Source organism: Pseudovibrio sp. FO-BEG1, assembly GCF_000236645.1.
Classification (GTDB): Bacteria; Pseudomonadota; Alphaproteobacteria; order Rhizobiales; family Stappiaceae; genus Pseudovibrio.
The window spans coordinates 1666998-1782340 of record NC_016642.1 but is presented as its reverse complement, the minus strand read 5'-3'; the positions used below and the strand labels follow the sequence as shown (position 1 = coordinate 1782340).

111 protein-coding genes (2 of these 111 cut by a window edge) are annotated in these 115343 nt (G+C 53.2%); 52 read left to right on the top strand and 59 right to left on the bottom strand.

What is annotated here, in order from left to right; genetic code table 11:
- The 10 genes from PSE_RS08170 to PSE_RS08120 all read right to left on the bottom strand — a co-directional run.
- Positions 1 to 49: the beginning of a hypothetical protein gene (locus tag PSE_RS08170; RefSeq protein ID WP_014284419.1), read on the bottom strand. 668 nt of this gene lie to the left of the window's left edge; 49 of the gene's 717 nt are visible here — the first part of the coding sequence; its start codon is at positions 47 to 49; its stop codon lies beyond the left edge, outside the window.
- Positions 50 to 106: 57 nt separating this feature from the next.
- A complete protein-coding gene (locus tag PSE_RS08165) occupies positions 107 to 595 on the bottom strand; it encodes an SRPBCC family protein (protein ID WP_008549934.1) in 489 nt (162 codons plus the stop codon).
- A gap of 23 nt (positions 596 to 618) precedes the next feature.
- On the bottom strand, positions 619 to 1458 hold the full coding sequence (locus PSE_RS08160; RefSeq protein WP_008549831.1) for an ABC transporter permease: 840 nt from the start codon (positions 1456 to 1458) through the stop codon (positions 619 to 621).
- Complete coding sequence (locus tag PSE_RS08155) at positions 1455 to 2789, bottom strand: ABC transporter permease subunit (RefSeq protein WP_041768152.1); 1335 nt, start codon at positions 2787 to 2789, stop codon at positions 1455 to 1457. The genes PSE_RS08160 and PSE_RS08155 overlap by 4 nt, the downstream gene beginning before the upstream one ends.
- Entirely contained in the window at positions 2782 to 3867 is a 1086-nt protein-coding gene (locus PSE_RS08150) for an ABC transporter ATP-binding protein (RefSeq protein WP_008549533.1), read from the bottom strand. Before PSE_RS08150 ends, PSE_RS08155 begins: the two co-directional genes overlap by 8 nt.
- Before the next feature lie 177 nt (positions 3868 to 4044).
- On the bottom strand, positions 4045 to 5172 hold the full coding sequence (locus PSE_RS08140) for an extracellular solute-binding protein (RefSeq protein ID WP_008549908.1): 1128 nt from the start codon (positions 5170 to 5172) through the stop codon (positions 4045 to 4047).
- A gap of 303 nt (positions 5173 to 5475) precedes the next feature.
- Entirely contained in the window at positions 5476 to 6417 is a 942-nt protein-coding gene (locus PSE_RS08135; protein WP_014284416.1) for a metal ABC transporter permease, read from the bottom strand.
- Complete coding sequence (locus PSE_RS08130) at positions 6417 to 7652, bottom strand: metal ABC transporter permease (protein ID WP_014284415.1); 1236 nt, start codon at positions 7650 to 7652, stop codon at positions 6417 to 6419. The genes PSE_RS08135 and PSE_RS08130 overlap by 1 nt, the downstream gene beginning before the upstream one ends.
- A 9-nt stretch (positions 7653 to 7661) precedes the next feature.
- Positions 7662 to 8486 carry a metal ABC transporter ATP-binding protein gene (locus PSE_RS08125; RefSeq protein WP_014284414.1) on the bottom strand — a complete coding sequence of 275 codons (825 nt, stop codon included), beginning with the start codon at positions 8484 to 8486 and terminating at the stop codon, positions 7662 to 7664.
- Position 8487: 1 nt separating this feature from the next.
- Positions 8488 to 9456 (bottom strand): metal ABC transporter solute-binding protein, Zn/Mn family, encoded by a 969-nt coding sequence (locus PSE_RS08120; RefSeq protein WP_014284413.1) that lies wholly within the window; start codon positions 9454 to 9456, stop codon positions 8488 to 8490.
- Between the two features lie 341 nt (positions 9457 to 9797).
- Between PSE_RS08120 and PSE_RS08115 the strand changes: the two genes are divergently transcribed.
- Both PSE_RS08115 and PSE_RS08110 read left to right on the top strand, forming a co-directional pair.
- Entirely contained in the window at positions 9798 to 10715 is a 918-nt protein-coding gene (locus PSE_RS08115) for an MBL fold metallo-hydrolase (protein ID WP_014284412.1), read from the top strand.
- 62 nt (positions 10716 to 10777) lie between these two features.
- On the top strand, positions 10778 to 11971 hold the full coding sequence (locus PSE_RS08110) for a MalY/PatB family protein (RefSeq protein ID WP_014284411.1): 1194 nt from the start codon (positions 10778 to 10780) through the stop codon (positions 11969 to 11971).
- A gap of 305 nt (positions 11972 to 12276) precedes the next feature.
- Here the strand turns inward: PSE_RS08110 and PSE_RS08105 are convergent, their stop codons facing one another.
- Positions 12277 to 13209, bottom strand: coding sequence for a DUF1499 domain-containing protein (locus PSE_RS08105; protein ID WP_041768147.1), 933 nt, complete (start codon positions 13207 to 13209; stop codon positions 12277 to 12279).
- A 188-nt stretch (positions 13210 to 13397) separates the two neighbouring features.
- A complete protein-coding gene (locus PSE_RS08100) occupies positions 13398 to 14123 on the bottom strand; it encodes an HAD family hydrolase (protein WP_148266112.1) in 726 nt (241 codons plus the stop codon).
- 566 nt (positions 14124 to 14689) lie between these two features.
- Between PSE_RS08100 and PSE_RS27375 the strand changes: the two genes are divergently transcribed.
- A complete protein-coding gene (locus tag PSE_RS27375; RefSeq protein ID WP_008549913.1) occupies positions 14690 to 14860 on the top strand; it encodes a hypothetical protein in 171 nt (56 codons plus the stop codon).
- Between the two features lie 368 nt (positions 14861 to 15228).
- Here the strand turns inward: PSE_RS27375 and pdxH are convergent, their stop codons facing one another.
- On the bottom strand, positions 15229 to 15855 hold the full coding sequence (gene pdxH, locus PSE_RS08095) for a pyridoxamine 5'-phosphate oxidase (protein ID WP_371256321.1): 627 nt from the start codon (positions 15853 to 15855) through the stop codon (positions 15229 to 15231).
- 162 nt (positions 15856 to 16017) lie between these two features.
- Between pdxH and PSE_RS08090 the strand changes: the two genes are divergently transcribed.
- Together PSE_RS08090 and PSE_RS08085 are read left to right on the top strand one after the other, a co-directional pair.
- Positions 16018 to 16443, top strand: a complete 426-nt coding sequence (locus tag PSE_RS08090) for an RT0821/Lpp0805 family surface protein (RefSeq protein ID WP_158309183.1) — start codon at positions 16018 to 16020, stop codon at positions 16441 to 16443.
- A 172-nt stretch (positions 16444 to 16615) separates the two neighbouring features.
- Complete coding sequence (locus PSE_RS08085; RefSeq protein WP_041768919.1) at positions 16616 to 17617, top strand: DnaJ C-terminal domain-containing protein; 1002 nt, start codon at positions 16616 to 16618, stop codon at positions 17615 to 17617.
- A 117-nt stretch (positions 17618 to 17734) separates the two neighbouring features.
- On the opposite strand, the gene PSE_RS08080 is transcribed toward PSE_RS08085, so the two are convergent.
- The 5 genes from PSE_RS08080 to PSE_RS08060 all read right to left on the bottom strand — a co-directional run bounded on the left by PSE_RS08080 (position 17735) and on the right by PSE_RS08060 (position 23578).
- Positions 17735 to 18784, bottom strand: coding sequence for an FUSC family protein (locus PSE_RS08080; RefSeq protein WP_014284406.1), 1050 nt, complete (start codon positions 18782 to 18784; stop codon positions 17735 to 17737).
- Between the two features lie 8 nt (positions 18785 to 18792).
- Complete coding sequence (locus PSE_RS08075) at positions 18793 to 19716, bottom strand: HlyD family secretion protein (RefSeq protein WP_208998119.1); 924 nt, start codon at positions 19714 to 19716, stop codon at positions 18793 to 18795.
- Between the two features lie 353 nt (positions 19717 to 20069).
- Positions 20070 to 20936 (bottom strand): NAD(P)-dependent oxidoreductase, encoded by an 867-nt coding sequence (locus PSE_RS08070; RefSeq protein ID WP_014284404.1) that lies wholly within the window; start codon positions 20934 to 20936, stop codon positions 20070 to 20072.
- Between the two features lie 54 nt (positions 20937 to 20990).
- Positions 20991 to 21728, bottom strand: a complete 738-nt coding sequence (locus PSE_RS08065; RefSeq protein WP_014284403.1) for a crotonase/enoyl-CoA hydratase family protein — start codon at positions 21726 to 21728, stop codon at positions 20991 to 20993.
- Positions 21729 to 21799: 71 nt separating this feature from the next.
- Positions 21800 to 23578 (bottom strand): acyl-CoA dehydrogenase, encoded by a 1779-nt coding sequence (locus tag PSE_RS08060; protein WP_014284402.1) that lies wholly within the window; start codon positions 23576 to 23578, stop codon positions 21800 to 21802.
- 324 nt (positions 23579 to 23902) lie between these two features.
- Between PSE_RS08060 and PSE_RS08055 the strand changes: the two genes are divergently transcribed.
- The 10 genes from PSE_RS08055 to PSE_RS08015 all read left to right on the top strand — a co-directional run bounded on the left by PSE_RS08055 (position 23903) and on the right by PSE_RS08015 (position 33506).
- Positions 23903 to 24892: an L-threonylcarbamoyladenylate synthase gene (locus tag PSE_RS08055; protein WP_014284401.1), complete on the top strand. Its 990-nt coding sequence runs from the start codon at positions 23903 to 23905 to the stop codon at positions 24890 to 24892.
- A 599-nt stretch (positions 24893 to 25491) separates the two neighbouring features.
- Positions 25492 to 26412, top strand: coding sequence for a histone deacetylase family protein (locus tag PSE_RS08050; RefSeq protein ID WP_014284400.1), 921 nt, complete (start codon positions 25492 to 25494; stop codon positions 26410 to 26412).
- Positions 26413 to 26447: 35 nt separating this feature from the next.
- A complete protein-coding gene (locus PSE_RS08045) occupies positions 26448 to 26699 on the top strand; it encodes an exodeoxyribonuclease VII small subunit (protein ID WP_008549902.1) in 252 nt (83 codons plus the stop codon).
- Positions 26700 to 27481: 782 nt separating this feature from the next.
- Positions 27482 to 29383, top strand: coding sequence for a 1-deoxy-D-xylulose-5-phosphate synthase (gene dxs / locus PSE_RS08040; protein ID WP_014284398.1), 1902 nt, complete (start codon positions 27482 to 27484; stop codon positions 29381 to 29383).
- Positions 29384 to 29545: 162 nt separating this feature from the next.
- Complete coding sequence (locus PSE_RS08035; RefSeq protein WP_208998117.1) at positions 29546 to 30898, top strand: MFS transporter; 1353 nt, start codon at positions 29546 to 29548, stop codon at positions 30896 to 30898.
- 38 nt (positions 30899 to 30936) lie between these two features.
- The gene (locus tag PSE_RS08030) at positions 30937 to 31350 is read left to right on the top strand and encodes a hypothetical protein (RefSeq protein ID WP_037036970.1); all 414 of its coding nucleotides are present in this window, start codon (positions 30937 to 30939) and stop codon (positions 31348 to 31350) included.
- An 87-nt stretch (positions 31351 to 31437) separates the two neighbouring features.
- Positions 31438 to 31911: a copper chaperone PCu(A)C gene (locus PSE_RS08025; protein WP_208998116.1), complete on the top strand. Its 474-nt coding sequence runs from the start codon at positions 31438 to 31440 to the stop codon at positions 31909 to 31911.
- A gap of 29 nt (positions 31912 to 31940) precedes the next feature.
- Complete coding sequence (locus PSE_RS08020) at positions 31941 to 32543, top strand: SCO family protein (RefSeq protein WP_008549517.1); 603 nt, start codon at positions 31941 to 31943, stop codon at positions 32541 to 32543.
- A gap of 50 nt (positions 32544 to 32593) precedes the next feature.
- Entirely contained in the window at positions 32594 to 32740 is a 147-nt protein-coding gene (locus tag PSE_RS27345; RefSeq protein ID WP_162097434.1) for a hypothetical protein, read from the top strand.
- A gap of 34 nt (positions 32741 to 32774) precedes the next feature.
- Complete coding sequence (locus PSE_RS08015) at positions 32775 to 33506, top strand: TlyA family RNA methyltransferase (RefSeq protein ID WP_014284394.1); 732 nt, start codon at positions 32775 to 32777, stop codon at positions 33504 to 33506.
- A 64-nt stretch (positions 33507 to 33570) separates the two neighbouring features.
- On the opposite strand, the gene PSE_RS08010 is transcribed toward PSE_RS08015, so the two are convergent.
- Positions 33571 to 35637 (bottom strand): methyl-accepting chemotaxis protein, encoded by a 2067-nt coding sequence (locus PSE_RS08010; protein ID WP_014284393.1) that lies wholly within the window; start codon positions 35635 to 35637, stop codon positions 33571 to 33573.
- Positions 35638 to 35994: 357 nt separating this feature from the next.
- On the opposite strand from PSE_RS08010, the gene PSE_RS08005 reads away from it, so the two are divergent.
- The 3 genes from PSE_RS08005 (at position 35995) to PSE_RS07995 (ending at position 38079) form a co-directional block, all read left to right on the top strand.
- On the top strand, positions 35995 to 37260 hold the full coding sequence (locus PSE_RS08005) for a class I SAM-dependent RNA methyltransferase (protein ID WP_014284392.1): 1266 nt from the start codon (positions 35995 to 35997) through the stop codon (positions 37258 to 37260).
- Between the two features lie 139 nt (positions 37261 to 37399).
- Entirely contained in the window at positions 37400 to 37735 is a 336-nt protein-coding gene (locus PSE_RS08000) for a hypothetical protein (RefSeq protein ID WP_208982313.1), read from the top strand.
- A gap of 53 nt (positions 37736 to 37788) precedes the next feature.
- Positions 37789 to 38079 carry a DUF1330 domain-containing protein gene (locus tag PSE_RS07995; protein ID WP_014284391.1) on the top strand — a complete coding sequence of 97 codons (291 nt, stop codon included), beginning with the start codon at positions 37789 to 37791 and terminating at the stop codon, positions 38077 to 38079.
- A gap of 28 nt (positions 38080 to 38107) precedes the next feature.
- Here PSE_RS07995 and PSE_RS26645 read toward each other — a convergent pair whose 3' ends face one another.
- The 6 genes from PSE_RS26645 to fabI form a co-directional block, all read right to left on the bottom strand.
- Entirely contained in the window at positions 38108 to 38845 is a 738-nt protein-coding gene (locus PSE_RS26645) for a trans-aconitate 2-methyltransferase (protein ID WP_008549847.1), read from the bottom strand.
- 155 nt (positions 38846 to 39000) lie between these two features.
- Positions 39001 to 39549: a hypothetical protein gene (locus PSE_RS07985; protein WP_148266111.1), complete on the bottom strand. Its 549-nt coding sequence runs from the start codon at positions 39547 to 39549 to the stop codon at positions 39001 to 39003.
- A gap of 40 nt (positions 39550 to 39589) precedes the next feature.
- Positions 39590 to 40909 carry a 3,4-dihydroxy-2-butanone-4-phosphate synthase gene (gene ribB, locus PSE_RS07980; RefSeq protein ID WP_014284388.1) on the bottom strand — a complete coding sequence of 440 codons (1320 nt, stop codon included), beginning with the start codon at positions 40907 to 40909 and terminating at the stop codon, positions 39590 to 39592.
- Between the two features lie 813 nt (positions 40910 to 41722).
- The gene (gene aroC / locus PSE_RS07975; protein ID WP_008549804.1) at positions 41723 to 42814 is read right to left on the bottom strand and encodes a chorismate synthase; all 1092 of its coding nucleotides are present in this window, start codon (positions 42812 to 42814) and stop codon (positions 41723 to 41725) included.
- Between the two features lie 180 nt (positions 42815 to 42994).
- A complete protein-coding gene (locus PSE_RS07970; RefSeq protein ID WP_014284387.1) occupies positions 42995 to 43621 on the bottom strand; it encodes a histidine phosphatase family protein in 627 nt (208 codons plus the stop codon).
- Positions 43622 to 43819: 198 nt separating this feature from the next.
- Positions 43820 to 44632 (bottom strand): enoyl-ACP reductase FabI, encoded by an 813-nt coding sequence (gene fabI, locus PSE_RS07965; protein WP_008549566.1) that lies wholly within the window; start codon positions 44630 to 44632, stop codon positions 43820 to 43822.
- 174 nt (positions 44633 to 44806) lie between these two features.
- Between fabI and PSE_RS07960 the strand changes: the two genes are divergently transcribed.
- A complete protein-coding gene (locus tag PSE_RS07960) occupies positions 44807 to 46219 on the top strand; it encodes an FAD-binding oxidoreductase (RefSeq protein WP_014284386.1) in 1413 nt (470 codons plus the stop codon).
- A 5-nt stretch (positions 46220 to 46224) separates the two neighbouring features.
- Here the strand turns inward: PSE_RS07960 and fabG are convergent, their stop codons facing one another.
- Both fabG and PSE_RS07950 read right to left on the bottom strand, forming a co-directional pair.
- Positions 46225 to 46995 carry a 3-oxoacyl-ACP reductase FabG gene (fabG, locus tag PSE_RS07955; protein ID WP_014284385.1) on the bottom strand — a complete coding sequence of 257 codons (771 nt, stop codon included), beginning with the start codon at positions 46993 to 46995 and terminating at the stop codon, positions 46225 to 46227.
- A gap of 50 nt (positions 46996 to 47045) precedes the next feature.
- Positions 47046 to 47813, bottom strand: coding sequence for an SOS response-associated peptidase (locus tag PSE_RS07950; protein ID WP_041768144.1), 768 nt, complete (start codon positions 47811 to 47813; stop codon positions 47046 to 47048).
- An 86-nt stretch (positions 47814 to 47899) separates the two neighbouring features.
- Here PSE_RS07950 and PSE_RS07945 point away from each other — a divergent pair, with 86 nt between their 5' ends.
- The 4 genes from PSE_RS07945 to PSE_RS07930 all read left to right on the top strand — a co-directional run bounded on the left by PSE_RS07945 (position 47900) and on the right by PSE_RS07930 (position 50022).
- Positions 47900 to 48409, top strand: a complete 510-nt coding sequence (locus tag PSE_RS07945) for a hypothetical protein (protein WP_014284383.1) — start codon at positions 47900 to 47902, stop codon at positions 48407 to 48409.
- Positions 48406 to 48819 carry an NUDIX hydrolase gene (locus PSE_RS07940; protein WP_014284382.1) on the top strand — a complete coding sequence of 138 codons (414 nt, stop codon included), beginning with the start codon at positions 48406 to 48408 and terminating at the stop codon, positions 48817 to 48819. The genes PSE_RS07945 and PSE_RS07940 overlap by 4 nt, the downstream gene beginning before the upstream one ends.
- Before the next feature lie 184 nt (positions 48820 to 49003).
- Entirely contained in the window at positions 49004 to 49483 is a 480-nt protein-coding gene (locus PSE_RS07935) for a TIGR02301 family protein (RefSeq protein ID WP_014284381.1), read from the top strand.
- Between the two features lie 263 nt (positions 49484 to 49746).
- The gene (locus PSE_RS07930; RefSeq protein WP_014284380.1) at positions 49747 to 50022 is read left to right on the top strand and encodes a hypothetical protein; all 276 of its coding nucleotides are present in this window, start codon (positions 49747 to 49749) and stop codon (positions 50020 to 50022) included.
- A gap of 65 nt (positions 50023 to 50087) precedes the next feature.
- On the opposite strand, the gene PSE_RS07925 is transcribed toward PSE_RS07930, so the two are convergent.
- A complete protein-coding gene (locus PSE_RS07925) occupies positions 50088 to 50720 on the bottom strand; it encodes a LysE family translocator (RefSeq protein WP_208998115.1) in 633 nt (210 codons plus the stop codon).
- A 171-nt stretch (positions 50721 to 50891) separates the two neighbouring features.
- On the opposite strand from PSE_RS07925, the gene PSE_RS07920 reads away from it, so the two are divergent.
- Positions 50892 to 51557: a hypothetical protein gene (locus PSE_RS07920; protein WP_208998114.1), complete on the top strand. Its 666-nt coding sequence runs from the start codon at positions 50892 to 50894 to the stop codon at positions 51555 to 51557.
- Between the two features lie 69 nt (positions 51558 to 51626).
- On the opposite strand, the gene PSE_RS07915 is transcribed toward PSE_RS07920, so the two are convergent.
- Both PSE_RS07915 and PSE_RS07910 read right to left on the bottom strand, forming a co-directional pair.
- On the bottom strand, positions 51627 to 52367 hold the full coding sequence (locus tag PSE_RS07915; protein ID WP_014284377.1) for a class I SAM-dependent methyltransferase: 741 nt from the start codon (positions 52365 to 52367) through the stop codon (positions 51627 to 51629).
- A gap of 27 nt (positions 52368 to 52394) precedes the next feature.
- Entirely contained in the window at positions 52395 to 53657 is a 1263-nt protein-coding gene (locus tag PSE_RS07910; protein WP_041768918.1) for a DUF3419 family protein, read from the bottom strand.
- 323 nt (positions 53658 to 53980) lie between these two features.
- Here PSE_RS07910 and PSE_RS07905 point away from each other — a divergent pair, with 323 nt between their 5' ends.
- The 5 genes from PSE_RS07905 to PSE_RS07885 all read left to right on the top strand — a co-directional run bounded on the left by PSE_RS07905 (position 53981) and on the right by PSE_RS07885 (position 58757).
- Positions 53981 to 54823, top strand: a complete 843-nt coding sequence (locus tag PSE_RS07905) for a folate-binding protein YgfZ (protein WP_008549780.1) — start codon at positions 53981 to 53983, stop codon at positions 54821 to 54823.
- A 50-nt stretch (positions 54824 to 54873) separates the two neighbouring features.
- Positions 54874 to 55515: a YfbR-like 5'-deoxynucleotidase gene (locus tag PSE_RS07900; RefSeq protein WP_041768143.1), complete on the top strand. Its 642-nt coding sequence runs from the start codon at positions 54874 to 54876 to the stop codon at positions 55513 to 55515.
- The gene (locus tag PSE_RS07895; RefSeq protein ID WP_014284374.1) at positions 55515 to 56039 is read left to right on the top strand and encodes a tyrosine phosphatase family protein; all 525 of its coding nucleotides are present in this window, start codon (positions 55515 to 55517) and stop codon (positions 56037 to 56039) included. Before PSE_RS07900 ends, PSE_RS07895 begins: the two co-directional genes overlap by 1 nt.
- A gap of 20 nt (positions 56040 to 56059) precedes the next feature.
- On the top strand, positions 56060 to 57085 hold the full coding sequence (locus PSE_RS07890; protein ID WP_083841621.1) for an NAD regulator: 1026 nt from the start codon (positions 56060 to 56062) through the stop codon (positions 57083 to 57085).
- Positions 57086 to 57593: 508 nt separating this feature from the next.
- A complete protein-coding gene (locus PSE_RS07885; RefSeq protein WP_008549839.1) occupies positions 57594 to 58757 on the top strand; it encodes a cell wall hydrolase in 1164 nt (387 codons plus the stop codon).
- A gap of 166 nt (positions 58758 to 58923) precedes the next feature.
- Here PSE_RS07885 and PSE_RS07880 read toward each other — a convergent pair whose 3' ends face one another.
- Both PSE_RS07880 and PSE_RS07875 read right to left on the bottom strand, forming a co-directional pair.
- Positions 58924 to 59943, bottom strand: coding sequence for an MDR family oxidoreductase (locus PSE_RS07880; protein WP_014284371.1), 1020 nt, complete (start codon positions 59941 to 59943; stop codon positions 58924 to 58926).
- Between the two features lie 107 nt (positions 59944 to 60050).
- Positions 60051 to 61313, bottom strand: coding sequence for an MFS transporter (locus PSE_RS07875; protein ID WP_014284370.1), 1263 nt, complete (start codon positions 61311 to 61313; stop codon positions 60051 to 60053).
- Between the two features lie 322 nt (positions 61314 to 61635).
- Between PSE_RS07875 and PSE_RS07870 the strand changes: the two genes are divergently transcribed.
- From PSE_RS07870 to nadC, 4 genes are all read left to right on the top strand, one after another.
- A complete protein-coding gene (locus tag PSE_RS07870) occupies positions 61636 to 62328 on the top strand; it encodes a hypothetical protein (protein WP_014284369.1) in 693 nt (230 codons plus the stop codon).
- A gap of 316 nt (positions 62329 to 62644) precedes the next feature.
- A complete protein-coding gene (gene nadA / locus PSE_RS07865) occupies positions 62645 to 63766 on the top strand; it encodes a quinolinate synthase NadA (protein ID WP_014284368.1) in 1122 nt (373 codons plus the stop codon).
- Between the two features lie 110 nt (positions 63767 to 63876).
- Positions 63877 to 65511 (top strand): L-aspartate oxidase, encoded by a 1635-nt coding sequence (locus PSE_RS07860; RefSeq protein WP_014284367.1) that lies wholly within the window; start codon positions 63877 to 63879, stop codon positions 65509 to 65511.
- A complete protein-coding gene (nadC, locus tag PSE_RS07855; RefSeq protein ID WP_014284366.1) occupies positions 65508 to 66371 on the top strand; it encodes a carboxylating nicotinate-nucleotide diphosphorylase in 864 nt (287 codons plus the stop codon). Before PSE_RS07860 ends, nadC begins: the two co-directional genes overlap by 4 nt.
- Positions 66372 to 66456: 85 nt before the next feature.
- On the opposite strand, the gene PSE_RS07850 is transcribed toward nadC, so the two are convergent.
- On the bottom strand, positions 66457 to 68136 hold the full coding sequence (locus PSE_RS07850) for an electron transfer flavoprotein-ubiquinone oxidoreductase (RefSeq protein ID WP_014284365.1): 1680 nt from the start codon (positions 68134 to 68136) through the stop codon (positions 66457 to 66459).
- Positions 68137 to 68527: 391 nt separating this feature from the next.
- Here PSE_RS07850 and PSE_RS07845 point away from each other — a divergent pair, with 391 nt between their 5' ends.
- The 5 genes from PSE_RS07845 to PSE_RS07820 all read left to right on the top strand — a co-directional run bounded on the left by PSE_RS07845 (position 68528) and on the right by PSE_RS07820 (position 74685).
- A complete protein-coding gene (locus PSE_RS07845) occupies positions 68528 to 69523 on the top strand; it encodes a uracil-DNA glycosylase (protein ID WP_041768140.1) in 996 nt (331 codons plus the stop codon).
- Between the two features lie 195 nt (positions 69524 to 69718).
- A complete protein-coding gene (locus PSE_RS07840) occupies positions 69719 to 70579 on the top strand; it encodes a S49 family peptidase (protein ID WP_014284363.1) in 861 nt (286 codons plus the stop codon).
- A gap of 72 nt (positions 70580 to 70651) precedes the next feature.
- Complete coding sequence (locus tag PSE_RS07835) at positions 70652 to 70852, top strand: hypothetical protein (protein WP_008549797.1); 201 nt, start codon at positions 70652 to 70654, stop codon at positions 70850 to 70852.
- Positions 70853 to 71138: 286 nt separating this feature from the next.
- Complete coding sequence (locus PSE_RS07830; RefSeq protein ID WP_148266110.1) at positions 71139 to 72095, top strand: glycine--tRNA ligase subunit alpha; 957 nt, start codon at positions 71139 to 71141, stop codon at positions 72093 to 72095.
- Between the two features lie 313 nt (positions 72096 to 72408).
- The gene (locus PSE_RS07820) at positions 72409 to 74685 is read left to right on the top strand and encodes a beta-glucosidase (RefSeq protein WP_014284360.1); all 2277 of its coding nucleotides are present in this window, start codon (positions 72409 to 72411) and stop codon (positions 74683 to 74685) included.
- 10 nt (positions 74686 to 74695) lie between these two features.
- On the opposite strand, the gene PSE_RS07815 is transcribed toward PSE_RS07820, so the two are convergent.
- Positions 74696 to 75718, bottom strand: coding sequence for a hypothetical protein (locus tag PSE_RS07815; RefSeq protein ID WP_148266109.1), 1023 nt, complete (start codon positions 75716 to 75718; stop codon positions 74696 to 74698).
- A gap of 353 nt (positions 75719 to 76071) precedes the next feature.
- Here PSE_RS07815 and glyS point away from each other — a divergent pair, with 353 nt between their 5' ends.
- Positions 76072 to 78309 carry a glycine--tRNA ligase subunit beta gene (glyS, locus tag PSE_RS07810; protein ID WP_014284358.1) on the top strand — a complete coding sequence of 746 codons (2238 nt, stop codon included), beginning with the start codon at positions 76072 to 76074 and terminating at the stop codon, positions 78307 to 78309.
- 62 nt (positions 78310 to 78371) lie between these two features.
- Here glyS and PSE_RS07805 read toward each other — a convergent pair whose 3' ends face one another.
- Positions 78372 to 79283, bottom strand: coding sequence for a LysR substrate-binding domain-containing protein (locus tag PSE_RS07805; protein ID WP_014284357.1), 912 nt, complete (start codon positions 79281 to 79283; stop codon positions 78372 to 78374).
- Between the two features lie 108 nt (positions 79284 to 79391).
- Here PSE_RS07805 and PSE_RS27295 point away from each other — a divergent pair, with 108 nt between their 5' ends.
- A complete protein-coding gene (locus tag PSE_RS27295; RefSeq protein ID WP_008549495.1) occupies positions 79392 to 79562 on the top strand; it encodes a hypothetical protein in 171 nt (56 codons plus the stop codon).
- A 23-nt stretch (positions 79563 to 79585) separates the two neighbouring features.
- On the opposite strand, the gene PSE_RS07800 is transcribed toward PSE_RS27295, so the two are convergent.
- The 4 genes from PSE_RS07800 to PSE_RS07785 form a co-directional block, all read right to left on the bottom strand.
- Entirely contained in the window at positions 79586 to 80080 is a 495-nt protein-coding gene (locus PSE_RS07800; protein WP_008549640.1) for a DUF962 domain-containing protein, read from the bottom strand.
- Positions 80081 to 80200: 120 nt separating this feature from the next.
- Positions 80201 to 82525 (bottom strand): NADP-dependent malic enzyme, encoded by a 2325-nt coding sequence (locus tag PSE_RS07795; protein ID WP_008549927.1) that lies wholly within the window; start codon positions 82523 to 82525, stop codon positions 80201 to 80203.
- A gap of 100 nt (positions 82526 to 82625) precedes the next feature.
- A complete protein-coding gene (locus PSE_RS07790; RefSeq protein ID WP_014284355.1) occupies positions 82626 to 83324 on the bottom strand; it encodes a ceramidase domain-containing protein in 699 nt (232 codons plus the stop codon).
- A gap of 23 nt (positions 83325 to 83347) precedes the next feature.
- Complete coding sequence (locus tag PSE_RS07785) at positions 83348 to 83941, bottom strand: glycosyltransferase (protein ID WP_014284354.1); 594 nt, start codon at positions 83939 to 83941, stop codon at positions 83348 to 83350.
- A gap of 113 nt (positions 83942 to 84054) precedes the next feature.
- Between PSE_RS07785 and PSE_RS07780 the strand changes: the two genes are divergently transcribed.
- From PSE_RS07780 to PSE_RS07770, 3 genes are read left to right on the top strand one after another with little or no spacing between them, the layout of a single operon-like run.
- Positions 84055 to 85182 (top strand): PA0069 family radical SAM protein, encoded by a 1128-nt coding sequence (locus PSE_RS07780; protein ID WP_014284353.1) that lies wholly within the window; start codon positions 84055 to 84057, stop codon positions 85180 to 85182.
- A 53-nt stretch (positions 85183 to 85235) separates the two neighbouring features.
- Positions 85236 to 85889 (top strand): ribonuclease HII, encoded by a 654-nt coding sequence (locus tag PSE_RS07775; RefSeq protein ID WP_014284352.1) that lies wholly within the window; start codon positions 85236 to 85238, stop codon positions 85887 to 85889.
- 39 nt (positions 85890 to 85928) lie between these two features.
- The gene (locus tag PSE_RS07770) at positions 85929 to 86618 is read left to right on the top strand and encodes a hypothetical protein (protein ID WP_014284351.1); all 690 of its coding nucleotides are present in this window, start codon (positions 85929 to 85931) and stop codon (positions 86616 to 86618) included.
- Between the two features lie 29 nt (positions 86619 to 86647).
- Here PSE_RS07770 and PSE_RS07765 read toward each other — a convergent pair whose 3' ends face one another.
- Both PSE_RS07765 and PSE_RS07760 read right to left on the bottom strand, forming a co-directional pair.
- Entirely contained in the window at positions 86648 to 86905 is a 258-nt protein-coding gene (locus PSE_RS07765) for a hypothetical protein (RefSeq protein ID WP_014284350.1), read from the bottom strand.
- 38 nt (positions 86906 to 86943) lie between these two features.
- Positions 86944 to 87327 carry a hypothetical protein gene (locus PSE_RS07760; RefSeq protein WP_041768136.1) on the bottom strand — a complete coding sequence of 128 codons (384 nt, stop codon included), beginning with the start codon at positions 87325 to 87327 and terminating at the stop codon, positions 86944 to 86946.
- A 286-nt stretch (positions 87328 to 87613) separates the two neighbouring features.
- Between PSE_RS07760 and PSE_RS07755 the strand changes: the two genes are divergently transcribed.
- Positions 87614 to 88291, top strand: a complete 678-nt coding sequence (locus tag PSE_RS07755; RefSeq protein ID WP_014284348.1) for an SDR family NAD(P)-dependent oxidoreductase — start codon at positions 87614 to 87616, stop codon at positions 88289 to 88291.
- A gap of 54 nt (positions 88292 to 88345) precedes the next feature.
- On the opposite strand, the gene PSE_RS07750 is transcribed toward PSE_RS07755, so the two are convergent.
- Entirely contained in the window at positions 88346 to 88978 is a 633-nt protein-coding gene (locus PSE_RS07750) for a hypothetical protein (protein ID WP_014284347.1), read from the bottom strand.
- 76 nt (positions 88979 to 89054) lie between these two features.
- Here PSE_RS07750 and PSE_RS07745 point away from each other — a divergent pair, with 76 nt between their 5' ends.
- A complete protein-coding gene (locus PSE_RS07745; RefSeq protein WP_014284346.1) occupies positions 89055 to 89720 on the top strand; it encodes a YafY family protein in 666 nt (221 codons plus the stop codon).
- Between the two features lie 141 nt (positions 89721 to 89861).
- Positions 89862 to 90848 (top strand): hypothetical protein, encoded by a 987-nt coding sequence (locus tag PSE_RS07740; RefSeq protein ID WP_014284345.1) that lies wholly within the window; start codon positions 89862 to 89864, stop codon positions 90846 to 90848.
- Between the two features lie 103 nt (positions 90849 to 90951).
- On the opposite strand, the gene PSE_RS07735 is transcribed toward PSE_RS07740, so the two are convergent.
- The 7 genes from PSE_RS07735 to PSE_RS07705 all read right to left on the bottom strand — a co-directional run bounded on the left by PSE_RS07735 (position 90952) and on the right by PSE_RS07705 (position 97986).
- Entirely contained in the window at positions 90952 to 91437 is a 486-nt protein-coding gene (locus tag PSE_RS07735; protein WP_008549616.1) for a F0F1 ATP synthase subunit B, read from the bottom strand.
- A gap of 11 nt (positions 91438 to 91448) precedes the next feature.
- Positions 91449 to 92000: a F0F1 ATP synthase subunit B gene (locus PSE_RS07730; protein ID WP_014284344.1), complete on the bottom strand. Its 552-nt coding sequence runs from the start codon at positions 91998 to 92000 to the stop codon at positions 91449 to 91451.
- Positions 92001 to 92100: 100 nt separating this feature from the next.
- The gene (locus PSE_RS07725) at positions 92101 to 92328 is read right to left on the bottom strand and encodes a F0F1 ATP synthase subunit C (RefSeq protein WP_008549639.1); all 228 of its coding nucleotides are present in this window, start codon (positions 92326 to 92328) and stop codon (positions 92101 to 92103) included.
- Between the two features lie 73 nt (positions 92329 to 92401).
- Entirely contained in the window at positions 92402 to 93169 is a 768-nt protein-coding gene (locus tag PSE_RS07720; protein WP_008549614.1) for a F0F1 ATP synthase subunit A, read from the bottom strand.
- 52 nt (positions 93170 to 93221) lie between these two features.
- Positions 93222 to 93596, bottom strand: coding sequence for an AtpZ/AtpI family protein (locus PSE_RS07715; RefSeq protein ID WP_008549670.1), 375 nt, complete (start codon positions 93594 to 93596; stop codon positions 93222 to 93224).
- Between the two features lie 196 nt (positions 93597 to 93792).
- Entirely contained in the window at positions 93793 to 97251 is a 3459-nt protein-coding gene (smc, locus tag PSE_RS07710) for a chromosome segregation protein SMC (RefSeq protein ID WP_014284342.1), read from the bottom strand.
- A 93-nt stretch (positions 97252 to 97344) separates the two neighbouring features.
- Positions 97345 to 97986, bottom strand: coding sequence for a DsbA family protein (locus PSE_RS07705; RefSeq protein ID WP_008550064.1), 642 nt, complete (start codon positions 97984 to 97986; stop codon positions 97345 to 97347).
- A gap of 509 nt (positions 97987 to 98495) precedes the next feature.
- Here PSE_RS07705 and PSE_RS07700 point away from each other — a divergent pair.
- Positions 98496 to 98987, top strand: a complete 492-nt coding sequence (locus PSE_RS07700) for a hypothetical protein (RefSeq protein ID WP_148266108.1) — start codon at positions 98496 to 98498, stop codon at positions 98985 to 98987.
- A gap of 34 nt (positions 98988 to 99021) precedes the next feature.
- Here PSE_RS07700 and PSE_RS07695 read toward each other — a convergent pair whose 3' ends face one another.
- On the bottom strand, positions 99022 to 99558 hold the full coding sequence (locus tag PSE_RS07695) for a DUF721 domain-containing protein (RefSeq protein WP_014284340.1): 537 nt from the start codon (positions 99556 to 99558) through the stop codon (positions 99022 to 99024).
- Positions 99559 to 99695: 137 nt separating this feature from the next.
- On the opposite strand from PSE_RS07695, the gene mutY reads away from it, so the two are divergent.
- Complete coding sequence (gene mutY / locus PSE_RS07690) at positions 99696 to 100748, top strand: A/G-specific adenine glycosylase (protein ID WP_014284339.1); 1053 nt, start codon at positions 99696 to 99698, stop codon at positions 100746 to 100748.
- 64 nt (positions 100749 to 100812) lie between these two features.
- On the opposite strand, the gene PSE_RS07685 is transcribed toward mutY, so the two are convergent.
- The gene (locus PSE_RS07685) at positions 100813 to 102291 is read right to left on the bottom strand and encodes an AMP nucleosidase (RefSeq protein ID WP_014284338.1); all 1479 of its coding nucleotides are present in this window, start codon (positions 102289 to 102291) and stop codon (positions 100813 to 100815) included.
- A gap of 325 nt (positions 102292 to 102616) precedes the next feature.
- On the opposite strand from PSE_RS07685, the gene PSE_RS07680 reads away from it, so the two are divergent.
- Positions 102617 to 103837, top strand: coding sequence for a glycerophosphodiester phosphodiesterase family protein (locus tag PSE_RS07680; RefSeq protein ID WP_014284337.1), 1221 nt, complete (start codon positions 102617 to 102619; stop codon positions 103835 to 103837).
- Between the two features lie 427 nt (positions 103838 to 104264).
- Positions 104265 to 105362, top strand: a complete 1098-nt coding sequence (locus PSE_RS07675; protein ID WP_008549896.1) for a site-specific DNA-methyltransferase — start codon at positions 104265 to 104267, stop codon at positions 105360 to 105362.
- Between the two features lie 118 nt (positions 105363 to 105480).
- Here PSE_RS07675 and PSE_RS07670 read toward each other — a convergent pair whose 3' ends face one another.
- Complete coding sequence (locus tag PSE_RS07670; protein WP_014284335.1) at positions 105481 to 106368, bottom strand: DUF4261 domain-containing protein; 888 nt, start codon at positions 106366 to 106368, stop codon at positions 105481 to 105483.
- A gap of 129 nt (positions 106369 to 106497) precedes the next feature.
- On the opposite strand from PSE_RS07670, the gene PSE_RS07665 reads away from it, so the two are divergent.
- On the top strand, positions 106498 to 106905 hold the full coding sequence (locus PSE_RS07665) for a cytidine deaminase (protein WP_014284334.1): 408 nt from the start codon (positions 106498 to 106500) through the stop codon (positions 106903 to 106905).
- Positions 106906 to 106950: 45 nt separating this feature from the next.
- Here PSE_RS07665 and tyrS read toward each other — a convergent pair whose 3' ends face one another.
- Positions 106951 to 108222 carry a tyrosine--tRNA ligase gene (gene tyrS, locus PSE_RS07660; RefSeq protein WP_014284333.1) on the bottom strand — a complete coding sequence of 424 codons (1272 nt, stop codon included), beginning with the start codon at positions 108220 to 108222 and terminating at the stop codon, positions 106951 to 106953.
- 233 nt (positions 108223 to 108455) lie between these two features.
- Positions 108456 to 109154, bottom strand: coding sequence for an HAD family phosphatase (locus tag PSE_RS07655; protein WP_014284332.1), 699 nt, complete (start codon positions 109152 to 109154; stop codon positions 108456 to 108458).
- A gap of 211 nt (positions 109155 to 109365) precedes the next feature.
- Here PSE_RS07655 and PSE_RS07650 point away from each other — a divergent pair, with 211 nt between their 5' ends.
- Complete coding sequence (locus PSE_RS07650) at positions 109366 to 110295, top strand: alpha-1,2-fucosyltransferase (protein WP_014284331.1); 930 nt, start codon at positions 109366 to 109368, stop codon at positions 110293 to 110295.
- Positions 110296 to 110317: 22 nt separating this feature from the next.
- On the opposite strand, the gene PSE_RS07645 is transcribed toward PSE_RS07650, so the two are convergent.
- From PSE_RS07645 to gcvT, 5 genes are all read right to left on the bottom strand, one after another.
- Entirely contained in the window at positions 110318 to 111502 is a 1185-nt protein-coding gene (locus PSE_RS07645; RefSeq protein ID WP_208998112.1) for a DUF563 domain-containing protein, read from the bottom strand.
- A 188-nt stretch (positions 111503 to 111690) separates the two neighbouring features.
- Positions 111691 to 113280 (bottom strand): aminomethyl-transferring glycine dehydrogenase subunit GcvPB, encoded by a 1590-nt coding sequence (gcvPB, locus tag PSE_RS07640; RefSeq protein WP_041768131.1) that lies wholly within the window; start codon positions 113278 to 113280, stop codon positions 111691 to 111693.
- Positions 113277 to 114626, bottom strand: a complete 1350-nt coding sequence (gene gcvPA / locus PSE_RS07635) for an aminomethyl-transferring glycine dehydrogenase subunit GcvPA (RefSeq protein ID WP_008549942.1) — start codon at positions 114624 to 114626, stop codon at positions 113277 to 113279. Before gcvPA ends, gcvPB begins: the two co-directional genes overlap by 4 nt.
- Before the next feature lie 167 nt (positions 114627 to 114793).
- Complete coding sequence (gene gcvH / locus PSE_RS07630) at positions 114794 to 115165, bottom strand: glycine cleavage system protein GcvH (RefSeq protein WP_008549930.1); 372 nt, start codon at positions 115163 to 115165, stop codon at positions 114794 to 114796.
- A 69-nt stretch (positions 115166 to 115234) separates the two neighbouring features.
- On the bottom strand, positions 115235 to 115343 hold the end of the coding sequence (gene gcvT / locus PSE_RS07625; RefSeq protein ID WP_008550050.1) for a glycine cleavage system aminomethyltransferase GcvT. 1034 nt of this gene lie beyond the right edge of the window; the window shows 109 of its 1143 coding nt (coding positions 1035-1143); its start codon lies beyond the right edge, outside the window; its stop codon occupies positions 115235 to 115237.

Genomic DNA, 115343 nt, shown 5'->3' with positions numbered 1-115343 from the left:
CTGGAATGTGGCCATGAAGTTCTGGCAGACAACGGAACTTGAGCTTCATGAGGGCTCCTAAATGCGTCGTTTCATTGGAGAACCGGCATCGCGTTGAGCGAGGTGCCTAGATCTTCACAATGGCGGTTTTCAGCTTGTTCAGGCAGTAGGCCCACCCGGCGCTGGAGTTCATGGCGCGCAGGTACTCCCGCCAACCGTCTCCGTAGCGTTCAAAATGACTATGCACCAGTTTGAGCTGGGTGCCACCCTCAACATCTGAAAACTGAATTGTCACGATGCCAGCCTTTTGCGGGTCTTCAATGAGCAGGCGTTTGGGAGAGATCTGCCAGGCAAGGACGATCTTACTGCCCTCTTCCAGCTCCTGAATGGTGCCCCAGTGCAGGCGTCTGCCGTCTTCCACATCTTCAAAGCACGAGCCGCCCACCAGCGGCTCTATGCCTAAAACACCATCCGGGGAGAACCTGTATTCCGCAGGCCACCATGCGTCGATTTTCTCGAGAAAACACACATAGGCGCTTTGGGCAGAGGCAGGCAGAAGCACCTCTGCCTTGCACAATGAAAATTGCTCCAAGACACCCATTTCGCCTGATGTCATTGCTTCCCCCCAAAATAGATCTGTCAGCCGCGTCCCTTCCTGCGGCTTGCCATCACGTAGACTGTAGCAGCAATTATCGTAATTGCTACAAAGAGAACACCGATGACATTGATGACAGGGGATATACCAAAGCGCATGCGCGCGCCAATCTCTGTCACAAGGGTCCAGCTTGGGCCAATGGCAAAGAAGGTGGTGTTGTAGTTCTCAATGGACTGCAAAAACGCGATGGCGGATGCGGTCAATATTGTGGGCATCAGGAAGGGCAGCGTGATGCGGCGGAACACGAAGAACGAGGACGCCCCCAGATCCAGCGCAGCTTCTTCCAGCACGATGTCCTGACGCTGCAAGCGGGCCATGAACATGAGCATGCAGTAGGAGGCGATGAAGCTGGATTGAGCGATGGTTGCGGTGAACAGGCCGCCTTCCACGCCAAACGCGTCGCGCCAGAAGATGAGCGTGGTTGCACCCAGCACGATGCCCGGTGTGAGCATGGGTGAGACCAGAACGGTGTAGAGGAAGGTTGTTGCCTGAGACTGCAGGCGGGTGAGCAGCAACGCGCCTGCAAGGCCCAGCGGGATGGAGATGACAATCACGCCCACAGCAATGATAAGGGAGTGCACAAGGCCATCAATGAACCGCTGATCCTGCGGCAAAGCGCGGAACCAATCCAGCGTGAAGCCCTGCCAGTCAATAACCGAAGGGGTTGGCGCTGAGTTGAAGGCTGCGATCACCATGAAGATCATCGGCAGGAACATATAGGCGAAGAAAATCACCAGATAGCCGTTCAAGACGGCGGACGCCCAATCGATTGGAGTTTTAGCTGTTTCTGTCACGCCGGTGCTTTCAAGAGTTGTTGCCGTCATTTCGCGATGTCCCGGATACCGACGCGGAAGACCCACATATTGAACAGAATAAAGACGATACAGGCGACCAGAAGTGCCAGAGAATAGGCGGCGCCCTGGTTCCAGCTGTCAGCCTCAAAGAAGCGGCGGTAGATCACCTGACTAAACCAGTCTGGATGCAGACCACGGCCCACAGCGCTTGGAACCGCGATGGATCCAGCCGAGAGCATGAAGGTCATGATCGCGCCAACAGCAATGCCCGGTTTGGCATGTGGCAGGACCACACGCCAATGAATACGCCATGTGGAGGCACCCAGATCTCGGGCCGCTTCAATCTGATTTTTGTCCAGTGTGTCGATGGTGTTGTAGATCGGGAAGACCATGAACAGCACGTAGGCGTAGACCATCACTGTGAAGACTGCGCCGTTTGAGGCGACAAAGCGGAAGCCCTCTCCTGCCTCCAGGTTGATGATACCCAACAGATCGAGCAGTCCATTCAGGATGCCTTGCTTCTCCAGGATCATGATCCACGAGAAGATGCGCAACAGCTCGTTGATCGCATAGGGGATCAGCAGACCAATCATCAGGATGGCGAGTTTGTTGCGGCTGGTTGTTGTGGCGACAGCGTAAGCCACCGGATAACACATGATGAACGCCAGAATGGTGACGCAAAGCGCGTAGGCGATGGTTGCGAGGAAAATCTGGAAGTGGATCGAACTCATCATGGTGAAGTTTTTGAGAGAGTACGAGGTGTCCAAACCTACGCTTTCGCTGGTGGCTTTCTCCTCGGCCTCCAGTGTGGCGATCTTTGCTTCTAACTCGCCTTTTCTGGCAAGAAGCGGTTCTACTTCAGCTTCGATTTCAGCAATCGTGCGGGTCGCGTTTGTTGCCCCGCCAGACGATGGCGCCCCAAACGGGTTCAGGCCGGTGGTGTCATTGCCGGAAGGCTCTGCAAATGGATTGAGGCCGGTGGCATCGTTTGACGGTGCCGGGCTCTCTTCTGCGAATGGGTTCAGGCCAGATGCACCACCAGGGGTGGAGGGTTCTGGTTTGGCAAACGGGTTGAGAGACGAGGCACCGTCCTGCGGCTTGGCTGTTGCCTCCCCTGCATTGACCGCGTCTTTTTCCGCATCCAGCTCTTCCAGCGAGGTGTTGATCTGAAACACTTCTTCGTAGGCACGGTCGATCTCCAACGCCAGTGTAGCCGCAGCTCCACCTCTGTCCTCATAGGTGAAGGCGCGCTCAATCATGGAGAACTGGGGCAAGACGATGAGGAGCACGATCCAGAGTGCTGCCAGCCCCATGAAAAGAGCCGTGAGCCCTTTGCCGTAACTTTTGATCAGACTATTCACTGGCCAGCTCTCCTGGACGCATCACAACAGCATCCTGTGCTGCGAACCAGAGGTTCTGATCAGAGCCGAGTGGCTGGTGTGTTTTCTCCACGTTGGTGACATGGACTGCGATTGGCTGATCCCCTGCCCGCATGTGCAGGTTCACAAACGGTCCTTCCAGATCGCGGCGTTCCAGTTTTGCAGACAGGCCGTTTTGCTGGCCGTCCTTTTCTTCCAGCGTGACGCGTTCCGGGCGAACGAAGAGGATGGCGTCCTCCCCTTCGTTCAAGCCATGTGCGTTCTGTCCGAACAGCTTGCCTTGGGAGGTTTCCAGAACAGCGAAGTCGCCTTCCCTGCCAACAACCTTGCCTTTGAAGACGTTCTGTTCGCCCACAAAGCTGGCGACGAATGGGGTGACCGGGTGGGCGTAGATTTCATCAGAGGTGGCGACCTGTTCCACTACGCCGTGGTTCATGACCGCGACACGGTCTGACATGGTGAGCGCTTCACCCTGATCATGGGTGATGTAGATGAAGGTGACGCCGGTTTTGCGCTGCAGCTCTTTTAGCTCGGCACGCATGTGCTGGCGCAGCTTCAGATCCAGCGCGGAAAGCGGCTCGTCAAGCAGGAGCACGGATGGCTCAACTGCGAGAGCACGGGCAATGGCAACGCGCTGGCGCTGACCACCAGAGAGTTCTGTTGGCAGTTTATCGCCCTGCCCGTCCAGTGCGACGAGGGACAGGAGCTCCTGCGCTTTTTCGTGGCGGATCTTTTTGGAAATGCCGCGTGCTTCCAGACCGAAGGCGATGTTGTCTCGTACGCTCATGAGCGGGAAGAGCGCGAGGTTCTGGAAGATCAGAGCGGTCGGTCTGGCATTGGCGCGAATGCCGGACATGTCTTTGTCGCCAATGACGACGCGGCCCTGAGAGGGACTGAGGAAGCCAGAGATCATGCGCAGGATGGTTGTTTTTCCGCAGCCGGACGGGCCGAGGATAGAGAAAAACTCACCAGCATTGATTTTGAGGTTCGTGGGCTGAACGGCGACAAAATCGCCAAATCTCATGGAGAGGTTTTCGAGAATTACATCATTGCCATGCATGAAGGGCCTATTGCTTTATCTTATGGTTTTCAGGGATGGAAACCTGAGGTTTTCCGCTCGGCTACTGGCCATGCCAGAGCGCAGTTCCTTCCTTGCAAAAACGGCGCCTGTGCCACCGCTGCGATTGCAAGCTGATACGCAAAGCGCGGCTGATGCCGCGCTTTGCTGCCAACACCATTAGGCGTTGGTGATCTTGTCCACGTACTCCTGACGAAGCGGTGCAAACCACGGCGTGTCAGCCGGGTACCACCACAGGTTCGCGAGGGTGTCGTTGTTGTAGATCTCCAGGAACTGCTTCTTGTAGGTTTCGCCTGCATGGTTGGCGGCGCCTACAACAGCGGAGTTGTAGCCGGTGTTTGCGCTGAACATACCAGCCATTTCCGGATCAAGCATGGCGTTGATGAAGGCATAGGCCTGCTCAGTGTTTTCAGCACCGCTTGGAATGCCCATGGAATCCATCCAGGTCATGCCGCCTTCTTTTGGCATGCGGTATTTCCACTTTGCATCTTCACGGCTGAGCAGCAGACCGGTTGTATCCCATGTCTGGCCGATGGACGCGCCTGCCTGTTTGAAGGCGTTGGTGGCTTCGGTCGCGTTGTTCCAGAACGCAGCGATGTTTTCTTTGCGCTCGATGATGAACTTGGCCACTTCATCCCAGACGCGGCGGGCGTCTTCTTCGGTCTTGTACACGTCGAGCATGCGGTTGGATTTCACCTTGCCGATCGCGTCGAGGTACAGGCCTGTGCCGATCAGAGCGGATTTCTGACGGAATGCAGCCTTGCCTTTGGCTTCCGGAGCCCAGAGAGAGCCGAAGGAGACTTCGTCGTTTGAGAGCGGGAAGACGGTACTGTCGAAGGTGATAGCTTCTGTGCCCCAGTCGAATGGCAGCAGCATGCGCTTGCCGCGGTAGGTGCCGCCGAGCTTCACACTGTCGCGCAGCATGGACGGCACAACGGCATCCACCTTGAGCTTGCTTTCGTCCAGTGGGGCCAGCAGGTCATCCGGGTAGTAGTTCGCACCGTTGGTGATGGACGGGAAGATCACGTCAAAGCCTTTGCCGCCAGCTGCTTTCAGCTTCTGCTCAGCTTCGTCATTGGAGCCGAAGGTGGACAGGTTGATCTTGATCCCTGTATCACCTTCAAACTTCTTGATCATGTTGTCCTGAACGTAGTCGCCCCATGCGAATACATTCACCTGACCAGAAGATGCCAGCGCATCAGAGGCCTTCAAAATTGCAGGAGCAGCAACAGCAGCGGCGGACGCTGCAGCAGTGCCTTTCAGTACTGAACGACGAGAGATAGACATTAACGGGCCCTCAAGAGACTAAGAAATTCTAATAGCAACCAAGGTGCGATGCAGAGATTCGACACCTCTCTGGTTCCATCACCTAGGCAGCTAACTGCAACCTGTGACAGACCCATGACAATTTACGTATATTAACTTATCGAGCGTAGCTCATTATTAGCGAGCTACGCAATATTGTATTTGTATTTCTATAAGTTGAGCGAAAAACTCTAGGTAATTTCAATCTGTTATTTATTTGGCAAACTAAAAAAGGGAGCGCCTTTTGGGGCACTCCCTTTTCATTGTCGAAGTCTACAGGCTCTTTCAGGCGCTGACATGCTCCCTTTGCCGGCGGCGGCGCATGACGACGCCATAGTGCGGCGCGAACAACATGGCGAGCACCTGCTGCAGACCAGCGACAACAGCAATCATACCGGCAGCAGAGACCGAAAATTCGTAGCCCAGCAGGCCCGGACCGAAGGCTGCGAGCAGGTATCCGAACAGGCCAGCGGACAGTGAGGCAATGCCTGAGATGAAGAGCTGGGTCTTCAGGTTATCGGTCAGCATGCGCGCTGTGGCAGCCGGGCAGATAAACATGGCGATCACAAGGATTGAGCCCACTGCACTGAACGCTGCAACTGCTGCAATGGCAACCATCACGATGAGTGACAAGCCGAGCCATTTTGGTGAGAAGCCGAGGCTGGCGGAGAGCAGCGGATCGAAGCTGGAGATCTTCAGCTCTTTGAAGAACAGCACGATGAAAGCGATCACCAACAAGTTGACGATGAACAGCTGTTTGATGCTCTCTGGTAGCGTGGACAGTGCCTGCCAGTTCCAAAGATCTGAGAGAGTGTAAGCATCCAGCCAGATGGCGCTTTCCAGATTGCCGTATAGAGCGTGCTCTACGTCAAGGTGAACGCCTGCGGTTCCGGTCTGCTCCAGAATGACAACGCCAGCTGCAAACATGGTGGTGAAGACCACGCCCATGGCAGCGCCGGGTTCCACATTGCCGATGCGGCGGATGAGTTCGATGAGCAGTACCGCGAAGATGGCTGCCATCCCTGCCCCGATCATCATGGCCCAGGAGCCCGTTTCATGGGAGAACAGGAAGCCGAGCACGATGCCGGGCAGCACTACGTGGGAGATTGCATCGCCCATGAGCGCTTGCTTGCGCAGGACGAGGAAGTTGCCGAGCAGACCACAGGCCAGTGCTGCCAGTGAGCCCAGCAGGATGCTTGGGAGGTCAAATTGCAGGAAGATATCCATCAGTTTGTTCCTCCTTTGCCATTATCTTCAGGGTGCACCACATGGGGGCTAAGTTCCCGCTCCAGCACCTTAACAGTGTCAGCAGGCAGGACTTCGCCGATTGGCTTCAGGGACCAGTCTGCAAGTGCATGGGACTCTTCCGGGTGCATTTCGCGGTAGAGGTTCCAGAGCTTCTGATCACGTTCAATCAGGCGTGCTTCTGACTGACCTTTTACGGTTGGCTGGCCGTCTCCGCTCATAAACCCGCCTCTGCGCAGGATGGAGCGGGTCAGAGGTTCGAGCACCGGCTCATTATGCGCGATGGCGAGTAAGCCCTGACGCAGGTGCACGATGCGCTGGAAGCGGTAGTGCTTGAGCGCTGCAGCGAGTACTCCACGAACGGGCGAGACAAGGAGGGAAACCACAAAGAAGCTGAAGAGCACCAGCACAATCAAACCGCCGGTTGGCATGTTTGGGGCGCTGGCTGAGAGAGCAGCTCCAATGTAGCTTCCCGAGGCGCCAATTCCTGCTGCAATAGCAACCAACACCGGCACACGGTCTGTCCAGAAACGGGCAGCGACGGGCGGGATGATGGCCAGAGCGATGATGAGCACGAGACCAACGGTTTTGAGGCCGATGACCACGATGCCGAGAAGCAAGAGAAGAAGGGTACGGTCGAGCCAACGGACGTTGTAGCCACTGGCCGCTGCAAAGCCTTCGTCAAAGCAGAGCAGCGAGAATTCTTTCATGCGCAGCACAACGGCAAGGCCAACGAGGGCTGCTGCGACGGCGATTGTCAGCGCTTCAGACTTGAGCATGCCGGAGGTTGCGCCGAGGAGGAAGCCTTCCAGACCTGCCTGCCCTGAGATGGACATGGACTGGATGATGGTGAGCAAGACCATGCCGACTGCAAAGAAGGTGGAGAGCACGGTGCCGATGGCTGCATCTTCTGTTAGGCGGGTGTGGGTTTTGATCCAGTCCACCGCCAGCACTCCGATGCCGGCAGACAAGGCCGCGCCGAACAGAAGCACTGGGAGAGAACGGCCAGAGCCGAAGTAGACCTGCGCAATGATAAAAGCGAGCGCTACGCCGGGAAGTGTCGCGTGGCTGACGGCATCAGAGACCAGCGTGCGTTTTCTGAGCAAAACAAAGACACCGATTGCACCGCTGGCCGCGCCCAGAAGAGCAGCGCCGATGCAGACCAGTGCTGTGTTGTAGCCTGCAGACAGAGTGAGGGCGGCAAAGAACTGTTCCATAGCTTTGCCTTATGCGCCTGAGGCTTCTGAGAGGCCATCCAGCTGGGTGCTGGCAAGGCGTCCGCCATACGCTTTCTGCAAGTTTTCCGGGGTGAAGGTTGTTTCGACCGGACCGTCCGCCACATGCTGGCCATTGAGCAGCAGAATGTGGGAGTAGTAGTCGCGTACGGTTTCAAGATCATGGTGCACGACGAGCACGGTTTTACCGTCTGCAACAAGCTGACGAAGCACGGCAACGATTGCTTTTTCTGTTGCCGCATCCACGCCCGCAAACGGCTCATCCATCAGATAGACTTCAGAGTCCTGCGCCAGTGCACGGGCAAGGAACACGCGCTGCTGCTGGCCGCCTGAAAGCTGGCCGATCTGGCGGTTTGCAAAGTCCTGCATGCCAACGGATTCCAGGCAGTCCATTGCCTTTTGGCGATGTTTGCGGGATGGCCAGCGGAACCAGCCGATTTGGCCGTAAAGGCCCATCATCACCACATCGATGGCTGTCGCCGGGAAGTCCCAATCCACGGCTGAGCGCTGCGGAACATAAGCGATGCGCTTCAGGGCCTTTTCGATTGGTTCACCGAACACCTTGGTTTCACCAGAAAGCTTCGGGATCAGGCCCAGCGCTGCTTTGAGGAATGTGGACTTGCCTGCCCCGTTAGGACCGATGATCGCTGTGAGACATCCTTTTGGAGCCGAGTAGGAAACGCCCCAAAGAACTGGCTTGTGATGGTATGCAACTGTCATGCCCTGCACGGTGAACGGCAGATCTTCTGGTCTTATGTTTTTGCCTGCATCGGTATCGTGTAACAGGTGCAGGCCGGAGGAACTTCTGTCGTGCATGTTAGTGACCTGCTCCAAGTTTACCTTGCATGCCTCGCGCAGGAGCGACACCGCCCAGAGCGCGGGTAATCGACGTCATATTGTGGTCGATCATACCGATATACGTTCCCTCATAGGTGTTGGACTGCCCCATCGCATCGGAGAAGAGCTCGCCGCCCACTTCCACTTTGTGGCCTTTGGCTTCAGCGCCTTCCACCAATGCACGCACGTTGCGCTCTGATACTGACGATTCAACAAACACTGCTGTGATTTTTCGATCTACGAGAAGGTCTACTAGCTCCTCAATGCGCTGCAGGCCAGCTTCCGAGTTGGTGGAGATGCCCTGAACGCCAACCACTTCCAGATCGAAGTCGCGGCCAAGATAGGTGAACGCATCATGCGCGGTTACGAGAACACGGCGCTCCTGCGGAACTGTCTTGAGGATTTTGTCGCCATAGTCAGCAAGCTCCTGCACTTGCACAAGGTAAGCTGCTGCGTTATCGCGGTATTCCTGCTCGTTTTCAGGGTCAATAGAAATGAATGCTTCTGTGACGCCATCAACCGCACCTTTCCAGAGAGTTGGGCTCATCCAGACGTGTGGGTCATAACGGCCTGTGTAGGCTGTTGAGCCTTCCAAATTTGCGGAGTCGATGGTTTCTCCAATGAAGAAGACTGGTTTGCGCTTTTGCAGCTTGAGCAGCAGATCTTCCATCTGCGCTTCCAGAAACAAGCCATTTGCGAAGATTGCGTCTGCACGGCCCATCTTTACAACGTCGGAGCGGGTCTGACGGTAAGAGTGCGGGTCGATGCCGGTCCCCATGAGCGCTTCGACAGTGACGTTGTCGCCACCGACAGCGCGGACTGCATCAGCCACCATGCCAACGGTTGCCACGGCGTTAATTGGAGTTTTTGCAAAGGCCGCTGACAGGCTGGAGAGGCCTGCGAAGATCATCAGTGTGACTGCAAGTGCAGCAGCTTTAAAGTAGCGCATAAAGTCCAACTTTCTAAAACGACTTGAGCAAACGTACCGGCTCTTCATCTTTTACAGTTCTCCGATCTGGCCGCTTTGTCCTTGGCCAATATCTTCGCCCTGAGCTCTTTAAAATATAGATACCACCAGATCTCCCGCAGGTATCCTGTTTCTTCACCCAGTCTAGTTGCAACTCATTCTTAATAGCAATAAAAAAATGAAGCTTTCTGAAATTTGTTGTTTCCCTGCCATTCTCATGGAGTGTTTGAAGTGAGCAGAAAGTCGACCATCAATCAGGCCTAGTTGCCATTGCCTCTTATTTGCCAAAGGCTTATTTATAGGAGCAATGGGAGGGACCTGAGATGAGCAAGATGGATTTCAATCGCGAGTTTGATGCACAACACGGCAAGCTTGTTGCAATCACCGACGAGCTGGCGCGGGTGACCTGCAACAACCCCGGTGCCCTAACGTTTGCAGGCACTAACACGTTTATCGTTGGCAAAAACGAGGTTGTCGTCATTGATCCGGGCCCGATGGATCTGGAGCATCTGGACGCTCTGATGACAGCGATTGACGGTCGTCCTGTGAAGGCCATTCTTGTGAGCCACACGCACGTGGACCACTCTCCTCTTGCTGGTCCTTTGAAAGAAAAAACCGGCGCACCCGTGATGGGCTGCGGCCCACACAGACGTGCAGTTTCCTTCGAGGACATGGATGAAACGCCAATGGATGCGAGCTCCCAAAAGGACTTTGCACCGGATAAAGAGCTGGAAGACGGGGCCAAAATCTCTGTTGATGGTGTGGTGATTGAGGTGGTTGCGACCCCGGGGCATACCGAGAATCACCTGTCTTTTGCCCTACCCGACCACGGTGTGATGCTGCCAGGTGACCACGTGATGGCCTGGTCCACGACCATTGTGGCGCCGCCAGATGGCTCCATGAACGCCTACATGAAGTCGCTGGACAAGCTGATGGCACGTGGCGAGACCCGTTACTTCCCGTCTCACGGCGGTGAAGTGAACAACCCGAAAGTGTTTCTTGCTCAGCTGAAGCAGCATCGCCAGATGCGCTCTGACGCCATTATGGAGCGTCTGCGTGCCGGTGATGATGACGTCATGACCATGGTGAAAGCCATCTACACCGATGTGGATCCAAAGCTGCATGGCGCTGCGGCGCTCAATGTACTTGCACAACTGGACGATCTCATCGCGCAAGGGGTTGTCTTGTGCAATGGTAAGGTTACACTCTCCGCAAAATTCACGCTGCGTGAGACGGCATAGCCAGACCTACACGCTGTCACGACACCCCAGAGAAACCGATCTCTCCAACTTTTCGAGACGTAATGACCAGTATTTTTGATAAGAAGATCGATCGCAGAAACACTCATTCTCTGAAATGGGATGAGATGGAAAGTCGCTACGGCATCAGCTGTGATGACGGTTTGCCTATGTGGGTTGCGGACATGGATTTCCGACCGCCTCAGGCCGTAAACGATATGGTTGCACGTGCTGCCGAGCACGGGATCAACGGTTATTATGGCAATGACGTGCCTTATAAAGAGGCGATCATCTCCTGGATGAAGCGTCGCCATCAGTTTGACGTTTCCGCAGACTGGATCACCACCGTGCCGGGCGTTGTGGCTGGTTATTCCATGGCTATTCAGGCGTTTTCGGAAGAAGGCGATGGCGTGCTGGTGTTCTCACCGGTTTATCACGCGTTTGGCCGCGCCGTGCGCGATAACAACCGCCGCCTTGTTGAGAGCCAGCTGATTGAGCGTGATGGCGCTTATTACATGGACTTTGACAATCTGAAGGACCAGATTGACGAGCGCACCAAGATCCTGCTGCTGTGCAGCCCTCACAATCCGGGTGGCCGTGTCTGGACGGCTGACGAGCTGACCCGCATCTGTGAGTTCTGCCTTGAGCACAACATCCTGATCATCTCCGACGAGATCCACCACGATCTTATTCTGGATGGTTCCAAGCACGTTGTGACAGCCACCCTTTCTGAAAAGATTGCAGAGCGGACGATTACGTTCACCTCTGCCTCCAAAACCTTCAACCTTGCCGGTTTTGCAACAGCGGCTTGTCTCATCAGCAACAAAGAGCTGCGTGATGCCTATCGCAAGGTCTGCACCGCTTGTGGTGTGCACTCTACTCCGCTTGGCTCTCAGGCGACCACTGAGGCTTACAACCACGGCGAAGAGTGGCTTACGGAGCTGTGTGACTATGTTGCTGCTAACCAGGAGCTGCTGATTGAAGGACTGGAAGCAGCTATTCCGGGTGCCAAGGTGATGCGCATGGCGAGCACCTATCTGGAGTGGGTCGACTTTAAAGATGTAGACCTGCCGTTTGATGAGATCGTCAACCGAATCCAGAAACAGGCGAAGATTGCGGTCAACATCGGCAGCACGTTTGGAAAAGGCGGCGAAACCTTCCTGCGTTTCAATCTAGCCTGTCCAAAATCGACAGTTGAAGAAGCAATCAAACGTCTGGAAGATGTTTTTGCAGATCTTCGTATGCAGGCAAACGCCTGATTTCAAAGAGATAATTTGAGTTATCAAAGATACGCCCGTTTCTGGGCGTATTTTTTTGTGCGTGCGTGACAATAATCACACACATATGCTAGGAATTGAGTCATATTAGATTCACAGAGTTCGACGGCTTCCCCGGCTTTAAGAACTCTTCGAGTTTCGCGATAGCCTTAAAGCGGTACTCGTTGTTCACGCAAGCTTTCATAACCAGTGCTTCCCCGGCGCTGGTTATGTTGTTTCTGGGGCTACTTTCTCAAGCAAATCACAAATAGCGAGCAGTTCGGACCTACCCGGTGCTGTGCGTCTTCTTACTGTGCTGGTTTTTGAGCTGGGATCGGTGCGGAGCCGCGCTCTTTCAACATGGATGCAATTGAAGGTGGCAGCTCCAGCGGAACTTCCAGAAGCGGCGCACGCTCTGTGATTTGTGGCTCTACCAGCTCAATTTCTTCCTGCAGCACCAGTTCCGGCTCTTCTACCCGCGCTGTAATGCCATAGTTTTGCAGCAGGACTTTATCGAGGCTTGCCAGAAAACCTCTGATCCGGCGGGCGTTGGTGCCGAAATCATGACTGCCAAAGCGGGAAGCGGAGCGGATATCGAGCAAGGTGCCGACACGGTCCGGCTGGATGCGGATTGCGACATCATCTTTCAAAGAGAAGTACGGCATACGTGCTTCCATGAGCAGATAAGTTGGCTCATCCGGGAAACCTGCGGGCAGTTCATAGACGGTTTTCCAGCCCATACTGGAGGCCACGCTGGAGACAGCGTTGTGCAGCTCTGGAGGTGGCAAACGGAAGCGGCGAGGCACGATGTCCGGATAGCTGGCCTTTTGCATCAACTGCTTATCCTGCTCAATCTCATCATCAATACGATCACCTGCCACCAATGCGGGCGGATCTTCCATATCTGTCGAGATGTCGTTGAGCGGTGGGAACATGTAGAGCCCGAGCGTTGCGATGAACAGCGGGGTCAGGACTATCGATCCGTAAAAGGTGCCCAGAAAGCAGTTGCCGAAGCCCTTGCCGCCGTCCTTCCAAAGATCGACCACGGCAATGGCAGCCAGCACAATGGCTGTTGCGCCCATGAAGAAGCCAATAACGAAGAGGACGAGGAGCACTTCTGTGTTGAACAGCTCGAAGTAATGGCCAGCAACGGAGAGAATGAGAAACGGGATTGCAATGGCGCCGATACGACGGCTGCGCATGGCAGTGCGAGAATGTCTTAAAGGCAGTTGCAGTGTCATTCTATCCCACTCTCTTCGATCTGCAGCTCAGCGTTTAACTTACCCGTTCGTCAGGCAGGTTACAGCTCTTTACTTCGCGATACCAGATTATAGCAGTCCAGAATTACCGAGGGTTGAATGCCTTTATTATTTTCGCGCAGCTTCCGAAAGGACCGCGACGGATAATCCGCCGCGATCGAAATCGGGTATTAGGCAGCCGCGCCCTCACCTGCTGGCTTAAGGCCAACAAGATTTACGAGATCTGTCAGGCTATCCAGCAGATGGTCGCAGTGGTCTTTCAGCTCTTCAGCGGTCAGCGCACCTGTGGTGACAGCAACGCGCAGCATGCCTGCATTCTGAGCGGCGTGCATGTCGTGCAGGCTGTCCCCCACCATGGCGATGTGCTGTGGCTCGATGCCGGTATGCTCAGCAAAGCCGAACAGCTGGCCCGGCTCCGGCTTTTCACCATGGCCGCTGTCGTAGCCAACGACGAAGGTGAAGTAGTCGAAGATGCCCAGACGCTTCAGCTGGGCGATCGCGCTGGCTTCGGTGCCGTTGGTGGCCAGACCGATTGGCAAACCGGCTGCGGCCAATGCTTTGATGGATGAAGTGGTGTCATCAAATGCTGCAACGCACTCAGCAGCGTGTTCCAGAATGAGGTCTTCGATCCGATCCAGAAATGCGCGGTTGAACTCAACACCAAGATGTTTGGCCCATGGCTCGCTGTAACCGCTTGGTGGATTGGTCAGGATCGGACTGCCCGGCTCACAGGCACAGCTGGCATAATCAAACTTTACGAGATGGCCAAGCTCGGTGGCCAGTGTTACATCGCCGCCCGCGAGATCCATCAGAACATGCTGGAGCACGGTGCCCCATGTCTTATTGAAATCAATCAGGGTTCCATCGCGATCAAACAAAACGGCGCGCACGTTCATTGTCATTTTCCTTTAGCGCAGTTGACGGCTTTTATGGGAGACCGTCTTCAGGCCAAGCCTGAACAGAGGTGTTATTTGCAAGCGGCTCAATCTACGCACTTATACAGAGTATTACGAGCACCAATCACTATGAACGGTGCTAATCAATCGGCCACAAGCTTAGTCGCACAATAAATACACAGTTTTTTGTCAGTTTCGTATTCGGGGAAATTGCGGCCAAATGTCACCCAAAATGGCCTGATACATTAATGGTTTAGTGGCGATAATTTTAATCAACTCACAACCCAAAACCTTATCCTTTTGTATAATATAGCAAATTTCCAGAATACATCTCAGGCAAATAGTTAACGGCATGTTTCATGCATTCAAATTGCTGAGATTATTGGGAAATTCCCCCCTCTAAATTAGATTGGCTTTTTTAGTTTTTTTGGCGCTAACATATTCATGCCCGATTTGAGTATCACTCCTGCATATGAGCTGACGCTTATATCGGGTTATCCGGCTACTCATTCCGGGTAAGCATCGCAATTTCTGCAACACAACTTGTCCCAAGGGGACGGACTAAAATGGCCTTCGGAACCACTGAGCAACAAAACAAAAACGTAAAACCTGATCTGGACAAGCTTTATCGTCCAGTCGGCATTCAGGCTGTCAACGCTGCAAACTGCTGTTCAGGTAAGCAGAAAGAGTCTTATCAGCCAAAGGTTCAGGAAGAATATCCTCTTCCGACTGACTGATGCGTCAGGGGCTGCAGATCAGGCATTCGGCTTCCGTTTTGCACGAAGCAAATTGATTGATTATGTATTCCAATCACATTGGTAACAGCTGCATCCCATAGTCATGACCTAGATTGGCATGGCTTCAAAGAGGCTTAATGATCTAACGAACATTCAGTCATCTGCTTAAAGAAGGCGACCCGCAGGATTGCGAGCCGCCTTAATTTTTGCCTGTCGTTCAGTTTTAGGTCACGAGCTACTTTTGTGGTGCAGTGCACCTACAGGCCCTCCCCTTCCGAACAGCCAACGTCCATAGGACGCCTGAGAGAGCTCCAAAAACAAGAAACGCACCAACTGTGTGGTGCGTCTCCAGATCAAATCAGTATGTATTAAGGATACAGACGGACCTTATCCCATTCGGCGTCTGCGCTGTCTCTTTTGAAGACAAATCGATCATGTAGACGGAACGCACGATCGTGCCAGAACTCGATTTCCAATGGTTGCAAAATGCAACCGCTCCAGTATTCGGGACGCGGAATATCACCGACAGCATACTTGGCAGCGTACTTTGCGACCTCTTTTTCGAGCGCAAAACGGCTCTCCAGAGGACGGGACTGTTTGGACGCCCACGCACCAATGCGGCTTTTTCGTGGCCGTGAGTTATAGTATTCGTCTGCCTGTTCATTAGTTACGTGGATAACATTGCCGCGTACACGAACTTGTCTGCGCAGACTTTTCCAGTGAAAACATAGAGCTACTTTAGGGTGAGCAAGAATTTCCCGACCTTTTGTGCTTTCAAAGTTTGTATAAAACACAAATCCCTGTGGACTGTAACCTTTAAGGAGTAACATCCGTACATTAGGCATGCCATTCTCATCTACAGTCGCAACTGACATGGCATTAGGATCATTGGGCTCGCTCTTTTCAGCAAGGGCCAACCAGTCGCCAAATAGTTGAAAAGGAACCTCTACGCTTTCGGAGTAACTATTTGTAAACTTTTCTTCCAGATTTTGGATGTCACCATTCATAGTTAATAGTCCCTTTAGGATCCTCACACTGTGGATGAACCGGAACTCGTAAAAGCAGCGGCTTCAACCTGAGGCTCTAGTAGTAATATGGCAGTTTTGTATAGCAAGAAAACCAGTTTACGCCAGTCGTGTTTTGTCTCGGCTGCAATCTTGCTGTTGCTTCCTGCCTGCACTCAGATGTCCATATCGGTGAACAACAGTGAGTATCAAGAACCTCTCAACCTGACTGAGACGGTTGATACCAAGCAAAAGGTCGCGGATAGCGAAATCCACCGCACAGACCGTACGGTTATTACGGATACCATCGAGGAAGCTCTGAATGAGGGGGGAAAAGATGACCGTAGTTTTGCGCCTATGGCCTGGACCAATCCGGTCAGCGGCAACAGTGGCACAATTACTTCCCTGATGTCTGTTGATAAGACCGGAAGCATTGCCGGTTGTACTGATTTTGTGACCAGCGCAAACACTGTTGGCGGTGTGCGTGCGTATCAGGGCCGTAGCTGCCCGGACACCAATCACAAAATGAAGATTGTCCAGCTGGCTCCGTTCCAGGTTGACGCAGCTCCTGCCCAATAACGTGCTCCTCACCTAAGCTTTGCAAAACGTGAAGTAAGCCAACACATTAAAAGCGCTGAAATACTCACTTCTGATTAGCTAAGTTCGGCTGCGGCTGCTTGCTTGTTTTCATTTGCATGGTTATGTAATGGGTGAGTTGTAAACTGCCCCAATTTCTATTTGATGGATGACGATGAGAGATCCCTATTCTGTTCTTGGTGTTAGCAAAAATGCCAGTGAGGCAGAGATCAAAAAAGCGTTTCGCAAGCTGGCCAAGAAGTATCACCCAGACCAGAATGCAGATGATCCAAAGGCCAAGGAGCGCTTTTCAGAAGCGAACCAAGCCTATGAGATTTTGGGCGACAAAGATAAGCGCGGTCAGTTTGATCGCGGTGAGATCGACGCTGAAGGTAAGCCTAAGTTTTATGGCGGCCCGGGTGGCGGTGCTGGCGGCTTTGAAGGTTTCTCCGGTTTCCGCAATGCAGGACGTCGTGGCGGCTTCCGCTTCGAGCAGGGCTTTGGTGATGGTCATGGTGGCGGCGGCCCGCAGGATGCCGGCGGCTTTGACGACATTCTCAATGACATCCTCGGCGGCTTTGGCGGCGGCAAACGTCGCAGTGCAGGTGGTGGCGGTGAATCTCACTTCCATCAAGGCCCAACCAAGGGTGCAGACGCCAACCTGATCGCCCGTGTAACGCTTGAAGATCTGGCCAATCACGGCAAGGTTCAAGTGAAGCTGCCAAGCGGCAAGACTGTGAATGTGAAAATTCCAGCTGGCACGCAGAGCGGCGACAAGATCCGATTAAAGGGTCAGGGCTTTGCTTCTGCCAAGAGCGGACAGGCTGGCGATGCGCTGGTGGAAGTTCGCATCTCTACCCATAAGCTGTTCAAAGTGGATGGCGCGGATATCCGTGTGGATGTTCCCCTCACCCTTTATGAAGCTGTGCTGGGTGGAAAGGTGCGCATTCCAACACTGGGCGGTGCAGTGAACCTGACAATTCCAGCCAACACCAGCAGCGGCAAAACCATGCGCCTGAAAGGCAAGGGTTTGCCGAAGAAGGAAGGTGGCCACGGCGATCTTCTGGTTGGGCTTGAGATTGTTCTGCCAGAACAGACCGACGAAGAGCTGGAAAACCTGATGCGCGCCTGGAAAGAAGTGAAGCCCTACACGGCTCGCGGACCAGAGTTCGACTGATCAGAACATACAACAAAGGCGGGGCACCCCGCCTTTTATTTTGCCGACGGATTTGACAGTTATCTGAGCTGACAATCCACGACGCTGCGCAACGCTTCATACTGCGCGTTTGCCAAGTCACACTCTATCACCGGTCCCGCCTTCACTCTCACTCACCAACCGCTTGATGTCATGCACCTGCCTTCCTTGCCAAACACGCACGGCAAACAACACGGCGATGCTTAGGAAAGCACCAATATATATACCAACGAGCCGATCCAGAACGCCTTCAATGTCGTTGACTGGTCCAGCAGAAGCTAAAGCTGCGACGATAAATGCATATCCGGCCTGCGTTCCTGAATACGCCCAATAAATGGTACTGTGGTGAAGTGAGCAGACAAAGAACAGGGTTCCTGCATATATGGCCAGCCACCAGAAGAATGTCTCGAGACCCAATGCAACAAACAGCAGCCCGAGCCCTCCACCAAGGAGGCAGCCAGCCATTCTGTTTAGGGCAAGTTTTTTGACATCTTCAGCTGGCCCGTAAAGCACAATCAGTGTTGTTATGGTGATCTGTAGCATAGCAACCAGATCATGACCGACGTAAACAACTGGCGCCAGAACAGAGACAACACCTGCAGTTATGCAAAGGGCTATGACCCAACTGCGTTCAACATCATCTAGCTGACGGATTGTGATAGGACCTGCTCCAATGCCGATGGGGCTGTCCTTTGTAAGACTATACATGACGATCGTTGCGCTGCCGATGCCGATGGTTGCAGCAGCACCCCAATCCGTCATGATCGAAAACAGTTGATCGACTTCAACAACGGAGATGTAGAGCGCAAGCATCGCACTGATAGTTCCCAGGAGCCATGCGATGTTGTAGTCGGGGCTTGCCAGTCGCTTGTAAACCGCCAGAGCTGCCAAACCACCAATACTTGCCATTTGCAGAATGGGTACATCTTTGAACAGGATGACAAAAAGGTATCCGACAATCATTCCGATATAGATACCGATTATGCGCTGGCCTCCCTGAAACCAGGCATTACTCCAGTTGGCGTTAGCGACTGTGAGGGCCAACATACCCGACCACCATGGATCATCCACATCCAGAACCAATGCCAGTACTGAGGCCAATGTAATGATCAGGGCAGTTCGAAAGCCGTTGTAGTAATCCAGTTTCATTTCGCCCCTCAATGGAATAGGAAAATGCGCGCATCACCGCCGTGCATCGGTTTGTGCTTTAAGAGAAATTCCCCCATATCAATTTCAACGGGAAATCGTTGGGATAGCCGGACCCAAGCCGTGGTCAGCGGAATGAAGGGAAGAACACGCGGGTTTTCATCCATACGCGAAACTCCACGCCCAATGGATCTAACTGTGCCTTTATGAATGCGATAGGGATCACTGGAGACTTGAAAGTAAACTGTCTGCCCCGGCTTCAATCGTGCAGCATGACGCTCAACCAGATTGGCAATAATCCGCCAATCCGTATTGGTAATCAGCGCTAACTGCGGCACACCTTCCAGAACATAGTTGCCGGGATTGACCGAATACTCGCTCACTACTCCATCAACTGGAGAGGTCAGCGAAGATTTACGCAGGTTATATTGAGCAAGAGCGGTTGCCGCTTGAGCCGCCTCGTAAGTGGCCCGCATCACCTCTACCTGATGTGCTGCTGCGCGTAACATGTCGCGCGCGCTATCAGTTTCCGCGTTCGCTTCTTCAAGAGAAAGACTGATGTTATCAAGCCGTTGCTGGGTTACAAAACCGCTGTTGGTCAGCTCTTCAAAGCGCTGCTGCTGAGCTGCGAGGTTTGCGACTTTAGCGACCGCCGCTGTTACTGCGGCCTCAGCAACCTGAACCTCGGCCTCCGAGCGTCGCAAATTTGCCAGTGCTCTTGCCTCTTCCGCCCGCGTTTGCTGGACTGCAAGGGCGAAGGGTTCCGGATCGATTTGCATGAGCAACTCTCCGGCTTTGACCTGTCTGTTCCGATCCACCGGAACCTCAGTTACGAAGCCAGAAATCTCTGGAGCAACAAGGACGACATCTGCTGAAACGTAGGCGTCTGCTGTGTACGTTAAGAAGTAATCCCAGATGATATAAGCGCTTATCAAAGCGAATATGCTTATGATTACCTTGATTGGCCCACTTAACTGAAAGATGCCAACGGCCACCTCTTATCTCCGTACTCCCAGCATCAGGCTGACCTCGGCAACTTGCTCCCGAAACGCTGGCTTAAGCCCCGATCAAAGCATCGTTAAGAGAGTATGAGAAAGCATATCATTCAGTTTTTTGAAATTCCCCCTCCAGATTCTAACTAGCTAGCAAACACAAAAGTAACCTTTGCTTGATTCACCAAACTCGCATTTTTCATTCCCGGCAGACAACTACAGACCGCAGCAAAAAGGGCATCATGTCACCAAACACGATGCCCTCTCAAACTGATCTTATGTGTCGTTACAGTTGCCTAAGCTTCGATTGCGGCCAGGCTGGCCGGGGCTTCGCTGTCGTCCGGGACGAAGAAGTCCGGCTGCAGGTTGACCTTTGGATTGACGCGGTACTTATCGAAGTCGGTTATGCCGTTTTCAGCTAGCAACGTGTCATCAATGAAGAAGTTGCCGGTGGTTTCGCCGGATGGCTTGGTGAAGATCAGGTGCGCAGCATCTGCCAGAATGTCTGGTGTGCGGCTGGCCTGAACCATCATGTCACCGCCAAGCAAGTTCTGAACTGCAGCGGTTGCGATGGTCGTTCTTGGCCAGAGTGCGTTGACGCCAATCTTTTTGGAGCGCAGTTCTCCTGCCAGTCCCAGCACAACAAGACTCATACCATACTTAGCGATGGAGTATGGCGTGTGGTTTTTGAACCACTTTTCCTGCATATCAAGCGGAGGTGAGAGCATCAGGATGTGTGGGTTCTCAGCTTCCTTCAGATAAGGAATAGCCAGCTTTGAGCAGAGCAATGTGCCGCGCGTGTTGATCTGATGCATGAGATCAAACCGCTTCATGTCGATCTTCTGAACTGGTGTCAGGTTGATCGCACTGGCGTTGTTGACCACGATATCGATGCCACCGAACTTCTCAGCGGCGGCCTTCATGGCGTTGTCGACACTTTCTTCGCTGCGCACATCAACCACGAGCGGTAGTGCCTGACCTCCGGCATCCTCAATCTCTTTGGCGGCTGTATAGATCGTGCCTTCTAGTTTTGGATGCGGTTCTGCAGTTTTTGCGGCGATTACGATGTTCGCACCGTCCTGCGCTGCACGCTTGCCAATCGCGAGCCCAATTCCACGAGATGCACCGGTAATGAACAGCGTTTTACCCTTCAGACTTCCCATGTTCCCCCCAGTTTCTGAGATGGATTGCAGTGCTGAGCACCGCTTCCTAATGGTTTAAGCTTTGCTCATGAACTTCATGAAGGCTTCACGCGCTTCATCGGATTTCAGCAACTCTGCGAAGAGGCCGATTTCCTCGTAGATGCGCTTTTCAAGAGGCTCACGCTTGCCGCGCAGCAACTCTCTGGAGATACACAGTGCATTTTGCGGCTTAGTAGCCACTTTCTGTGCCATGCCGATCACACGCTCTTCCAGCTCATCCGGAGAGACCACGTGATTTACGAAGCCAGCTTCTTTTGCCATTTCAGCAGTGAAGTTTTCACCCAGTGCCAACAGCTCAAACGCCTTGTGGTAACCCATGGTTTCCGGACCAATCAGGGTTGACCCTGCTTCCGGGATGATACCCAGATCGGTGAATGGGGTTTTGAAGAGTGCGTTTTCAGTCGCATAGACCATGTCGAAGTGGAACAGCATGGTGGTGCCGACGCCAATGGCTGGGCCGTCAACGCCTGCGATCACTGGTCTGGATGGCGTGTGGAGCGCACCGAGGAACTTGCCAACACCGCCTGCTTCCAGTCCGTCACCAGACATAGCGGCTTTCAGGAAGTCAGCAATGTCATTGCCTGCCGTAAAAACTCCTGGACGACCAAGCATCACGTGGCAGCGGATGCCTTCATCTTCGGTTTTCAGTGCTTCTGCCATGTCCATGTACATGGCCTGTGTCAGTGCGTTTTTCTTTTCTACGCGGTCCATGCGGATGATCTGGACTGCGCCGTCCCGTTCAATACTGATCATATGTCCCTCCCAAACTAACTGGATGAGGCCTGTACGGCCTCACCTTTAAAATGCGGTGGCCTGTTTTAATTTCAGGCAAGTTCAGCAGCGTCGAATGCAAGGATTGCTTCAGCTGCACGGGTTACATCGTCTTTCAGCGGAGCGCTCTCGCCCAGAACGGTTTCCGCAAAGCTGCGTGCCATGAGGTTACGCGGCTTTTTGAGTGCTTCTGGCGCGCTCTTGGATGCAAGTGCACCTTTGGCCAGCAGGCCAGCCCCCAGCGTGATTCCAGCCAGGCGCAGGTATGGTGTTGCGCCAGCCAGAGCTTCAGAGACCTTGCCATCTGCCTGCGCTGCCAACATCCACTCTGTGGCTGTTTCCAGATCAGCGACTGCTGCATCCAGTTTGGAACCAAGATCACCTAACTCACCGGTGTTGTCTGCGTTCACGCTTGCTGCGATCTCTTTGATTTCGGAGATGAGGCTACGCACCTGATCGCCGCCGGACATTGGCAGCTTGCGCATCACCAGATCGATGGACTGGATGCCGTTGGTGCCTTCATAGATTGGAGCAATACGGGCATCACGCAGGTGCTGTGCTGCACCGGTTTCTTCAATGAAGCCCATACCGCCGTGGATCTGGATGCCGAGCGAAGCAACATCCACGCCGAAGTCGGTGGAGAGTGCTTTTGCAATTGGGGTGAGCAGGCCCGCACGCTCTGCCCAGAACTTCTTCTGTTCTGCATCTGGTGCAAGCTTGGCCATGTCCAGTGCATGCGCACAGGCGTAACAGATCGCGCGGGCAACCTGTGTCTGTGACTTCATGGAAAGGAGTGTGCGCTTAATGTCTGGATGCACTGCAATCGGGTCCATGCCATCGGTCTTTGAACCCACACCACGGCCCTGCTTGCGGTCCAGAGAATATGCCAGCGCTTCCTGGAAAGCGCGCTCTGCGATGCCAAGGCCCTGAACGCCAACCGCGAGGCGGGCATTGTTCATCATGGTGAACATGCATGCCAGACCGCGGTTCTCTTCGCCGATCAACCAACCGATTGCACCGCCGTTGTCACCATAAGACATGGTGCAAGTTGGTGAGCCGTGAATGCCGAGCTTGTGTTCTACACCAGCAACGGTGACATCGTTCTTCTCGCCCAGGCTGCCATCATCATTGACGAAGTACTTTGGAACCGCGAACAAAGAAATGCCACGTGTGCCAGCTGGTGCATCCGGCAAGCGTGCCAGCACCAGATGGATCACGTTATCGGTCATGTCGTGATCACCGTAAGTGATGAAGATCTTCTGGCCGGAGATCTTGTAGGACCCATCCCCAACAGGCTCTGCCTTTGCGCGCAGGGCATTGAGGTCAGATCCTGCATGAGGCTCGGTCAGGTTCATGGTACCTGTCCACTCGCCGCTGGTGAGCTTCTCCAGATACTTGGCTTTCAACTCTGGAGAACCGTGCTTCTCGATGGCCTCCACAGCGCCTGTGGTCAGGGTTGGGCACAGAGTGAATGCCATGCTGCCAGCGTTCCACATTTCGAAGACCGCTACATGGAGCATATTTGGGAGGCCTTGTCCGCCAAACTCCGGATCACCGGTCAGCGCGTTCCATCCGCCCTCACGCCAACGGGTGTACACATCTTTCCAACCCGGTGAGGTTTTTACGCTGCCATCAATCAGCTGAGCCGGGTTCTCATCTCCAACCCGATTGAGTGGTGCAATCTCTTCTTCAGCAAACTTTGCAGCTTCACCCAGAATAGCTTCAATCAGATCATCTGAGAGCTCTTCCTGACCTGGCTGCGCTTGTAGCTGTCCCAGTCCTGCCACTTCTTTCAGCGTGAATGCAATTTCACTTAGTGGTGCACGATACATTTTATACCTTCCTCCCCTTCTGAAGCTGCCTGCCTTGCATGTAGGGCCGGCGAACGGCTTCAGAGATGTGCGTTTGCGGTGTTCCTTGCCGACTATCGGCGGCTGTTCAGCGGACATACGCGTAGTTTCGCGCATATCCTTGTCCGAAAACCGGCACTACGTCTCAGGAACACGCTATAGCGACTTGACGAATTGGCTTTTGCCTATCAAAAGGCCGCTACAGAAATTTTTCCTGTTTGGGACAGTAGTGCGATTAACCTATACGTCAAGCATCCCTTAAAGGCAGGTAGCCCCCTACATTCGTCTTAGTAAGAAAGAAAAGGTATGAAACTCTGGCGCTTAAACCCATCTGATACCCAGTTGGAAGACACGCAAATTTTTCAGGATATTTGCGATGCGCTGAGCGATGGCAAGCTGGTCGCCATACCTACTGAGACGGTTTATGGACTGGCTGCGGATGCCACTAACGGAAAGGCCTGTGCCGGTATATATGAGGCTAAGGGTCGACCTAGTTTTAATCCCCTGATCTCGCATGTAGACAGTCTGGAAGCGGCACAAACCCACGCGTTTTTTGATGACCGCGCTTTGAAGCTGGCAGAAGCATTCTGGCCGGGGCCGTTGACCCTTGTGTTGCCGAAGCTGCCAACCAGTCCGGTTTCTGATTTGGCTGTTGCGGGATTGGAGACCATTGCGCTTCGTGTGCCACGCTCTGCTGTTATGCGCGCCCTGTGCAAGCGGACGGGCCTGCCTTTGGCGGCGCCTTCAGCGAACCTGTCTGGCCGGATCAGCGGCACAACGGCGGAAGATGTTATCAACGATCTTAAAGATCACTTGTCTTACATCATCGATTCAGGTGCGACGCCAGTGGGTGTTGAATCAACCATCGTCTCGCTGGTTGGTGACCGCCCAACTCTGCTGCGCCCAGGTGGCCTTGCGCGTGAGGATGTTGAAGCCGTTCTTGGTGAAAAGCTGGTGCGTGCAGGGACTGATGACAGCGCGCCAATGGCGCCGGGCATGCTGACCTCTCACTATGCGCCCAACTCCCATATTCGCCTGAATGCAGAGGATGTGGCAGCTGGTGAAGCGCTGATTACCTTTGGCAGTGCGCTGCCTGATGGTTCAGACAAGGCGGCCAAGTTGGTTCCCCTAAGCGACTCAGAAGATCTGACTGAAGCTGCCGCCCGTCTGTTTACTGCTTTGCGCCAAGCAGATCTGGGTGAGAACGGAAAAATTGCAGTCATGCCAATCCCTCATCATGGACTGGGCGAAGCTATTAATGACCGGCTGGCACGTGCTGCTGCTCCACGCGATTAAAACGCTTTCAGAGCGCTGAAAACAGACAGCGCTCTGCACTCTTCTTTGCATTTTGCCTACAAACTTCTCCTGCAAGCCGTTGAGAGCACAGGATAACTCCCCCTGAATACTTTGGGTTTATTGTAGAATTCCTTGTATTTATGCAACACATAAAGAATAGGTATTAACCTTTTCTCATTTCACTCAGTGTGAATTCATGGAGCACGCGAATAAACGGCGTGCAAATTTCAAGAATTAGCTCAATATTACAGTCATGTATTTCTTAGAGATGCAGCGGACCTCCCCCACGAGCAACACAGATTGCTCGCACCTTTAATCCGGGGCTGCGTGTCGTACACGCACTCCGGATTTTTCTTGTCTCCATGACCGCTCTCTGGAGCATTCCATAGCGGCATCAACATGGTCATATGCCAGCACCTCATCCCAATTGCCGAGATAAACTGAAGGGTTGCGCAATTGACAGATCACTCCGCATTGTGGAGTGGTATATTTAATTCGCCCAATTTTTCACAGGACTGGATTTAGGTGCCTTCACTTTAGAGTTGGCTGTCGGTTGTGTACCTGATTTCATTTTTTACGGGTTCAATATCTTGAGTACTTTGCTGCTGCACCATCAGGCTTTTTTAAATCACCTTACTCCGCTTGGTCACCCGGAACGGCCAGACCGTTTGCGGGCCATTGATCGCATGCTTGAGAACGAGCGGTTCTTTATGCTGGATCGCGACATCGCACCATTTGGAACATTTCAGGATATTGCCCGGGTTCACAGCTCCGACTACATCAACTCCATCCACAACATGAACCCTGAAGAGGGACTCGTTGATTTTGCTCCGGATACCAATCTTTCCCCTGGTAGTTGGGAGTCTGCGATGCGAGCTGTTGGCGGATCCACGCGCTGTGTAGATGAGGTGATGAGCAAACGGGTTTCCAACGCCTTTGCTGCGTGCAGACCTCCAGGGCACCATGCCGAGACAGCCCTCACCTCCGGTTTCTGCCTGTTCAACAATGCTGCAATTGCGGCGCGCTATGCACAGGATGTTTACGGGCTTGAGCGTGTGGCAATCATGGATTTTGACGTTCACCATGGAAATGGTACTCAAGAGATCTTTTGGGCCGATCCTACGGTGATGTACACCTCCACACACCAGATGCCGCTGTTCCCGGGAACTGGTGCTGTGAATGAAACCGGAGAGCACAACAATATCGTCAATGCTCCACTGACAGCGGGCGATGATGGCACGCAGTTCCGCGAAGCACTGGATTACGCGATTTTGCCTCGCATCCGGGAGTTTTCTCCGGACCTCATCATTATCTCAGCCGGCTTTGATGCGCATGAACGTGATCCACTGGGTGGACTGCGCCTGACTGAGCTGGATTTTGCATGGGCGACTCGCAAGCTCATAGAGATTGCAGATGATTGTTGTGAGGGACGCGTCGTTTCCCTATTAGAAGGTGGGTATGATCTGGAAGGCCTTGCGCGATCCGCTGCTGCTCATGTAATGACATTGATGGATTACTAATTGGGAGCCCCTGTTCCCAACTGAGCGAGGACATATTGGTGACAGAAGAAGCAGCCGGTTCCATTGAAAATCTTAGCTTTGAGCAAGCGTTAGCTGAGCTGGAAACCATTGTTCGCAATTTGGAGCAAGGCAACGTACCGCTGGAAAAGAGCATTGAGCTTTATGCGCGCGGTGAAGCTTTGCGTGAAAAGTGCGACGGTCTGCTCAAAGCTGCCGAAGAGAAGGTGGAAAAAATCCAGATGAACACCTCTGGAAACGCGGTTGGCACAGAAGCGCTGGATAACTAAGAAATTCAGCTAGTCCAGAACAGAAATTCTCGTTTTATCAGTAGTAACTAGAATTTACGCTCTAGTACACGCGTTCATTTTTTCAACAGACCCCGCCTCGAGCGGGGTTTTTGTTTGCCTGTGAAACATCCAGAACACCGATTTACTTCGCTGATAAAAATTTCGTGATAATTAATTATTTAGCCTACTAAATAAAATTGGACAAAAATTACTGAGCACAACACACACTTGTTATTCTATGGGACAGTGAAGTTTTAATTGGAACAATACTTAACTGGAGATATTTCACAGAATATTGTTTCAAGGCAGAGAATACAAAGATCATCATTGATCGTATTACCGACCGGACGGTCTAGTTTAAATTGGTAAGTATTCTTCATTTATCGCGGGTTATTGGCACAGACAAAAAAAAGGGGGCTACGAAAACCGTAGCCCCAAGTCGATCACTGTGCACGTGGCCCCATCGACCACACATTCGACATAGGACGTTTCGTCGCAGATTGCATCACCCCATGGGGTGACAAAAGCGCAATTTGTACTAGCAAATGAAAAAAAATACGTTCTCATCCCCTATTGACAGGGGATTCTTAGGGACATCCCTACAAAAGGACCTAGCATAAACGATCAATTATTCATGACAGGTAATTGCACAGTGGGCAGCCTTGCTATAATCGTGATCAATTACGGAAGACACTTGTCCCGGCCATAATTTGGAACATATACCATGGTCGGTTCCATAGGTGTTAAGCTGCCAGATAGTCAAAAGACTCAAGAAGACCCAGATGTCCCTGCTAGATCAAATTCATAATCCATCTGATCTCAAAAAGGTCCCGGAAGACCGCCTTCAACAAGTTGCTGAAGAGTTGCGTGAGGAGATGGTTGATGCTGTTTCTGTCACCGGGGGCCATTTAGGGGCCGGATTGGGTGTTGTTGAGCTAACTGTTGCGCTCCACCACGTCTTCGACACCCCAAAAGACCGCCTGATCTGGGATGTGGGACACCAATGTTACCCACATAAGATCCTGACCGATCGCAAACAACGTATACGTACCTTGCGTCAGGACGGTGGATTGAGTGGGTTCACCAAGCGTTCTGAGAGTGAGTATGACCCGTTTGGTGCAGGCCACTCCTCTACTTCTATTTCTGCCGGTCTCGGCATGGCTGTTGCCCGCGACCTTGCTGGTGGCGACAACAATGTGATTGCCGTTATTGGTGATGGCGCGATGTCAGCTGGTATGGCTTATGAGGCCATGAACAACGCTGGTGCGTTGAACTCTCGCCTGATCGTTATTCTGAACGACAACGATATGTCGATTGCTCCGCCAGTTGGTGCTCTTTCTGCGAGCCTTGCACGTCTTGTTTCCGGCAAGACCTACACAGGCTTTCGCGAAGCGGCCAAACAGGTGGCAAGCGCGCTTCCAAAACCATTGCAGGAGAAAGCAGCGCAGGCTGAAGAGTTTGCCCGCAGCTTCTTTACGGGCGGTACGCTGTTTGAAGAGCTTGGTTTCTATTACGTTGGCCCGGTTGATGGACACAACCTCGACCACCTATTGCCAGTGCTGAAAAATGTTCGTGATGCCAAAGAAGGCCCGATCCTTGTTCACGTGGTGACGCAAAAGGGTAAGGGTTATCTGCCAGCTGAGAACGCCAGCAACAAATATCATGCGGTTGCCAAGTTTGATGTTGTGACTGGTGAGCAGTCCAAGCCAAAGCCAAACGCGCCGTCTTACACCCGCGTCTTCGCGAATGCGTTGATTGAAGAAGCCAACAAAGATGAGAAGATCGTTGGTATCACCGCAGCAATGCCGGATGGTACTGGTCTGGACGTGTTTGAGAAGGTTCACCCAACCCGTATGTTCGACGTGGGCATTGCAGAACAGCATGCCGTGACATTCGCTGCGGGTATGGCTTCAGAAGGCTACAAGCCGTTCTGCGCGATTTATTCTACTTTCCTTCAGCGTGGCTACGATCAGGTCGTTCATGATGTAGCGATCCAGAAGCTGCCTGTGCGCTTCCCGATTGACCGTGCAGGTCTCGTAGGCGCTGATGGCGCGACGCATGCTGGTTCCTTTGACACTGCTTTCCTCTCCTGTCTGCCGGGCATGGTTGTCATGTCTCCGGGTGATGAAGCTGAGTTGGTGCATATGGTTTCCACCGCTGCAGCTTATGATGAAGGCCCTATTGCCTTCCGCTACCCACGCGGCGAAGGCATTGGCATTGATTTGCCAGAGGTTGGAACTCCACTGGAGATCGGCAAAGGCCGCATCGTGAAAGAAGGCTCTCGCGTTGCTCTGGTTTCCTTGGGTGGTCGCCTGCAGGAAGCGCTTAAGGCAGCGGATACTCTTGATGCAGCTGGTCTTTCCACCACGGTGGCAGATGCACGCTTTGCCAAGCCGCTCGATACCGACATGATTGGCCGTCTTGCAAAAGAGCATGATGTGCTGATTACCATCGAAGAAGGCTCCATTGGTGGCTTCGGCAGTCAGGTGCTGCAGTTCCTTTCTGACAATGGCTTGCTGGATGGCTCACTCAAGGTGCGCAGTATGATCCTGCCGGATGCTTTCCAGGACCACGCAAAGCCGGAAGCCATGTACAAAGATGCAGGACTAGACGCATCAGGGATTGTACATCGCGTCTTTGAAACCCTTGGTAAAGCTGAGGATTTGCCGTTAAGGCTTGTTTAGAACTACTCATTTTTGTTCATAACTCAGCGAAAAAGATAATTGAGGGGTAGCTTCGGCTGCCCTTCTTATTTTCTTTTTGCACATGGCATGTAATGTGACTCCAGTTTTACATTGTTGGCTGGTACGCGCATGATCCTGCTGCTTGCAACTTTTGCGTCCTTAATGTTGTCTACGGCCCTCATTCTTGCAGGGCATGGACTTTCCTCGACGCTTATCCCCCTCAGAGCTGATTTAGCCGGGTTTGGAGACCTCCAGATCGGTCTGATCTCGTCCAGTTTTTACATCGGTTTTGTGATCGGGTGTGTGTTTGGCCCGTTCCTGATCCTACGAGCTGGTCATATTCGTGCGTTTGCTGCGCTGGTATCGTTGATGTCTGGTGCAGCCCTGTTGCACCCTATCCTTCTCGATCCGCTGGCGTGGGCGCTGTTTCGCGTCATTACCGGTTTGTGTTTTGCCGGTATCTTGCTGGTTGTCGAAAGCTGGTTGAATGACCAGGCAACCAATGAGAACCGCGGCACAGTGATGTCGCTCTACATCATCTGCTATCTTGGCGCGACCATGGGTGGCCAGCTGATGGTTGTTGGTTTTGATATCAGCACTTTCGTACCTTTTGCGATTGCGTCCATCTTTGTCAGCATCGCAGTGGTTCCTGTTGCGCTCACCAAAGCCGTGCAGCCAGCGCCGATTACGCTGGTGCGGTTCCGCCCGATCAATCTCTATCAGACGTCAGCTGTGGCACTGATTGGTTGTTTGCTCATCGGTCTTGCCAACAGTTCCATGTGGGCGCTTGCACCTCTGTACGCCAAGCAGATTGGCTACAGCACCAACGAAGCGGCCTATTTTGCGGCGGCCATCGTTTTGGGTGGCGCGATCACGCAGTGGCCGATAGGTCGTCTTTCAGACCGCGTGGATCGTCGTATCATCATCTTGCTACTCGGTTTCACCGCTGCTGCAGCATCTCTGCTGCTCTTTATCCTTGAGAGCGGGAACTTCTGGGGAACTTTCACTATCTTCCTAATGCTGGGCATGGCCAGTCAGCCGACTTACGCGATTGTTGCTGCACACGCCTTCGACTACGTAGAAGCTGAAGATTACGTTGAGACGTCCTCCGGCGTGTTGATGTCGAACGGAATCGGCTCAATGATCGGCCCTACCCTTGCTGCTGGTTTGATGTACAGCATCGGTCCGGAAGGCCTGTTTGTTTGGGTTGCGCTCGTTGAAGTGGCCTTGGCGCTCTTCGTTATCAGCCGCCTGTTCATCCGTCCTGCAGACGAGGCTCTGGAGAAGACAGACTTCGAATACGGTGCAACATCCAACATGGGTGCCGTGCTTACGCCTGATCCGCTAGATATCGAAGATCCTTACGTTATTCCGCCTGAAGAGTTCCCTGCTTATGAACAAGAGGAGGAAGATCCATCAGAAGAAACGGATGATTTGCCAAATCGCAATGATGAGGGTGAGAATCCGCCTACAACTGATGAGACTCAGGATAATTCCAGATTCCCTCCTGGCTAAGTGTAGACACACTCGACGGAAGCAACTAAGAAAGACCCATGGTCAAGCCGCGTAATACATTACATGTACTCAGAAGCGAGCGACACCCGCTTGTCTTGCTTGCCAGCGTTGCGATGCTGGCCCGAGTACTGCTGCTTGTCCTGAGTTTTTCCGGCGCAACGGCTGATCCTTCTGCTGCTGCGCTCATGCAATTGTGTGCCCCTTCGGGGGGCTCGCATATTGCCAAGATCGAAGGCTCGACTCATACCGAAAATCCGCTGGGAATAGGCTGCGATTGCACGTACATGTGCCCGCATACGTCCAAGCAGGCGACTTATTTTTCGATAGAGCCCGAGAACTGGCAGAGCCCTACCCTCGTGGTTGTCGGTTCTCTCTCCCTTGAAAGTGCTCTAGGAAATGTAAAAAGCCTTCGCGGTCATAATTTCCTCATCCGGGCTCCTCCAGTCGTCTAGTTTTTCTTTTCCGATCAACAAAACCTGATTTGACTGTCCTCTACTGCCTATATTTACAGGTAGAGAGCTATTCCTTGGATGGAAATTATGAAAACACGTGCTCTTCTTGTTGCAGCAGCTCTTGTTGCGTTCACCGGTTCTGCTGCTCTTGCGGAAAGCATTCAGCATGGCAACCTGACAATTAAAGATGCCTGGACACGCGCTACCCCACCAAAAGCAAAAGGTGGCGGAGCATTTGTGACTATCACCAACAATGGCAGCGAAGATGCGCGCCTGACCGGTGCAGTGTCCAACTATGCCAAGCGCACTGAAATTCACGAAATGGCCGTGAATGATGGCGTCATGAAAATGCGCAAGCTGGAAGAAGGCGTTGTTATTCCAGCAGGTGAAACCCTTGAGCTGAAGCCTGGTAGCTACCACGTGATGTTCATGGGCCTGAATCAGCCATTCAAAATGGGCGAAGAGCTCAATGTTACTCTGGAATTCGAAAAAGCCGGTCCAGTAGACGTAACTTTCCCAGTTATGAAGATGGGTGCCAAGTCCGGCAAAATGCACCACTAACCAATTGAACTGTGCACGGGTGGAATAAGATGAACGTTGCGAAAACAATTCGATATGGAGCGTGGGCTGCTGTTGCCGTTCTCGTTGCCGCAGTTTCTGCTGTGACGGTAATGAAGTTTGTACAGGACGACGTGCCTCAGGCCGCGACTGTACAGATTGGCGGTCCGTTTGAGCTGGTTGATGGCAAAGGTCAGGTCTTTACCGACAAGAACCTCAATGGCAAACCAACCCTGATGTTCTTCGGTTTCACGTACTGTCCGGATGTGTGCCCAACAACTCTTTCTGACATGCAGGGTTGGATTGAGAATCTGGGCCCTAAGGCAGACGATCTGAACTTCGTTTTCGTCAGCGTTGATCCTGAACGCGATACACCAGACGTGATTGCAGATTATGTTGCAGCGTTTGACACTCGCGTTGTTCCACTGACTGGCTCCGTCGACCAGGTTAAAAAAGTCGTTAAAGACTACCGCGTATATGCGAGAAAAGTACCTCTGGATGACGGTGACTACACCATGGACCATACCGCAGCAGTTTACATGCTGAATGGTGATTTGGATTTCGTGGGAACCATCAGCTATCAGGAACCAGAAGAAACAGCACTTCCTAAAATCAGAAAGTTGCTTGGTAGCTAAGATAAGTTTAGGGTGTCTGAGAATTCAGGCACCCTTTTTTGGATGAAGATATGAAAGATCATGCAGCTCTCTATGCAGGCACAGCCGCCATTGGATTACTGCTGATCGCGGCCACCGCATTTCTTTGGATGCGCTATGGCAATTTGCTTTTCTCTGACAAACTGTTAAATGCACTGGCTGGTTGTTTCGGCTTATAAGCTGAGCTTTCTGAGTTTCCCAGTCAGGTGACATATGCGGCTTGATCAATACCTCGTCGAACATAGCTATTTTGAAACACGTGCCCGGGCACGTGATGCGATCTTGCGCAATACGGTTATGGTGGACGGCAGTCCTGCGAAGAAGCCATCTCAGAAGGTTATTGGTGCTCCGCAAATTTCCATTGATGATCCTGCCTCTGCTTATGTTTCCCGCGCCGCTCTGAAGCTGATCAAAGGACTGGAGCACTTTTCACTCGATCCTGCCGATAAGATCTGTCTGGACATTGGGGCCTCAACTGGTGGCTTTACGCAGGTTCTGTTGGAGCATGGTGCGCAGGTGGTGCATGCGATTGATGTGGGCCATGACCAGTTGGCTGAGAAGATCTCCAATGATCCGCACGTGATCCGCAAAGACGGGCTGAATGCGCGAGAACTCACACTTGAGCACCTTGAAGGAAAGCATCCGGAGTTTCTGGTTTCTGACGTGAGTTTCATCTCGTTGAAGCTTGCCCTTCCTCCTGCTTTGGAACTGGCTGCTGATGGAGCTGTTGGCGTGTTCCTTGTTAAGCCGCAGTTTGAAGCTGGGCGTGAGCGGATTGGCAAAGGCGGTCTCGTTTCAGAAGAGATTGCGCAGGAAATCTCTGTTGAGCTGCAAGAGTGGATGAACGACCAACCTGGTTGGTCAGTTCTGGGAATTACCACCTCCCCCATCAAAGGTGGAGACGGGAATGTTGAGTACCTGATGGCTTGCCGGAAGCAATCGTAGCTCACATTCTGAAAGCCTCTCTCACACCTGAATGATCCGAGAGAGGCTGTTGTTGTCTTTTAGCTTAAGCGCGCAGTTGGGAGACGAACCCTTCGACGCGACCTTTCAGCTCATCAGCAAGTTCAGTCAGGTCTACAGACGCCTTCTTCACGCTGGAGGCCGAGGTGCTGGTGTCTTCGGCAGCCTTTTCGATGTCATTTACGTTGGCAAATACTTCTCTGGTTCCATTGGATGCCAGTTCCGCACTGCGGGCAATCTCGCTTGTGGCGACACCCTGCTCCTCAACAGCGGCAGCAATGTTGGATGCCACTTCATCCAGTTCGCTGATCGTCTTTGAAATACCGGCAATCTCATCAACTGCACCTTGCGTTGCCTCCTGAACGCTGCTGATTTGCTCAGCAATGCTCTGCGTAGCTCGGCCTGTCTGGTTGGCGAGGTCTTTCACCTCGTTGGCCACAACAGCAAAGCCTTTGCCAGATTCACCGGCACGCGCCGCCTCAATGGTGGCGTTGAGTGCAAGAAGGTTGGTCTGATCAGCAATGGCGTTGATGATGTCGATCACTTCACCAATCTTGAGCACCGCTTCGGAGAGACCACGAACTGTCACGTTGGTTTGTTCTGACTTAGAAACTGCCACAGCAACAGTTCTGGAGGCCAGATCAACCTGAACGCCGATCTCACGAATGGAGGCCGTCAGTTCTTCTGCCGCGGAGCTCACGGTTTGCACGTTTACAGACGTTGCCTCGGCTGCGCTTGCTCCAGCTTGAGCCCGGGATTGGGCCTTGTTTGCAGCAGGTTCCAAAACATCTGCATGAGACTTCATGTCGGATGCTGCTGAAGAAACTGTCTCAACAACGCTGCCAACACTCTTTTCAAAGTCGGTGACGATCTTTGTTCGGGTTGCCTTTTCAGCGGCGATGCGTTTGGCTTCCTGTTCCTTCTTGTCCGCCTCCATCTCTTTGACTTTGATAGCGTTGTCTTTGAAGACACGGACGGCGGTGATCATGTCAGAGATCTCATCCTTCTGACGACGCTCCAGAATATCAGCTTCCAGATTACCTGATGCCAGTTCTCCCATGACATGCGTGAGGGAGGAGATCGGCTTGCTCAGAGAGTTGGCAAAGATCCATGCACCAAGGGCTGCCAGCACTGCGAGTATTGCGCCCAGAACAGAAACCAGCGAGAACATTTGGTTTGATGCTTCGAGGATTTTGCTGCGGGGGATAGTGATGACCAGCAGCCAAGGCTTTTCTGTTTTCGCAATGCTGATCGGAACGCCAACCTGCAGCATCTCAACACCCCGGACCAAGGTGTTGGGAAGAATGCTGGTGTGCTTTGAGCTTAGCGGCTCCAGAACAGCCTCTGAGAACCCTGCAGAGCTGGCTGACTTTGTTACGAGCTCACTGTCAGGGTGGGAGACGATGGTGCCGGAGGAGCTGACCAAGGTAAGGTATCCCTCTTCATAGGGGCGCATCTCGTTCAGTCTTTCCTGAATAGCAGAGAGTGCGATGTCTACACCGGCAACACCATCTCTGGCGCCAAATCCATCCACCGGCACAACAAGGGATGTGATGAGGGTTTCAATGCCGCCAACTGAGTAGGTGTACGGCTCCAGAATGACTTCTGTCCCGCTTCGTTGAGCGAGCAGGTAGTAGTCCCCTGCTCCATCCTTGTCGTAGTCAACAAGTGCTTCGCGGTCGATCTGGCCACCGGAACGGAACCAGTACGGGATGAACCGTCCGGTTTTGTCGTGATACGGCTTGCCTGCAAAGTCCTGATCCTTGCCGTCAAATGCATCCGGCTCCCAGGCTGCCCAACTGCCGATCAACTGGCTGTTGCTTTGAAGGACGCTTTTCAGGATGTCAGCAGAAGCAACGCGGTCTGCGCTCTCGCTCTTTCTGAGCACATCAAGGGAATTTGCTGTGTTTCTGACCACTGCGAAGGATTGGTCCAGTTCAGCTTTAACAGCTGCAGCGCTTTCCTTTGCAATTTCGTTTGAGAGCTTAATCGCTTGCTCTTCAATCACACCAGCACCGATGAACAGGACGGAGCCCGACGAGGCAATCATCGATACCAGTGCAATCACAACAACCCAAAATGTCAGTTTCCCTTTTAATTTCAAAGACGGCATCGAAAACTCCTGCTGAACATTGCCGATATTTTTATTGGGAAGTTTGCAGCTCTAGACTGTACGTCTTCACGCATGCAACTCGCATTCAGCTGGGAAATCGATCAAATAAGAAAACAAAAAGTTTATTTTTGAGAGCATTTTAAATGCATCAGTAGATTCATCTGAAAAACAGAAGAGAAAAAGCTTTTCATGGTGCCTCTACGTCGACTTTCCACATTACCCTTGCGTCACACAGCAAGGTTTCCTCTAGATCAGATACAAGAGATAGAATCGACTCTCGCTGGCTCAGACGCGGATCGCTGAACTTCATGAGATCAAGCATTGCATGTGTCCCTGCAGCGCTGTAAACGCAGTGCCATGTCTAAGAAGCCTGAAGCCACTGTAGAAACCCTTCGTATCGCCCGCCTTGCCCACAAAGGGGATGGCGTTGTTGAGAGCGAAGCCGGACAGATCTTTATTCCCTATACCCTCGAAGGCGAGCTTGTGAGCGCCAAGGTGCAGGGACCACGTGCGGAACTGAAAGAAGTTATAGAGCCGAGTGCGCATCGTGTTGCGCCAGTGTGTAAGCATTACGGCACATGTGGTGGCTGTTCGCTACAGCATATGGATGAGGCTTCCTATAAGGAGTTCAAACGACAGCAGGTGGTTGATGCCCTTGCCTCCCGCGGCATCGAGAGCGCGGTTGAGGATGTTGTTGTCTGCGACAAGGGCAGCCGTCGCCGTGCTGTGTTTGCGGCGGTTAAGGCAGGACACAAAGTTCTGTTTGGCTATCACACCGCGAAATCCAATCGTCTCGTGGACATTGAAGAATGTCCGGTAATTGCACCCGAAATCATGAAGGCCGTGCCGGGCCTGCGCAGACTTGCAGGCGACGTGCTGCCGCGCAAAGGTGAGCTGAAGTTCACCGTGACCACGACACAGAGTGGTCTTGATGTGGCGATTACCGGCCTTGGCAAGAACAAGGACAAGCATTACCTGCAGCTTTCTCAAGGGGCCGTTGAGAATGACCTTGCTCGCCTGACCGTTGATGGCGAGACAATCATCGAGATCCGTCCTCCTCTGCTGGACATGAGCGGCGCAGCTGTTCCAATCCCTGCTGGTGGATTTATTCAGGCGGCTCTTAGTGCAGAAAACACCATGGGTGATCTGCTGGCAGAAGGCCTTAAGGGCTGCAAGCGTGTAGCGGATCTTTTCTGCGGCGCTGGAACGCTCACGTTCAAGATTGGTCAGTTTGCCAATGTGCATGCGGTAGAGGGGGAAGCTTCCTCTCTGAAAGCCCTTGATCTGGGTCTGCGTCGTGCCAAGGGCCTTAAGAAGGTTACCACTGAGCGCCGCGATCTGTTCCGCCGCCCTATCGTTGCCAAAGAACTGGACAACTTCGGTAAAGGCTATGACGGCGTAGTGTTTGATCCGCCGCGTGCTGGTGCACTTGCACAGGCGCAGGAGCTGGCCAAGTCTCCGGTGAAGAAGATTGTTGCGGTTTCCTGTAGCCCAGCCAGCTTTGCCCGTGACATGCGCGAATTGCTGGATGGTGGCTATGAGATCAAACGCGTGGTGCCGATTGATCAGTTCCTCTACTCCCCTCATGTGGAAGTGGTTGCTCTGCTGGAGCGCAGCGCTTAAGCCCTTTTGTGAAGGCGGCGGGTTACCTACAGTTTGCCGTCTTCCCTGAATTTTGAATACCTGCCCTCCCTTTGAAAGCACGTGTTACCGAAGCTTCACGACCTGTGCGTATACTTTGCCGTGTTGGTAACGTGAACGGGTGGTCGAGCTATTGATCAAGGGCCTTTCGGTTTTTGCTGCTATCATTTGCATTGTGCTGGGCCTGCTGACGGTCTGGACCCCTATTCCAACGGGTGTGCCTCTGCTTGCCCTGGGCGCCGTGCTGTTGATTGCCAGTAGTCGCCGTTTTGCGAAGTTTGTGCGACGGCACCGGAAGAACTTCGTCTGGCTCAATCAGGCTCTGCATTGGATTGAAGTGCGGTCCAGCGGGCGGTTCAAGAAAATCATCAGACGGACACGCCCGCGCTACTTCAAGAAGCGTCAGGGCAAGGGGCAGTCTTCACCTAAAGATAATGGTACTAAGTCTGCCGCGTAATTTTACAGCACAACCAAATCAGATAGGCTCTTTTCCAGTTACAGGAGAAGTGTATGCCAGCTTACGTCATTGTTGATACAAAAATTGAAGATCCCATCGCCTACGAGGATTACAAGGCTCAGGCTCGTCCGATTGCAGAAAGCTATGGTGGTGTTTACCGGGCCCGTGGCGGTGATATGGATGTGATCGAGAGCGATTTATGGACACCGCACCGGCTGGTGATTGTTGAGTTCCCCAGCATGGAGAAAGCGCAGGCCTTTCTCAGCAGCCCGGAGTATGCCCCTGTTGCCAAGATCCGTCATGCTGCGGCCAAGTGCAGCCTGACCATTATTGATGGCATCTAATTGACTGGTGGCTAATCGGTAATGCTGACTAGTTGCTCAGGCCACCGCTGACGATGATGTAAGGCGCAGCATCGTTGAGGTTCAGAGCAGACCAATCGCCATAGGAGGCTGTTGCGTGCAAGCCGACAGCTTCCAGCAGATGGCGGATATGGTCGCGGTGCACGAAGCGGCGCATGTTGTTCTTTGAGTAATGCTGACCATCACTGTCGTAGTGGGTCTGCATATGGACAAGGCCGTTTTTGTCTGGTCCGGACGTATCCTGCCACAGCGATACGCGTTGCCCTGCTACCGAGCGAACCATGGTTGGTTTGCTCTTCTGGCCCCACTTCTCCCAAGGACGCGACTTCGGGTTTTCCATGCCGAATGCGAATTTGCCAGTTGGTTTCAGGTGGGAAGCGATGGTTTGTAGGACGAGGATCTGATCGGTGTTGGTTGCGAAGGCCTGGAAAGCGTTTCCGGTGATAATGATGCGGTCGAACTTCTGATTGAGGTGAACCGTTCGGGCATCTGCCTCTAACCATGTCACCGCATCTGTACGCTTCACAGCTTGTGCGATTTTCTTCGGATTTCGGTCGACCCCAACAACGTTTACGTCCTGCTGTGACAGGGCGTTGGACAGTGCTCCTGTGCCGCAGGCGATTTGCAAAACGCTACCGCCTGGTGTGCAGGCAAAGTTGAACAGGTAATCATCATCAGCTCCCCAATCTTTGTCCAGACTAGTAAAGCTGCAGGTGTTGCTCTCCATATCCGTGCGATTTAGCTGCATGATCATTGCCTTCCGGGTCCTGTCCTTCCTAATAAAAGTTAGGTTAAGAGTGTTAACGTCTTGTAACAGGATAGGCGGATTTACGGCTAAACGAAGATTTATGAGGTATTTAATCTGCCTAATGATTGTTTATAGATCTGTGTTGCAGATAAACATCATGCTCCTCGCCAGAACTGTCTAGTTCTTTGCAGCAGGATCTCAGAGTCACATGCGAGCAAATGCAAATCCACTTCAAGTACTGGCGTATTCGACTTGGCTTGCTTCAATCGCCAGTTCTTTCGCATGGCCAATCGGGTCAGGGATTGCGGCTCTTTTTGAACGAAACACTCTTCTAACGAGCGATTGAACTGGATACGCAACTGGTTGAATTCCATCGTACGAACAGCAGTCGTGTAGATGGACAGTTCGGAGATGGCTGACCAACGCACGACGCCGAGGCGTTCCAGGTACAGGCCGGTGTCGTTGGCGGCCATTTGAGGACGTTTGTCTATAAACGGGTAATGCCAGTAAACGCTCAGGAAGACGGGAAGTGAGGCCAGTGCCGGGATGAGAGAACCACTGACGATGCCGGTTCCCAGCAGGGCAGCGCCTAAGAGCAGGCTGCCATAGACGACAGGTTCCCCTGTGCCCTTTTTGTATCCCAGTGTGAATGGTTCAGCCGAGCTTTGCTCTTCCTGCCATGGGTCAAGATCAAACTGAGACATGCCCCCGCCACTCTCCATATTGCGCCGGGGGCTAAACTTGTTAGTCCGCCGGGGTTTCCGTTGCTTCCACTTTCAGGCCAAAACCTTCCAGGCCGACATAGTGGCGCTCACGTGAAGCGATAACGCGGATGGAGTTTGCACCCAGATCTTTCAGGATCTGCGCACCAAGGCCAACTTCGCGCCAGTCTTCAGAGCGGCCCTGTGCAGACTCATGCTGCTCATTTTCAGCCGCTTCCAGACCATCGCGATGACGGTTGGACTTGCTGGCAACGCCTACCGCACCTTCACGCAGGTAAACAATAATGCCTCGGTCTCTTTCCGCAAAGTCTTCCATGATTGCTTCCAGAGGTTTGGTTTGCCCAAAAACGTCATCGAGAACGTTTTCCAGATGCAATCTGACAGGAATATCCTGACCATCGCGGATGTCGCCGTAAACCAGCGCCAAGTGGCCAACATTGTCGAACGGAGTAGAATACACGATGGCGCGTGCCTTGCCTGCTGTGGTGTCCACGTCGAACTCATCGATACGGCTGACGAGGTTTTCGTGACGCTGACGCCATGCGATCAGATCCGCAACGGAGACCATCTTCAGGTTATGCTCTTTTGCAAAAGCTTCCACCTGCTCACCGCGTTTTACGGTGCCGTCGTCGTTGACCAGCTCACTGATCACGCCAACTTCCGGCAGGCCGGTCAGCTTACACAGGTCGACAGCCGCTTCGGTGTGGCCGGAGCGCATGAGGACACCGCCCTCTTTGGCAACCAACGGGAAGATGTGGCCTGGACGGACAAAGTCCGCAGCGCCAGCGTTTGGATTGGCAAGGCCGCGAACGGTTGCACAGCGCTGTTCTGCGGAGATGCCAGTGGTCAGGCCCGGTGCGTAATCGACGGAAACGGTGAAGGCAGTTGCCAGTGGGGCGTCGTTGTTGGCGACCATAGGCTCAAGGTGCAGGCGCTTGGCTTCTTTCAGCGTCATTGGAGCACAGACGATGCCAGAGGTGTGGCGAATGATGAACGCCATCTGTTCCGGGGTGATCATGTTGGCCGCTACAATGAGATCGCCTTCGTTTTCACGATCGTCATCGTCGGTCACAACAACCATCTCGCCGTTTTCGAACGCGCGCAGGGCTTCGGCTACTCTTGTTTGAGACACGACGTACTCCTTGTTTTCTTTTAGTCCGAGAAAATCGTTAGGGGTCACCTGATGGCCCGTCGCCTCAGCGATCTTCTGGGCCATCTCCCGAGAAATCCATGCGCTTGGGTCGTTGCACAGTGCGGTTACAGATGCAGGAGACAAGCCAGCACGACGTGCAAATGCACTTCTGCTTTCACCATTGTCTTCCAGCCATTCAGTCAAGCGCATAATCCTAGCCCCTTGGCCTTGCAATTTTCAGTGATACTGAAATCGCGCTTTTAAACTCGGAAATCAAGGGGCAAATGGAAAAAAGCTTACCGCTTTCTACCTAGGTCGTATGTAAGTGCTCTGTTGAGGTGAATAAACGGTTTGCGGCTTTGTATATCTGCGCTCAGCGGGGCTCCCTCACCCTGCCTGCCTCTTGATGCAAACGAACAAGCACCAATAGCACCACATGGCAATCCATGCAGTGGTGAAACAGAATTCCCGAAAGTCGGGAGGAGCAAGGCGGCAGGCAACACCTGCGCATTGAGTTCGTAATAGAGTCTTCGGCATTGGCTACGCGCCTTGCCCGGGCATTTTGGTATGGCCAACATCGCCTCTTATCCTGAAAGACACGATAGCCGGTTTCCCGGAAAGACAACGGCTTTGCTCAGATAAGTTTCCGTATCCGAACAGGTCCGCTGCCTATGATATGGCCAGTCTGGCTGGTCCATATCACTGCGTGATGCCCTTCAGGCTTGGGCCCTTCCTCTCAGACCATGCAGTCACGCCTGAAAATCGGTGCCACCGGACCACCAGAAGATGCGTTACCTCTCCTGACAGCCCCACCCAGCCCACGACACGCTGACGGACGGTCCGCCAGCTGCCCGTCACGTGGGCATGGGATTAGTATGTGCGCATAACTGAGCGAGGGGGATAAGATTTTTTCACCATCACACGTCTCAAAGACATCTTGCATAAGCGCGGGGAGCAACAAAAAAGGCGCCGGTTGTACCAGCGCCTTTTCAATCAGAATGAAATCAGAGGTTGAGATTCTTTTTAGCGCTCGCCGCACTGACCTCTGTCGCGCAGGACGTGATCGGCCAGAACGCACGCCATCATGGCTTCGCCAACTGGTACTGCACGAATACCAACGCACGGATCGTGACGGCCCTTGGTCATCACGTCCACCTCTTCACCGCTACGGGTGATGGATTTGCGTGGTGTGAGGATGGAAGAAGTTGGCTTCACTGCAAAACGAACCACCACAGGCGCACCAGAGGAGATGCCACCGAGGACGCCGCCAGCCTGATTGGAGAGGAACTCCGGCTTGCCATCTTCGCCCATGCGCATTTCGTCTGCGTTTTCTTCACCAGTGAGGCAAGCTGCTTCAAATCCGTTGCCGATCTCGACGCCCTTCACAGCATTGATGGACATCATGGCGGATGCCAGATCCTGATCGAGTTTGCCGTAAAGTGGCGCGCCCAGACCGACTGGAACGTGCTCTGCGACCACTTCGATCACCGCGCCAATGGAAGAGCCGTCTTTGCGGATACCATCGAGGTACTCTTCAAAGAACTTTGCTGCTTCAGCATCCGGGCAGAAGAACGGGTTGTTGTGAACCTCGTTCCAATCCCAGTTGTCGCGATTGATCTTGTGCGGGCCCATCTGCACCAGAGCGCCGCGGATCAGGATGTTTGGAATGACTTTGCGTGCCAGACCACCAGCCGCTACGCGCGCTGCAGTTTCGCGGGCGGAAGAACGGCCACCACCGCGATAATCACGGATGCCGTACTTTGCATCATAAGCGTAATCAGCATGGCCCGGGCGGTAGCGCTCTTTGATCTCGGAGTAGTCTTTGGAGCGCTGGTCAGTATTCTCAATCATCAGGGAGATGGGCGTGCCGGTCGTGCGCTGCACGCCGTCTTCGTCCACCATCACACCAGAGAGAATTTTCACCTGATCCGGCTCACGGCGCTGGGTCGTAAACTTGTTTTGTCCCGGCTTGCGCTGGTCCAGATACACCTGAATCTCTTCTGCTGTAATTGGGAGCAGAGGCGGACAACCATCGACAACGCAGCCAAGCGCTGGTCCGTGGCTCTCGCCCCAAGTCGTTACGCGAAACAGATGACCAAAGGTGTTGTGGGACATGTTCTAGTGGTTCACTTTTAGAGCATGAGCACGCCCACATTCGTCGACTCTCTTCAATCGAACGGAACGTACTCTGGAAATTAAAATGGTTTTAGGAGGGTTCTCGCAAGAGGTCAATTGAGAGCCTTGCAGCACTTGCGTCAATTTCCCAAAAGAACAGTCAGATTTTGGACTTGTTCTTCAGATCCAGGCTTCTGATCCATCGCGCCAGAGCAGGAACTGGTCCTGCGGGGTGTCCAGATCAGGGATTTCGGCTGGAGCGTATCCGCAGAGCAGGCCGCGCAGAACGCGCATGACCACACCGTGAGCGACGATGATCATGGGGTCTTTCTGCTCGGACATCCATTCGGCGATGCGGTCGGAGACCATTTTGTAGCTTTCGCCCTCCGGATGAACGTAACCCCATTTGTCTTCACGACGCATACGGATGACTTCGGGACGTTCAACCATCATTTCAGGAACTGTCATTCCCTCCACGTTGCCAAAGGTGATTTCACGCAAGCGCTCATCGACTTTGTAGTCGTTGGGATCCAAGCCCATTTCCTTGCGCAGGATCTCCATGGTCTCGCGGGCGCGGATCATCGGGGAGCAGACAAAGATGAAATCATCTGGGGTTTTGCCTAGATCGACGAGGAAGTCTTTCATTACCATGCCATTGCGACGGGCCTGCTTGCGGCCAGTGTCGTTGAGCGGGATGTCCTGACCGCCCTGCATGCGCCCTTCCAGGTTCCAGTCGGTTTGTCCGTGACGCACATAAAGCAGCGGAGTTGGTGTGATCTTCGCGAGGGGCATCAACGAACCTGTCATTCCATGGGCCTTTGGCAATAGTTTAGTCGGCAACCGATTTGTAACGGCTTCTTACGAGGTAGATGTGTCATTCCTCATTGAGAGACAACAGTTATGCACACATTCTTGATTTAAGTCATACGTGGCTTTACCGGCTCCCTGAACGCAAAAAAAGCGCCCCGAAGAGCGCCTTTTCTCAAACTGATAAGCCTGAATTGCTTAGACGACAGAGATGTCCGGAGCGTCAACAGCCTTCATGCCGATCACGTGGTAGCCGCTGTCAACGTGGTGGGTTTCACCGGTGACGGAGCGGGACAGATCGGATGTGAGGTAGAGCGCAGAGTTTCCGACATCATCGATGGAGACGGTTTCACGCAGTGGTGCGTTGTACTCGTTCCATTTGAGGATGTAGCGGAAGTCGCCGATACCAGCTGCTGCCAGTGTTTTGATTGGGCCAGCAGAGATCGCGTTGACGCGGATCTTCTTTGGACCAAGATCAACTGCGAGGTACTTCACGCTTGCTTCCAATGCAGCCTTTGCAACGCCCATGACGTTGTAATTTGGCATAACCTTCTCAGCACCGTAGTAGGTGAGAGTTACAATGGAACCGCCTTCGGTCATCAACTTCTCTGCACGGCGGGCAACGGATGCCAGCGAGTAGCAGGAGATCTGCATTGTCTTTGCAAAGTTGTCTGCACTGGTGTCCAGATAACGACCAGTCAGCTCTTCTTTGTCAGAGAAAGCGATCGCATGAATGACGAAGTCAATCTTGCCCCATTTTTGCTCCAGAACTTCAAATGCTGCATCAATGCTTGCTTCGTTCGTAACGTCGCAATCACCTACAACAAGTGCATCGAGCTTCTCTGCTAATGGTTCAACGCGCTTCTTCAGCGCTTCACCCTGATAGGTGAGTGCGATTTCAGCTCCGGCATCGTGTAGTGCTGTCGCAATACCCCAAGCGATGGACCGATTGTTGGCCAGTCCCATGATGAGACCACGTTTGCCGGCCATCAATCCTTGCGCTTCTGCCATGTTTTTCTCCTGAGTGAATATCACTTTATCTGGCGAACAGATTAAAAATGCTATGGCACACTGTTCATTTGGCTTCAAGCCATCGAAAAAAGTCCAATCAGACATGGACGTGTTCTTGCGCTCCCATTATCTGATAGTGAAAGCCAGATCAACTTCCAACACTGCGACAGAAAAATGACTATTCCAAATTTGGTGAACGCGTTTGAGAGCATTATCGGGGCCGCACATGTGCTTGTCAGCGACAGCGACAAAGCCCCTTTTCTCGTTGAGTGGAGAGACAAGTTCAAAGGGGCCACACCCATGGTGTTGCGGCCCGGTTCCACTGCCGAGGTTGCAGAGTGTGTGAAGCTTGCGGCACAGCATAACCTGAAGGTGGTTCCGCAGGGAGGAAACACCGGTTTGGTGGGGGGCCAAATCCCCAATCCAAATGGCAGTGAAATCGTGCTATCCCTTTCTAGATTAAATAAAATTCGCCACATCGACCCTGAAGGGTATACGATGGTTGTAGATGCAGGGATCACATTACAAGCCATCCATGATGCGGCTGAAAAACATGATCGTTTGTTTCCTTTGACCCTCGCTTCACAGGGCTCCTGTGAGATCGGCGGCAACATTGCAACCAACGCCGGCGGCACCGCTGTACTGTCTTACGGGAACACCCGTGACCTTGTTCTTGGGCTGGAAGTTGTGCTCGCAAATGGTGAGGTCTGGGAGGGACTTCGGACCCTTCGCAAAGACAATACTGGTTACGATTTGAAACAAATATTTATCGGCTCAGAGGGCACTTTGGGGATCATTACGGGTGCCAGCCTCAAATTATACCCAGCCCCGGCGTCAGTCGAGGTTGCTCTGGTCGCGCTAGATTCGCCTGCGAAGGCCCTCTCCCTGTTTTCATTGGCAAAAAGCCATGCGGGGAACATGCTCACCGGCTTTGAACTGATGCCGCAATCGGGCATGCAGTTTGTGTGTGAGCATATGGAGCAGTCCCGCTATCCGTTCGAGGAGCAGCATCCGTGGTATGTGCTCATCGAGATCTCCGCGGGCACCAAGGACATCGACATTGCCAGCCTGACGGAGACCATCTTCACCGAAGCGTTTGAAGCTGACTTGTTGCGGGATGGGCTGCTGGCGCAGAGCAAAGCACAGGCTGCTGATTTCTGGCGGCTGCGGCATGGTCTGTCAGAAGCGCAGAAGTTTGAAGGTGGTTCCATCAAGCATGACGTCTCCGTTCCTGTCGCGAAAGTGCCGGAGTTTCTGGAAGAAGCGATTGCAGCTGTTAAAGAGGCCGTGCCGGGATGCCGTCCTGTGCCATTCGGGCATATGGGCGATGGCAACATTCACTTTAACATCACGCAGCCAAAGGGAGCCGATAAGGCTGAGTACCTTGCCAAGTGGGATGATGTGAACCGCGTGGTGCATGGCATTGTCGCCAGCTACAACGGCTCCATCTCTGCGGAGCATGGCATCGGCATTTTGAAGCGGGATCTGCTGGCTGAAGTGAAGAGCGCAACTGAGATGAACATGATGCGCTCTATTAAAGCGGCGCTTGACCCAACCAACATGTTCAATCCAGGGCGCGTGCTCTAACAAGATTAGTCAGGTGCTTCCAGTCCTTCCGGGAGCACCTGCCCTCCATCGACGACGATCTGTTGGCCAGTGATGTAGGAGGCTTCATCGCTGGCGAGGAATAGAACTGCGCTTGCCACTTCGCGCGGGGCGCCCAGTCGTCCGAGTGGAACCATCTGGCCCATCTTCTTTAAATAGCTATCTCCGAGATCATCAAGCGCTTCTGTCTTTACATTGCCAGGCAGCACCGCATTTATGGTGATGTTGTGCGGCGCCAGTTCTAACGCGGCGGTGCGCATAAAGCCGAGTTGGCCTGCTTTTGATGCTGCATAATGGGACCAGCCGGGATCACCGGTTACGGGGCCGGTGATGGATGAGGTCAGGATGATGCGTCCCTGCCCTGTCTCCTTCATATGCGGAAGCGCTGCTTTGGTGCAGTAGAATGCGGAGCGCAGGTTGGTGTTTTGCACCAGCTCCCATTGCTCGGGCTCCATTTCCTCAATGCTTTGCTTTGGGAAGATGCCAGCGTTGGCGCAGATGATATCCAGCCCAGCTTGTTTGGTTGTTTCGTCCACGGTGCTTTTGACGGCTTCCCAGTCCGTCACATCGCATTGCAGAAACTGCCCTGCCCCGCCAATCAAGGCGAGCTCCTTCACCGCATTGGCACCAGCTTCCTCTCCGCGAGCGGCGATGGTGACAAAAGCACCGGCGCGGGCGAAGGCCAGAGAGATACCGAGGCCGATCCCTTTGGAGCCGCCGGTGACGATGACAGACTTTCCTTTTAGCGATGCGAGCATCCTCAGTCCCTCCAGATCATTCATGTGAGACTGAGTATGTTGAGCAGAGCCTAAAACAAATCTAACTGGCCGCTGTTTCCTGATGAGCCACCGACAGCCTTTTTCCGAGGCTTTGGTTTGGCGGCTGGTTTGGGTGGCTGTGGTGGGGCAGCGATGACCTCGCGATCCCATAAAGATGGATCGTCATTTGCCACGCTGTTGACGCGCGTGGACACCGGAGTGGCAATCAGGATACCTTCATCCACAGGTTGCAGCAATTTAACTGCGTCTCTGGACATCACAGTTCCGTTACTCAACCAGTCATTGAAATGCTCTTGAGGGATGATTGCGGGCATACGATGATGGATTGGCTTTACTGTATTATTAGCCTCAACCGTGATTACAGCAGCGGTATCAATGTCTCCGCCGTCCGGGTGTGAATAGGTTTCCCACAGGCCAGCGAAGGCTAAAAGGCGGCCATCTGCCGGCGCGATCCAGTAGGGCTGCTTTGCCGCACCTTTGCGTTGCCACTCGTAAAAACCGTTTGCAGGGATCAGACATCTGCGGTGGCGAACGGCGGCACGAAACGAGGGTTTCTCTTCCAAAGTCTCTGCTCTGGCGTTGAGCAAAAGCGTGAAACTTGCGGGGTCTTTGACCCATGAGGGCACAAGGCCCCAACGCGCTAACCCAAAGTGGCGCCCACCATTTTCGTGTTTTACGAGTGCAATTGGCTGAGTCGGTGCTATGTTGTATCTCGGTGGAAAGTTGGGCTGTTCGATGTATTCAAACAACGCTTTGACTTCTTCCGGAGACGCTGACAGGCTATATCTACCACACATGCAGATTACTCTGTTCACATTTTAGTAAAATTGCAACCAATCGAGAGATAGGTTCCGCGCGACAGATAGGAAGCTGGGAGGCTGCAATGGATATGTACTGCGATAAAATTGGCATAGGAGATCTTTCTCCTGAGCTTTTGACGCATGCAAACATCAATCCATCCACGGGCCTTGCAACTGACTATCTCAACCATTTCAATGAAGTGGTCATGCTTCTTGAAATGCTTCCTGACATTCCCGATTGCGCAGAAGATGTTCTGGCATGGGAACCGGCAGACTATATCACACATTTCAGTGCCTCTAAGTTCTCAGAGAAGGAACTGGCTATTCGCGCTTATGGAGCTGTTGAAGAACGGCTGCGCAACGCGCTTGAGAAGTGTATTGCCGAGATTGATCAGGAGGTGATCTCACTTCAAAAGATGCTTGGCTCAGCTGAAGTCACGGGTGAACTGCTGCAAATCGTTCAGGATAAAGCCGTGACCGTCATCAGACCGCTGCTTTCACAGGCAGGGTCTATCATCCATGGTCACTTGCCGGATGAGACAATCAGCACTGAGGAAAGCACTCAAGCGGATGTCGACGCCCTGTTTTCATGAGCAAGAAAATATCTCCGGAATACATCGAGGCAACCAGCGTTGCCTGTGTCCAGAACAATAAAGTGTTGCTCGTTAAGCGAGCTCAATCCCCGTCCAAAGGCCTCTGGAGCTTTCCAGGTGGCAAGGTTATGGCCAGCGAAAGCCTTGAAGAGGCTGCGCTGCGAGAGTTCACAGAAGAGACCTCTCTGGCTGCAACTGACCTGAAAACATGGACGGTGTCCTACCCCTCTCCTGAAGACAGCAAGGTGCAGTATCGCATTCATGTTTTCACCTGCAGTCAGGTGGAAGGTGAAGAGAAGGCGAGCTCTGATGCGTCCGAGCTGGGCTGGTACACTTGGGAAGATTCCATGAACCTGCCATTGGCACCGGGAATGCAGCAGCACATTCTAAACCTTCTAAGATGTAGTTAGAGCTTGCGCGTATTCTTGTCCGAAAACCGAAACCACTTTTCGGGAATACGCTGTCACATCATCCCACCAGCGCTAGTTGCAACAAGGGAAAACAGGAAATCCCCAAGGTTCCATAGTGGACAGAGCGCGGGGAGACCGCCATCCTTACAGAATCTGAAGCAACCAGCCTGCTGTGAGATGTGGCTTGACTGAACTTGCAAAACGTAAAGCCTGGATGCGGTCGTGTGCGGCCCCTGCTCGGTCTCTTGGCCGTGGGGTTTGTGCTGGCCTGATGCTTTTAAGTATTGCCACGGCGCCCAGCGCGTTTGCACAAAGTTCACCACAATCTCCGGGCAAGCCAGCTCAGCCAGAGTTGAAAGAGCCGCCTTATGAGCAGCAGCTCATCCGCCTTTCAGAAATTCTGGGGGCGCTTCATTATTTGCGCCCGCTTTGCGGCCATGACGAAGCTGATGAATGGCGCCAGCGCATGTACTCGTTATTGGGTGCAGAGGTGCAAAACGAGCTGCGTCGCAGGCGGCTTGTTGAGCGGTTTAACCAGAGCTATCGGGGATTCGCCTCGGTCTATCAAACCTGCACTCCAGCGGCGATTGAGGCCTCTCGCAGATTCGCGGACGAAGGTGTAATTATCACCCAAGAAGTCACTGGTAAGTACAGCCGCGATTGATAAAAAAGCCGGTTGCAACCATTTTCCACAGACAATTATTGCGTGTTTTTTGGATAACTCGGCTTTGCCACAAATATTAACCATAACTTACAGAAGCTCTGGACGAGTTTACCAAAACATCAGTGAGTCGGTTGTTCCTGCCGTTTCGCGTGTTAACGTCCGTTTAACAGATAAGGCATGCGACGCTTCATTTGTTTTCGTTTGCCCGTTACATGTAACGGCAAATAACAAGAAGCAGCACATAGAGGGACATGAGAGCCAGCATGATCAAGGACGACGCTATCGCCGGCGAATTCACAGAAGAGATCGATGCATCTGATGCAGACATCCGCCGACTGGCTCTGAGCTTCATTCAGGAAGCTTGGGAGGATGGTCTATCTCACGGCATCGACAGTACAGCTCTTGCGCATGCAGCGCTGTTCTCTGCCATGATGGATCTGGTTTCTCTTTACGGAGAAGAAGCCGTTTCCAAATTTGCGCAGGAACTGCCACAGCGCGTTGAGCGCGGTGACTACTCTTTAGAGCGCCGACTGCACTAATCCAGCTTAGCTGATTTTCAAAGAGCCCCGATTGATCGGGGCTTTTTTGATTCATGAGGCTACGTTTAGCAGAACAGCTCGTAACCGACCTTTGCCAGAATGATCGCGGCGAAAACGAGAAGAACAACGCCCGCACCGTGGTTGATGGCGGAGAGCCAGTTGTCATTCATGCGGTTGCGCAGCTTTGAGACCAGAGCGGACAGGCACGCCCACCACAAGAGCGCTCCACTCAGCACGCCAAGGACAAGCGCAAGCGCGCCGACGTAGTCACCCTTCTCTGGGGCGTGTTCGCCCAATGAGCCAAAGATCGCAATGAAGCCGAGGATGGCGCCGGGATTGGTGACTGTCATGGCGAACGAGACAATCATACCGCGCCATACGGTTGGGCCGCCATCACTGCCGCCTTTCAGGTGCGGATGAGAGCGGAACACGACCACGCCGAAGATGATCAGCAAGAGGCCACCGATGGTCTGGATGTAGAACTCGTGTCTTTCGACAAACTCTGAGATGGCTGTCACACCGAAGGCCGCAGCGGTGGCGAATACGCCATCAGCAAGCACGGCACCGAAGCCAGCAATAAGGCCAGGCAGGAAGCCGTAGTGCACTGCCCTTCTGATCGCCAGCACGTTTACAGGCCCAATCGGCGCGGACGTGATGAGTCCGATGATCATACCCGTAATGAAGAGTTCAATATTCAACGCTTTAATCCAAACTTCCAAACTGCGCAGAAGACCTGTCAGATCTTCCTATAAATTCTCTAAAGGCCCTCTAGCTTGTGCATAGGCATTCTGTCGTTTCTTCCTTGATTCCCTACAAGCCCTTAAACTAGGGGGCAAAACACAAGCCCCTCGTCCGTTTCGGAGCACTTCATGTATTTTCGCCTACTCATCATAGGGTTACTTTGCGCCTCAGCCCCGGCTATGGCTGCAACACAGGCAATCAAAACCGAAACGATTCGCATTCAGCGCCCCAAGGCTGAGCAATTTCCGCTGTTGGACGAAGATTTCAACAGAGATACCAGTCTTGAAGATGCGTTGGACAACGAGTTTGCTGAAGAACCTCCTCTGCCAAAGCTGGAAGTCTTTTATGATGATACAGGATTGCCGGAGGCTGTGAAGGTGACGCGTGCGGCGCTGATCAAGATCGCCCGCAGTGGCGACGTTTCTGCCCTGGCTCCGCTGTTTGCCAAGCAGGAGCAGCCGCCGGAACTGTCGTTTACACCGGTTCGTGATCCGGTCGGCTTTCTGAAAGACAGCTCTGGCGATGGTGAGGGGCATGAGATCCTTGCAATCCTTCTGGACATCGTCACAGCAGGTTACTTGCGACTGAATGAGGGGACAGAGGAAGAAACCTATGTCTGGCCCTATTTTGCCCGGTATCCTTTGCACGACCTGACCCCTTCTCAAAAGGTTGAAATGTACCAAATCGTTACTGCAGCTGATTACTACGAGATGCTGGATTATGGCGCATGGACCTTCTATCGCCTTGGCATCTCCAAGAATGGCGATGTCCGCAGCTTTATTGCCGGAGACTAATGCTGTTGCGATGACTGTTTGATGAAAGCCCATCAGAGGATCTGGTGGGCTTTTTGTTTGCGCGGTTGATTATCCGGCCTTGCGGATTTCGCGGTGGCTTTCGTTTTCCGCTTCCAGCAGGTCCATCTGCTCCGGCTTTTCCATGAAGCGCGTGTAGAAGCTGCTGTCTAGTTCCGCATAGTAGGCATATCCACGATAGAGCGGCAGGAAGCGCAGTTTGGCACGCTGGTCCTGCGCGATATCATGCAGCACGTCTTGCAGGTTTTCACGCGGCAACACGTGGAACTTGCCGAGCCACTTCTCCAACATCAGCTTGAACACGCCGGGCAGACGCTCCTGCTGGCCGAAGTCCACCACTGAGAGCTGGCCGCCTTTTGCAAGAAGCTTGGTGCCGTTGCGCAGGGCTTCCTCCCATGGTGGGATCATGGAGACGCAGTAGGAGAGGAACACGCGATCGAACGTGTCGATGCCGAACTTCTCGAAGGGATCAAAGCTGGTTGCATCCCCTTGTGCCAAATGGATGCGGTGAGACAGATCGGCTTTGTGAATGTTTGCCTCTGCCGTCTTCAGCATTTGCGAGGAGATATCGACGCCGAAGAACTGGCAGGTTGGATAGGCCCGTGCGGCTTCGATGAGGTTGCGCCCAGTGCCACAGCCCAGTTCCAGCACCGTGCTGCCTCGCGGCGCTGAGAGGTGTTTGATGAGATGATCACGGCCAAGAAGGTAATGTTTTCTGGTCAGATCATAAAAATGCCGTTGGTTCTTATAGATTTTATCCATCAGTGAGGCTGAGGACTTTTCGTTCGCCATTTCACTTCCCTCACATGCTTATTCTTGTCAGTTATAGATGTAGAGGTGGAAACCACCGTAGATGGAGGAGCGATCCAGCTTGTTGAGGCGTGCGCTTTCCGCTGCCTCATAGGTCCACTGCCCCAGTATTCCGTCTTGCACCCGGCCCGGCAGAATGCTTGGCTCGCCAGCTGTCCTGAAGATGACGCGTGCGCCTATTCTTGCCGTTCGGGATATTCCTGCCCATAGATCGTTCAGCTGCCTGTCTGTCATCCAGTCCTGCGCATCCAGCAGGACGTAGGCATCAAGGCTGTTTGCATCCTGATTATCCAGATGCTCTGTGAAAGACCGATTAACAACGCGCACGCGGGAGGCTCTTTTACGGATTTCCGGGAAGTGCTGCGGCTTCAGATAGGGCGGCAAAGGGCCTGATGGACCGGTTCCACCCCTGCCTTCTGATGGGGCATAGCCACGGGTGAAGGCTTGCCAGGCGAAGTAGTTCTCTTCCATGGGAAAGTCGCAGGCCAGCTTTTCCAGACGCTGTTTGAGCACTCCGGCCATATTGCCCCCGCCCTCTGCTGCAAGGCTTTCGTACTGTGCAGGTGGGATGCCGAGGCCGTAGAGCGACATCTTCTTGGAGGTTGCCCAGCGGATCAGGCGTTTGTCGAAGAGCGGCGCCAGCGTTTTGTCAAAGTACGACCGTTGCTCTTTTACATTCTGCGTCTCTGCCATCCTGGTTAGATCGACGCCGTAGACCTTCGCGATGAGATGGCCGAGGCCGATGAAGTAGCCGAGCATGCCGTGGTGATAGAGGTCCCGCGAGAAGAGGGTAATCCGCTTGCGGCCCCACGCAGTCATGTCCCTGCCCTCCCAGTAGGCCATGGTTTCGGGATCGATGGCAGGTTTCAGGTACTTCTCATAGGCCGCAATGTTTGCCTTTTCATCTGCTTCACCAAAGAAGCGGTAGAAGGTGGCATAGTCGGGGAACTCCTGAAGAGCAGTGAGCTTCAGGCGGTTGAGAGCCACGTGGGCGCGGTTGAGGTCGACCGCAGTGATCTGCTGCGGATTGGCCGTGAGATAGGACATGACATTGCAGCCGCCCGAAGCGATGGTGACCATTCTGGTGTCGGGCTTCAACTGCAAGGCCTGCATGTCCACCTCCGGATCCTCCCAGATTTGCGGGTAGACCAGCCCCTTAAAAGCAAAAGTGAACAGGCGTTCCAGCACGCCTTCCATGGAGATCAGCTTTGAGCGATGTACTGCACGATCCAAACGTTTCTTTGACTGCCTGATAGTTGATGTCACGTGCATCTCCAGAATCAAGAACTGATATCAATGTGCAGCAAGAGTTAGTTCACGCAGACGACAGTTTTGCGACGTCAAAACATCATGGATATTTACAGAAACCCGCCAGAAATATGGGATTACTGGATTAATCAGATAAACACCTCAAGGCCTTTGGTTTTCTCTTTACCAGCCTTACCATTTCAGAAAACATCGCCACGAACGCGCGCGGAAGAGTGGTCTCATCAAGTGCCGGTTCACCCACAGAAACAATTCTTTTTCCGTGGTGTGAGGCTGGCGGATGGGTTATGAAACACTCTTGTTGTTTTATTCATTGGAAGGACAGGCCCATGGCATCTGAACGCACCATTCTCACTTCGCGTCGGCTCGTGAAGGTTTTTGGCGATGATGCCAAGGAGTTCCTCCAAAATCTCGTCAGCTGTGACGTGAGCGAACTCAGCGCGACCTCCAGTGCATTTGGCGCTTTGCTGACACCGCAGGGCAAGATCCTCTGGGACTTTTTTGTGTTTGCGGATGAGAGCACGGATGGCTTCCTGATTGACGTAAGTGCTGATGAGCTGGATGCGTTTGCCAAGCGCCTCGCCTTCTACAAGCTGCGCGCCAAGGTGACTGTTGAGCCTGCTGATGAAGCGGTTCATGTGGTTGCTGAGTGGGGCGACGATCTGCCTTCAGACAAACCGCAGGATCCGCGCCTTGCAGAGATGGGCCTGCGTTACATCGTGACTGGTGAGGTAGAAGAGACGGCCTCTGAGGCTGATTATCATGCGCACCGGATTGGTCTTGGCATTCCGCAAAGTGGACAGGATTTCCAGCTGGCTGATGTGTTCCCGCATGATACGGACATGGACAGCCTGAATGGTGTCGCCTTCTCCAAGGGCTGCTTTATCGGGCAGGAAGTTGTTTCCCGCATGAAGCACCGTGGTACTGCCCGTAAGCGCGTCATCAAGGTTTCCGCAGACAGTGATCTTCCGGCCACCGGTAGCGATATTCTGGCAGGTGAGAAGAGCGTGGGATCGCTGGGTTCTTCTGCTGGCGGTGCAGGGCTGGCGATGTTGCGTCTGGACCGTGCGAAAGCAGCTATGGACGCGGGTGTGCCGCTGATGTGTGAGGGCGTTACGCTTTCCCCTTCCATTCAGGCGTGGGCAACCTTCAACTGGCCTTCATCTGACTAAGAGATATTGCTAGAAACCTAGATACCTCCGACGACTGGCTTGATTGACATATGTGTGCAGAGCTTTCCTCATCTTCTCCCCGTGCCTGGCAACGGATGCTTTCTGGCCGGAGATTGAATCTCCTCGATCCTTCTCCGCTGGATGTGGAACTCTCTGACATCGCTCATGGCCTCGCGCGTGTGGCACGGTGGAATGGGCAGACGATCGGCGACCATGCCTTCTCCGTTGCGCAGCACTGTGTGGTGGTGGAAGAGATTGCGCTGATGCTGAAGCCTGATCTGGACACTCAGTGGCGCATGGCGATCCTGCTGCATGATGCACCGGAGTATGTAATCGGCGATATGATCTCGCCCTTCAAGAACGTGATGGGTGGCACCTATAAGGCGGTTGAAGAACGCCTGCATCACGCCATTCACCGAGCCTTTGATTTGCCTGCTGATCTGCCAGCCAGCATAGCCAAGCTCGCTAAGAAAGCTGATATCATCAGTGCTTATCTGGAGGCGATCCATCTGGCGGGGTTCAGCAAGGAAGAGGCTGACAAGATTTTCGGAAAGCCTGCCAAAGTGAGCGCCGCACAGCTGGACGTGCTGGCGGAGAGCATCACGCCTTTGCCTACCAAAGATGCGCAGGAGGCTTTTCTTGCGCGGTTTGCTGAGCTGAATGAAGCTCGCAAAGCTGTCGGAGGTCGCTGATGCTGCATGTGTGTCCCCTTTCCAAGCTGGCCGACACATTGCATGTTGCAGCACCGACCCATGTGCTTTCTCTCGTTTCCCCGGGCACCGAGGTGGTTTTGCCGGTTGAGCCAAAGCCAGCACATCATCTGGTTTTGGAGTTCAATGACATTGCAGAGGAACGCGATGGGCTGATTGCTCCTCAGATGGAGCATGTGGAGCGCTTGCTGGCCTTTGCAGAGCAAGCTCAAGCAAATGGTTCCTTACTGGTGCATTGCTGGGCTGGGGTGAGCCGGTCGACAGCTGCGGCCTACATCATCACCTGTGCAGCATTGCCGGAGGCTGATGAGCGCGCACTGGCGCAGCATTTGCGCAAGGTTTCTCCTGTAGCGACACCAAATCCGCTTCTTATCTCATTGGCAGACACTCTTTTGCAGCGAAATGGGCGCATGATACAATCTATCAAAGAGATTGGCCGCGGTGCGGAAACCTTTGAGGGTAACCAGTTCTCCCTTGAACCTGCTGCCCTTGCTGAACTTGCCTAATGAACACGGAGCAGACCTTGATGAGCAATGCGATGGAAACAGGAGATGCAGCCCGATCTGGCGCTGGCATGGAGCCTGTTCAGCTCGGCATTGGTCTGAATGCTGTCATTGTTTCCGTGAAAGACAAAGTGCCGTTTGTTCTGACGATACCACAGAAAGTACAGGACGAACGCTCTGGTTTGCCTTCCGGTCCGTTTGATCCGCGGGTTCACCGCACCTTTGAACTGGGCCTGCGGGCTTTTGTTGAGGAGCAGACGGCTCTTCATATTGGTCACGTTGAGCAGCTTTATACATTTGGGGACCGAGGGCGTTATTCGCTGGCGAAAGCGGGTGAGCCGCATATGGTCTCCGTTGGCTATCTGGCTTTGACACGCCAGACGCCGGAGTCAGAGAAGCTTCTGGCCGCGCAAGGTGCTCGGTGGCGTCCTTGGTATGACTTCTTTCCATGGGAGGACTGGCGCGGTGGGCAGCCGAAGATGCTGGAGGAGATCATTCACCCCAGCATGGAAGCTTTCAGCAAGAGGCCAGATGATGATGCCCGCACCTATCAGGAGCTCAGCCGGAAGGATCGCTATCAACTGGCATTTGGCGTTGGTTCGCTGAAATGGGATGAAGAGCGCGTTCTGGATCGCTATGAGCTGCTTTATGGCTCTGGGCTGATCTATGAAGCCCTGCGTGACAAGCAGCCGACAGCCCTTGAGCGTGGCACCCTGCCCGACCTTGGCGAAGGCCTTGCTCATGATCATCGGCGTATTCTGGCCACTGCCCTTTCCCGTTTGCGTGCCAAACTGAAGTATCGCCCGGTTGTTTTCGAACTGATGCCGCCGGAGTTCACGCTGACTGATTTGCAGCAGACTGTGGAGGCTATTTCCGGTCGGCATTTGCATAAACAGAACTTCCGCCGCCTTGTCGAAACAGGACAACTGGTTGAGCAAACTGGGGGAACTTCAACCGCTACGGGCGGGCGTCCGGCAGCGCTTTACCGGTTCCGACGGGACATTTTGAAGGAGCGCCCTGCTCCAGGTTTGCGGGTCAGCCTACTCTGATTCACATTTTCGCCTTAAATGACGTTACGTTATCTACAATTTTTTTGAATTTTTTCTCGGCAGAATTTCATAGGAAAAACGGAGTTGTGGATTCAACGAGAGGCCTTATGGTTAATCTTGTTAAGATTTTGATTGTGTTGATATCCTACAGCCGCTCCAAGATATCACAGGTGTCATTTTCTGCATGACGCCTTTTATTTCCTATGATTTTTGGCCCGCGGAAAAATCCACCCAGACATGAAATAGCCCTAGTTTTTTGGTGAGTACTGCCCCTGCATATTAACCATATGCTGACTGTCAGCGGCGTGAACTGTGGCAGAATAACTGGGGTTTTGGCGGGCTTAACTTTATATCAAGGTTAAAAGCGAAAAATGCACTCATCCGGAAAATTGACGGGTGGGAGTGATTTTATCGGGCTTCTTCATCCTGTCGATCTCAGAGTTTGGGGTTCCCTTTTCAGGGACTGAGAAGCGCTGAGTTTTGGGCGTTGATTTGGAGTAGATTGCGTATGTCGGGCCATGGGATGAAGAAGAATGAAGGACGCCGTGCTGTCCTCATGTACTTTAAGTACCCTATTCTAGCTGCAGGGCTTGCAGTTGGAACCTTTGCTGCGTCTCCAGTTGCGTTGCAGGATATTCCGGCACTCACCGGAACCCTCGACGAAGATACACCGCGGTGGCTTCAGTCTGTTTCTGCAGGAGACAGCCAGAAATTCGCGAAGTACTTCGTGCCTGCTGAGGAGAAAGCACCACAACGTTATGCGGTGAACCGCACCGGCAAGGGTGATATGCAAATCACCAACCTGCCGAGCCGCGTTGTTGCCTTCATCCAGAACGCAGGCAAACCTAAGAGCACGGATCGATTTGTTTCCCAGCTTCCTCAGATGGCCTTCAACGGTCATTACGGCGGGGATGCGCTGGCAGGTCTTCCTGAACAGGATCAGACCGACAATTCTCCACTTGGCAAAGCCGCACGCCGGGCTGCACTGGCAGCGCGCAAGCAGATTGCGATGGCCAAGGCCGCTCCGAAGCAGCCTGAGACGCTTTCCATTGCCAAGCAGAACGAAATTGCGCTGGCGACCGCTTATGCGCCAGCAACACCACAGACAGACAAAGCTCCGTTTGATGCGCTGCTGAACAAGCCGCAGGTGTCCATTACGCCTTCCGGCAAGCCGCAGCTTTCAGACAAAGAGCTGGCATCTTACTCCGAGACCAATCCGCACTGGTGGTACATGCGCCAGCTGCCAAGCTCGGTGAAGAACTCCAAGACCGAAATGCGCTGCCTGGCGGAAGCGATTTACTTTGAAGCCCGCAGTGAGCCGCGTGACGGCCAGATTGCGGTGGCACAGGTTGTTCTCAACCGTCTGAAGAACCCTGCTTACCCGAACACGGTTTGTGGTGTGGTTTATCAGAACAAGAGCATGAAGAACGCTTGTCAGTTCTCCTTTGCCTGTGATGGCATTCCTGAGCGCGTGACTGAAGCTGGCCCATGGGCAAAAGCGAAGAAGATCGCACAGCAGATCGTGAATGGTGAAGTCAGCATCCCAGCCGTGGACGCTTCCACGCACTATCACGCGACTTATGTTCGTCCGAACTGGGCCCCAACTATGCAGCGTAAAAAGCGCATCGGTAAGCACATCTTCTACAAGACCTACAAAGGCGGGTGGAGCTAATCCCCTCCTCTTGGCCTTGGTAAGTTTGGTAGCCTGACCGCTCCGATTAAAAACCCCGCATCAGCGACCACTGATGCGGGGTTTCTCTTTACTTGAAGCTATTGTATTTGCGTATCTTTATCCGAAAACCGGCTCCCATTATTCGGCGATACGCAGCGATTGAACGCTATTCGACTTCCACGATGGTACGACCGCGGACTTGTCCCTTCAGCAGCTTGGCGGCACGCTCTTCAACGTCTGCCAGTTTGATTGTCTCAGAGAGGGTGTCCAGCTTGGTCAGGTCGAGATCCTGTACAAGACGGCGATAAGCTTGCTCCCGCAGAGCCATTGGCGCCATCACCGAATCCACGCCCAGCAGCGCGACACCGCGCAGGATGAACGGCATCACGGATGCTGGCAGGTCCATGCCTTGCGCCAGACCGCAGGCTGCAACAGCGCCGCCGTAGTTGGTTTGCGCCAGCAGGTTCGCCAGTGTGTGGCTGCCTGCTACATCAACTGCGCCTGCCCAGCGTTCTTTGCCGAATGGCTTGCCCTTCTCCACCAGTTCTGCACGGTCGAGCACTTGCGTTGCGCCGAGGCCTTTGAGGAAATCGGCTTCTTCTGTACGACCCGTGAAGGCGATGGTTTCAAAACCAAGCTTGGACAGCAGGCTGATGGCAACAGAGCCAACGCCACCGGATGCACCGGAAACAGCGATTGGACCGTGCTCAGGCGTGAGGCCGTATTTCTCCAGCGCCATCACGCAGAGCATGGCTGTGTAGCCAGCGGTGCCGATTGCAGCGGCGCGGGCAGCGGAGAGTTCTTCCGGACGGTGCAGCAGCCATTCAGACTTCAGACGGGCGACTTGTGCGTAGGCACCAGTATGGACTTCGCCGACACCATAGCCGTTGAGGATGACCTGATCGCCAGCCTTGAAGCGGTCGCTTTCGCTGGTGAGCACTTCGCCGACCACATCGATGCCCGGCACCATCGGGAACTTGCGGGTGATGCCCGGTGCGCCTGCCAGTGCCAGCCCATCCTTGTAGTTGATGGTGGTGTGCGTGACTTTGACTGTCACGTCGCCTTCAGAGAGCTGGTCAACTGTGACCTTGTTCCACTTGGCAGGCAGCGGTTTACGACCGCTTTCGTCTGCTTCAATCCAGAGGGCATCAAACTCGCTCATGGCCAATCCTTCTCGCCAAATCATGTTGCATGAAAGCTGGCAGAAGGAGGGCCATAAGGCAAGAAAATAACGCTAGGCAATATTGCGGTGTAACACGCTGAGAAACCTAGCTACTTCGACTAATAGGGGCCTTACGCAGGCTTGGCGACCAGACGCCCTGCGGTGGCGGATTGTTCGCGGATTGGCCAGTGCACGATTGCCGCGAAAATGCCCAGCGCAATTCCCAGCCACCAGATGGCATCGTAGTTGCCGCTTTGCTCATAGAGCACGCCACCCAGATAGACGCCCAGGAAAGACCCGATCTGGTGGGAGAAGAACACGATACCGAACAGGGTTGCCATGTAGCGTGGGCCAAACATCACCGCAACGAGGCCGGATGTTGGCGGCACGGTGGAGAGCCACAGAATGCCCATGGTGGCTGCGAAGATCAGCGTGGACATCTCGGAGATCGGCAGGGTGATGTAGAGCGTGATGGCGATGGCCCGGGCCAGATAGATGAATGAGAGCAGGTATTGCTTCGGGAAGCGTGCACCCAGAATGCCTGAGGACATGGAGCCCACGATGTTGAATAGGCCGATCAGTGCCAATGCCCATGCGCCGACAGACACATCAAAGCCCTGATCCACGATGAAGGTTGGCATGTGCACGGTGATGAAGGCCACGTGGAAGCCGCAGACGAAGAAGCCGAAGACCAGCAGGATGTAGTCTCTGGTTTTGAAGGCCAGACCCAATGTCTGAGACAGGGTCAGATTATCCTGCGGGTTTGCGGAGCTGCCAGAAGCAGGAGCTGCGGAGCGTCCACGCAGGATGTAGGCGAAGAGCGGTACGATGGCAATGAGAGCAGCCATGTAGACCAGCGCACTTGACCATCCGAAGTTTTCAATCAGGCCAAGGCCAAGGGGCGCAAAGAGGAACTGACCGAAGGAGCTGGCTGCGGTGCCCATGCCAAAGGCAATGCCGTGGTACTTGGGCTGAACGGAGCGCGCGAAGGCTGCCAGCACGAGGGAGAACGAGGTGAAGGCAACGCCGAGACCGATAAGGACACCGGCAGACACCTGCAGTAGGAACGGTGTGTCTGACAGGCTCATGAGGTAGAGGCCAATGGCGTAGATGATCGCGCCAAGCACCAGTGTTCTTCCCGTGCCGAACTTGTCTGCCATCATACCAGCGAAAGGCTGCGCTGCTCCCCAAATCAGGTTTTGAAGCGCCAAAGCGAAGGCGAAGACATCCCTGCCCCAGCCGAACTCAGAGGACATGGGTGTCAGAAACAGACCCAATGTCGCGCGTGGTCCAAAGGACAGAATCCCGATGATACATCCACTGATGATGATAAGCGGGACGTTTGGTCCACGCCGGACAGAGGCGTTGGCGCCAGCTTGGGTCGCTTGGGACATTGCAGCTTCCTTTCCTGCCTCCAGACGGGTGTACGACTGGTTGCCGGATCAATGAGGTCGGTATTTTTCGCTGAGCAGCGGGGGAGTAATCAGGTGTAATCCAAAATCACACTCTGCAATAATTGAAATTACTTAGGTCATCCATCAGTAATTGGAATGAGTTTTTGACCCTAAGGCATTTTAGCGAGATACAACCACAGATGTAAACAAGCGCATATGTGAGAATACTAATATATTTCAATTTCCTAGCGAAACTCGCAGAGACGCTTGACTTTGATTTGGCTCCTGACCTAATTCCCCCATCTACATTTAGGGGCCGACCATGACCTACTCATTTTCTTTCGGAAAAACACTCGCAGCGGGCCTGCTTGCTTTTGCTGTAAGCGCACCTCTGGCTGCATCTGCTCAAGACGATGTTCAGAGCCAGGAAGAGCTGACCGCACGCGTTGAAAAGCATGCACCATCCAAAGAGCTTTACATCAAGGACCGTCCGATCCTTGGCTGGAAGATCACTGGTGACAAGCTTGCTGACCTGCCAGAAGCGATCCGCGGCCCTCTGGGTTCTGTCGATTCCACCAGCTACGACGATGCTTACATCGCGAAGAATGTTGGCTCTGTTGTTGCGCTGCAGATGAGCAAGACCGGCCCTGATTTTTACGTGATCGGCAAAGAGACCTTCGATTCCAAGTATGAGATGGTAGGTCTGGAAGAAGTTGCTGCGAAGAACACCCGCCTTGTGAAGCGTCTGGACATGGCTCCGGAAGTGCTGGCGCTGTTTAACGCAAAAGACGCAGGCCTGACCGGTGCGCTGAAGACTGTTCCTGTTGAGATGGTTCGTATGTCCGCAATTGGTTATGAGCCAGCTGCTGAAGTGACCATCCAGTCTCCATGGGGCACTCAGACCAAGCCTGCTGATCAGGATGGTTTCCTCGTGTTCGACACCGGCGAAAACCAGTACTACATGGTCAACCAGGGCGCTGATGGCAATCCATCCAGCTATGTTCCTGCCAAGTAAGAGCAGTTCCCTGCTCTGACGTGAATGTTAAAGCCCGACGGTTCTTGCAAATGAGCAGAACCGCCGGGCTTTTGTTGTTTGTACCCTGCAAATTTAACAAATTAAGTGGCTATTTTGTAAGCCTATTTCCAGCTTAAACGCAGGGGTTATATGCATTCGGCAAAAGAATAGGTTGTCGTTGGCGGGTAAGAGGTCTATAAAAACTCAAAATGAGCATAAGGGTTGGCATCGGCTTTCTAGCCGTGTTTTTTTATAAGCCCCTTATACTCACACTGAGTATAATCCGGCTAAAGACCGGCAGAACAAGGGATAGCGCATGTCCGCCACGACTACATTCGCTGAAACAGACAGCCCGGCTGTCAAAGACATTGCTGCCGGCATTGATGGTGCTGCTGTTCAGGCTGGCGTGCCAGCAAACGAGCGCTATACGCCTCTGGAGCGACCAGATCTTACCTACACACCTGAGGTGGCTGAAGCGACTGCTGAAGCCTATGAGAAGGTGAAGGACTTTATTCCGGCCATCGAATGGGCTGCGCTTGCACCGCTGATCTTTGCGATCAACAAGGTGAAGAAAGAGCGCAACGCTGTCATTCTGGCGCACAACTACATGACACCGGACATCTTCCACGGTGTGGCTGACATTGTTGGCGATAGCCTGCAGCTGGCGAAAGAAGCTGCGAAGACAGAGGCTCAGGTCATCGTGCAGTGCGGCGTGCACTTCATGGCAGAGACTTCCAAGATCCTCTCCCCTGAGAAGACCGTTTTGATCCCGGATATGGATGCCGGTTGTTCTCTTGCTGAATCCATCACTGGTGAAGATGTGCGCAAGCTGCGCGAAGCCAATCCGGGCGTTCCGATCATCACCTATGTGAACACCTCGGCTGATGTTAAGGCTGAGTGCGATATCTGCTGCACCTCTTCCAACGCTGTTCAGGTTGTTGAGGCCATGGGCACTGACAAGGTTCTGCTGATCCCGGATCAGTACCTTGCAGCCAACGTAAACAACCAGACTGATGTGGATGTACTGACCTATGCAGGTTCCTGCGAGGTGCATGAGCGCTTTACGGCTGAAGAGCTGCGCGATTACCGCGCGATTGATCCGGACGTGAAGATCATCGCGCACCCTGAGTGCCCGCCTGAAGTTGTGGCGGAGGCTGACTTTGCAGGCTCCACCTCTCACATGATCGACTGGGTGAAGGACAACAGCCCTGAGAAGGTGATGATGATCACCGAGTGCTCCATGGCAGACAATGTTGCGGCCTCCACTCCGGGCGTCAACTATATTCGTCCGTGTAACCTGTGCCCACACATGAAGCGCATCACCCTGACCAAGATTCTGGACTGTCTGCTCGATATGTCCGGTGAGGTGATTGTTGATGAAAGTGTGGCCGATCGCGCCCGCGCCTCCGTAGAACGCATGATCAACTTGAAGAACTAGAAGCTTTCGTGTAGCTGGCTTATTGAAAAGTCTTCAGTGCACCCTGCTGCCTGCAAAAAAGGCAGCGGGCCTTTTAGATCAGGTCCCCATAGTCTGGAATAATCTCTGAAATGTCTCAGTTCGGTTCTTCTCTCGCCCCTGCTGTTGCTCTGAACGGCGTGGATGATGTTGTTATCTTAGGTGGCGGCCTTGCTGGCCTGTTTTGTGCGCTTAAACTTGCGCCGCGGCCAGTGACCATTGTGACCAACGCTCCAATCGGCGGCGGCACATCTTCTGCGTGGGCGCAAGGTGGCATCGCTGCTGCTGTGGCTGAGGGTGACCACCACTCCGCCCACACTCAGGACACGCTGACTGCTGGTGATGGCATCTGCGAAGAAGCTGTTGTTGAAGGCATGACCCGTGAAGCGTCTGACCGTATTCACGATCTGCTGGATTATGGCGTTCCGTTTGATAAAGACCTTGCAGGCAAGCTGGCGCTTTCCCGTGAAGCAGCTCACTCCAGCCACCGAGTTGTGCGTGTGCGCGGCGACATGGCTGGTGAAGCGATCATGCAGGCGCTTGTTGATGCGGCTTACAAGACACCGTCTATCCGCATCATTGAAGGTTACATCGGTTGTCAGCTGATCACCGAAGGTCGTTATGTTACCGGCATCACCGCGCGTCGTCGTGGCGGTACACAGCGCATCACCATTCCGGCAAAGGCTGTTGTCCTGGCATCCGGCGGTGTTGGTCATCTTTACTCCACCACCACCAACCCGGGTGAAGCAAACGGTCATGGCCTCGCCATGGCGGCCCGTGCCGGTGCGCTGGTTTCTGATGCTGAGTTTGTTCAGTTCCATCCAACCGCTTTGGATGTTGATCTGGATCCTGCCCCGCTTGCCAGTGAAGCAATCCGCGGTGATGGTGCGATCCTCGTCAACAATGATGGCCGCCGCTTCATGGAAGGCCTTCATCCGGATCTGGAACTGGCACCACGTGATATTGTGGCTCGCGCGATCCACACGGAGATTGCTGCTGGTCGCGGTGCGTTCCTTGATTGCCGCGAAGCTATTGGCGCGAGCTTCCCTGAGCATTTCACCCGCGTTTATGCAGCTTGTCAGAAAGCTGGCATTGATCCGATCAACGGTCTGATCCCGGTTGCTCCAGCTGCGCACTACCACATGGGCGGTGTGCTGACGGATGCCTCTGGCCGCACCTCCGTCGACAATCTGTGGGCTGCTGGTGAAGTTGCTGCAACGGGCGCGCATGGTGCAAACCGTCTTGCCTCTAACTCTCTGCTGGAGGCTGTTGTGTTTGCGGCGCGCATTGCAGAAGATATTCAGGCGCTCATGCCTCATCACCGCGTCCATGCCTGGGCGGAGATTGATGACAGCGAAGATCAGGCATCCAAGCGCAATCCTCAGGAGCGTGCAGTGGTTTCTCTTGTTCGCTCAGTTATGTCTCGCAATGTGGGTGTTGTGCGTGATGCGGAAGGCCTGACCACAACGCTTGCCCGCCTGCACAATGCTGAGAAGCTGTGTCGTCGTGACTCCATCCTCAACATGGTGATTGCGGCCAAGTTGATTACTGGCTCTGCTCTGCTTCGTGAAGAAAGCCGTGGCGGACACTTCCGCTCTGACTTCCCACAGAAGGCAGAGGCTGCCAAGCGCTCTTATGTGAAGCTTGCTCAGATCGAGAAGCTTGCCGCTGATGCTGTGGCCAGCGACCTTGGCAAGAAGGCTGTTGCAGAGGAAGACATGCTATGAGCGTTTCTTCCTTACCTGAACTCTCCCTGATCATGGTCGATGACGCTGTTAAGGCCGCTTTGCTGGAAGACTTTGGCCGCGCAGGTGACATCACCTCGCAGGCAACCATTCCAGCTGAGGCAATGGCGACTGGTGTGATTGCGGCTCGTAAGGACGGGGTACTGGCTGGCATCGATCTGGCTCTTTCTGCGTTTCGTCAGGTGGACCCGAACCTCAATGTTACCGTGCTAGCGCAGGACGGGGATAAGTTGGCACCAGGCACCATCATCGCCCGCATTCATGGTCCTGCTCGTGCGCTTTTGACAGCTGAGCGTGTGGCGCTGAACTTTTTGAGCCACCTTTCCGGCATAGCAACGGCCACAAACGCATTTCAACGCAAAATTTCACATACCAACGCAACGATTGTGTGCACCCGGAAAACCACTCCGGGACTGCGTAGTTTTGAGAAGTATGCGGTGCGGTGTGGCGGCGGTATGAACCACCGTTTCGGTCTGGATGATGCGATCCTGATTAAGGATAACCACATTGCCGTTGCTGGCGGTGTTATTCCCGCAATCGAGCGCGCGCGTGCCTTTGCTGGCCACCTTGTGCGCATCGAGGTTGAGGTGGACACGCTGGAGCAGCTGAAGGAAGCCCTGACAGCTAAGCCAGATGTGGTGATGCTGGACAATATGGGCCCTGACCTGCTTAAGCAGGCCGTTGAGATCAACAATGGTCAGGCTGTGCTGGAAGCGTCTGGAACGGTTACGCTTTCCACCGTACAGGAGATCGCTGAGGCTGGCGTTGATATCATCTCTTCCGGCTGGATTACGCACTCCGCGCCAATTCTGGATCTAGGTCTCGATATCGAGATTGGTTAGAGCGCCAGAGCGTTTGATAAGTTGAATTGAAAAAGGCCCGATCTGATGACCGGGCCTTTTTCTTGTTCTGCATTTATCCAACAGCTTACATGTTTGGATAGTTCGGTCCGCCTGTGCCTTCCGGAACGGTCCAGGTGATGTTTCCGTTCGGGTCTTTGATGTCACAGGTCTTACAATGCACGCAGTTCTGCGCGTTGATCTGGAAACGTGGTGGCTCACCATTCTCTTCCACCCACTCATACACACCAGCGGGACAATAACGGTTCGACGGTCCATCATAGACATCGTGCTCTGAAAGCTTCTGCAAGGTTTCGTCGCGCAGCTTCAGATGGATCGGCTGATCTTCCTCGTGGTTGGTGTTGGAGAGGAAGACAGAAGACAGCTTGTCGAAGGAGATCTTCCCGTCTGGTTTCGGGTAGTTGATCTTCTTGCAGTCTTTAGCTGGCTTCAGGCTCGCAGCATCGGTCTTGCCGTGTTTTACGGTGCCGAAGAAGGAGAAGCCGAACAGCTCGTTGGTCCACATATCCAGACCGCCGAAGACCATACCCATCAGGCTGCCGAACTTGGTCTGCAGTGGCTTAACATTGCGTACCTTCCAGAGATCCTTACCGATTTCGGAATTACGCCATGCGATATCGTACTGGTCCAGCTCTTCGTTTGCTTCACCACGGCCCAGAGATTCCACGACGATGTCAGCAGCCAGAATGCCTGAGAGCACTGCGTTGTGGGAGCCTTTGATGCGTGGCACGTTCACGAAGCCAGCGGAACATCCGAGGATGAGACCGCCCGGGAAGGACAGCTTCGGTACGGACTGATATCCCCCTTCGGAGATCGCACGCGCACCGTATGAGATGCGCTTGCCGCCTTCAAAAACGTCCTTCACTGCAGGGTGGGTTTTGAAGCGCTGGAACTCGTCAAACGGAGACATGTACGGGTTCTGGTAGTTGAGGTTCACAACGAACCCAACGGCTACCTGATTGTCTTCCAGATGGTAAAGGAAAGAACCGCCCTGGGTTTTTCCATCCAGCGGCCAACCCATGGAATGCTGTACCAGACCAGCTTTGTGCTTGGCTGGGTCAACTTCCCACAGCTCCTTGATACCAATACCGTATTTCGGATGATCGCTGTCACGGTCCAGATCGAACTTGTCGATCAGGGTTTTGGCCAAAGAACCACGAACACCTTCAGAGATCAGCGTGTACTTGCCGAGCAACGCCATGCCGCGCATATAGCCATCTTTGTGAGAGCCATCACGAGCTACGCCCATATCACCCGTTGCAACACCGATCACCTTGCCCGCATCATCGTAAAGCACTTCAGCTGCTGCGAAGCCTGGATAGATTTCCACGCCGAGCGCTTCTGCTTTTTCTGCCAGCCAGCGACATACATTGCCCAGAGACACAATGTAGTTGCCATGGTTGTTCATGAGCTTTGGCATCAGGAAGTTTGGCAGGCGAAGGGAACCAGCAGGGCCAAGCAGGTTGAAGTGGTCTGCGGTTACCGGTGTCTTGATTGGAGCGCTTTCGTCTTCGCGCCAATCCGGGATCAGGCGATCAATACCGATTGGATCGATCACAGCACCAGACAGGATGTGCGCACCAATCTCAGATCCCTTTTCCAGCACAACAACGGAGACGTCCTCTCCCTTTTCCGCAGCCTGCTGTTTGATCCGGATTGCTGCTGACAGACCTGCAGGACCGCCACCCACAATTACAACGTCGAACTCCATGGATTCGCGTTCTGCCAGAGTTTCCCCTTCAGACATATTATTCTCCCTCTACACTTTATCCACTTCATTTCGCGTCAAATGATGTGGCAGCGCATTAATTCCACGCCCCTCAAGTGTCAAAACTTTATTTAGTCTCTGTGTAATTGACCGGATACTATAGCGCAATGCGTTTTAAGGTGCATTACGTGGCGTACCCCAATAAAAAAAGCTTCCTACACCGCAAGGATTTATTGTGATTTCCCCAAATCTACGTGCATGACTTTACACTGTTCCCAATTGAGTTAGCGCATTTACGTTTTTCTATTGGACACGTGCGCTCTCATATAGAATATAGGGCTAAACGGGCTGCTGCCCAACTATGGTGCATTGCAAAAGAGTTACTCCCTTTCATCTGCACCTTCCTGTGTGCCACAACTAGAAAATGGCTATGTCTGAAGTTCCTGTCGCAAATGCCGCCGAGCTGGAGGCTTATCTGGAGTTCCTGAGTGCTGTCGGTGTCGACTGCGCGATGGAAGATGCTCCGATTGATCGCTTTGCGCAAACGCAGGCTCAGATGGAGAAACAGGCACAGGCACGCCCGGCTCCGCAGCAGAACTTTGCACCGGCCAACTCCTTTGCTTCACCAGAGCCAACCCAGTCCCAGCCGAAGAACCTTAGCGTTTCTCCTGCTGAGATGGCACGTAATCTGCGTGAAAACGGCGTTTCGGCTGATGACAAGATGAAAGCAAGGCAGATTTTGGAGCGGCAGCGGGCGGCCAAAGAGTCTGCCGTGCAGACCGTCATGCCAAATGCTGCTGACAATGCTGTTGTTCCCAATGCAGAAACCGTTGGTTCTGCCAGAAGTGCTGCGAGCTCTGCTCAGTCGCTGGATGAGTTGCGTAAGATCCTTGCCGGTTTTGAGGGCTGCAATCTGCGCCTGACCGCCAAGAACCTCGTGTTTGGTGATGGCAGTTCCAAGGCCCGCGTTATGTTTGTTGGCGAAGCACCGGGGCGTGAAGAGGATATTCAGGGCGTTCCATTTGTTGGGCGTTCCGGCCATCTGCTGGACCGTATGCTCAAGGCTGTCGGACTTGATCGCTCCAACGTTTATATTGCCAACGTTGTTCCATGGCGCCCTCCAGGGAACCGCACCCCTACTCCGCATGAAACCGAGATCTGCCGTCCGTTTATTCAGCGACAGATTGAACTGGTTGATCCTGAAATCGTGGTGTTCCTGGGAGCAGCCTCGGCCAAGACGCTGAGCGGTGCCCGTGACGGCATTCGCAAGCTGCGCGGTAAGTGGCTGACTTATAACGGTGAAGGCACTCAGCGGAAGGCTATTGCAACCTACCACCCTGCCTATCTGCTGCGCAGCCCAGCGGAAAAACGCTATGCATGGCGGGACATGCTCCAGATTCGTGCTGAGCTTGAAACAACCGAGTAATCCCCACTGCAGCACATGAACTCTCTGAGTTCTTGAGGTGTAGTTTTGTTATAGAGATCACACAGTTGCGTTTTATTGCGTAAATTGCCATTTCTTTTGGCTATTGCTCTTCTCTCCTGACGATTGCTGCCTATATTGGATGGAGCTGGGTCACCCAGCGACAGACAAGTTATCGACGCAAAGGAGAATTTTGAGTTGTTGAAGAAGCTGCGCAGCTACCTTCCGGGCAAGTGGGGAAAAGTAAGACCTGTTGTTCCCGTCGTCCGTATGAGTGGTGCTATCGGAGCTGCGTCTCCATTGAAATCAGGTTTGAACCTGAGCAGTGTCGAAGACGCGCTGGAAACAGCCTTTAGCTTTAAAGAAGCTCCGGCTGTTGCTTTGTCCATCAACTCACCTGGTGGTTCTCCTGTACAGTCACATCTCATCTTCAAACGCATTCGCCAGCTGGCGGATGAGAACAACAAACAGGTACTTGTTTTCGTTGAAGATGTTGCCGCCTCTGGTGGTTATATGATTGCTTTGGCTGGTGATGATATCATCGTTGATCCAGCCTCTATCATCGGTTCAATCGGCGTTGTTTCCGCCGGTTTCGGTTTCACCGAGCTTCTGGAAAAAGCTGGCGTTCAGCGCCGCGTTTACACCAGCGGTGAGAAGAAAGTGACGCTGGATCCGTTTGCACCAGAGGTCAAAGAGGACATTGAGCACCTCAAGACCTTGCAGCACGAGATCCATGAGATGTTCATCGATATGGTGAAAAGCCGTCGCGGTGACGTGTTGAGCGATGATGACAACTTGTTTTCCGGTCTGTTCTGGACTGGAGCGAAGGCACGCGACCTTGGCCTTGTAGATGGGCTGGGTGATCTTCACTCCACAATCCATGAGCGGTACGGCAAGGAAATGAAAGTGAAAGTTGTTGGCACCAAGAAGCGTTTTCTTGGCCGCTTTATCCCGGGCGCAAGCCTTAAGGGTGGTTTGAATGAAGCAGCAGGTACGCTTCCAGCTGCCGCACTTGCTACCCTAGAAGAAAAAAGCCTTTGGGCAAAGTTTGGTCTTTGAGCAATCTCCATAGGATTGCCAAAATTGCCATAAATAACAATGCTTCACATAAGTGATGGAAGGAAAATGCAGATGACTGAGGTATTGGGAACTGTTGCTTTGATTGCAGGTGGATATGCTCTTTACAAAGCCGTAAAGAAGGAAATTTCCAACATGGCATTCAAGAAACAGCCTGCCTATGCAACTGCTCGCAAGCGTCCGGTTGACCCTGCTTACACACGCCTGGTTCAGGATCCGGTCACAGGCAAATACCGCCCTACAAGCAACTACTAAGAGCACCAGCTCTGTAGTTGCACCCTATATGCCCGCATGACATCTGGTCTGCGGGCTAGCGGTCGTTCTCGACCACTCCCCCTTTCTCTTTGCGCTGCCACCGCCAGATTTGTCGCTGTTGCGACATCATTGGGCACAACTGGCGTTCAGCCTGTTAAATACGCGGTAAACAGAGAAACATCCCTCTGGAATGCTTGACCTTCCCTGTTTGACGTGGCACCTGTGCCCCAACTTGGATTTTGCGTGGTTTAGCGCAGTACATTTTGGATTTTCAGGAAACACTCCCATGTCTAGTGAAGCCGTTCCGGCACATATGCAGCCAACCAAGTCCTTTCAGGGTCTTTTAATGACCCTCCAGAGATTCTGGGCCGATCAGGGCTGCGTTATCTTGCAGCCTTACGACATGGAAGTTGGCGCGGGTACTTCTCACCCAGCGACGACACTGCGTTCTCTTGGTCCACGTCCATGGAAGGCTGCTTATGTTCAGCCATCCCGCCGTCCTACCGATGGTCGTTATGGTGAAAACCCCAACCGCCTGCAGCACTACTACCAGTTTCAGGTTCTGCTGAAGCCATCTCCTGAAAACCTTCAGGAACTGTATCTGGCTTCCTTGCGTACAATCGGCATCGACACAGACATCCATGACGTTCGCTTTGTTGAGGACGACTGGGAGAACCCGACACTGGGCGCATGGGGCCTTGGTTGGGAATGCTGGTGTGACGGCATGGAAGTTTCTCAGTTCACCTACTTCCAGCAGGTTGCAGGTTTTGAGTGTAAGCCGGTTTCCGGTGAGCTGACCTACGGTCTGGAGCGTATCGCAATGTACGTTCAGGGCGTCGACAACGTTTATGACCTGAACTTCAACGGTCTGGAAGGCGACGAGAAAGTCACTTACGGCGACGTGTTCCTACAGGCCGAGCAGGAATATTCCCGTCACAACTTCGAGCATTCCGACACCGAAATGCTGTTCCGCCACTTTGCTGACCATGAGCGCGAGTGCAAGCGTCTGCTGGCAGCAAGTGCGGAAGCCATGGAAAAAGCTGGCGATGGCCTGCAGAAGGTTGTTCTGCCTGCTTATGACCAAGCTCTCAAATGCTCTCACGTCTTCAACCTTCTGGATGCGCGCGGTGTGATTTCCGTGACCGAGCGCCAGAGCTACATTCTGCGTGTTCGTGAGCTTTCCAAAGCGTGTGGCGCTGCTTTCCTGCAGACCGAAGCTGGTGGTGTTGGCTACACAGGCTGATCCTAGCCAACCTGATGAATTTTCAAATGCCGGGGCAGAAATGCCTCGGCATTTTTTGTTGTCAGCCCCCTCTCACCTATGACTCCTTGAAAGATGACTGCTGAAAATCGGTAGGTTTTCAGAACCGCTACCAATTGGATATTTTCAAAATGATATCCTGTTTGATTTGCAAATCTGTTCCCCTGATGCCAGCCGCCTGAGTTCCAGAGTTGCTTGTTAAAGTTCTGACATATCAAGCTGCTTGATGTTTGTTTCACCGCGTATCTTTAGCCGCTGACCTAAATTGGGGGGCATTCGCGGAGTTCTAACTTCCATGACTGTTGAAAGTACCGAGGTGCTTCAAGACGGCAACACTGCTGTTCCCTCTCAATCTTCTCCCAAGCCAGTAGAACAACCTTCTTCTACGCAAAACCTTTCTGACGAGCAGATTGCCAGAGCGATCGTATCTCGGCTGAGCAGAGACGATAAACTGGCTATGCGTGATGGCGACAAAGCTTTCTGGCCAGGCGTTCGCGAGATGATGAAGAGCGGTTCTCAGTCAGGTCCGTGGGCTGCAGGCGTTTTGCCAGAGCATCATTTGCCCGGAATCCATTATACGGAGGGTTCGCGCGGGATTGTCATGAAAGGAGCAACCACCTTTCCGGCAGCGATAGCCCGCGCGGCAACCTTTGATCCTGAGCTGGAGCAGCGGATTGGCGCGGTCATCGGCTATGAGATGCGTGCATTTGGAGGGACGCTGTTTGGTGGTGTTCCTTTGAACCTGATGCGCCATCCAGCTTGGGGGCGGGCGCAAGAGTCGTATGGCGAAGACAGCTTCCTGATTGGAGCCATGGGGACGGCGCTTGTTCGCGGTGTTCAGCAGCATGGTATGGCTTGCGTGAAAAACTTTGCTTTGGCTTCCATGGAGCAGTCCAAACTTTCACTGAACGTGACAATTGGACAGCGGGCACTCTATGAAATGTACCTCCCTCATTTCCGAAAGGCTGTGGAGGCCGGCGCAGCGGCGATGATGACCTCTTACAGTTCCATCAATGGAGAACTGTGCGGTCATAACAAGGAGCTGCTGACACAGCTCTTGAAATCTGACTGGGGTTTCAAAGGTTTCGTGCTGAGTGATTTCATCTTCGGTATCCGCAGTGCCAAAGAAGCAGCGAACGCTGGTGTTGATCTGGAGATGCCCTTTCAGCTTCATTACCACCAGAGCCTGCCAGAGTTGATCGAGACTGGCGAGGTAAGTGAAGCCACGCTGGATGATGCGTGCTATCGGCTCATCTTGCAGCAGCTGTGCGTTCTGCGAAAAGGGAACTACGAGAAGAAGCGCGTTGGATGTGCCGAGTTCCGTGCTGTTGCGCAAGAAGCAGCAGAAAAGTCGATTGTTCTGCTGAAAAACGAGGGCGGTTTCCTGCCTTTGAAAGACATTGAAAGCATTGGCGTTATTGGTCGTTTGGCAAGTGTGGCGAACACGGGAGACAAAGGAACCAGTGATACACAGCCGACTCATGTCATCACCCCACTTGCCGGCCTGCGGGCCTATTACAAGCACAAGGTAGACATCTGGCAGGACCGGGGCCAGAACATCAATCGTGCTTTGCAAATTGCCAGGCGTGCTGATGCTGTGGTTCTGGTTGTCGGGAACGATCACAGCAGTGAAGGAGAATGGGTTTCTGCCGGTTTAGCCGCTCAGTTCCATGGGGTTTTGCCGCAGCCACGTAATCGCGAAGAAGCACAGATAGCCTCGCAGTTCCTCAGATCGTTCGGTGGTGGAGGATCAACTGGGAAATCTGAGGGTTCCAGTGCGGTTGAGGACGGTTACGGCGCCGGTGATCGCTCCAGCTTACGTTTGCCACCGCATGATGTGGAGCTGATCAAACAAGTGTGTGCGGTCAATCCGAACTGCGTTGTTGTTGTTATGGGTGGTGGCACAATTTTGATGAATGAATGGGAAGATAAACCTGCTGCCGTCCTGCTGCATTGGTATCCCGGTATGGAGGGTGGAACTGCACTTGCTCGTATTCTGTCCGGCGAAATCTCACCGAGCGGCCGCTTGCCCTTTGTGGTTCCCCGCCGCGAAAGCGACCTCCCCGACTTTGACCGCAATGCGCGCAAAGTGATCTATGATCTCTGGCACGGCTACAGGAAACTAGACAAGGATGATGTAACACCGGCGTATCCATTTGGTTTTGGTTTGAGCTACTCCCAGTTCCACTACTCTGAGCTTGAGGTCTCCCGGCCTGAAGAGCTGATGGGCGGAAACATTCAGATGCAGGTCTCTGTTGCGAATATCGGTCGAGTAAATGCTGAGGAGGTTGTGCAGGTCTACATTGCACCCAAGGGCTCAGCGGTGGAACGAGCCAAGCAGGAACTGAAAGGGTTTCAGCGAGTTTCTATTCCAGCGGGAGAGAGCCGACGCGTGACAATCATAGTCCCCATTGAGGAGCTGGCTATCTTTGATGGTGACCGGAACCAGATGGTGGTTGAGCGCATCCTTTATGACGTGATTGTGGGTGGCTCCAGTCAAGATCCCAATAGCCTACGACAAGAACTGAAATTGTTTGGCGAACTTGATGAAGTTGCTGAACTAGTTGAATAGGCCTTGGTTACTAAGCGGGTTGGAACTCTGAAGACGGATAATACCCCCACTGTTTGAGGATCATTCCATTGGAGATCTGCCGTACAGTTCTTTCATAGCGCATTCTTGCGTCGTCTCCATGCTTCCCGTCTGAGAGCACATTTGCATGTATCCTCTCAAAATCCTTGAGGTCTGCTAGAGCCAACTCTTTTGTAGATTTCAACGCAATCAGAAGTGCTCTAGATAAAGCTAAACGCGATAAGGTTATAGGGCTTTGATCATCGGGAAACACATGGCTGTCATGATACGCTATACACTCATCTAGTGTACCATCACGGAAGGGATTATATAACAGTACTTCTTGTTGTATTTTTTTTGTATTCTTATAGACCACAGACGTTCTAACCTGCCCGATCCACTCAAAGTAATCTTTCAGATATCCCATCGTTACTTTTATCCAAGGCAACCGGTCGAAATAAAAATCCTGATTGACTAAAATTGACTTACCTGGAATTAGATTAGCCAAGAAATTCTTATTCACATACTCATCTAGTTGCACCGACTTACCAACGTCAATGAAGCAGATTTCAATGGGAGTTGCAGGGAACTTGAAGTCAACCAGGTCACCAACATGAAGATCAATTAGATCTGAGTAGTTTTCGATGTTTTGCTCGAGCCTTGGTATGAAAGAGTCACCAAACCGATACTTGAAGGCTCCCCATTCTTTAAACTTCTCCTTACCGTTCTTGAGACGGGGAAGAAAACCAATTTCGAAAGCTTGAATGGGTTTGCAACGGAACACGCTCATATCATTTTGAGAATGTGTATTGTCCCGAATACCATGAGCCAGTGAAACTGTTGAAGAGCCCAAAAAACTCCCGCCGTCAATCAGCACTCCATCTCCACGATAGTGATCTCGCGCTAATAAGTAGAGAAGACTACGCTCTTCTCGTGACAACATTCCTTCTGCGTTGACCACATCAGGTGGGAGAACTCGACAAGTCAGATCTTCACTATTTCTGAAACGTATCTCCTTAATCAACATTTCACTCATACCCACACCCACTGTTTTTCTCTCAAAGTTCATCAAGGTTACAACGCAATTTGCTTCAAAGCATCCCTATTTTCTTCGGCATCATTCCACTATTAACTCCACATACATAAGTACTATCTGTTTTCAACTCATTGAAAACTCAACGTATACCCATACGCTCTTTCCAACTTAATTCGCCTTTGGCAGCAGGGAGCTGTACACACCCCTGTTGATGGGTGGTCCTCCTCTGCAGTTTTTTGCTCAATTCCCATGGTGCACTGGCTATTGGGGGTGACAATGCCCTTTAGTATTGCTAGGCACTACGCACTCTAGAAATTTGCGATTGATTGACCAGTTAAAGGCGTCGTTCACCAATGCCAGATCTTCTCCTCGAACTCTTTAGCGAGGAAATTCCTGCCCGCATGCAGCGTCGTGCGGCTGAGGATTTGAAATCCCTCCTGACCAATGCTCTTGTTGAAGCAGGTGTGACCTATGAAGGCGCGAAGGCTTATGCCACTCCTCGCCGCCTGGCCCTGCACATTGCCGGCTTGCCTGCTGGCTCCAAAGCAACTCGTGAAGAGCGTAAAGGCCCGCGCGTTGGCGCGCCTGAAAAAGCACTGGCTGGTTTCCTGCGCGGCGCAGGTCTTTCTTCTATCGAAGAAGCTGAAGTTCACAATGACCCTAAGAAGGGTGATTTTTACGTCGCTGTTATCGAAAAGCCTGGCCGTAAGACCGAGGACATCGTTGCTGATGTGATGCCTGACATCATTCGCAACTTCCCTTGGCCTAAGTCTCAGCGTTGGGGCTCCGGCACCCTGCGCTGGGTGCGTCCGCTGCATTCCATCGTTTGCACCTTTGGTCCTGAGACCGAAGAGCCGGAAGTCATTCCGTTTGAAGTTGATGGCATCACATCCGGTCAGACCACTTACGGTCACCGCTTTATGGCACCTGAGGCAATCGAAGTGCGCCGCCTGGAAGACTATATGTCCAAGCTGGAAGCCGCCAAAGTTGTGCTGGATGCGGACCGCCGTAAAGACATCATTGATGCAGACGCGAAAAACGCTGCGATGGCACTTGGCCTTGAACTGGTTGAAGATGCTGGCCTTCTTGAAGAAGTGGCTGGCCTTAACGAGTGGCCGACTGTTCTCATCGGTTCTTACGACGAGAGCTTCCTTCAGCTGCCTGACGAAGTGATCCAGCTCACCATTAAGGTGAACCAGAAGAACTTCGTTCTGCGTGATCCGGCAACCTCCAACCTCTCCAACAAGTTTGCGCTGACTGCCAACATTGTTGCGAAAGACGGTGGTACCAAGATCATCGCCGGTAACGAGAAGGTTGTTTCCGCTCGTCTGTCCGATGCGAAGTTCTTCTGGGAAACTGATCTGAAGACCAAGTTGGAAAGCAACGTTTCCAAACTTCAGGACATCGTATTCCACGAGAAGCTGGGCAGTGTTGCTGCTCGCGTTGATCGTCTTGAGCGCCTTGCTGCTGAGATCGCTCCACTTGTTGGCGCTGACATTGAGCAGACCAAGCGTGCAGCGCGTCTTGCAAAGGCTGACCTTGTTTCCGCAATGGTCTTCGAGTTCCCTGAACTGCAGGGTCTGATGGGTCGTTACTACGCTGAAGCACAGGGCGAAGATGCTGCTGTTGCACAGGCGATTGAAGACCATTACAAGCCAGCAGGCGCTTCTGATGATGTTCCAACATCGCCAGTTTCCATTGCTGTCGCTCTGGCCGACAAGCTGGACATTCTGGCTGGTTTCTGGGCGATCGATGAAAAGCCAACCGGCTCCAAAGATCCGTTTGCACTGCGCCGTGCTGCTCTGGGTGTTATCCGTCTTGTGCTGGAAAACGATCTTCGTCTCCCACTGCGTGATGTGCTGGTTCAGAGCCTGCGTCGTAATCTGGCGGACATTGCTGCTGCTCGTGGTGAGAGTGCGCTTTCCGATCTTCCATTTATCGGCAAAGGCAAAACCGGCGAAGGCGTTGTCAAAGACATCTTCTCTATGGTTTCCAAAGCTGCTGATGTTGTTTTGGCGAACGTTTCCGACAAGATCCCTGAGACTTCTCTGGAATCCGGCCTGATTGATGATCTGCTCGACTTCTTTGCGGACCGCATGAAGGTGGTTCTGAAGGACAAGGGTGTGCGTCACGATCTGATCGACGCTGTGCTGGCACGTGGTGGTCAGGACGATATTGCGCTGATTGTTAAGCAGGCGGAAGCTCTGGCTGGGCTGCTGGGCAGCGAAGATGGTGCGAACCTTCTGGCTGGTTACAAGCGTGCGGCTAACATTCTGCGTGCGGAAGAGAAGAAAGACGGCAAGACTTTTGAAGGCAAGCCTGACGCTGCTCTGCTGGAAGAGCAGGCAGAAAAAGACCTTGCTGCAGCGCTGGATAGCGTTCTGGTTGAAATCAAGCCTCTGCTGGATACAGCTGACTTCTCCGGCGCGATGGCTGCGCTTGCCAAGCTGCGCGGTCCGGTTGACGGCTTCTTCGACAACATCCATGTGAATGCTGAGAAGCCTGAGGTTCGTGAGAACCGCCTGAAGATCCTTTCAGAAATCCGTGCCGCCGTTCATCAGGTTGCAGATTTCTCTAAGATCGCTGGCTAAGCATACTTCATAAGACATTGAAAAGCCCGGAACTCAGTTGAGTTGCCGGGCTTTTTTATAGGCTATGTTCTGACGGCTTTGTCGTACTCAACGGCCGTTTGCTCGATCTCTTCTTTAAGCCAGTCCCGCAGCTTTCTAACGCTTGGGCTGCGAAGTGCCCCTTCCCTGCAAATGAACCAGTAGGACCGGCCGGTTGAGCAGCGGTGATCAAACGGGATCCTGAGCTGGCCTTGCTTCACGGCATTGGCGACCAGCGTATCCCAGCCCAGAAAGACACCGTGACCGGCGATGGCGGCATCCATGCACAAGGAGGCGTTGGAGAAGCCATGGCCTTTCGGCAGCTGGCTTTCCTTCAAGCCGAAGGGAGCGAGCCAGTCGCTCCAGCGATAATAAGAGTTGTAGTCGCGAATGATCACTTCATTAAGCAAGTCTTTGGGCTCTTTAAGGCGTTCAGCTACTTCAGGAGAGCAAACCGGATAGATGAAGTGTTCGCAGAGGCGTTCGGAGTAGACGTCATCTGGTGCGCGTTTATGAACGCGGACGCAGGCATCAACGTCGGAATGGTTGAGATTGACGAGCTGGTCGTTGGCATCCAGCCGGAGGTTGATGTCCGGGTTGGCCTTCATGAAGCTGCTCAGGCGCCAGACGAGCCACTTTTCGGCGAGAAGCGGTGCAACCGACAGGAACAGACTTTCTTCTCTGTCTCGGTCTGCCAGAGCGACAGCCTCAGAGATCTGCTTCAGACCTAATGTGAGTTCGCGGCAGATTTCTGTGCCGAGGCTGGTGAGTTTCAGTCCGCCGGGCTCTCGTGTAAACAGCGGACGGCCTAGCTGGTGCTCGGTTTTGTGCAGTTGCTGGCTGACAGCACCGGACGTGATACCCAGCTCTTCTGCAGCATTTTTAAGGGATCCCAGGCGTCCAACAGCTTCCACAACGCGGAGGCCGGCGAGGCTGACCTGATTGAGATTTTTCATCGAGAACAGTTCCGAGCAGTAAACCTAAACCGGGGTTTAGTTATTCCAGATAGCACTTGCAACGCAATTGACGCATTGTCGCTCCATAAAGTCACAAAGGAAATGACAATGAAAAATCTTTTAAAAGATCTGTTGCGCGGAAAGTCCCAGCGTAAATCCAAAGCCCCAGCTGGCTCCAAACCATACTGTGCTGACCCGCTTGCACACCCTGCCCTTCAGCGGATGGATACCCGCGAAATTGGTGATGTTTACATCAACCCAGAAAAAACGCTGCCTTAAAAGCAGCGTTTTTATTTTGTCCCTCAGTACGGGATGCCAACTTTTTTATAAATGAAATGCATCAGCCAAGCAGGTCCGACCAACAGGAACTGCAAGTCCTTGAAGAAGGATGGCTTTTTCCCCTCAATATGGTGACCGATAAACTGGCCGATCCAAGCAATCACAAACACTGCCAATGCCGTCTGCCAGAGTGGGATCCCAAGCCCAAACTGCTGATAGGTCATGTTGATCCAGACCATCAACGCTGAGAACACAGCCATGCCAATGGCTAGTGTGATGGACAGCGACAGGTAGTAGATGATCGACAGCCCCAAGCCGATCGTGCACCAGTTCAGCCATGGTGAGATGTTTGAAAATCCGATTGGTGTTGGGACAGACCACAACAATGCTGTGACCGTCCAGAAAATGATCGGCACACAGATCCAGTGAATTGCTTTGTTTTTATGATTTTGGTGGCTTTCGCCATACTCGCCTAACAGGCGATCAATGCGACGCCCGGTCGCTTCTGAAAAGCTCATATTACCCTCCCCGTAATATCAAGCAGCATCAATGCAGATAGCATGCCGTATAGGGAAGGTATTATCAAGCTGACAAAACTTCGGCGGGCATATTAACCACTGCCCGCCGAAGGAGTTGTTTTAGCTATGCGGTGCCAGGCAAACCCCAGCATTTTCCTTACGACATTGCGCATCAACTGCTGAAAGCGCTGTCATATTTACGATGCCGCGTGAGGTCACGGATGGTGTGATGATGTGCGCGGTTTTCTTCGCGCCCAGCAAAATTGGACCAACATGGAGTGCATCTGTCATTGCCTTGATCAGGTTCAGTGCAATGTTTGAAGCGTCCAGTGTTGGGAAAACCAGCAGGTTTGCAGGACCAGAGATATGCGCATCTGGCATATAGCGTTTCAGGATTTCCGGCTTCAGTGCAGCATCACCGTGCATCTCACCTTCTGCTTCCAGATCAGGCATTTGCTTCCAGACCATCTGCAGGGCTTCCCGCATTTTGTTGGAAGTCTCGGACGGACGGGAGCCGAAGTTGGAGTGTGAGAGCAGTGCAACGCGTGGGGTGATACCAAAGCGCTTGATCTGCTCGGACGCCAGATGAGTGATCTCAGCGATCTCTTCAGCGGATGGGCATTCTGTGACGTAAGTGTCAGCCAGGAAGTATGCACCGCTGGTGTTGATCAGCAGAGAGAGCGTGGAGAAATCTCTGATGCCATCAGAACATCCAATGATGTTATTGATGTCGCGCAGGTGCTTATCGAAGCGGCCTTCAAGGCCAGTGATGAGCGCGTCAGCTTCTTCCCTATGCAACGCTAATGCACCAATCACGGTGGTGTTGGTACGCACGATGGTTCTGGCAGCTTCCGGGGTTACGCCTTTACGGCCAACCAGTTGCACCAGTGTATCAACGTAGGAGCGGTAGCGTGGATCGTCTTCCGGGTTCACGAACTCAAAATCTGTTCCCGGACGAATGCGGAGGCCGAAACGCTCACAGCGATTTTCCAGAACCTGCGGACGACCAATCAGGATCGGGGTTGCCAGTCCTTCTTCGATCACCACCTGAGCGGCGCGCAGAACGCGCTCGTCTTCACCATCAGCGTAGATAACGCGCTGTTTGTCAGCTTTTGCCTGCGCGATGATTGGCTTCATCACCATGCCGGAGCGGAACACGAAGCGGTTCAGCTTGTCCATGTAGGCATCGAGATCTTCGATCGGGCGGGTTGCGACGCCAGTGTCCATGGCAGCTTTTGCAACAGCTGGTGCAATGCGCAGGATCAGGCGGTTATCGAACGGGGATGGGATGAGGTAATTCGGGCCGAATGTGTGGGTGACGCCGCCGTAGGCTTTGGCAACCACATCGGTTGGTTCTTCCCGTGCCAGACCTGCAATTGCTTCCACTGCGGCCAGCTTCATTTCTTCGTTGATGGCGGTTGCGCCAACATCCAGTGCGCCACGGAAGATGTAAGGGAAGCAAAGGACGTTATTCACCTGGTTCGGGTAGTCGGAACGGCCTGTGCACATGACAACATCGTCACGAACAGCAAGCGCATCTTCCGGCATGATTTCCGGGTTCGGGTTGGCAAGACCCATCACCAGAGGGCGCTTCGCCATCTTGGCGACCATCTCCGGCTTCAGAACACCAGCTGCGGACAGGCCGATGAAGACGTCGGCATCTTCGATGATATCATCGAGTGTGCGCTTGTCTGTTTTCTGCGCGAAGACGGATTTCCATTCATCCATAAGGGCTTCGCGGCCTTCATAGACAACGCCTTCGATGTCGGAAACCCAGATGTTCTCGCGCTTTACGCCAGAAGATACGAGCAGATTGAGACATGCCAGCGCGGCTGCGCCTGCGCCAGAAGCGACGACCTTGATCTCATCCAGTTTCTTGCCGGCCAGTTCCATGCCGTTGCGAACAGCAGCTGCAACGATGATCGCTGTGCCGTGCTGGTCATCATGGAAGACCGGGATATTCATCTTTTCACGCAGGCGTTTCTCGATCTGGAAACACTCAGGCGCCTTGATGTCTTCCAGGTTGATACCGCCGAAGGTTGGCTCCAGAACGCCAACTGCATCTACGAACTTATCAACGTTGGTTTCATCAACCTCGATGTCGAATACATCGATGCCTGCGAATTTTTTGAAGAGGACGGCTTTACCTTCCATCACCGGCTTGGATGCCAGAGGACCAATCGAGCCCAGACCCAGTACTGCTGTGCCGTTTGAGATCACCCCAACGAGGTTTTGCCGTGCGGTGTAGTCGGCTGCTTTTGACTCGTCCTTATGGATTTCCAAACACGGAGCAGCTACGCCCGGAGAGTAGGCAAGCGCCAAATCTCGCTGGTTTCCCAATGGCTTAGTTGCCTGAATTTCCAATTTACCCGCGCGCGGATACTCGTGGTAAAAGAGCGCTTGTTCATCGAGTTCGCCGGAGGTAGGGCGTTTTTTGTCCGTCATCGTCTATTCTTGCCTGACCTAGTGAATGAGCGGCTCGCCACCGGGAATCATTATGACTTCCGGTTCAGATGTCGCAGTTTGGCAAAACCTAGACCATTGCCTAAGATTCTGCACCGTCTAAGTACGTCTTAAAGCGTATAAATGCGCGAATTAGAATAAACAAAACGGTAGCATTCAAAATATGCCACAAGGAATGTGTCCCAACTGGCAAAATTGAGCAGATTGGCTCGTCCAGAATCCGGAATCCCATGGATATTGCGAAGACGATGCCTGCCAGCAGCAATGCGTTGGATGTCTGCCGGTTTTTGCTGCGGGTGAGGCCTGCAAAAAGCAGGATGGCAACGAGGGCTGGGAAGTAACCAGCAGTGGGGCCAATGATGCCTTCCACCAATCTTGGGCCGAATGCCATTGCCCCAAAGAAGAGCAGTGTTGCACCCAGTGATATCAATAGGTTGGCACCCATGTAGCGCCGTGTGGCCAGATAAAAATACACCAGCATGAAGATCGCGATCGGGATCACATCAGCGAGCATAGACCAGAGGGTTGCGAAGGTGTGGAACAGGAAAGACCCGATGCCGATGATGGCCAGTAAAGCGATGAGAACCAGCGCTGCGTTATCTTGTGCGTTGGTTTGCGTTACTTGCGTATTTTTTGCGTTGCTACGTGCTTTAAGCCAGATTTGAAGGGCGAACAGAGCGGCAATGATAAATGCCGCATTGCTGATGGCATTGAGCGGCTCAGACCAGAAGGCGGCGGAGGTTCTTTCGCAGTATTGGTTCAGATGCTGGTTCCAATCCATAAGACCTCCGAGCTGGTACCGGGTTACCTCGTGCTGTTTTGAAAGACCACTGTACCGTTCAACCAATGGACCCGGCTAGCCCTCAAGATTTTTTGGATTTGCTGTTGCCGAGTTTTGGCGGAGCTCCCCTTCAGCACTTTTTGCAGGTGCTCTTTGTGTACGAGCATGGGCAGAGCATGTGCGGACGACTTGAGCACACGATGCATGGCGTTGATCAGCTTCTGCCTGACTTGCGCCGCGGTGCCGAACTCCTCTGTCCGGCTTGGGAACACCGCGATCAAGTTGTCCCCGGTACGGACCCGTTCGGCCCGCTCGATGAAGGCAGCTGCTTCTGTTTGCCAGCCGGTTTGCAGGATTGCGCCGGGGCGGATCAGCAGCACCCAGTTGGACCGTGCGCATTTCTTTGCCCCTTCTGCTAGAGCAGACGCAGGATCAGCGCTGGCATCGATGAAGTGCGCGCCGGAGGCATCAGCTACGACCTCGGTTCCATCGGTGGAGCCTTCGTCTGCGATGACGACTTCTTTCAGGATGCCTTCTGCCGAGGCCGGGACCAGAGCGGACAAGGTGTGCACCAGTTGGTGCTCGCTGTTCTTGCTGAGAATAAGTGCGCTAATCATTCCAACAGCTTACAGTGATTTGCCAGAGTATGGGAAAGTAAAGGCTTGCAAATCCAGATATTTTGAGCAATGTTCCACTTATGTTCTCATAAGAAGATGAAAGTGCACGCCCCATGTCAACTGCACAAAATCACAGGGTCGAGGCAGACGCGACAGATCCGCTGAGTTCTGCTTTGCCAGTCAACATGACAGGCCGTGGACGGGCTGCGCATTCCAACAAGGCTGGGCGGTTTGAGGCAGAAAGCCGGGAACTGATGGATGATGGCTGGGGAACAATTGATGAACTTCCGCCGATCAAGACCGAGGTTCAGACAGAAGCTGCGCGGCATGTGATCACCAAGAACACCTCGCCGGACCTGCCTTTTGACCGTTCCATCAATCCCTATCGCGGCTGTGAGCATGGCTGCATCTACTGCTTTGCACGGCCAACTCATGCTTATATGGGGCTTTCGCCGGGGCTGGACTTTGAAAGCCGCTTGTTTGCCAAGCCGAATGCGGCGCAGGTGTTGGAGCGAGAGCTGGGTGCACCTTCCTATCAGCCTAAGCCAATCGCCATTGGCACCAACACAGATCCGTATCAACCAATTGAGCGCACCCAGAAAATCATGCGCGGTATTCTGGAAGTGCTGAACAAGACCGGGCATCCGGTGACCATTGTCACCAAGTCTGCTCTGGTGATGCGGGATATCGATATCCTTGCGGAGATGGCTGAGCGTAATCTGGCCAAGGTCGCGATTTCAGTGACGACACTGGACCGGAAGATTGCCCGCAGTCTTGAGCCGCGTGCGTCTACGCCAACGCGACGTTTGCAAGCAATCAAAGCGCTGTCTGATGCGGGTATTCCAACTGCTGTGTTGGCAGCACCGATTATTCCCGGTCTGACAGATCATGAGCTGGAGAGCATTCTGGAGATCTGCAAGGAGCATGGGGCAACGGAGGCCAGCTACATTTTGCTGCGCCTGCCGCGTGAGGTTTCTGAGCTGTTCAAGGAATGGCTTTTGCGGGAAGCTCCGGGCAGCTATCGCCGTGTGCTCAGCCTGCTGCGGTCCATGCGTGATGGCAAGGATTACGATGCGCAGTGGACACAGCGTTTCAAGGGCAAAGGGCCTTATGCAGATCAGTTGGCGAAGCGGTTTCAGCTGGCCTGCAAGAGCAAGGGATTATCCTCCCGATCCCTCAAGCTCTCCTGCGATCACTTCATCAAACCGACCTGCGGTGGTGTGCAGCTCTCATTGCTGTAGATGAGGCTTGTTGTTGCGGTTGAAAGCGACCGGTCTGCGTGGCAAAGAGGAGCATGTCGTATTTTGCAAATTCCCTCTTTGATATCGCCTTTCCTGATGCACCGGACCTGCGCTTTGAGCGCTCTGTTGAGCAAGACTTGCAAGGGCGCTTTGCTGGCATTGACGAGGCCGGACGCGGACCATGGGCTGGCCCTGTGGTGGTGGCTGCCGCCAGCCTTGATTACGACAATCTGCCAGAGGGATTGAACGATTCCAAAAAGCTGACAGAAGCCAAGCGCGAAGAGCTTTTTGAGCAGATCCTTGAGGTGGCTGATGTGAGTGTGTGCGTGCAAAGTGCGCAGACCATTGATCGCCTGAACATTCGTGAGGCAACGCTGCAAGGTATGCGCACCTGCGCACGCTCTCTTTCCGTTCCGGTCAAACGGTTCTTTATTGATGGCAAGGATGTACCACATCATCTGCCTCAGGAAGGGCAAGCGATGATCAAGGGTGATGGTCGCTGTCTCGCCATCTCTGCAGCCTCCATTGTTGCCAAGGTGACGCGAGATCGGCTGATGGTGAAGATGGACAAGTACTTCCCGGAGTACGGCTTTGCCAAGCACAAAGGCTACGGCACCAAACAGCATCAGGAAGCCCTCGCCGCCCATGGTGTCACCCCCCTCCACCGCTGCTCTTTCCGGCCTATCCGAGAGCTGATAGAAGGGTAGTCAGGTCAGCCTGAAAACAGGCGCGGCTTGCAGAGTGATATGATGACATCCGGCGATCTAAATCAGTTGCTCTCAAACAAGCTCACGCGCTTCTTCATAGTCTACTCTATTCTTTCTGTGATGCTCGCCATGCTCATTGCTGGCATTTCCTACTTTCATGGTGGGAGTAAGTTGACCCATGTTGATCTGCCGCTCATTTCGGATAGCCAGCTGTCCGTTGATGGTGATTTCATCGTGACCCGCCTGCCAATGTGGAATCGTGTGCAGATCTATCATCGCAAGCGTGGTTTCATCTCCGGCTTCTTTTTGGAATATCAAAGAGCGACCGGAGCTTTTAAGGTCTTTCCAAATCAGCGGCTTGTCGATTGCGGCTCCAACTGGCCAACAGATGCCGGTTACCTGCAGTACACATTCAACGGAAAACCACTGGGCAGAACTCAATCGGCTGACGTCGCTGATGCGTGCAGCGGTCATCACCGTCCAACATCTGCGAGCAAACTGGAACATCTGGGTGTCTTCTTCCAGTTTGATGGCTTTGGTTATTCTCTTCAGGCAGCGAGCGAAACAGGCCTGAAAACGTTAAACCGCAGAAACATTTTTGCGGACCTACTTGCGCTGTCTCTCTACCCGTTTGCACTCATGAAAGTTTTTGCATTTCTGCTGGGAGCGCAGGTGATCTGGTTCTTCTACAAGGCAATGAGATTAAAGCCACGCAAAGAGCATCCGTGAGGATTAGATTGTTATCTGCTTACAGCTGTCTATCCGAAATGCTTTTGCCAAATCTCCTGAGTTTGCAGGAGCAGTCGCTGAACGTCGATCATCTCAACTGATGCTGAATTCTCGGATAGCTTGATGGGCGCACCTTTCGTGTAAAATCTCTCCATCTCTGTATTCGCCAGCTCAAGAAAACTGCGTGTTTCATTGGCATCGGCTGGTTGTGCCTTAGCAGCAACCTGTTGACTTGCATTAGGTGCAATCAACGCTTTGGGAAACAGGAAACTGGCAGGATCTGTCATTGGACCAGATGCTCCGATGGAGAGAATTCGTCAGTCGGTTAAATCGTCAACTCTACACGCAGTTGCAGGTCGCCGTATTGTTGGTAGGAGCCGCCAGTGCCCGGGCTGTCGGAGACAATTTCGGAGACGGCTCCGGCAGGGTCGTCCTTGAAGGCGCGTTTGGTTTCCGGGTCGACGATTTTTTCGAAATCTTTCAGGTAACGCTCGTATTCCTGAAGTTCCAGAATGGCGCTTTTAACTTCGGCGTGGGCTGCTTCTTCCTTCGGCGTGCGAGGTGCAAAGAAGTGTTTCAGGATACGGGTTTCGCTGAAGTCCATCGTGATTTCCGGCATTGGCTTTTCAGGCTGTTTTGCTTCCTGACTTTGCCGGGTCGTGTTCATCAGTGTTGGAGTAGGTGCAGCAGAATTAATTGGATTCATCATTTGATCTGAAACTCATTGAGTAAGCAATAACTGGTGATCAAAGATGCAAGTTACATGCCATTAGAACCCGCAGAAAACCAAGGCTTCTGATGGTGGATCCGTGCTGAAGTCGGCAGAAACTTCCGGGAAATTTGGCAGCCCGGCAGTTTCTTCAGGCACACGTGCTGACTCTCATGCGCAACTGCTGAATGTCCTGCATGGAACGGAGGTTTAGAACGGAACGTTCAGGCTTTCGCTTTAGAGCTTGGCGCGTATGCTGAGTGAGTTGAGATAAGGGGTCATCGTTATGAAACGAGCAATTGTTACCGGTGGCGCGGGGTTGATTGGGACTGGTATCTGCGCAGCGCTTCTTAAGAAGGGTTGGGAAGTGGCGAGCTTTGATCTTAAAGAGGGCAGCTCCGGCGCTATGGATGTGCTCTGTGATATCAGCGATGAGAGTGCGGTTGATGAGGCGTTCAGCTCACTTGGATGGCCGCAGCTGGACTTGCTGGTCAACAATGGCGGTCATGCTACCAGTCTGCAGTTGGGGCTGAAGGAAGCGACCATGGATGACTGGCGTTCAACGCTGGACAGCTATCTGACAGCGACTTTTCTGATGAGCCGCCGGGCTTTGCCGCTGATGCCAGAAGGGTCGAGCATCGTGAACATGGCGTCTACCCGCGCTTTCATGTCTGAGCCCGGTGATTTCATCTATGCGGCTGCAAAGGGCGGTATCCTTTCACTGACGCAGGCTTTGGCGATGTCGCTTGGTCCCAAGGTGCGGGTGAATGCGATTGCGCCGGGATGGATCTCCGATGGAGCTGATCTGAGTGAACGGGATCATGCGCAGCATCCGGTTGGACGGGTTGGTCGCCCAGCAGACATTGCAGAGGCAGTGCTTTATCTGAGTGAGGCCGGGTTCATGACAGGTCAGACGCTGACCATCGATGGCGGTATGACCCGGAAGATGATTTACGAGGAGTAATCGCCTCAAAGTGAAAGCTCCCTCTGGTGAGGGAGCCTTCCTGCGGTGAAGAGATCACGCAAGCACGAACCAGAAATCGAGATCGAAACTGGTTTGATCGAAGTGCTTGAGGAAGTTCTGGCCGCTTTCATCCTGCAGATATCCGTAGCAAATCTGTCTGCCCGCACCAATGTTCTCGGCAAAAGCAACCTCGGCATAGTTATCGCCGTTGATGTGTCCCATCACGTGGGCTTTCGCCTCCGGGAAGCGGGAGAGGTAGTTGCTCTTGAGCTGAGCCGCAGAGGCCAGCATTTCCTCTTCTCCGTCAACGCCACTTAACGCGAGTTTACCGATCTCGATGGAGGAAAAGCCGGTTGGCACCTGAAAGGCGTTGTCGAGCAATCGGATCTGAGTGAGCTTGATAGTGCTTTCATCCAGCATGCTGTGAAAGGTTCTGGCGCTTTCGTCACCTCTGAAGTTTTGGGACATGCTGGCAAAGGCTGCCGCGTCGCTCGCCAGGATTACATCCGCAAACTCTCCGGCCAGATTGCCGACAAAGGCGTGCATGAGAATGCCATCCTGTTTGGCCAGAAAGGACTTCTGCCAGTTGCGTGCTGCGGCGACCAGTTCGGCAGGCTCGATCTCCGGTTTCCTGGAGTACCGTGCGAAGCCCATGACGGATGCGGTGGAGTTTTGTTTTAAAAGCATTTTGTAGGTGCCCGTGTTTCTTTAGTGCGAGCCGCACACTAAGATAGGCCAGTGACATTTTCTGTCAGGGGCATTCATGCGCAGTGTCAGGCTGTTTCAAATTCTGGATTTCATGCGTGGTCGGACACGGCCTGTTTCTGCTGAGCTGATCGCAGAGCGGTTCGGCACATCTGTGCGCACGATCTATCGGGATATTGCTACACTGCAATCCATGGGCGCCCCGATCCGCGGTGAAGGCGGGCTGGGCTATCAGGTGGAAGATGGCTACTTCCTCCCTCCCCTCGCTTTTGACCGGGATGAGATGGACGCGGTGGTGCTGGGTCTGCGGATGGTCACTGCACGAGGTGATACGCCGCTCCGGCTCGCAGCGGAGCGTGCGCTGGGCAAGATCAGCGGAGCCCATCAGGAAAGCCCTGAGAGCGTCGACAGGCCACTTCTTACTGTGAAGGCGAAGACTGATACCAAGTCCGGCGATCAGATGACTGTGCTGCGCTCTGCTATCCATGACCGGACCTTCGTCGGGTTCACATACACCTCGCTTTCCGGAGACACATCACAGCGCTGCGTTCGTCCTCTGGACCTCACTGCCTTTGAGAGCTCCTGGTTGCTGACAGGCTGGTGTGAGATGCGGGAGGACTTTCGAAACTTCCGGGTGGATCTGATAAGTGATGTTGCTGCTCAGGAAAGCACGTTTGCCTTTGAGCGGGGCAAGGAGTTCACCGACTATCTGGCGACGTTGTAGGAAGCCAGCACTCCCCCGCCAATAACGCAGAGTTGAATGCCCTTAGGTCACTTTCCCGTTCTGATGTTCATTTCAGCACATCGGGTTTTAGTCGCAGCTCGCATTCTGATGGGGTTACAACTCTAAGTTAAGGAGAGCGATATGCCTACTATCACGAGTGCAGCCCCTCAGGTGAATGTTCCTGTTCAGCCTCAAGCCGTTCAGCAAGCGAACAGGCCCGCTGATCTTCAAGAAAGCTATAAGGAGCGTCATCTTGGGGATCTGGGTATCACGGTCAAGTACAACCCAGCGATCCCCGAGCATCAGGTGGATTCAAGTCTGGCTGCTGTCTCTGTTCATCGCACGGTGGGTGACAAGCTCGGCATGACCACACACGCTCTGCACAGCGTCGTTGAAAGCGGCAAAGATGCTGTGCTCTCAGCGCGTGCCCCGTTTCTCACAGGTGCTAGTCCGGCTCAGGAAACGTCTGAGACGCATAAGGCTATTACTTCGAGTACTGATGCTATCAAATCCCTTCCTGACAGTTCTTATCTGAAGACCGAAGGGCGATGGCTGGATGCGTCCACGGTACAGGTCCCAGCACCCGGCAATGTCTTTGGTGCGAGCGGTCTCTTCGCCTCTGCTGAGACGAGCCTGGAGATCCCACTTGTCACGCCAGCAAGCCCAAACCGTGATGATATTGCAGCAGCGTTTGGCGTGAGGATCTTCGATGAAGGACAGACCATCCCGCTGAAGTTTGACGGCAATCTGAATGCTGTCGAATATGAGTTTGGGAAAGCCTATCCGCAGTACAGACTGGATGTGGCCAATGGCTTCTTTATTGAGACACATGACTTTCCGCATGTGTTCATGCCAGCGTCAGAGCAGAGCGAGATTGTCATTACAATCGGGAAGCAGCTTGAAGAAGATCAGTTTGCCATGACCAACTTCCTTGTACCGCATGGCAGCGGCATTCTGGTTCCGGGCAACACCATTCATGCGGATGCTTTCAGCACCGGCAACATCATCGCGATGCTGACGCATTGTACAGAGGCGGATGTTGTCTTGATGCACCAACCTGATGATAGCCCGCTGCCAATCAAGGTTGATAGTTCTGAACGGTTGGGTCTGGCTGAATGGCACGTCTAAGGAAACTGCCGGGAAAGACTGAAACGGCTTGATGCCCGGACAAAAAGAAAAGGCTCCCGAAGATCGGAAGCCTTTTTGGTGTTCTTTTCAGAAGTTCTGAGGATTAATTCAGGCTATCAGAAACCTGTTTGATGCTCTGCTTGAGCACCTTATCCTGAACTTCTGCTTTTGCAGCGCTGGAAGCGACAATGGTTTCAGCTGCCTGAACTGCAACATCTGCAGCGCGGGAGCGAACTTCTGCAATCGCATTTGCTTCAGCCTGAGCGATTTTCGCTTCAGCTGCTTTGGTGCGACGTGCAATCATCTCTTCGAGAGCTGCCTTGGCTTCATCAGCCAGACGATCAGCTTCGACTTTTGCGTCAGCAACGATCTGCTCGGCTTCGGCTTCAGCCTCTTTGCGCTTGCGCTGGTACTCGGCCATCAGAGCCTGAGCTTCTTCACGCAGCTTACGGGCGCCTTCAAGCTCTTGCTTGATGTTGTCCGCTTGCTGGTCAAGCATTGCACCAATCTTGCCAGGTACTTTCAGGTACCACAGCAGGACAAAGAAGAGGATGAGACCAACGAGTGCCCAAAGGCTTGCATCGAACATTCTGTCACCCCTTACTTAAGTGCAGCATCAACGGCTTTGGCAACTTCAGCTTTTGCTGGAGCGCGGCCACCGATAAGTGCCTTCACAAGCTCGCCTGTTGTCTCAGCGGCGATTTCGCCAACATGTGACAGGCTTTCAGCTTTGATCTTGGAGATGCTCTGTTCAGATTCGGAAAGCTTAGCTGCCAGCTGCTCTTCAGCTGCTGCGCGGGCGCCTTCTGTTTCTGCTTTTACCTTTGAGCGTGCATCATGAGCCATGGTGGTGGCTTTTTTGCGCGCGTCGGCAAGAGCACTTTCGTAGGATGCGATGGCTTCATCTGTCTCTTGTTTGAGACGGGATGCTTCAGCCATGTCACCTGCGATGCGATCGCGACGATCTTCGAGGATACCGCCGATGCGTGGCAGGACCACTTTCGACATTACCCAGTAGAAAACGCCGAAGGAAAGAACCAACCACAACAGCTGAGACGGGAAAGTCGTGCTGTCGAACGGAGGAAAGCTACCGCCATCCTCTACAATGCCAACTTCGGCAGTTGTATTCAGGTTGCCTTGAGTATTCGACATCAACTTCTCCGTGAACGCTCTTCGTAACGTTTTATGGTTTGGAGACGGTTCTTAAGGCTTAAGAACCGTCACGCATAAAACGCTCTAATCTTTCTGTCGATTATACTGCGAACAGCAGCAGAAGTGCGACGAGAAGGGAGAAGATGCCGAGAGCTTCGGTCACAGCAAAGCCGAGGATGAGGCGGCCGAACTGTCCATCTGCAGCAGATGGGTTGCGCAGTGCGCCGGCAAGGAAGTTGCCGAAGATGTTACCAAGACCGAGAGCTGCACCACCCATACCAAGGCAGGCGATACCGGCACCAATGTATTTTGCTGCTTCTGCTTCCATGACAAGTGCTCCTAAACTAGCAAATTCGTCTATGACTTTGTTTTGGGTTTGATACCCGGATTCTACACGTTACTTAGTGGCTCGGATGAAGCGCGTCTGCAAGATACATGCAGGTAAGAACGGTAAAGACGTAGGCCTGAAGGAAGGCCACAAGGAACTCAAGAGCCGTGATGGCAACTGTGAGAGCCAGAGGCAAGACCGCGGATGCGATGCCGACAGCACCTGCACCAGTGAGCATTACCACGAAGCCTGCGAAAACCTTCAGAGTGATGTGACCAGCAAGCATGTTTGCGAACAGACGAACGGACAAGCTAACTGGACGGGAAAGGAAAGAGATTACTTCAATCGCGGAGACGAGAGGAACAACCCCTGCCGGAACGCCGCTTGGGACGAACAGCTTAAGGAAGCCAACACCGTGCTTGAAGAAACCGTAGATCGTTACAGTGCCAATCACGAGCATTGCGAGTGCAAATGTCACGATGATCTGACTTGTAACGGTGAAGAAGTATGGGAACATCCCGAGCATGTTTGCAACGAAGACGAACATGAACAGGGAGAAGACGAGCGGGAAGAACCGCATTCCGTCATTGCCTGCTGATCCTCGCAATGTGGCAGCAACAAACTCGTAGGACATTTCCGCCATGAGTTGAGCGCGGCTAGGGACCAGACCACGTCTGTTGGTAGACAGAACGAGGAACAAGGTCGCTACAGCGACGGTGACAACCATGAACAAGGAAGCGTTGGTAAAGGAGAAATCAACACCGCCAATCTCCACAGGAAAGATCTTGGAGATATGAAACTGGTGGATCGGATCGATCGCGTTGCCTGAATTTCCAGCCACAGGTAGTACCCCTGAAGTGCCAATTTACGAGCGCAAGAGCGCGATGAATTAGTTAGTCCTGCTTCTTGCCGGAATTCATCCGTCTTTCAGGTGGAGCGACTTTGCCCGCCTCCCGAAGGACGTTTAATATTCCCGCTGCGAAGCCAAGCATCAGGAGAATAATCATCCCCCACGGCTTGGTCCCGAGCCAGCTATCCGCCATCCAGCCGAGTGCCCCCCCGACAAAGATCGCAGCAATAAACTCGGAAGACATCTTCCAAGCCTGTGATAGGCCCGCCATCGCGCCGGTCTTGTTCGGTTCCTCTTTAGCAGAGGCTTCGTCCAAGTGTGTATCCAGCGTTTTGCCAAGCTTTTCTAGCCGCTCAGACAGGTGACGATCAGTTTCTTTCATGTCTTTTTTCTTCTGCTTATTCTCTTCAGGAGACATCAACATTCTTCCTTCATAGCAGCAGATAGCTCAAAGACACGGACGCCCCTGAAAGTCGGGGGCACCATAATGCTCGTGATCTGCACTGTCAAGGTTAGAGCTACTTAAGCTAAATAACTGATATTTAAGTATTTTTCAGAGTTTCTAACAGAGAATACGTATAAAGGATACTTTCAAGGCCGTATTGTACCCTATTTTAGGCCTCTTCTGTGAATCGTTCAGCCGTCTCAAGATCTACTGATACGAGCTGAGAAACCCCTCTTTCAGCCATGGTTACACCGAACAATCTGGACATGCGCGCCATGGTGATCGGGTTGTGTGTGATGACCGTGAATCGGGTCTCTGTGTTTTGCGCCATGTTCTCCAGCAAAGCGCAATATCGCTCCACGTTGGCATCATCCAACGGAGCGTCAACCTCGTCCAGAACGCAAATTGGAGCCGGATTCGTAAGGAAAACTGCGAATATGAGCGCCATGGCGGTGAGTGCCTGCTCCCCACCTGAGAGAAGGGTCATGGTCTGTGGCTTCTTGCCTGGTGGGCGGGCGAAGATCTCCAGACCAGCGTCCAGCGGGTCTTCCGCATCCACCAGTTTCAGCTCTGCTGTGCCGCCACCAAACAAGTGTGTGAATAAACGCTTGAAGTGGTCGTTGACCTGATCAAAAGAGCTCAGGAGTCGCTCGCGCGCTTCCTTGTTGAGATTCATGATTCCTGTGCGCAACTTCCTGATTGCCTCAATCAGGTCGTCTCTTTCGGTGATCAGGGTGTCTCTTTGCTCCGTGATTTCCTGCATTTCCTCATCGGCACGCAGGTTTACACCGCCCAGTCGTTCACGCTCGGCTTTCAGGCGATCGAGTTTACGCTCCGCGGCTTCAGCATCCGGCAATGGTGCTTCCGGTGACAGGCCTGCCATCTCATGCAGGCGGGAGACGTTCACTTCCAGAGCTTCATCCACGCGGCGCTCAATTTCACTGCGGCGTTCCTTGGCCGCTTCGAGGCGTTCCTCCGCACGGATTTTTCGTTCGCGGGCACCGGAGAGGCCTTCCATGGCTTCGCGGGCTTTTTGATCCGCGATCAGTTGGCGCTTTTCGCCTTCAGCCAGTTTGTCGTCGGCGGCCTTGCGGGCATCGTCTGCTGTTGCCAGATTGCTCAGCAGATCCTGACGCTTGAGCTCGATCTCTTCCGGGCTTTCCAGCAGGATGAGGCGTTCTTCGGCGGCATCATCGCGGCGTTGGCGGAGAACGGAGATTTGCTTGTCCGCGTTCTGAGCTCGCTGGACCCAGTTCTGGCGATCTCGTTCGATGGTTTCCAGACGCTTGGCGCGCAGCTCCCCTTCCCGCTTCAGGGCATCGGTGGCGCCTTTGGCCTCGGCAAGTTTGCTGCGGCAGTTGGAAACATCTTTGGCGGCATTTTCCAGTTCGGCTGAAATGCCTTCGATATCTTGCAGCTCGTCGAGAGCGCTTTCGGCCTCTTCGAGGGACGCAGCAGTCTCTTCGTAATCTTCGTTGGCGCGGCGGAGCTGTTCTTCCAGCGTTGTTTTGCGCACGGAAAGTTCTGTCAGAGCCCGCTCAGCAGTAGCCAGCTCCTCGCGCAGAGCCACGATGCGGGACTGCTCAAGGCGCAGTTTCTGGCGCATGTCCTGCTCAGCCACTTCAGCCCGACGGCGCTGCTCTGTGGCTTCTTCCAGAGCCGCCTTTTTCTCTTCCACCAGATCCCGCGTCTGCTCCACCAGATCTTCCAGTTCGGCAAGGCGGTTTCTTTGGGCGAGGCGTTGTGCGGCTGGGGTTGGGGCGTCTGCTGCAACGATCAAGCCATCCCAGCGCCAGAGGTCGCCCTGCTTGCTCACCAGTCGTTGACCGACTTTGAGCTGCTTCATCAAAGCTGAGCCGTGTTCAGCATCGACGAGACCGACCTGTGCAAGGCGGCGAGCCAGTTCCTGTGGTGCTTCCACATAGGCAGAGAGTGGTTCGGCCGCAGCAGGCAGGCTCGGGTCGCTGTCCTGTAGTGCGTTCAGGCTCCAGTGAACCGGTGCAGCATCTTCCATTGCCGCATCAAGGTCTTCGCCCAACGCAGCCCCCAGCGCAGTCTCCCAGCCTGGGCTGACGCTCATCTTATCTACAGCGGGTGTCCAATCGCCACTTTGACCGGCGGACAGGACCGCCTGAAGGGTTTTGGCCTCTGTCTCATATCTGGAGAGAGCTGAATGCGCTTCATTTAATGGGTTGCGGCAGTTGTTCTCTGTCTCGCGAGCTGTTGCCAGCAGCTCTTCCGCTTCAACAGCACTTTCTTCCGCCTCGGCCAGTTCTTCCAGAGCCATTTCCAGCTCTTCGCGTTTGTTGCTTGGACCACTAGCGGCTTTGATATCTGCCTCGACTGCTTCCAACTGGCCTTTGAAGCGGTCTGCCTCTTCTTTAAAGCGCGCGGTTTTCTGGCGGATGCCGGAGATCTGGTTTTCCAGCTGCGTGTGCTTGGCGAGGAGGCTGGCGTGGTCCTGCGTGATGCGCGAGTGCTTCATCTCGCTGGCATCGAGGTTGTCTTCTGCGATCAGGACCAGCTCTTCCGCCTCTGCAGCACGCTCATCCATAGTCTCAGCAGCTTCAAGCAGCTCCTGCTTTTCCTCTTCCAGCTCTTCCAGATGGCTGGCGTTTTCGCTGGCGAGCTGGGCTTCGCGTTCGATGTCCTGCTCCATCTGAGCAAGGCGGGCCTGAAGGTCGACCAGCTTTTCCTTGATGCGACGGTCTTCAGATTCCAGATCGTTCTTGGCGATGATGAGATGCTGGAGCGCGGCGGCGGCCCCGCCTGCGGCTTCTCGCAGCTTAGGGATTTCGTGGGCGGCCAATGCTTGTTCTTTGGCGGTGGAGGCTTGCAGGCCAGCAATGTCGCGCATGCCGATTTCGGCTTCAGCGTACTGTTTGCGGGCAGCGTCCAGCGCAGCCGTGGCTTCATGCCAGCGCAGGTACAGGATGGTCGCTTCTGCTTTGCGGATCTCGGAGGATAGATTGCGGTAACGGGTTGCCTGCCGGGCCTGACGCTTCAGGCCGTCGAGCTGCCCTTCGATCTGCACGACCACATCTTCCAGACGTTCCAGATTGGTTTCGGCGGCGCGCAGACGGATCTCTGCTTCTTTGCGGCGGCTGTGCAGGCCGGAAATGCCAGCGGCTTCTTCGAGGATCTTGCGGCGAGAGGTTGGCTTGGATGAGATCAGCTCGCCGATCTGCCCCTGTCGGACCATGGCCGGGGAGCGTGCGCCGGTGGAAGCGTCAGCAAAGAGCAGCTGGACATCGCGGGCTCGGGCGTCCTTGCCATTGATTTTGTAAACTGAACCCGCTTCGCGCTCAATACGGCGGGTAACTTCCAACGTGTCACTGTCATTATAGCCGGAAGGGGCTGTTCGATCAGAATTGTCGAGGAACAGGGTGACTTCTGCGGTGTTTCGTGCTGGGCGATTGAGAGAGCCGGAGAAGATCACGTCATCCATGCCGGAGGCGCGCATGTTTTTATAGGAGCTTTCTCCCATAACCCAGCGCAGCGCTTCAACGAGATTGGATTTACCGCAGCCATTGGGCCCGACAATGCCTGTCAGGCCGTCTTCAATGACAAACTCCATGGGCTCGACGAAGGATTTGAACCCAAGGACGCGGAGGCGCTGGAACTTCACAGAGCGCCCCCTACTCTTACAACAGGGTGTAAGCGATCATACGCGCATAGATCTGCGAGCAGGTTGTTCAGCCCTGAGGGCTGCCCGCTTTGCTTACAGATTCTTATCCACGTACTTGCTGAACTCCTCAATAGAGAGTGCTCCGCTTACTTTCTCACCGTTGATAAAGAAGGTCGGTGTTGAATCTACGCCCAGCTTTTCTGAACCGTAGTCACGAACCTTAGTTACTCCGTCTAGTATTTCCTGATTCGTCAAGCAAGCCTTTACAGCATCTTCAGTGAAACCGATCTGCTTACCCATATTCAACAGGGCGGAGTACGGATCATTGGTAAATGCCCAATTGCGCTGCTGTTCGAACATCAGGGTCATAATGTCGAAGTATTTGTCTTCCGGTGCACAGCGCGCAAGCATAAAGCCAGCTGCAGCGACTGTATCCAGCGGGAATTCACGGAAGATGAAACGCACCTTGCCGGTGTCGATGTATTTCTTCTTCAGCTCTTTATATGTGGTGTTGTGGAAGTTCGCACAGTGGCCACAGGTCAGAGAAGCGTACTCGATGATGGTGACTGGCGCGTCCGGGCTGCCAATAACTTTCTCGCCCAGTGGGCCAACCTGGTTCAAGTCTGATTCAGAGTAGCTCTGTGCAGAGGCAACAGTTGGCATAGCGGCAAATGCGAGAGAAGCTGCTGTCAGAGCGCTGGTGCGCTCAAGAAACTTACGGCGAGAGAGTGTCACGTTTTCCTATCCCAAGTTATCTATGTGTTGCCCTGTCTACTGACCCACTGCATTTTACTGCGGTGGCAGCCAGAGGCCGGGTGCGAGTATAACCTCTCCTACCCTTAGACCTCTGATCACAAGCTGGTGAACACCTGCCGTTTGCGGCACATGCCCACAACTCGCTTTTCAGCAACAATTGGTTTTCAGGAAACTATGGCAAATACTTGTCAGAAGCTACTGAATATCCTGAGTAGTCATATTAATTTTTGGTAAGGCGGCCTGATTGACGTTTGCATTAGGGGAGAAATCGATTTTCTTCGTTTAAAACAAAGGACTTCCGCTGTTTCGCGGCAAACTGGCGAAATCCGCCTCCAGATATCTGCCATGATTAAATTTGCACTGCTAATACATACCCACAGAATTTATGCATGGAAAACAACAATAATTTTTCGCGTTGTTTTGTTTTTGCCTCATTAATGAGTTATTAAAGATTTAGCAAACTCACTAACAAGATATACGGATACACCATGAAGCGCTTGACTACCTTAATGCTTCTCAGCACTCCACTGATAGCCTGCCAAGCCTCCGTATCTGAAGATTTCGTCGAAGCTATACCTACAACTACTCAAGAAACGACGATTGAAACAACCGCTATACCTGCAGCTCAAAACGTAATCTATACGGGCACAGCAGATCTGGGCGCGCTTACCTCTACGAACTGGGTGGTGAGTGAAGGCAACGGAAACAGCGTTGCACCGTGCCGTGTGCAGTTTAGCAAATCCGCTGCGGGAGCTGTGGCGTCCCCTTCTGCGGCAGCCCATGGCCTGCCCTCAGGACTGGCGGCGACGAGCGGTTGTTCCAATGAAGAGTTGAGCAGTGTGACAGCCTGGGCGGTGAATGGGGATACCATTGAGCTGCGTAATGCGCAGGAAACCACCACGGCCTATCTTTTGATGGAGCGCCCAGACCTGCTGCTGGGTTACACAGCCAAAGGTCATGATCTGGTTGTGAGCCAGTAATCACTTTCCAACGTATACAAGAAATGCTGAGGGATCAGGAGTTGCCTGCAGGTGTGCGGGCAATGAGGTTCTTGCCAAGCTTCTCTAGTGCGTTCTTCAAACGCTCATCAGAAACATGCGCCACCTTTTGCTCAATGCGGCGGTTTTCGATCTCAGAGAGCTTACGCAGTGGCTTGGGTGTGATCTTCTTGGTTCTGAGAGCTGGGCGCTGCACAACCTTGATGCGGCCAACCGCATTCCAGCCCAAAAAGGCATTTATACGATCACGCAGTTGCGGCGCTTCATGGGTGAAGAACAAAGCAGTGGGACCATCAGCATGAACAAGAAGGGTTGCAGGTTCGGCGACTGGCTCTCCATCGGAGCTTTTGGTTCTTGGCCAGACAAGCCTACCGGGCTGTACCTTTCCGTGATACTGCTTGCCGACAAGTTCGGGCCAAGCGGCGAGAAGATCAGCACTGGCAAATCCGCGTTTGCGCGCGACAGGGTGCATCGTCTTACCGATCAGCTCGTTTAGCTGATGGCTCGATCTTTTGGGAACCCGATTTTGCGCAGTTGCTTTCATCGTCTTCATCACGCCATTAGATTAAGGCACATATATGACCATTGCTTTATATTAGTTTTAATTTAGTCCCGTTTTTCGCGGTACCATGAATTACCAAGGGAACCCCAATTATTTAGGGATCAAAACCAAGGTTAACCCACAAAACCATGCAAGATAATCTAGTTCTTCTTTACTGGTATGACAGAAATTCTCGCCAACTGCCATGGCGAACAGCTCCTGCTGATATACTTTCCGGTGTAAAACCAGACCCTTACCACGTCTGGCTCTCCGAGATCATGCTTCAGCAGACTACTGTCGCGGCGGTAAAAAATTACTTCGAACTCTTCATAAAGACATGGCCAACACTTGCAGATATGGCCAATGCGGAGGAGGAAGATATCCTCAAAGCATGGGCTGGGCTTGGTTATTATTCCCGTGCAAGAAATCTGTATAAGTGTGCAAAATATGTCCAATTGCATCACAATGGACGTTTTCCCGAGGAGGAAGAGCGGCTTTTGAAGCTGCCCGGAGTGGGTCCTTACACCGCTGCGGCGATCTCCACCATTGCGTTTGGACGACATGCAGCCGTGGTGGATGGCAACGTGGAACGGGTGCTTTCGCGCCGCCACGCCCTGCTGACCGAGCTCCCTGCCCTCAAGGCTGAGGTGAAGCCGCTGATGGCTGAGGTGACGCCCCATGATCGCCCCGGCGACTTTGCGCAGGCCATGATGGATCTGGGCGCCACCATCTGTACTCCCAAATCACCGGCCTGTGGCATCTGCCCATGGATGGAGGTCTGCGAAGGCCGCAAGCAAGGCATTGCAGACACGCTGCCGCGCAAAGCACCGAAGAAGGTGAAGCCGACACGACGGGGCATGGCTTTCCTGCTGAGTGATGACAAGGGACGCATTCTACTCCGCAAGCGAGAGGACAAAGGCTTGCTTGCCGGGATGAGTGAGCCAATCACCACACACTGGTCCGATGACGCTGCGCTGGAAGATCTGACAGCCGCCCCCATTCAGGCGAAGTGGGTGCGGACAGCCAAAGACGTGAAGCACACCTTCACCCACTTCCATCTAGAAATGAGTGTCTGGCAGGCGGAGGCTCCAGCGAACTACGCAGAGCCAGAGGGCTACTGGTGGTCCACTCCCGATGAGCTTGAAGGGGAAGCTCTGCCAACAGTGATGAAGAAGGCGCTTAAGGCGGGTGGGTTGATTTAAGCACACAACAAAAAAGCCGGGTCTGAAGCCCGGCTTTCTTGTTCTTGTTGCTGCCAAATGGTGCTTATTGGAAAGCGGTTTCCATGAAGCTGCGGAGTTTTCGAGAATGGAGGCGCTCCAGTGGCATCTCTCTCAGGATCTCCATGGTCTTCACGCCGATTTCCAGATGCTGGTCCACCTGTTTGCGGTAGAAGTCTGTCGCCATGCCCGGCAGTTTCAACTCACCATGCAGTGGCTTGTCTGAGACGCAGAGCAAGGTTCCGTATGGAACGCGGAAGCGGAAGCCGTTGGCGGCGATGGTTGCGGACTCCATGTCCAACGCAATGGCGCGGGACTGGGAGAAGCGCTGTACCGGCTCGCGGTGGTCGCGCAGTTCCCAGTTGCGGTTGTCGATGGACGCTACGGTGCCTGTGCGCATGACGCGCTTCAGATCATAACCGCTGTAACCGGTGGTTTTCTCAACTGCATCTTCCAGCGCGACCTGCACTTCTGCCAGAGGTGGGATCGGAACCCATGTTGGCAAATCAGCGTCGAGCACCTTGTCTTCGCGGACGTAACCATGAGCCAGCACGTAGTCACCGAGCTGCTGACTGCTTCTGAGCCCAGCGCAGTGACCCAGCATCAACCAGGCATGTGGGCGAAGCACCGCAATGTGGTCGGTGATGGTTTTCGCGTTGGATGGACCGACACCGATGTTCACCATGGTGATACCAGAGTTGTCCTCTCGCAGCAGGTGATAAGCTGGCATCTGCGGCAGACGTGGTGGGGCTACACCTTCACGTGGTTCTTTATCGCCAGCGTAAGTGATGAGATTGCCCGGCTCTACGAAGGCGACATAGCCGCTGTTTGGATCGTTGATCAGTTCCTTCGCCATCTGCGCAAAGCCATCAATGTAGAACTGATAGTTTGTGAAGAGCACGAAGTTCTGGAAATAGCGCGGTGCCGTTGCGGTGTAGTGCTGCAAACGATGCAGGGAGTAATCTACGCGCGGCGCGGTGAATGGGGCCAGAGGCTCAAAGCCATCTTTGGCACGGTAGGTGCCGTTGGAAATGGCATCATCCATAACCGCCAGATCTGGTACATCAAACACATCACGCAGTGTGCGTTCTGCGCTGTCTGGCAGTGCGCCTTCAACGTGGGCGCCATCATAGAATGCGAAGTGCAGCGGGATTGGCTGTTCACTCTCAGCGATCTCAACTTCGAGGCCGTGGTTCTTGATCAGCAGATCGATCTGGTGTTCCAGATAGTGTCTGAACAAATCAGGCCGGGTGATTGTGGTTTTGTATTTGCCAGGTCTTGCTACAAATCCATAGGACAGGCGGGTGTCCACACGGATGTGGCTGGACATTTCAAAACGAAGTTCCGGATAAAAAGCTCTGACCCGGTTTGTCGGCATGCTGCCCTGAGCGGCAGACTTAAAATTCTCGCGCAAAAAGTCCGTTGCCCGATCAAACAGGAAGATCAGGTGCTCAACAGCTTCAGCGGCATCTTTAAAGGATCGTGGGGGAATTGTTTCAGGCGTGCGGATGGAACGGGTTTCCATCACAACGTCGCTATCGGATATAGTCGACACGTTCGGTTTCTCCTCTTTCGTGTCACTATATATCTGAGGGATGTTTACGACAGGGTCAAGACAATCCGCAGACAAATATGATTTATTTTTTAGTGAGTGAGGATATTTTCACGCAACGTCAGATCCAGTTCTGCGCACAGAATTGCGATATCTGACTACATATTTACCCTTATCTCCTTCAGTTTATTCTGTAAAACTACATCCCAATTAAAGGGTGTGATTTCAGAGGAAAGGTACGACGCTCTTTTCAGCATCACACCACCAAAGCATTCAATGATCGGGAGGGATCTTTTTTATGCACTTTGTTCGAACCGCCGCGCTTGGGCTGATGGCAGGCGCTTGTTTTACTGCAAGCGCGCAAGCTGCACAGCTGGGCCCTCGCCCTGCTTTTCTCGTTGAGCAGATGCAGGAGAGCCCGCTGAAGGAAAAACTGCGGGCCTGCATTGGCAACCCAGCCACCACCTCCAGCTTTTCTATTGGGCACCGCGGTGCGCCGCTGCAGTTTCCTGAACATACTTTAGAGTCTTATCAGGCTGCTGCAGTGATGGGCGCTGGTGTGCAGGAATGTGATGTCACCTTCACCAAAGACAAGCAGCTGGTTTGCCGTCACTCCCAGAACGATCTGGCAACCACCACCAATATTCTGGCAACAGATCTGGCTGGCACCTGTGTAAAGCCATTTACCGCGGCTGCGGGTGGTGAGAAAGCGACTGCTGAGTGCAGAACCTCAGAGATCACTCTGGCTGAGTTTGAAGGCCTGAAGGGCAAGATGGATGCTTCTGACCCAACTGCGACAATAGTTGAGGACTTCCTGAAAGGCACAGCCGACTGGCGTACTGACCTTTATGCGGCGGCTGGTAATGGCGGAACATTGATGACCCATGCTCAGTCCATTGAGTTGTTCAAGGCACAAGGCGCTAAGTTTACGCCGGAGTTAAAGCGCCCAAGCGTCAAGATGCCGTTTGATGGGTTCTCTCAGGAAGATTACGCCCAGAAGCTGATTGATGAGTACAAGGCAGCTGGTGTTCCAGCCTCTGACGTATACCCTCAGTCGTTCTTCCTTGATGATGTGCTTTACTGGATCAAGAATGAGCCAGAGTTTGGTAAGCAGGCTGTGTTCCTTGATGGTCGCTTCCGCATGCAGGGTTTTGATACATCCGATCCAACCAGTTTCAAGCCATCCATGGCTGAACTGAAGGAGGTGGGCGTCAACTACATCTCCCCCCCTTTGTGGATGCTTGTTACTCTGGAAGACGGCAAGATCGTTCCTTCCGCTTATGCGAAGGCTGCCAATGAGGCGGGTATCAAGATCTTCGCCTGGACGCTGGAGCGCTCCGGCCTGCTGTCGCATAACAAAGGTGGTTGGTACTACCGCAGCATCAATGATGCGATCACCAGCGAAGGCAGCGTTTACGAGTTGCTGGATGTTCTGGCGCAGGATGTGAAGGTGAGCGGCGTGTTCTCTGACTGGCCAGCGACAGTGACCTTCTACGCCAACTGCATAGGGATTGAGTAAGCCCCTCTCCTCACACTGATTTGCAATTTGGGAAGCGCGTCCTTTGTGGCGCGCTTTCTTTTTGCGCTGTCCGTTACGGGAGCTCTGCCACACTGATTAACCGATTTGCCCGCTGTCCCCGCAGTGCGTTTACCTTGTTCGTTTTAGCCAGCAAAAAAGCTTGACTCTCAAAAAAATATTTTAGCTCTCCATTTTCGCCATTTTAACTCCTCATAAACCTCTACCCCAAGGGAATCCGCGACCGAATATTAATAGGAGTTAACTTCGAGACAAATATTCGGATCTGTAAATAAAGCGTTGATTCTAAAAGAATAAAAGATATCCACCGTTAACCAGTGGTTTACCATATCCGGTAACCATAGCACTCAGAAATTGCGTGAGGTGCTGCGTCGCAATGAGAGTAAAGCGTAAAGAAGGGGTGTCCCTGATGACACCCCATACTTCCACCAAGCCAGAGTGGCTTGATACGATTATTAAGGGTGACTGTGTCGAGGCTTTGAACAAGCTTCCAGACAACAGCGTGGATGTGGTTTTTGCCGATCCCCCTTACAACCTACAGCTGGGCGGAGACCTGCACAGACCAGATCATTCAAAGGTAGATGCCTGCGATGATCATTGGGATCAGTTCTCCAGCTTTAAAGCTTACGATGAGTTCACTCGTGCATGGCTCACTGCGGTTCGCCGCGTGCTGAAGCCAAACGGGTCCATCTGGGTTATCGGTTCCTATCACAACATTTTCCGCGTTGGTGCGGTGATGCAGGACCTTGGGTTCTGGATCAACAATGATGTGGTTTGGCTGAAAACAAATCCGATGCCGAACTTCCGTGGCAAGCGTTTTACGAATGCTCATGAGACGCTCATCTGGGCCTGCCCTTCACAGGAGAGCAAGCCGACCTTTAACTACGATGCAATGAAGACGTTTAACGACGACCTTCAGATGCGGTCTGACTGGGTGCTGCCTATCTGCACCGGTCATGAGCGTTTGAAGGACGACAACGGCGACAAAGTGCATCCAACACAGAAGCCGGAAAGCCTGCTCTACCGTGTGCTGCTTTCCACTTCCAATCAGGGTGATGTGATCCTTGATCCGTTCTTTGGAACCGGCACCACCGGTGCTGTTGCCAAAAAGCTTGGCCGCCACTTTGTGGGCTGTGAGCGTGAAGATGCCTACATCAAGGCAGCTTCTGAGCGGATTGACCGGGTGACACCAGCCAACGACGATTTTCTGGCGATGACACAAGGCAAACGCGCTCTTCCACGAGTTCCGTTTGGCAACCTGTTGGAAACCGGATTGTTGACACCGGGCGCGGAACTGACCGATGCCCGGGGACGTTTCAAAGCCACAGTTCGCGCTGATGGTTCTTTGATTTGCGGCGAGCATTCAGGATCGATCCACAAAGTGGGTGCGCTCGTCCAAGGCCAGCAAGCCTGTAATGGCTGGACATTCTGGCACGTCAAGCGTGGTAAGGCTCTTGAACCAGTCGACGCTCTGCGTCAGGTGGTTCGTTCTCAGATGCCTCGCTAACGCTGCAGCTCTTTCAGCCAGGCAAGCGGTCTAGCTGATTTACAGGGTTCATCATTGATCCTGCTTCATATCCATATGACTTGGCCCCTGCCCTCACCGGCGGGGGCTTTTTTTTGAGCTATCTGTTTCGTTTACCGAATGGTCTTCGAGGTCTACGTACAAGTGGCGCAGGTTGCGCTTGTTCTTGTGCTGCTACAGCCTTAAAGGCCTCTTCTTCCGTTGAAGAAAACTCCACAAGAAGAATTGGAGTATCTTCTCGTAGTCCCGAAGGCTTATGAAATACCTTAATCATCTGCCCTTCTGTTTGGCCAACTGTATCACCGTGCTTAACAATCAGACCGTTTTTGATTAAGTAAATGGCAAGGTCAAATAGAAACGCAGATGTTTTCTCCGTAACACCTTCCATTGCTGGAGTTTCGAGTTCTCTTCCAATAAAGGGCTTCAGGCCATTCGAAACAGTTACAATCTTTTGATCCCCCCTATGTGACAAACCTCCATTGAAGTATTGAAAGGATGTCCAAGAAATCGGCAGATTATCCTGACCAAGGTACTCGGCTTCTAATCTTACCTGCTTAGGTGAAGCAACGGTTTTGGCATCTGCGGTTAGTTTGGCTTGAATAGGAAGAAGATCGCACAAGTATGCTGCGAAGAGAGCCATTGCTTTAGCTGCATTTAACAAGTCACAAGGTGATGTAGGTTTCTCAAAAACACTCAGGATTATATGTGATTTGTTGGTGTCAATTATCGTCTTTGCTTCTGGCCAAAGGTTATCAATTTGAACAGCTTCCTCGTAAGATTCAAAAGGGAGCGGAAAACCCATATTCATGATGACGAACATGAAGCCATTTACTTTCACAAGTCGAGCCTCTTTGTCCGGATCATCAGAAGAAACACTTTCAAGAAGAAATGGCTGACCTAAGTAGGTCCCAGTCGCACCACTAAAAAGTTTGGTTTCAGATAAATGAACTGGTTCAGCAAGGGGAAGAAAAGTTAAAAATTTACTCACAGGAGCCCCAATAAAAAATCATTTGAGAATCAAGATTATATCAGTCTACGAATTATGGTCTCAAGCATTCCCTATGTCGCATATACTTAGTAGTCTCTCTGAACTTCTAACCTGCCCAAAATCTTACAAATGACCATTGAGCAATCATTATTTGATGAAGCAAAGCTGCTGATTGAGCGTCGATATCCTACAGGATGGGGCGGGGCGGCATCTGTCAGGACTGACAGTGGAAAGATCCTCACCAGTATAGCGCCGGACACCAAAAATGACGGATTGTCTCTTTGCATGGAAGTTGGCGCCATTTTGGAGGCTCATAAGCTGAATGAGGCCGTTACTCAATCTCTTTGTATCTACCGTGAAGATGAGAACAGCCCCTTTGTTGTTTTGACACCCTGCGGGATTTGTCAGGAACGGCTTGTCCATTGGGGTGGAGACGTTCTCGCAGCCATCTCCAACACGGACAATCAGTTGATCTTCAAAAGTCTGCGAGAACTGCAGCCGCATCATTGGTCGATGGTGAATGGGGAAGAACTGTAGTTCTTGGCTCAGCGGTCAGCTCAGATCTGACCGCATCAAGTTTGCTTACACAAACTCAACCAATGCCTTACGGCGCTTGCCGACGGCCAGTGTTAGCCGCTCACCCGGCTTTAGGTCGCCCTCAGAAATCACCCGGGTTTCTTCCAGAACGATGGATGTGTTCAGGCGGACGCCGCCGCCGCGGATGAGGCGGCGGGCTTCGCTGTTGGTGGTGGCGAAGCCGGTTTTTACCAGCAGGTCCAGGAGGCCTAGTGGTTTGGCGAGGAGTGCTAATGGCAACTCGTGGGTTGGTTGGGTGAGGTCTTCCTGACCGCTAAAGAGCGCCTCGCCTTGCTGGAGAGCAGCTTCTGCTGCGGCTAGGCCGTGGACGATGCCGGTGACTTGTGTTGCCAGTATCTTCTTGGCTTCGTTCAGCTCTTGCCCCTGTAAGGAAGCCAGGCGGTCGATTTCTCCCAGTGGCAGGTCGGTGAAGAGCTTCAGGAAGCGCGGTACGTCTGCGTCGTCTGCATTGCGCCAGAACTGCCAGAAGCCGAAGCTGGACAGGCGAGATGGGTTGAGCCAGACCGCGCCTTCTGCTGTTTTGCCCATTTTGCTGCCGGAGGCTGTTGTCAGCAGTGGCAGCGTGAAGCCAAAGAGCTGGCTACCAGAACGGCGACCAAGGTCCACACCATTGACGATGTTACCCCATTGATCGGAACCACCGATCTGCAGTGTGCAGTCAAAGCGTTGGTTGAGCTCAACGAAGTCAACGGCTTGCAGCATCATGTAGCAGAACTCGAGGACCGATAGTGGCTGTTGCGCTTCCAAGCGGGAGCGGACGCTGTCGAAGGTCATCATGCGGTTGACGGTGAAATGGGTTCCGAAGTCGCGCAGGAATTCGAGGAAGCGGAACTCGTCCAGCCATTCCGCGTTGTTGACGATCTGCCCCTGCCCTTCTGAGAGATCAAAGAGACGCTCTACGGTCGCGCGGATGCCCGCGAGGTTGTGGGAGATCTGCGCATCATCGAGCAGTGGACGGCTTTCACTGCGGAAGCTTGGATCACCAACTCGGGTTGTACCACCGCCCACCAACAAGATTGGTTTGTGTCCGGTTTTTTGCAGCCAGCGCATGGCCATTAATGGCAGCAGGTGACCTACGTGCAGGCTGTCTGCTGTTGCATCAAATCCAGCGTATGCGGTGATAGGGCCTGCTTGCAGTTTTTCGTCCAGTGCTTCCAGATCCGTGCATTGATGCAGAAAGCCGCGATCGATCAGCAGTTGAAGGGCTTCGGATTTTGGGCGGAAGCAGCGGGTGGTATCGACAACGGTATGTTTCATAATGCTCTCCTTCGCCGCGCAGGAGAGCTAAAACACGAAAGCCGCCTACGCGGCGGCTTTTGGTTCTGACCTCAATTTTACATGAGTTTATAGGAACGCGGCCGCCGATATGTCGGGCGCATAATAATAAACTGCAGAAATGATGGTCAGGTTCTTGTTCATGCCCAAGTGTATGACCGCAACCCACCTTCCCTGTCAAGAAAGTTTTGGCAGATTATGCTGGCCAAGCGATTTCAGGCTGTACTTTTGAGCAGATTCAGCTTTTGCATCAGCCCAGCTAACTCTCTCATATCATTGAAGATTGCCAGAGGGTTTTGCTCATCCAACCGGCTGTGTAAATTATGACTGCCGTGGGTGGCACCGGTGAAGCCAAAGGCGTCCATTCCAGCGGCATGGGCAGCGCGCAGGCCGAGGTGGCTGTCTTCAATAACGAGGCATTTTTCAGGTGCAACGCCCATTTCACTGGCTGCTTTGAGGAACACATCGGGGGCTGGTTTGCCCATTTCAACCAGATCAGCTGAGAAGTACTTTTTCTCAAAACGCCCATGAAGATCAGTCAATTTGAGCGTGTACTCCAGCCTTTCCATGGAGCTGCCAGAGGCAATGCACATTTTCAGGTTTGGAAACAGATTGTCCAATTCATGCAATGCTTCGTGGATGCCCTTGATTGGTTGAAGGTCCTTCTCAAACGCTGCTTTGAGAGCAGCATCCTGATTTGCGAGTGCCTCATGGTTGCGGATGTTGACACCAGTTTCCGCTTCAATCTGACTGAACATCTCAGCTGACGACACACCGCAGAAGCGCGCGATCATGTCTTCTGTGCTGATAGGGTAACCAGCTTTGGTGAAGCCTTCGGCCTCAACCTGGCACCCAATCCACTCGCTATCAATCAGACAGCCATCGCAATCCCAAATAAGTAAATCGTAGTTCATAAGCAAATCCAGTTGGTTATATCCGGTGCAGTGTTGCCAGCAAGCATGGCGTTTTGATGGTGACATGATTTGGTATTGCAACTTATCCCTGCAGGCCAAGCTGGTAAACGGGTACCCCGTAGAGATTTACTCCCAAAAACCTAGTAGTGAGCCTTTGCCAAAGCTCCGTTAGGCTGAGAGACAAATATGCTGATTTGTGTACGGGGGACGTATGTCAGTTGCTTCTCAGGTGCGAATATCGGGAGCTGCACGGCGACGCAAGCTCAAGCCAACATTGATTGTCCGTATCCGCGGGGGCATTGGAAATCAGCTTTTTCAATATGCTCTTGGGCGAAAAATCGCGCTTGAAACAGGGATGAAACTGCGCTTCGACCGCAGTGAGTACGATCAGTACTTCAATCGCTCCTATTGCCTTAACCTGTTCAAGACACAGGGCTTATCAGCAACAGAATCTGAGATGTCAGCCGTGCTCTGGCCTGCCCAGTCCTTTGGGCAGACGGTTAAGCTGTGCCGCAAATTCTATCCGTTTTATCAACGGCGTTACATCCGTGAGGATGAGTTGTTGCAAGACAGCGAAACACCGGTGCTGAAGCAAAGTGCCTATCTGGATGGGTATTGGCAGACCTGGGAGATTCCGTTCTCAATCATGGAACAACTGCGTGACGAGATCACCCTGAAGAAGCCTATGGTTTTGGAGCGGTTGAAGCTGTTGCAACGGATCAAGTCCGGACCCTCAGCTGCGCTGCATGTAAGGTATGGTGATTACAGTCAGGCGCATAACTTGCAGAACTTTGGTTTGTGCTCTGCTGGCTACTACAAAGGCGCAATGGATTTTTTGACTGAGCGCGTGCCAGGGCTGACGTTTTATGTTTTTTCAGACAGTCCTGAGCGGGCGCGCGAGGTGGTTCCTCAGCAAGAGAACGTCTACTTTTCGGATCCGATGCAGGATGGAAAAGATCATGAAGATCTGATGGTTATGTCTTCATGCGATCATATCGTGACGGCGAACAGCACGTTCAGCTGGTGGGCAGCCTTCCTCAATGGGAATGAAGACAAGCATGTGATCGCGCCGCTCAAGTGGTTCAAAAATCCAAATCTAGATGACAGCTTGATCGTCCCGCCGCATTGGCAGCGGTTGTGAGGTCTAAGTCTTTGCAAGATCGCTAGGCGAACTCCGAGGCATCAACTTCATGCAGGATCTGCCCAATCGCAGTTTGCGGCAGGGTGAAGTGCTGATGGGCTCCACTCATCTCGCCTATCACGGGGGCGTATTCCAAACCTCTGACATGCGAGAGCCATGCATAAGCGCTTTGGATGTAGTCGGCTGGAAAGATCTCTACGAGCTTGCCGCCTGCCTGCGTAAAGAGCAGGTTTGTGAGGCCTGCACCGTGTGTGCCCACGATGATCTTGGCGCTGCTGAAGAGCTTTACTTGTTCTCTGTGTGTCAGCTTGCCGGGCACCACGCTTTGGAAGCCGCGTGCTTCCAGTTGCTCGATCAGCGTTGTCTCATTGAGGATTCGCCGTGTTTTTGCATCATTGCGTGCGATGTAGAGCTTTTGCGTGGGCGTCTTGTGCATATCGAGCCCATAGGCTGCAAGATAGTGTGTCGCGACCATGGAGGCCGCCTGCTCGCTGGCAGGTGCCCGGAACTCGCAGTTCATGGCAGGAGAGCAATGGTAGAGGGTCTTGCAGTGTATTCGCTCATTTGCCCTGCATTCTTCTAGTGTGAGGAGCGGTGTGTCCTGAGCCAGGAACTCATAGAACTCTCGCTGGAACTCCGGCAGGTCTTCTCTCAGAAGGATTTTGAGAGGGAAAGTGCGCGGTTCCAGATGCTCCAACAGGAACAACAGCGGAAACGCTACATCACAGAGGAAGTGGTAGTAGTGACGATACCCCGTGGCCATGCCGAGCATGTTGATCGCCGCAGATTGGATTGTTCGATCTTTAAGGCGGGCAAACCGCATGGTGTTGGGTGCTGCCGCTTCTATCTGGCGGTGCTGGCTTTTGAGGACCGTGGCGCCAGTGCTGCCAAGGACCAGAGTATCAGTCAGTTTATGAAGTTTAAGTTGGGTGTGGCCTGATGGTGTGATTGGTAAGGGGTAGCGGCTTTGTTCAAGCGCGCCGTGTTCAGTGAAGAATGCCTGCACTTGCTGAGGTAGATCGCGGGAGCTGCGCTCATCTATGGTGATCAGGTGCTTATGCGGAGCGAGCCCCGGTGCGGCATTATCTGGAAAATAGTTGTAGCGGTAGCCGATGGCGGGGAAGGTTCTGGCGAGGCTTGATTGCAATTTGAACCGAAGCTGCCTGCTTGTTGGCATCCAACTACGCCATTTTGGTGCTTTACGCATACCCACCTCACCCATTCTTTGCGGAGCATGCATGACCGTATACTGACCGGCGAGTGCTCAGTATCCACGTATTCTGATCTATCAATTTTTGAGGGTATGATCTGGGAGATGCCACTGGATTCCTGGCAAAGAAAAAGCCCGGCGTCTTTTGCAAGAGCCGGGCTATAAGTTTTACAGAAAACGCATTGTTACGCGAGTTCTGGTTCCACCTTGGTTGGTTCTGGAGCCACCCATTTTAGGATTGGTTTACGCGCTGCACCGGTTTCATCCAGGCGGCGGCGCGGAGCCAGGAACGGAGCACCTTCGAAGCGGTCTTTTCCGCCTGCTTTTGCGCTCATCACCAGATCGCGCATAGTTGCGACGAACAGGTCCAGAGACGCGCGGCTTTCGCTTTCGGTTGGCTCGATGAGCATTGCACCACTCACGACCAGTGGGAAGTACATGGTCATTGGGTGGTAGCCTTCGTCGATCATTGCTTTTGCAAAGTCCAGTGTGGAAACGCCGGTGTCTTTGAGGAAGCTGTCATCGAAGAGAACTTCGTGCATGCAAGGTTTGATGCCGTATGGCAGGGTCATCAGGTCCTGCAGGCCAACGCGCACGTAGTTTGCGTTCAGCACTGCATCTTCAGATGCCTGTTTCAGGCCATCGGAACCATGGGACTGCATGTAGGAAAGTGCACGTATATACATGCCCATCTGACCGAAGAAAGCGGTCATACGGCCAAATGGCTGTTCGCCTTCGTTCAGCTGGTCGTTGGTTTCTACGACTTCCAGTTCCTCACCATTCTTACGGATGAATGGAAGTGGAGCGTAAGGCGCCAAACGATCAGACAGAACAACCGGACCAGAACCTGGACCACCACCACCGTGTGGCGTGGAGAAGGTTTTGTGCAGGTTGATGTGCATGGCGTCGATGCCAAGATCACCCGGCTTGGCCTTGCCAACAATCGCGTTGAAGTTTGCACCATCGCAGTAGAAGTAGCCACCAGCTTCATGGATTGCATTTGCAATCTCAATCACTTCCGGCTCAAACAGACCACAGGTGTTCGGGTTGGTGAGCATGAGAGCTGCCACCTGACCTGCGTGCGCTTCGATCTTCTCGATCACAGCTTCCACAGCCACTGTGCCGTCTTCGCGTGCCGGGATGGATACAACCTTGTAGCCAACGAGTGCAGCGGTTGCCGGGTTGGTGCCGTGGGCACTTTCCGGAACCAGAACGATAGAACGCTCTTCACCTTTGGCAGCGATTGCATGCTTGATGGCCATCATACCACACTGCTCACCGTGAGCACCCGCTTTCGGGCTCATTGCCACGGCGTTGGTGCCAGTGAGTTCCATCAGCCAGTCTGCCAGTTCAGAGATCAGCTCGAAAGCGCCTGGAACGGTGGAGATTGGCTGTAGTGGGTGAATGTCCGCAAAGCCCGGCAGACGCGCCATCTTTTCGTTGAGGCGCGGGTTATGCTTCATGGTACAGGAGCCCAGAGGGTACAGGCCTGAGTCAATCGCATAGTTGTTGCGGGACATGCGTACATAGTGGCGCATGGTTTCCGGCTCGGACAGAGCTGGAAGGTCTACAGGCTCGCTGCGCATGTGGTTGCCGAGGCGTGGAACAAAGTCCATCGGCTCATCCAGATCCACACCGCAGTTGTCCATGTGGCCGATTTCAAAGATGAGCGGCTCTTCCATGTCCAGTGCACGGTTACCAGTAAAGGTCTGGTGCGGCATTGGAGGGCCAGCTTCACCTGCGCGTGTCGGGCGTCCCTGATGGTTCATAGTCATGCCAGCACCTCCTTCAGAGCTTGCGCATAGGCTGCACGATCCTCATCGGTGTTCACTTCAGTGCTTGCAACAACGATCAGGTTGTCGATGTCACCACCGGACTTGTCCAGACGGCAGACAGGTACACCGCCCAGAACGCCTTTTGCAGCCAGTGCTTCAATCACTTCGTGTGCGTTCTTTGGTGTGCGGATGGTGAACTCGTTGAAGAATGAGGAGTTCAGCACTTCAACACCATCGATCGCGCCAAGAGCATCCGCCAGAGCGACTGCGCTCATGTGGTTGATGCGTGCAAGACGTGCGAGGCCTTTACCGCCCAGCAGGGTCATGTGGATGGTGAATGCCAGAGAACACAGACCAGAGTTGGTGCAGATGTTGGAGGTCGCTTTGTCACGACGGATGTGCTGCTCACGTGTAGAAAGGGTCAGCACGAAACCGCGTTTGCCTTCCGCATCAACAGTCTCACCACAAACACGGCCCGGCATGTTGCGGATGTACTTCTGACGGGTTGCGAATAGACCAACGTAAGGGCCACCGAACGTCAGTGGGTTACCGATGGACTGACCTTCACCAACCACGATGTCTGCACCCTGGGCGCCTGGGCTTTCCAGAAGGCCAAGGGAGACAACTTCGGTGAACACAGCAATCAGCAGCGCTTTGTGGGCATGTGCTTTTTCTGCAATCGGCTTCAGATCAATCAGCTGACCGTAGAAGGATGGAGACTGAACTACCACACAAGAGGTTTCATCATCGATCTGAGCCAGAATGTCTTCTGTGCCCATTGGGTCAGCAGGCAGCGCAACAACGGATGCGCCCGGAAGTTTGGCGGAAACGCCTTCAACCACTTCACGATACTGTGGGTGCAGACCGCCGGAGAGAACCGCTTTTTTCTTGCGGGTCACGCGGTGAGCCATCAACACAGCTTCTGCGGTGCCGGTGGAACCGTCATACATGGACGCGTTAGCAACATCCATTCCGGTCAGGTTTGCGACCTGGGTCTGGAACTCAAAGAGTGCCTGAAGCGTACCTTGTGTAATTTCTGGCTGATACGGGGTGTAGCTGGTCAGAAATTCGGAACGCTGGATCAGGTGATCAACGGTAGCAGGAATGTGGTGTTTGTACGCCCCTGCCCCGACGAAGAACGGGAGTGATCCGGCACTGACATTCTTGTTTGCCATTGCAGAGAGCTGACGCTCCACCTGCATCTCGGTCTTGCGACGTGGCAAGGTTGTCAGTTCTTCAAGGCGAACGGCCTCTGGAATATCGGCAAATAGCTCATCGATTGAGTCTACACCGATACGCGCCAGCATGTCGGCGCGGTCGTTGTCTGAAAGCGGAAGATACCGCATGTTCCCTCTCCATCAGATTGTCTGATGCACATTGCAGCAAAAGCAAATAGGGCTTCTGCCATTTCCTGCCATGAGGTTGCCCGACATGGCAGGGGCTGAACGGCTTTTGGCTTATTGCGTATTCTTATTCCGAAAACCGGTCGGGCTTTTCGGGAGTACGCTTTGCCTTAAAGCGTTTCTACAAATGCTTTGTAATCAGCTTCGCTCATCAGGGCTTCAAGCTGTGCAGCATTCCCGAGCTTCATTTTGAAGAACCATGCAGCGCCCTCTGGGTCTTCGTTTACCTTTGCAGGCTCATCAACAAGAAGCTCGTTACCTTCTGTGATTTCGCCATCCAGCGGTGCATATACTTCGGATGCAGCTTTCACGGATTCCACGACGGCTACTTCATCATCCTGAGCAACGGTTTTGCCGTTCTCTGGAAGTTCGACGAACACAACATCGCCCAGCTGGCTCTGTGCGAACTCAGTAATGCCGACGGTTGCTACGTCTCCCTCAACCTTCAGCCACTCGTGGTCTTTTGTGAAATATGTGCTCATTTAAGCGTTCCCTACACTGTCGTTTGTCGATTGAAATGTGATTGGGGCAGCCCGCTGCCCTCACCGGAATTATTTTGGTTTGCGGTAGTAGCGCTGTGCTACAAACGGCATCTCGGCTACCTTGGCTTTGAGTGCGCGGCCACGGACCACAAGCTCAACTTCTGTGCCAATTTCTGCC

Coding starts and splice junctions, on each gene's coding strand:
- PSE_RS08025 (WP_208998116.1), top strand. CDS start 31,438: ATGAAAACACGTGCTCTTCTTGTTGCAGCAGCTCTTGTTGCGTTCACC.
- PSE_RS07785 (WP_014284354.1), bottom strand. CDS start 83,941: ATGATTAGCGCACTTATTCTCAGCAAGAACAGCGAGCACCAACTGGTG.
- PSE_RS08060 (WP_014284402.1), bottom strand. CDS start 23,578: ATGTATCGTGCACCACTAAGTGAAATTGCATTCACGCTGAAAGAAGTG.
- tyrS (WP_014284333.1), bottom strand. CDS start 108,222: ATGAAACATACCGTTGTCGATACCACCCGCTGCTTCCGCCCAAAATCC.
- PSE_RS07845 (WP_041768140.1), top strand. CDS start 68,528: ATGTCTGAAGTTCCTGTCGCAAATGCCGCCGAGCTGGAGGCTTATCTG.
- PSE_RS07930 (WP_014284380.1), top strand. CDS start 49,747: ATGATCAAGGACGACGCTATCGCCGGCGAATTCACAGAAGAGATCGAT.
- PSE_RS07680 (WP_014284337.1), top strand. CDS start 102,617: ATGCACTTTGTTCGAACCGCCGCGCTTGGGCTGATGGCAGGCGCTTGT.
- PSE_RS08080 (WP_014284406.1), bottom strand. CDS start 18,784: ATGAAACTGGATTACTACAACGGCTTTCGAACTGCCCTGATCATTACA.
- PSE_RS07760 (WP_041768136.1), bottom strand. CDS start 87,327: ATGATGAATCCAATTAATTCTGCTGCACCTACTCCAACACTGATGAAC.
- fabI (WP_008549566.1), bottom strand. CDS start 44,632: ATGGCAGAAGCGCAAGGATTGATGGCCGGCAAACGTGGTCTCATCATG.
- PSE_RS07780 (WP_014284353.1), top strand. CDS start 84,055: ATGTCAACTGCACAAAATCACAGGGTCGAGGCAGACGCGACAGATCCG.
- nadA (WP_014284368.1), top strand. CDS start 62,645: ATGTCCGCCACGACTACATTCGCTGAAACAGACAGCCCGGCTGTCAAA.
- PSE_RS08120 (WP_014284413.1), bottom strand. CDS start 9,456: ATGCGCTACTTTAAAGCTGCTGCACTTGCAGTCACACTGATGATCTTC.
- PSE_RS08150 (WP_008549533.1), bottom strand. CDS start 3,867: ATGCATGGCAATGATGTAATTCTCGAAAACCTCTCCATGAGATTTGGC.
- PSE_RS07945 (WP_014284383.1), top strand. CDS start 47,900: ATGGATATGTACTGCGATAAAATTGGCATAGGAGATCTTTCTCCTGAG.
- PSE_RS26645 (WP_008549847.1), bottom strand. CDS start 38,845: ATGCAGCTAAATCGCACGGATATGGAGAGCAACACCTGCAGCTTTACT.
- PSE_RS07645 (WP_208998112.1), bottom strand. CDS start 111,502: ATGCGTAAAGCACCAAAATGGCGTAGTTGGATGCCAACAAGCAGGCAG.
- PSE_RS08140 (WP_008549908.1), bottom strand. CDS start 5,172: ATGTCTATCTCTCGTCGTTCAGTACTGAAAGGCACTGCTGCAGCGTCC.
- PSE_RS07950 (WP_041768144.1), bottom strand. CDS start 47,813: ATGTGTGGTAGATATAGCCTGTCAGCGTCTCCGGAAGAAGTCAAAGCG.
- PSE_RS08010 (WP_014284393.1), bottom strand. CDS start 35,637: ATGCCGTCTTTGAAATTAAAAGGGAAACTGACATTTTGGGTTGTTGTG.
- PSE_RS08030 (WP_037036970.1), top strand. CDS start 30,937: ATGGTCAAGCCGCGTAATACATTACATGTACTCAGAAGCGAGCGACAC.
- PSE_RS07655 (WP_014284332.1), bottom strand. CDS start 109,154: ATGAACTACGATTTACTTATTTGGGATTGCGATGGCTGTCTGATTGAT.
- PSE_RS07915 (WP_014284377.1), bottom strand. CDS start 52,367: ATGGCGAACGAAAAGTCCTCAGCCTCACTGATGGATAAAATCTATAAG.
- PSE_RS07830 (WP_148266110.1), top strand. CDS start 71,139: ATGTCTAGTGAAGCCGTTCCGGCACATATGCAGCCAACCAAGTCCTTT.
- nadC (WP_014284366.1), top strand. CDS start 65,508: ATGAGCGTTTCTTCCTTACCTGAACTCTCCCTGATCATGGTCGATGAC.
- PSE_RS07730 (WP_014284344.1), bottom strand. CDS start 92,000: ATGTCGAATACTCAAGGCAACCTGAATACAACTGCCGAAGTTGGCATT.
- PSE_RS07895 (WP_014284374.1), top strand. CDS start 55,515: ATGCTGCATGTGTGTCCCCTTTCCAAGCTGGCCGACACATTGCATGTT.
- PSE_RS07960 (WP_014284386.1), top strand. CDS start 44,807: ATGACTATTCCAAATTTGGTGAACGCGTTTGAGAGCATTATCGGGGCC.
- glyS (WP_014284358.1), top strand. CDS start 76,072: ATGCCAGATCTTCTCCTCGAACTCTTTAGCGAGGAAATTCCTGCCCGC.
- PSE_RS07725 (WP_008549639.1), bottom strand. CDS start 92,328: ATGGAAGCAGAAGCAGCAAAATACATTGGTGCCGGTATCGCCTGCCTT.
- PSE_RS07675 (WP_008549896.1), top strand. CDS start 104,265: ATGACACCCCATACTTCCACCAAGCCAGAGTGGCTTGATACGATTATT.
- PSE_RS07970 (WP_014284387.1), bottom strand. CDS start 43,621: ATGACAGGTTCGTTGATGCCCCTCGCGAAGATCACACCAACTCCGCTG.
- PSE_RS07695 (WP_014284340.1), bottom strand. CDS start 99,558: ATGAAGACGATGAAAGCAACTGCGCAAAATCGGGTTCCCAAAAGATCG.
- PSE_RS07755 (WP_014284348.1), top strand. CDS start 87,614: ATGAAACGAGCAATTGTTACCGGTGGCGCGGGGTTGATTGGGACTGGT.
- PSE_RS08165 (WP_008549934.1), bottom strand. CDS start 595: ATGACATCAGGCGAAATGGGTGTCTTGGAGCAATTTTCATTGTGCAAG.
- dxs (WP_014284398.1), top strand. CDS start 27,482: ATGTCCCTGCTAGATCAAATTCATAATCCATCTGATCTCAAAAAGGTC.
- PSE_RS07770 (WP_014284351.1), top strand. CDS start 85,929: ATGATGACATCCGGCGATCTAAATCAGTTGCTCTCAAACAAGCTCACG.
- PSE_RS07775 (WP_014284352.1), top strand. CDS start 85,236: ATGTCGTATTTTGCAAATTCCCTCTTTGATATCGCCTTTCCTGATGCA.
- PSE_RS07750 (WP_014284347.1), bottom strand. CDS start 88,978: ATGCTTTTAAAACAAAACTCCACCGCATCCGTCATGGGCTTCGCACGG.
- PSE_RS08160 (WP_008549831.1), bottom strand. CDS start 1,458: ATGACGGCAACAACTCTTGAAAGCACCGGCGTGACAGAAACAGCTAAA.
- PSE_RS07870 (WP_014284369.1), top strand. CDS start 61,636: ATGACCTACTCATTTTCTTTCGGAAAAACACTCGCAGCGGGCCTGCTT.
- PSE_RS27375 (WP_008549913.1), top strand. CDS start 14,690: ATGGCCTTCGGAACCACTGAGCAACAAAACAAAAACGTAAAACCTGAT.
- aroC (WP_008549804.1), bottom strand. CDS start 42,814: ATGTCCCACAACACCTTTGGTCATCTGTTTCGCGTAACGACTTGGGGC.
- gcvPA (WP_008549942.1), bottom strand. CDS start 114,626: ATGCGGTATCTTCCGCTTTCAGACAACGACCGCGCCGACATGCTGGCG.
- gcvH (WP_008549930.1), bottom strand. CDS start 115,165: ATGAGCACATATTTCACAAAAGACCACGAGTGGCTGAAGGTTGAGGGA.
- PSE_RS07835 (WP_008549797.1), top strand. CDS start 70,652: ATGACTGAGGTATTGGGAACTGTTGCTTTGATTGCAGGTGGATATGCT.
- PSE_RS07860 (WP_014284367.1), top strand. CDS start 63,877: ATGTCTCAGTTCGGTTCTTCTCTCGCCCCTGCTGTTGCTCTGAACGGC.
- PSE_RS07900 (WP_041768143.1), top strand. CDS start 54,874: ATGTGTGCAGAGCTTTCCTCATCTTCTCCCCGTGCCTGGCAACGGATG.
- PSE_RS08125 (WP_014284414.1), bottom strand. CDS start 8,486: ATGCACGACAGAAGTTCCTCCGGCCTGCACCTGTTACACGATACCGAT.
- PSE_RS07820 (WP_014284360.1), top strand. CDS start 72,409: ATGACTGTTGAAAGTACCGAGGTGCTTCAAGACGGCAACACTGCTGTT.
- fabG (WP_014284385.1), bottom strand. CDS start 46,995: ATGCTCGCATCGCTAAAAGGAAAGTCTGTCATCGTCACCGGCGGCTCC.
- PSE_RS07815 (WP_148266109.1), bottom strand. CDS start 75,718: ATGAGTGAAATGTTGATTAAGGAGATACGTTTCAGAAATAGTGAAGAT.
- PSE_RS07910 (WP_041768918.1), bottom strand. CDS start 53,657: ATGCACGTGACATCAACTATCAGGCAGTCAAAGAAACGTTTGGATCGT.
- gcvPB (WP_041768131.1), bottom strand. CDS start 113,280: ATGACTATGAACCATCAGGGACGCCCGACACGCGCAGGTGAAGCTGGC.
- PSE_RS08130 (WP_014284415.1), bottom strand. CDS start 7,652: ATGGAACAGTTCTTTGCCGCCCTCACTCTGTCTGCAGGCTACAACACA.
- PSE_RS07800 (WP_008549640.1), bottom strand. CDS start 80,080: ATGAGCTTTTCAGAAGCGACCGGGCGTCGCATTGATCGCCTGTTAGGC.
- PSE_RS07715 (WP_008549670.1), bottom strand. CDS start 93,596: ATGTCTCCTGAAGAGAATAAGCAGAAGAAAAAAGACATGAAAGAAACT.
- PSE_RS07745 (WP_014284346.1), top strand. CDS start 89,055: ATGCGCAGTGTCAGGCTGTTTCAAATTCTGGATTTCATGCGTGGTCGG.
- PSE_RS07885 (WP_008549839.1), top strand. CDS start 57,594: ATGTCGGGCCATGGGATGAAGAAGAATGAAGGACGCCGTGCTGTCCTC.
- PSE_RS07995 (WP_014284391.1), top strand. CDS start 37,789: ATGCCAGCTTACGTCATTGTTGATACAAAAATTGAAGATCCCATCGCC.
- PSE_RS08055 (WP_014284401.1), top strand. CDS start 23,903: ATGAAACTCTGGCGCTTAAACCCATCTGATACCCAGTTGGAAGACACG.
- PSE_RS07880 (WP_014284371.1), bottom strand. CDS start 59,943: ATGATTTGGCGAGAAGGATTGGCCATGAGCGAGTTTGATGCCCTCTGG.
- PSE_RS07920 (WP_208998114.1), top strand. CDS start 50,892: ATGTATTTTCGCCTACTCATCATAGGGTTACTTTGCGCCTCAGCCCCG.
- PSE_RS07850 (WP_014284365.1), bottom strand. CDS start 68,136: ATGTCTGAAGGGGAAACTCTGGCAGAACGCGAATCCATGGAGTTCGAC.
- PSE_RS07790 (WP_014284355.1), bottom strand. CDS start 83,324: ATGGATTGGAACCAGCATCTGAACCAATACTGCGAAAGAACCTCCGCC.
- PSE_RS08070 (WP_014284404.1), bottom strand. CDS start 20,936: ATGGGAAGTCTGAAGGGTAAAACGCTGTTCATTACCGGTGCATCTCGT.
- PSE_RS08100 (WP_148266112.1), bottom strand. CDS start 14,123: ATGAACGTGCGCGCCGTTTTGTTTGATCGCGATGGAACCCTGATTGAT.
- PSE_RS08105 (WP_041768147.1), bottom strand. CDS start 13,209: ATGACACTGCAACTGCCTTTAAGACATTCTCGCACTGCCATGCGCAGC.
- PSE_RS07700 (WP_148266108.1), top strand. CDS start 98,496: ATGAAGCGCTTGACTACCTTAATGCTTCTCAGCACTCCACTGATAGCC.
- PSE_RS08065 (WP_014284403.1), bottom strand. CDS start 21,728: ATGATCAGTATTGAACGGGACGGCGCAGTCCAGATCATCCGCATGGAC.
- PSE_RS08135 (WP_014284416.1), bottom strand. CDS start 6,417: ATGGATATCTTCCTGCAATTTGACCTCCCAAGCATCCTGCTGGGCTCA.
- PSE_RS07795 (WP_008549927.1), bottom strand. CDS start 82,525: ATGACGGACAAAAAACGCCCTACCTCCGGCGAACTCGATGAACAAGCG.
- PSE_RS08015 (WP_014284394.1), top strand. CDS start 32,775: ATGCGGCTTGATCAATACCTCGTCGAACATAGCTATTTTGAAACACGT.
- PSE_RS07875 (WP_014284370.1), bottom strand. CDS start 61,313: ATGTCCCAAGCGACCCAAGCTGGCGCCAACGCCTCTGTCCGGCGTGGA.
- PSE_RS08035 (WP_208998117.1), top strand. CDS start 29,546: ATGTTGTCTACGGCCCTCATTCTTGCAGGGCATGGACTTTCCTCGACG.
- PSE_RS08110 (WP_014284411.1), top strand. CDS start 10,778: ATGACCAGTATTTTTGATAAGAAGATCGATCGCAGAAACACTCATTCT.
- mutY (WP_014284339.1), top strand. CDS start 99,696: ATGCAAGATAATCTAGTTCTTCTTTACTGGTATGACAGAAATTCTCGC.
- PSE_RS07805 (WP_014284357.1), bottom strand. CDS start 79,283: ATGAAAAATCTCAATCAGGTCAGCCTCGCCGGCCTCCGCGTTGTGGAA.
- PSE_RS07940 (WP_014284382.1), top strand. CDS start 48,406: ATGAGCAAGAAAATATCTCCGGAATACATCGAGGCAACCAGCGTTGCC.
- PSE_RS08020 (WP_008549517.1), top strand. CDS start 31,941: ATGAACGTTGCGAAAACAATTCGATATGGAGCGTGGGCTGCTGTTGCC.
- PSE_RS07765 (WP_014284350.1), bottom strand. CDS start 86,905: ATGACAGATCCTGCCAGTTTCCTGTTTCCCAAAGCGTTGATTGCACCT.
- PSE_RS07740 (WP_014284345.1), top strand. CDS start 89,862: ATGCCTACTATCACGAGTGCAGCCCCTCAGGTGAATGTTCCTGTTCAG.
- PSE_RS07985 (WP_148266111.1), bottom strand. CDS start 39,549: ATGTCTCAGTTTGATCTTGACCCATGGCAGGAAGAGCAAAGCTCGGCT.
- PSE_RS27345 (WP_162097434.1), top strand. CDS start 32,594: ATGAAAGATCATGCAGCTCTCTATGCAGGCACAGCCGCCATTGGATTA.
- PSE_RS08005 (WP_014284392.1), top strand. CDS start 35,995: ATGTCTAAGAAGCCTGAAGCCACTGTAGAAACCCTTCGTATCGCCCGC.
- PSE_RS08085 (WP_041768919.1), top strand. CDS start 16,616: ATGAGAGATCCCTATTCTGTTCTTGGTGTTAGCAAAAATGCCAGTGAG.
- PSE_RS07890 (WP_083841621.1), top strand. CDS start 56,060: ATGAGCAATGCGATGGAAACAGGAGATGCAGCCCGATCTGGCGCTGGC.
- PSE_RS07650 (WP_014284331.1), top strand. CDS start 109,366: ATGTCAGTTGCTTCTCAGGTGCGAATATCGGGAGCTGCACGGCGACGC.
- PSE_RS07735 (WP_008549616.1), bottom strand. CDS start 91,437: ATGTTCGATGCAAGCCTTTGGGCACTCGTTGGTCTCATCCTCTTCTTT.
- PSE_RS08115 (WP_014284412.1), top strand. CDS start 9,798: ATGAGCAAGATGGATTTCAATCGCGAGTTTGATGCACAACACGGCAAG.
- PSE_RS27295 (WP_008549495.1), top strand. CDS start 79,392: ATGAAAAATCTTTTAAAAGATCTGTTGCGCGGAAAGTCCCAGCGTAAA.
- PSE_RS07905 (WP_008549780.1), top strand. CDS start 53,981: ATGGCATCTGAACGCACCATTCTCACTTCGCGTCGGCTCGTGAAGGTT.
- PSE_RS07685 (WP_014284338.1), bottom strand. CDS start 102,291: ATGGAAACCCGTTCCATCCGCACGCCTGAAACAATTCCCCCACGATCC.
- PSE_RS07665 (WP_014284334.1), top strand. CDS start 106,498: ATGACCATTGAGCAATCATTATTTGATGAAGCAAAGCTGCTGATTGAG.
- ribB (WP_014284388.1), bottom strand. CDS start 40,909: ATGCGCTTGACTGAATGGCTGGAAGACAATGGTGAAAGCAGAAGTGCA.